Annotated in this window: 98 protein-coding genes and 1 pseudogene (2 of these 99 cut by a window edge); 34 read left to right on the top strand and 65 right to left on the bottom strand. The window is 35.6% G+C overall.

Going from position 1 to position 115343, the window contains the following annotated elements:
• A protein-coding gene (locus CHSO_RS23685) for a SusD/RagB family nutrient-binding outer membrane lipoprotein (protein WP_045501259.1) crosses the window boundary here: on the top strand, positions 1 to 1359 show its 3' portion. Its footprint begins 537 nt before the window's first position; only the last 1359 of its 1896 coding nucleotides appear in the window; its start codon lies beyond the left edge, outside the window; it ends in the stop codon at positions 1357 to 1359.
• 115 nt (positions 1360 to 1474) lie between these two features.
• Here CHSO_RS23685 and CHSO_RS23680 read toward each other — a convergent pair whose 3' ends face one another.
• From CHSO_RS23680 to CHSO_RS23635, 10 genes are all read right to left on the bottom strand, one after another.
• A complete protein-coding gene (locus tag CHSO_RS23680; RefSeq protein ID WP_144429026.1) occupies positions 1475 to 2053 on the bottom strand; it encodes a hypothetical protein in 579 nt (192 codons plus the stop codon).
• Between the two features lie 10 nt (positions 2054 to 2063).
• Positions 2064 to 2588 carry a hypothetical protein gene (locus CHSO_RS23675; protein ID WP_045501258.1) on the bottom strand — a complete coding sequence of 175 codons (525 nt, stop codon included), beginning with the start codon at positions 2586 to 2588 and terminating at the stop codon, positions 2064 to 2066.
• On the bottom strand, positions 2585 to 5335 hold the full coding sequence (locus CHSO_RS23670; protein ID WP_045501257.1) for a hypothetical protein: 2751 nt from the start codon (positions 5333 to 5335) through the stop codon (positions 2585 to 2587). The genes CHSO_RS23675 and CHSO_RS23670 overlap by 4 nt, the downstream gene beginning before the upstream one ends.
• Complete coding sequence (locus tag CHSO_RS23665; protein ID WP_232509123.1) at positions 5328 to 6131, bottom strand: WxL protein host-binding domain-containing protein; 804 nt, start codon at positions 6129 to 6131, stop codon at positions 5328 to 5330. Before CHSO_RS23665 ends, CHSO_RS23670 begins: the two co-directional genes overlap by 8 nt.
• A 100-nt stretch (positions 6132 to 6231) precedes the next feature.
• A complete protein-coding gene (locus CHSO_RS23660; RefSeq protein ID WP_045501256.1) occupies positions 6232 to 6810 on the bottom strand; it encodes a hypothetical protein in 579 nt (192 codons plus the stop codon).
• A gap of 187 nt (positions 6811 to 6997) precedes the next feature.
• Entirely contained in the window at positions 6998 to 9340 is a 2343-nt protein-coding gene (locus CHSO_RS23655) for a phosphocholine-specific phospholipase C (protein WP_045501255.1), read from the bottom strand.
• An 83-nt stretch (positions 9341 to 9423) separates the two neighbouring features.
• Positions 9424 to 10941: a SusD/RagB family nutrient-binding outer membrane lipoprotein gene (locus CHSO_RS23650; protein ID WP_045501254.1), complete on the bottom strand. Its 1518-nt coding sequence runs from the start codon at positions 10939 to 10941 to the stop codon at positions 9424 to 9426.
• A 20-nt stretch (positions 10942 to 10961) separates the two neighbouring features.
• Positions 10962 to 14120: a SusC/RagA family TonB-linked outer membrane protein gene (locus CHSO_RS23645; RefSeq protein WP_045501253.1), complete on the bottom strand. Its 3159-nt coding sequence runs from the start codon at positions 14118 to 14120 to the stop codon at positions 10962 to 10964.
• A 274-nt stretch (positions 14121 to 14394) separates the two neighbouring features.
• Entirely contained in the window at positions 14395 to 15999 is a 1605-nt protein-coding gene (locus CHSO_RS23640; protein ID WP_045501252.1) for an autotransporter assembly complex protein TamA, read from the bottom strand.
• Positions 16000 to 16099: 100 nt separating this feature from the next.
• Positions 16100 to 16894, bottom strand: coding sequence for an SDR family oxidoreductase (locus CHSO_RS23635; RefSeq protein WP_045501251.1), 795 nt, complete (start codon positions 16892 to 16894; stop codon positions 16100 to 16102).
• A 397-nt stretch (positions 16895 to 17291) separates the two neighbouring features.
• Between CHSO_RS23635 and CHSO_RS23630 the strand changes: the two genes are divergently transcribed.
• The 3 genes from CHSO_RS23630 to CHSO_RS23620 all read left to right on the top strand — a co-directional run bounded on the left by CHSO_RS23630 (position 17292) and on the right by CHSO_RS23620 (position 23682).
• Positions 17292 to 20180 (top strand): SusC/RagA family TonB-linked outer membrane protein, encoded by a 2889-nt coding sequence (locus CHSO_RS23630; RefSeq protein WP_045501250.1) that lies wholly within the window; start codon positions 17292 to 17294, stop codon positions 20178 to 20180.
• A gap of 23 nt (positions 20181 to 20203) precedes the next feature.
• Complete coding sequence (locus CHSO_RS23625) at positions 20204 to 21712, top strand: RagB/SusD family nutrient uptake outer membrane protein (RefSeq protein WP_045501249.1); 1509 nt, start codon at positions 20204 to 20206, stop codon at positions 21710 to 21712.
• A 143-nt stretch (positions 21713 to 21855) separates the two neighbouring features.
• Positions 21856 to 23682 (top strand): alkaline phosphatase, encoded by a 1827-nt coding sequence (locus CHSO_RS23620; RefSeq protein WP_045501248.1) that lies wholly within the window; start codon positions 21856 to 21858, stop codon positions 23680 to 23682.
• 742 nt (positions 23683 to 24424) lie between these two features.
• Here the strand turns inward: CHSO_RS23620 and CHSO_RS23615 are convergent.
• The 6 genes from CHSO_RS23615 to CHSO_RS23590 all read right to left on the bottom strand — a co-directional run bounded on the left by CHSO_RS23615 (position 24425) and on the right by CHSO_RS23590 (position 29959).
• Positions 24425 to 25408: a phosphatidylinositol-specific phospholipase C gene (locus tag CHSO_RS23615; RefSeq protein WP_052480750.1), complete on the bottom strand. Its 984-nt coding sequence runs from the start codon at positions 25406 to 25408 to the stop codon at positions 24425 to 24427.
• A gap of 249 nt (positions 25409 to 25657) precedes the next feature.
• Entirely contained in the window at positions 25658 to 26338 is a 681-nt protein-coding gene (locus CHSO_RS23610; protein ID WP_045503288.1) for a hypothetical protein, read from the bottom strand.
• A 13-nt stretch (positions 26339 to 26351) separates the two neighbouring features.
• The gene (locus CHSO_RS23605; protein WP_144429025.1) at positions 26352 to 26837 is read right to left on the bottom strand and encodes a hypothetical protein; all 486 of its coding nucleotides are present in this window, start codon (positions 26835 to 26837) and stop codon (positions 26352 to 26354) included.
• An 85-nt stretch (positions 26838 to 26922) separates the two neighbouring features.
• Complete coding sequence (locus CHSO_RS23600; protein ID WP_045501246.1) at positions 26923 to 28149, bottom strand: 3-phosphoshikimate 1-carboxyvinyltransferase; 1227 nt, start codon at positions 28147 to 28149, stop codon at positions 26923 to 26925.
• 74 nt (positions 28150 to 28223) lie between these two features.
• On the bottom strand, positions 28224 to 28550 hold the full coding sequence (locus CHSO_RS23595) for a nucleotide pyrophosphohydrolase (RefSeq protein WP_045501245.1): 327 nt from the start codon (positions 28548 to 28550) through the stop codon (positions 28224 to 28226).
• On the bottom strand, positions 28550 to 29959 hold the full coding sequence (locus CHSO_RS23590) for a hypothetical protein (protein WP_045501244.1): 1410 nt from the start codon (positions 29957 to 29959) through the stop codon (positions 28550 to 28552). Before CHSO_RS23590 ends, CHSO_RS23595 begins: the two co-directional genes overlap by 1 nt.
• A gap of 183 nt (positions 29960 to 30142) precedes the next feature.
• Here CHSO_RS23590 and CHSO_RS23585 point away from each other — a divergent pair, with 183 nt between their 5' ends.
• Both CHSO_RS23585 and CHSO_RS23580 read left to right on the top strand, forming a co-directional pair.
• Complete coding sequence (locus CHSO_RS23585; protein WP_027375398.1) at positions 30143 to 30394, top strand: type B 50S ribosomal protein L31; 252 nt, start codon at positions 30143 to 30145, stop codon at positions 30392 to 30394.
• Positions 30395 to 30675: 281 nt separating this feature from the next.
• Positions 30676 to 31836, top strand: coding sequence for a GlmU family protein (locus tag CHSO_RS23580; protein WP_045503285.1), 1161 nt, complete (start codon positions 30676 to 30678; stop codon positions 31834 to 31836).
• 30 nt (positions 31837 to 31866) lie between these two features.
• Here CHSO_RS23580 and CHSO_RS23575 read toward each other — a convergent pair whose 3' ends face one another.
• From CHSO_RS23575 to CHSO_RS23555, 5 genes are all read right to left on the bottom strand, one after another.
• The gene (locus CHSO_RS23575; protein ID WP_045501243.1) at positions 31867 to 32688 is read right to left on the bottom strand and encodes a hypothetical protein; all 822 of its coding nucleotides are present in this window, start codon (positions 32686 to 32688) and stop codon (positions 31867 to 31869) included.
• Positions 32689 to 32728: 40 nt separating this feature from the next.
• Entirely contained in the window at positions 32729 to 33562 is an 834-nt protein-coding gene (locus tag CHSO_RS23570; protein WP_045501242.1) for a hypothetical protein, read from the bottom strand.
• A gap of 140 nt (positions 33563 to 33702) precedes the next feature.
• Positions 33703 to 34161, bottom strand: a complete 459-nt coding sequence (locus CHSO_RS23565; protein WP_045501241.1) for a hypothetical protein — start codon at positions 34159 to 34161, stop codon at positions 33703 to 33705.
• 2 nt (positions 34162 to 34163) lie between these two features.
• Entirely contained in the window at positions 34164 to 34715 is a 552-nt protein-coding gene (locus CHSO_RS23560) for a DUF6705 family protein (RefSeq protein ID WP_045501240.1), read from the bottom strand.
• 18 nt (positions 34716 to 34733) lie between these two features.
• The gene (locus tag CHSO_RS23555) at positions 34734 to 36101 is read right to left on the bottom strand and encodes a hypothetical protein (RefSeq protein WP_144429024.1); all 1368 of its coding nucleotides are present in this window, start codon (positions 36099 to 36101) and stop codon (positions 34734 to 34736) included.
• Positions 36102 to 36385: 284 nt separating this feature from the next.
• On the opposite strand from CHSO_RS23555, the gene CHSO_RS23550 reads away from it, so the two are divergent.
• From CHSO_RS23550 to guaB, 5 genes are all read left to right on the top strand, one after another.
• The gene (locus CHSO_RS23550; RefSeq protein WP_045501238.1) at positions 36386 to 36895 is read left to right on the top strand and encodes an RNA polymerase sigma factor; all 510 of its coding nucleotides are present in this window, start codon (positions 36386 to 36388) and stop codon (positions 36893 to 36895) included.
• The gene (locus CHSO_RS23545) at positions 36870 to 37541 is read left to right on the top strand and encodes a hypothetical protein (RefSeq protein ID WP_185114274.1); all 672 of its coding nucleotides are present in this window, start codon (positions 36870 to 36872) and stop codon (positions 37539 to 37541) included. The genes CHSO_RS23550 and CHSO_RS23545 overlap by 26 nt, the downstream gene beginning before the upstream one ends.
• A 46-nt stretch (positions 37542 to 37587) precedes the next feature.
• Positions 37588 to 38868 (top strand): DUF4252 domain-containing protein, encoded by a 1281-nt coding sequence (locus tag CHSO_RS23540; protein ID WP_045501237.1) that lies wholly within the window; start codon positions 37588 to 37590, stop codon positions 38866 to 38868.
• A 12-nt stretch (positions 38869 to 38880) separates the two neighbouring features.
• Positions 38881 to 39381 carry a DUF4252 domain-containing protein gene (locus CHSO_RS23535; protein ID WP_045501236.1) on the top strand — a complete coding sequence of 167 codons (501 nt, stop codon included), beginning with the start codon at positions 38881 to 38883 and terminating at the stop codon, positions 39379 to 39381.
• Positions 39382 to 39595: 214 nt separating this feature from the next.
• Positions 39596 to 41056 carry an IMP dehydrogenase gene (gene guaB / locus CHSO_RS23530; RefSeq protein ID WP_045501235.1) on the top strand — a complete coding sequence of 487 codons (1461 nt, stop codon included), beginning with the start codon at positions 39596 to 39598 and terminating at the stop codon, positions 41054 to 41056.
• A gap of 74 nt (positions 41057 to 41130) precedes the next feature.
• On the opposite strand, the gene CHSO_RS23525 is transcribed toward guaB, so the two are convergent.
• From CHSO_RS23525 to CHSO_RS23510, 4 genes are all read right to left on the bottom strand, one after another.
• A complete protein-coding gene (locus tag CHSO_RS23525; RefSeq protein WP_045501234.1) occupies positions 41131 to 41817 on the bottom strand; it encodes a T9SS type A sorting domain-containing protein in 687 nt (228 codons plus the stop codon).
• Between the two features lie 5 nt (positions 41818 to 41822).
• Complete coding sequence (locus CHSO_RS23520; RefSeq protein ID WP_052480708.1) at positions 41823 to 42416, bottom strand: phage tail protein; 594 nt, start codon at positions 42414 to 42416, stop codon at positions 41823 to 41825.
• Between the two features lie 106 nt (positions 42417 to 42522).
• Entirely contained in the window at positions 42523 to 44385 is a 1863-nt protein-coding gene (locus CHSO_RS23515; protein WP_045501233.1) for an AAA family ATPase, read from the bottom strand.
• Positions 44386 to 44399: 14 nt separating this feature from the next.
• On the bottom strand, positions 44400 to 45470 hold the full coding sequence (locus tag CHSO_RS23510; RefSeq protein ID WP_045503276.1) for a DUF4407 domain-containing protein: 1071 nt from the start codon (positions 45468 to 45470) through the stop codon (positions 44400 to 44402).
• 296 nt (positions 45471 to 45766) lie between these two features.
• On the opposite strand from CHSO_RS23510, the gene CHSO_RS23505 reads away from it, so the two are divergent.
• Both CHSO_RS23505 and CHSO_RS23500 read left to right on the top strand, forming a co-directional pair.
• Positions 45767 to 46222, top strand: a complete 456-nt coding sequence (locus CHSO_RS23505) for a hypothetical protein (RefSeq protein ID WP_045501232.1) — start codon at positions 45767 to 45769, stop codon at positions 46220 to 46222.
• A 148-nt stretch (positions 46223 to 46370) separates the two neighbouring features.
• Complete coding sequence (locus CHSO_RS23500) at positions 46371 to 46913, top strand: hypothetical protein (protein WP_144429023.1); 543 nt, start codon at positions 46371 to 46373, stop codon at positions 46911 to 46913.
• A gap of 30 nt (positions 46914 to 46943) precedes the next feature.
• On the opposite strand, the gene ruvC is transcribed toward CHSO_RS23500, so the two are convergent.
• Positions 46944 to 47498 carry a crossover junction endodeoxyribonuclease RuvC gene (gene ruvC / locus CHSO_RS23495; RefSeq protein WP_045501230.1) on the bottom strand — a complete coding sequence of 185 codons (555 nt, stop codon included), beginning with the start codon at positions 47496 to 47498 and terminating at the stop codon, positions 46944 to 46946.
• Between the two features lie 186 nt (positions 47499 to 47684).
• Between ruvC and CHSO_RS23490 the strand changes: the two genes are divergently transcribed.
• From CHSO_RS23490 to CHSO_RS26380, 3 genes are read left to right on the top strand one after another with little or no spacing between them, the layout of a single operon-like run.
• On the top strand, positions 47685 to 48173 hold the full coding sequence (locus tag CHSO_RS23490) for a hypothetical protein (RefSeq protein ID WP_045501229.1): 489 nt from the start codon (positions 47685 to 47687) through the stop codon (positions 48171 to 48173).
• Positions 48170 to 49135: a M64 family metallopeptidase gene (locus CHSO_RS23485; RefSeq protein ID WP_232509122.1), complete on the top strand. Its 966-nt coding sequence runs from the start codon at positions 48170 to 48172 to the stop codon at positions 49133 to 49135. Before CHSO_RS23490 ends, CHSO_RS23485 begins: the two co-directional genes overlap by 4 nt.
• A complete protein-coding gene (locus tag CHSO_RS26380; RefSeq protein ID WP_232509121.1) occupies positions 49074 to 49526 on the top strand; it encodes a T9SS type A sorting domain-containing protein in 453 nt (150 codons plus the stop codon). The genes CHSO_RS23485 and CHSO_RS26380 overlap by 62 nt, the downstream gene beginning before the upstream one ends.
• A gap of 141 nt (positions 49527 to 49667) precedes the next feature.
• On the opposite strand, the gene CHSO_RS23480 is transcribed toward CHSO_RS26380, so the two are convergent.
• Positions 49668 to 50081: a 2'-5' RNA ligase family protein gene (locus CHSO_RS23480; protein ID WP_232509120.1), complete on the bottom strand. Its 414-nt coding sequence runs from the start codon at positions 50079 to 50081 to the stop codon at positions 49668 to 49670.
• Positions 50082 to 50160: 79 nt separating this feature from the next.
• On the opposite strand from CHSO_RS23480, the gene CHSO_RS23475 reads away from it, so the two are divergent.
• The 3 genes from CHSO_RS23475 to CHSO_RS25230 are packed head-to-tail and all read left to right on the top strand — an operon-like array spanning position 50161 to position 51869.
• Entirely contained in the window at positions 50161 to 50484 is a 324-nt protein-coding gene (locus CHSO_RS23475) for a PadR family transcriptional regulator (protein ID WP_045501228.1), read from the top strand.
• Positions 50481 to 51212, top strand: coding sequence for a hypothetical protein (locus CHSO_RS23470; RefSeq protein ID WP_045501227.1), 732 nt, complete (start codon positions 50481 to 50483; stop codon positions 51210 to 51212). The genes CHSO_RS23475 and CHSO_RS23470 overlap by 4 nt, the downstream gene beginning before the upstream one ends.
• A 42-nt stretch (positions 51213 to 51254) precedes the next feature.
• On the top strand, positions 51255 to 51869 hold the full coding sequence (locus tag CHSO_RS25230; RefSeq protein ID WP_052480707.1) for a hypothetical protein: 615 nt from the start codon (positions 51255 to 51257) through the stop codon (positions 51867 to 51869).
• Here CHSO_RS25230 and CHSO_RS23460 read toward each other — a convergent pair.
• Positions 51853 to 52962 carry a serine hydrolase domain-containing protein gene (locus CHSO_RS23460; RefSeq protein WP_045501226.1) on the bottom strand — a complete coding sequence of 370 codons (1110 nt, stop codon included), beginning with the start codon at positions 52960 to 52962 and terminating at the stop codon, positions 51853 to 51855. The two genes, CHSO_RS25230 and CHSO_RS23460, sit on opposite strands and share 17 nt — an antisense overlap.
• 177 nt (positions 52963 to 53139) lie before the next feature.
• Here CHSO_RS23460 and CHSO_RS23455 point away from each other — a divergent pair, with 177 nt between their 5' ends.
• Positions 53140 to 54549, top strand: a complete 1410-nt coding sequence (locus tag CHSO_RS23455; protein ID WP_045501225.1) for a pyridoxal phosphate-dependent decarboxylase family protein — start codon at positions 53140 to 53142, stop codon at positions 54547 to 54549.
• 166 nt (positions 54550 to 54715) lie between these two features.
• Here CHSO_RS23455 and CHSO_RS23450 read toward each other — a convergent pair whose 3' ends face one another.
• Positions 54716 to 55426: a diphthine--ammonia ligase gene (locus CHSO_RS23450; protein WP_045501224.1), complete on the bottom strand. Its 711-nt coding sequence runs from the start codon at positions 55424 to 55426 to the stop codon at positions 54716 to 54718.
• 126 nt (positions 55427 to 55552) lie between these two features.
• Here CHSO_RS23450 and CHSO_RS23445 point away from each other — a divergent pair, with 126 nt between their 5' ends.
• Positions 55553 to 58285 carry a M16 family metallopeptidase gene (locus tag CHSO_RS23445; protein ID WP_084221056.1) on the top strand — a complete coding sequence of 911 codons (2733 nt, stop codon included), beginning with the start codon at positions 55553 to 55555 and terminating at the stop codon, positions 58283 to 58285.
• A gap of 98 nt (positions 58286 to 58383) precedes the next feature.
• Here the strand turns inward: CHSO_RS23445 and CHSO_RS23440 are convergent, their stop codons facing one another.
• Both CHSO_RS23440 and CHSO_RS23435 read right to left on the bottom strand, forming a co-directional pair.
• The gene (locus CHSO_RS23440; RefSeq protein WP_045501222.1) at positions 58384 to 59262 is read right to left on the bottom strand and encodes a hypothetical protein; all 879 of its coding nucleotides are present in this window, start codon (positions 59260 to 59262) and stop codon (positions 58384 to 58386) included.
• 309 nt (positions 59263 to 59571) lie between these two features.
• Positions 59572 to 62919 carry a methylmalonyl-CoA mutase family protein gene (locus tag CHSO_RS23435; RefSeq protein ID WP_045501221.1) on the bottom strand — a complete coding sequence of 1116 codons (3348 nt, stop codon included), beginning with the start codon at positions 62917 to 62919 and terminating at the stop codon, positions 59572 to 59574.
• Positions 62920 to 63383: 464 nt separating this feature from the next.
• Between CHSO_RS23435 and CHSO_RS23430 the strand changes: the two genes are divergently transcribed.
• A complete protein-coding gene (locus CHSO_RS23430) occupies positions 63384 to 63716 on the top strand; it encodes a hypothetical protein (protein ID WP_045501220.1) in 333 nt (110 codons plus the stop codon).
• A 38-nt stretch (positions 63717 to 63754) separates the two neighbouring features.
• Here CHSO_RS23430 and CHSO_RS23425 read toward each other — a convergent pair whose 3' ends face one another.
• On the bottom strand, positions 63755 to 64858 hold the full coding sequence (locus CHSO_RS23425; protein ID WP_045501219.1) for a DUF3667 domain-containing protein: 1104 nt from the start codon (positions 64856 to 64858) through the stop codon (positions 63755 to 63757).
• Between the two features lie 507 nt (positions 64859 to 65365).
• Between CHSO_RS23425 and rplM the strand changes: the two genes are divergently transcribed.
• The 3 genes from rplM (at position 65366) to rpsB (ending at position 67183) form a co-directional block, all read left to right on the top strand.
• Positions 65366 to 65821 (top strand): 50S ribosomal protein L13, encoded by a 456-nt coding sequence (gene rplM / locus CHSO_RS23420; RefSeq protein ID WP_027375420.1) that lies wholly within the window; start codon positions 65366 to 65368, stop codon positions 65819 to 65821.
• Positions 65822 to 65827: 6 nt separating this feature from the next.
• The gene (gene rpsI / locus CHSO_RS23415; protein WP_045501218.1) at positions 65828 to 66214 is read left to right on the top strand and encodes a 30S ribosomal protein S9; all 387 of its coding nucleotides are present in this window, start codon (positions 65828 to 65830) and stop codon (positions 66212 to 66214) included.
• 207 nt (positions 66215 to 66421) lie between these two features.
• Complete coding sequence (gene rpsB / locus CHSO_RS23410) at positions 66422 to 67183, top strand: 30S ribosomal protein S2 (RefSeq protein ID WP_045501217.1); 762 nt, start codon at positions 66422 to 66424, stop codon at positions 67181 to 67183.
• 280 nt (positions 67184 to 67463) lie between these two features.
• Here rpsB and CHSO_RS23405 read toward each other — a convergent pair whose 3' ends face one another.
• The 9 genes and pseudogenes from CHSO_RS23405 to tsf all read right to left on the bottom strand — a co-directional run bounded on the left by CHSO_RS23405 (position 67464) and on the right by tsf (position 82224).
• On the bottom strand, positions 67464 to 67901 hold the full coding sequence (locus CHSO_RS23405; RefSeq protein WP_045501216.1) for a DUF6759 domain-containing protein: 438 nt from the start codon (positions 67899 to 67901) through the stop codon (positions 67464 to 67466).
• Positions 67902 to 67907: 6 nt separating this feature from the next.
• On the bottom strand, positions 67908 to 68594 hold the full coding sequence (locus CHSO_RS23400; RefSeq protein ID WP_232509119.1) for a DUF6759 domain-containing protein: 687 nt from the start codon (positions 68592 to 68594) through the stop codon (positions 67908 to 67910).
• A 21-nt stretch (positions 68595 to 68615) separates the two neighbouring features.
• Entirely contained in the window at positions 68616 to 69293 is a 678-nt protein-coding gene (gene trmB / locus CHSO_RS23395) for a tRNA (guanosine(46)-N7)-methyltransferase TrmB (protein ID WP_045501215.1), read from the bottom strand.
• A 99-nt stretch (positions 69294 to 69392) separates the two neighbouring features.
• On the bottom strand, positions 69393 to 70166 hold the full coding sequence (locus tag CHSO_RS23390; RefSeq protein WP_045501214.1) for a DUF6759 domain-containing protein: 774 nt from the start codon (positions 70164 to 70166) through the stop codon (positions 69393 to 69395).
• Positions 70167 to 70417: 251 nt separating this feature from the next.
• Positions 70418 to 71224, bottom strand: a complete 807-nt coding sequence (locus CHSO_RS23385) for a hypothetical protein (protein WP_045501213.1) — start codon at positions 71222 to 71224, stop codon at positions 70418 to 70420.
• A gap of 190 nt (positions 71225 to 71414) precedes the next feature.
• Entirely contained in the window at positions 71415 to 74810 is a 3396-nt protein-coding gene (locus CHSO_RS23380; RefSeq protein ID WP_045501212.1) for a T9SS type B sorting domain-containing protein, read from the bottom strand.
• Positions 74811 to 74923: 113 nt separating this feature from the next.
• A complete protein-coding gene (locus tag CHSO_RS23375) occupies positions 74924 to 77782 on the bottom strand; it encodes a T9SS C-terminal target domain-containing protein (protein ID WP_045501211.1) in 2859 nt (952 codons plus the stop codon).
• Positions 77783 to 77860: 78 nt separating this feature from the next.
• Positions 77861 to 81121: a gliding motility-associated C-terminal domain-containing protein gene (locus tag CHSO_RS23370; protein WP_052480706.1), complete on the bottom strand. Its 3261-nt coding sequence runs from the start codon at positions 81119 to 81121 to the stop codon at positions 77861 to 77863.
• Between the two features lie 277 nt (positions 81122 to 81398).
• Positions 81399 to 82224, bottom strand: a pseudogene (tsf, locus tag CHSO_RS23365) (translation elongation factor Ts).
• Positions 82225 to 82367: 143 nt separating this feature from the next.
• Between tsf and CHSO_RS23360 the strand changes: the two are divergent.
• Positions 82368 to 83132, top strand: a complete 765-nt coding sequence (locus tag CHSO_RS23360) for a DUF6759 domain-containing protein (protein WP_045501209.1) — start codon at positions 82368 to 82370, stop codon at positions 83130 to 83132.
• A gap of 56 nt (positions 83133 to 83188) precedes the next feature.
• Here the strand turns inward: CHSO_RS23360 and CHSO_RS23355 are convergent, their stop codons facing one another.
• Together CHSO_RS23355 and gltX are read right to left on the bottom strand one after the other, a co-directional pair.
• Positions 83189 to 84145 (bottom strand): acetyl-CoA carboxylase carboxyltransferase subunit alpha, encoded by a 957-nt coding sequence (locus CHSO_RS23355; RefSeq protein WP_045501208.1) that lies wholly within the window; start codon positions 84143 to 84145, stop codon positions 83189 to 83191.
• 49 nt (positions 84146 to 84194) lie between these two features.
• A complete protein-coding gene (gene gltX, locus CHSO_RS23350; RefSeq protein ID WP_045501207.1) occupies positions 84195 to 85703 on the bottom strand; it encodes a glutamate--tRNA ligase in 1509 nt (502 codons plus the stop codon).
• A 465-nt stretch (positions 85704 to 86168) separates the two neighbouring features.
• On the opposite strand from gltX, the gene CHSO_RS23345 reads away from it, so the two are divergent.
• Entirely contained in the window at positions 86169 to 86921 is a 753-nt protein-coding gene (locus tag CHSO_RS23345) for a hypothetical protein (protein WP_084221055.1), read from the top strand.
• A gap of 119 nt (positions 86922 to 87040) precedes the next feature.
• On the opposite strand, the gene CHSO_RS23340 is transcribed toward CHSO_RS23345, so the two are convergent.
• A complete protein-coding gene (locus CHSO_RS23340) occupies positions 87041 to 88084 on the bottom strand; it encodes a glycosyltransferase (RefSeq protein ID WP_045501206.1) in 1044 nt (347 codons plus the stop codon).
• 373 nt (positions 88085 to 88457) lie between these two features.
• On the opposite strand from CHSO_RS23340, the gene CHSO_RS23335 reads away from it, so the two are divergent.
• Both CHSO_RS23335 and CHSO_RS23330 read left to right on the top strand, forming a co-directional pair.
• On the top strand, positions 88458 to 90533 hold the full coding sequence (locus tag CHSO_RS23335; RefSeq protein ID WP_052480704.1) for a glycosyltransferase: 2076 nt from the start codon (positions 88458 to 88460) through the stop codon (positions 90531 to 90533).
• Between the two features lie 26 nt (positions 90534 to 90559).
• The gene (locus tag CHSO_RS23330) at positions 90560 to 91336 is read left to right on the top strand and encodes a class I SAM-dependent methyltransferase (protein WP_052480703.1); all 777 of its coding nucleotides are present in this window, start codon (positions 90560 to 90562) and stop codon (positions 91334 to 91336) included.
• 16 nt (positions 91337 to 91352) lie between these two features.
• On the opposite strand, the gene CHSO_RS23325 is transcribed toward CHSO_RS23330, so the two are convergent.
• From CHSO_RS23325 to pdxA, 13 genes are all read right to left on the bottom strand, one after another.
• Positions 91353 to 92303, bottom strand: coding sequence for a glycosyltransferase family 2 protein (locus CHSO_RS23325; protein WP_045501205.1), 951 nt, complete (start codon positions 92301 to 92303; stop codon positions 91353 to 91355).
• 6 nt (positions 92304 to 92309) lie between these two features.
• The gene (locus tag CHSO_RS23320; RefSeq protein WP_045501204.1) at positions 92310 to 93308 is read right to left on the bottom strand and encodes a hypothetical protein; all 999 of its coding nucleotides are present in this window, start codon (positions 93306 to 93308) and stop codon (positions 92310 to 92312) included.
• A gap of 2 nt (positions 93309 to 93310) precedes the next feature.
• Entirely contained in the window at positions 93311 to 94108 is a 798-nt protein-coding gene (locus CHSO_RS23315) for a DUF5672 family protein (RefSeq protein WP_045501203.1), read from the bottom strand.
• A gap of 3 nt (positions 94109 to 94111) precedes the next feature.
• Complete coding sequence (gene rocD, locus CHSO_RS23310) at positions 94112 to 95362, bottom strand: ornithine--oxo-acid transaminase (RefSeq protein WP_045501202.1); 1251 nt, start codon at positions 95360 to 95362, stop codon at positions 94112 to 94114.
• A 196-nt stretch (positions 95363 to 95558) separates the two neighbouring features.
• Positions 95559 to 95990: a hypothetical protein gene (locus CHSO_RS23305; RefSeq protein WP_045501201.1), complete on the bottom strand. Its 432-nt coding sequence runs from the start codon at positions 95988 to 95990 to the stop codon at positions 95559 to 95561.
• Between the two features lie 23 nt (positions 95991 to 96013).
• The gene (locus CHSO_RS23300; RefSeq protein ID WP_045501200.1) at positions 96014 to 96562 is read right to left on the bottom strand and encodes a YdcF family protein; all 549 of its coding nucleotides are present in this window, start codon (positions 96560 to 96562) and stop codon (positions 96014 to 96016) included.
• Between the two features lie 239 nt (positions 96563 to 96801).
• Complete coding sequence (locus tag CHSO_RS23295) at positions 96802 to 97923, bottom strand: FAD-dependent monooxygenase (protein WP_045501199.1); 1122 nt, start codon at positions 97921 to 97923, stop codon at positions 96802 to 96804.
• Between the two features lie 56 nt (positions 97924 to 97979).
• Entirely contained in the window at positions 97980 to 98462 is a 483-nt protein-coding gene (locus CHSO_RS23290) for a Crp/Fnr family transcriptional regulator (protein WP_232509118.1), read from the bottom strand.
• 260 nt (positions 98463 to 98722) lie between these two features.
• A complete protein-coding gene (gene accC / locus CHSO_RS23285; RefSeq protein WP_045501198.1) occupies positions 98723 to 100078 on the bottom strand; it encodes an acetyl-CoA carboxylase biotin carboxylase subunit in 1356 nt (451 codons plus the stop codon).
• An 84-nt stretch (positions 100079 to 100162) separates the two neighbouring features.
• Complete coding sequence (gene accB / locus CHSO_RS23280) at positions 100163 to 100645, bottom strand: acetyl-CoA carboxylase biotin carboxyl carrier protein (RefSeq protein WP_045501197.1); 483 nt, start codon at positions 100643 to 100645, stop codon at positions 100163 to 100165.
• A 127-nt stretch (positions 100646 to 100772) separates the two neighbouring features.
• Positions 100773 to 100976 (bottom strand): 50S ribosomal protein L32, encoded by a 204-nt coding sequence (gene rpmF, locus CHSO_RS23275; protein ID WP_002976251.1) that lies wholly within the window; start codon positions 100974 to 100976, stop codon positions 100773 to 100775.
• Positions 100977 to 101043: 67 nt separating this feature from the next.
• Entirely contained in the window at positions 101044 to 101574 is a 531-nt protein-coding gene (locus tag CHSO_RS23270; protein ID WP_045501196.1) for a YceD family protein, read from the bottom strand.
• Positions 101575 to 101658: 84 nt separating this feature from the next.
• Entirely contained in the window at positions 101659 to 102750 is a 1092-nt protein-coding gene (gene pdxA / locus CHSO_RS23265; RefSeq protein ID WP_045501195.1) for a 4-hydroxythreonine-4-phosphate dehydrogenase PdxA, read from the bottom strand.
• Positions 102751 to 102798: 48 nt separating this feature from the next.
• On the opposite strand from pdxA, the gene CHSO_RS23260 reads away from it, so the two are divergent.
• The 3 genes from CHSO_RS23260 to CHSO_RS23250 are packed head-to-tail and all read left to right on the top strand — an operon-like array spanning position 102799 to position 105543.
• Positions 102799 to 103383, top strand: coding sequence for a riboflavin synthase (locus tag CHSO_RS23260; protein ID WP_045501194.1), 585 nt, complete (start codon positions 102799 to 102801; stop codon positions 103381 to 103383).
• A 1-nt stretch (position 103384) separates the two neighbouring features.
• Positions 103385 to 104839 (top strand): sensor histidine kinase, encoded by a 1455-nt coding sequence (locus CHSO_RS23255; RefSeq protein WP_045501193.1) that lies wholly within the window; start codon positions 103385 to 103387, stop codon positions 104837 to 104839.
• Positions 104839 to 105543 carry a tRNA1(Val) (adenine(37)-N6)-methyltransferase gene (locus CHSO_RS23250; RefSeq protein WP_045501192.1) on the top strand — a complete coding sequence of 235 codons (705 nt, stop codon included), beginning with the start codon at positions 104839 to 104841 and terminating at the stop codon, positions 105541 to 105543. The genes CHSO_RS23255 and CHSO_RS23250 overlap by 1 nt, the downstream gene beginning before the upstream one ends.
• A 36-nt stretch (positions 105544 to 105579) precedes the next feature.
• On the opposite strand, the gene CHSO_RS23245 is transcribed toward CHSO_RS23250, so the two are convergent.
• Both CHSO_RS23245 and rpmH read right to left on the bottom strand, forming a co-directional pair.
• Complete coding sequence (locus CHSO_RS23245; RefSeq protein WP_045501191.1) at positions 105580 to 106290, bottom strand: cell division ATP-binding protein FtsE; 711 nt, start codon at positions 106288 to 106290, stop codon at positions 105580 to 105582.
• Between the two features lie 154 nt (positions 106291 to 106444).
• On the bottom strand, positions 106445 to 106603 hold the full coding sequence (gene rpmH / locus CHSO_RS23240; protein ID WP_034701860.1) for a 50S ribosomal protein L34: 159 nt from the start codon (positions 106601 to 106603) through the stop codon (positions 106445 to 106447).
• 234 nt (positions 106604 to 106837) lie between these two features.
• Between rpmH and CHSO_RS23235 the strand changes: the two genes are divergently transcribed.
• A complete protein-coding gene (locus CHSO_RS23235; protein WP_045501190.1) occupies positions 106838 to 107842 on the top strand; it encodes a DHH family phosphoesterase in 1005 nt (334 codons plus the stop codon).
• A gap of 72 nt (positions 107843 to 107914) precedes the next feature.
• On the opposite strand, the gene CHSO_RS23230 is transcribed toward CHSO_RS23235, so the two are convergent.
• From CHSO_RS23230 to tilS, 6 genes are all read right to left on the bottom strand, one after another.
• Entirely contained in the window at positions 107915 to 108718 is an 804-nt protein-coding gene (locus CHSO_RS23230) for a patatin-like phospholipase family protein (RefSeq protein WP_045501189.1), read from the bottom strand.
• A gap of 44 nt (positions 108719 to 108762) precedes the next feature.
• Positions 108763 to 109575: a hypothetical protein gene (locus CHSO_RS23225; RefSeq protein WP_045501188.1), complete on the bottom strand. Its 813-nt coding sequence runs from the start codon at positions 109573 to 109575 to the stop codon at positions 108763 to 108765.
• Between the two features lie 4 nt (positions 109576 to 109579).
• A complete protein-coding gene (locus CHSO_RS23220) occupies positions 109580 to 110362 on the bottom strand; it encodes an alpha/beta fold hydrolase (protein WP_045501187.1) in 783 nt (260 codons plus the stop codon).
• 108 nt (positions 110363 to 110470) lie between these two features.
• On the bottom strand, positions 110471 to 110986 hold the full coding sequence (locus CHSO_RS23215; protein ID WP_045501186.1) for an ExbD/TolR family protein: 516 nt from the start codon (positions 110984 to 110986) through the stop codon (positions 110471 to 110473).
• Positions 110987 to 111240: 254 nt separating this feature from the next.
• Complete coding sequence (locus CHSO_RS23210; protein ID WP_045503253.1) at positions 111241 to 113310, bottom strand: protein-disulfide reductase DsbD family protein; 2070 nt, start codon at positions 113308 to 113310, stop codon at positions 111241 to 111243.
• The gene (gene tilS / locus CHSO_RS23205; protein WP_045501185.1) at positions 113300 to 114649 is read right to left on the bottom strand and encodes a tRNA lysidine(34) synthetase TilS; all 1350 of its coding nucleotides are present in this window, start codon (positions 114647 to 114649) and stop codon (positions 113300 to 113302) included. Before tilS ends, CHSO_RS23210 begins: the two co-directional genes overlap by 11 nt.
• 87 nt (positions 114650 to 114736) lie before the next feature.
• On the opposite strand from tilS, the gene CHSO_RS23200 reads away from it, so the two are divergent.
• Positions 114737 to 115343, top strand: the 5' portion of a protein-coding gene (locus tag CHSO_RS23200) for an OmpA family protein (protein ID WP_045501184.1). The gene runs 227 nt beyond the window's last position; the window shows 607 of its 834 coding nt (coding positions 1-607); it begins with the start codon at positions 114737 to 114739; its stop codon lies beyond the right edge, outside the window.

The following is a 115343-nucleotide window of genomic DNA, read 5'->3' as shown; positions in this document are numbered from 1 at the left end:
GTCAACCAGCCTGTTCCTTCTAATCCTAATGCTTACGATATGGCCTATGGATTTAAATGGAGCCAATGGGTAAAGTATGCTAACTCTATGAGGATGAGAATTGCTATGAGGATTTCAGAAGTGGATCCTGCAAAAGCAAAAGCTGAATTTGAAGATGCTGCCAATTCTAATATGTTCATCAGTACAAGTGATGATAATTTTAAAGTTAAAGAAGATACAGGCTGGAATCCTTTATCAGGGGTAATGTCCAGAGAATGGAATTCTCAGATTTTATCAGCTACTCTAAATAATATGTATATCGGTTTAGGAGGAATTAATTCTACAGATCAATTGCCGGCTGCGCAGCATACAGCGGTAAAAGCATCTGATTATATTGGAATAAAATATGATGAACAATTCTCCACATTAACCAATGATCCAAGTGCAGGATACTGGCTGGATGGGCTTCCTAATACAATAGACCCAAGAGCTTATAAAACATTTTACATTCCTGGAGATCTTACCAATCCTATTTATTCACTGTATCCGACCTATACCAGCCAAGCTACAACCAATAAGGGAGATCTTACCTTTGCCGATGGTTCTAAAGTTACAATTAATACGATAAACACTTGGAATACGACTACAATAGGAAACTGGGGGGTAAAAGGACAGAGAAACGGATTAAGAGGCGTTATTGGATGTATGCCTGCTTTAGGGAAACAATATAGAGAAGGCAAAAACTCTAGAATTTTCTTTGCAAGCTGGGAAACTTATTTCCTAATGGCAGAAGCTGCACTGAAAGGGTGGTCCGTTCCTATGAGTGATGTAGTAGCTTATAATAAAGGGATTCAGGATAGTTTCGCCTATAATGGAGTATCACAATTTTATACTCAGTATATTGCTTCAACAGATTATAACCGTGACGGAACTTCTGTTGCTTACACGCATGTAACAGAGCCAGGAGCCAGCCATACCATGAACTATAAAGATCCTTCTACAGGCAATATGGTTTCTGTGGAGATTAAATACCCCGTAAATACCATTTATAAAAACGGTTCTGTGAGAAATGACAAGCTTACGAAAATCATCACTCAAAAATATATTGCCAATATGCCATGGCTTCCGTTGGAATCCTGGAGTGATCAAAGAAGACTGGGGTTGCCTTTCTTTGAAAATCCAGCAATAGAAACACCGTTGGTTAATTTACCTAATCTGAATTCAGGAAATTATATGACAAACTCTATCCAGAATTTTCCTCAAAGGTTAAGATATCCGAGTACCTTCAGAAATACTGATCAGGATGGATATACAAAAGCCGTACAGTTACTGGGCGGACAAGATGCAGTGCTTACCCCTCTTTGGTGGGCAAAGCACTAAACTGAATATGTTTTAACAATAATCCTTTCCAACATTTGGAAAGGATTATTGTTTGGGTATAATGATAGATACTACTTTACTTCTTAAAAGTGAGCATTCTCAATTATCTGTTACATTAATTTGCTACGATGGTGAAAACTATTCGTGCACTATAGGTGTTTGCGGGAACTGTTACAGAAACACCAGCTAGCTGCAGTATTAAGTTGATATCTGCGAAAGTTACACTATTAGCAAGCCCCAGAACGCCACTAAATGAAAAAGTTACAAAAGTTACATCGGCTGTTTGTGATATTGGAATATAGGTAGCTCCTCCGTTGATGCTGGATGTACAAAAGAGACAAACTCCATGTATAGCTGTTGTCCCGCCGGTTCTTTTCGCAGCAAGGGTTAGAGAACTATTCCAGGGGTTAGGTGTATAGCGCATGGTCATCTTTGCACCGGAGCTTGAAAGGAGATTGAGAAAAGAACCCGGTAATGTACCCGATAATATTATTTGATTAGTACCGGTACTCCCGGAATTATCATAAGTTCCTGCATAATTACTTCCAGCCTCGGTAATGACGGGTATACTGGCATTCCAGTTTCCGGAGACATTTACAACCTGTGCTTCCATACAGCTGCTGATGAGTACAAAGGTAATATAGATCAATCTTTTTATACAGGCTTTTCGGAGAAATTGACAATTCATTTTCATACTTCATTTTTTATTCTGTGATGGTATAAACAATGGTAAGGGTGGTGTTAGCTTGGGTAGCTAAGTTGGCATAAGTATTGGGAATCAGAGATATTGTCAGTCGATGCCCGTTATTGGCTCCGTTGCCAGTAAAAGCTCCTCCAATTCCATTTATGATGGTAACCGGAGTGTTGGTTAAAGTAACTTGTGCCGAAGGAGTTCCTAATGTCCCGCCTCCTGCTCCGGAAGCAGCAGCTGCCTGTAATTTGATATCTACTCCTGCAATAAGAGTTCCACTAATAGCTGCTGTAATTTTTCTGGTAAGTCCTCCACTGGTAATAGCAGAAGTATAGTTAATCCATTTTGAGGTATTGGGTGTTGGATTACCAATGGGGTTTCCAGCTTCAGTAGGGGGTGTGAAGCTTAAAGCAATGTTTCCGGTAGGCTCTATGTCCATTAAGGTAACAACAGGTAAGGTTAAAGTAACATTCGTCTGAGAATACAATGAACAGGAGAACGTAAATGCGGCTAGTAATAGGGTGCGGTTCAGAATCATTTCTTATTTTTTATTTCATTATATCCTACTTTTAAGGATTCCTGTTGATACTTGATTTCTATCTGCTGTTTGACAATCTGGATATTTAATTTTTTAATTTCTGAGGGTTTCAAAGTAAATTGAAACTGATCCTTTGAAATTTTATATCGTTTATCAAGTCCATTCCTATAAAGTTTTACCGTCCAGTCACCTGGTTTTAGATAAGTAAAATCAAAATCTTCTCCAACAAAACAGATTTTACGATAAGTCTGGCTATCTCCAATTGCTTCTACAATTATACTTTCTCTTTTTTTCTTTTCTTTTTTAGGCTGTAGGGCTTCAATATCTGCCAGGCTTTTATTTTCCGTTTCTAAAAGGTGAACCTGACCCTGGATAGTGGCTGCGGTCGTTATTCCGAAATTAAAAATATTTTCTTTATCGGTAAGAGGCAGTGCAGCTGGAAAAACTACAGTTGGAATGTCATTGATCTCAGTGGTTGAGCGGTCTATCTCAAGAAAATAATTACCGGGAATTACATTCTTAAATGAGTAATTCCCTTCTTTGTCTGTAATAGATAAATAGCTGCCCAGCATTAATCTTATGCCTTCAGTTTTTTTTATCCCCAGGTTACCAACATTTCCGGATAAGGATACATATTCAGCTGTTCTTTGTACCGGAATATTAGGCCGCCATGTATAGCGCATTGAAAATATAAAATCTTTATCTCCAATTTGTCCTCTTTGTAATGAGTATCTCCCCGAAAGATCAAGCTCATTGCCGGGAAATAGTTGTTGATGAAATAGAAGTTCAAATAAGTTTCTGTCTTTAAAATATTCCTCAGGAATGTAGTTGTTTTGGTAGAATAAACTTAAACTGGTTTTATCTGAAAATTTACTGAAGATTCTCGCTCCGTAATAAAGCTGTTTTTGATTTTGCAGCTGATATCTGGAAGTAATTGCATAGCTTCCAAAGAGATTGAAAGAGGTTTTAAATTTTTCAAATGATACATTGGCAGCATACAAACTTGAGTTTCCATTAAATCCGGTCAGATAATTGTCTGTATTACCAAACTGTCCTTCAATATTAATCTGAAATATTCCGATACGCTGATCTATGCTTACTCTGAAGAAACGTTCGTAGTAATTAAACTGCTTAGGCTCCAAACGATCCTGATATTTTTGAAAACCATGATTGATGATGACAGAACCATTGGATAGATATTTATACTGTATTCCATACTGTAGATATTTTCTATAAGGAGCTGCCAGAAATAAGGTGTCTCTCTGGAAATTTTTAGCATCCTGCATATAATTACCGATAACATTCAATTTCTTCGTCAGCCTGTATTGAAGATATCCACTGAACGTATTGGTATTGGTAAAATATCCTGCAAACTGAGGGCTAGCCTTCATATAAGTTAAATTCCCGTTGAATTTGTCAAAATTCACCTCTGCCTGTGCCATATAAGCAGTTCCTTCAGCTTTTTTTGTGGTACTGTAGGCAAATTCTCCGGAGAGATTAATATGTTTTGAAATTTTGAACCGCCCTTTCGCATAAGGAAGATGAGCTTCAGTGTTTTGGCTTATATTTCGGGCATTAGATTCTTCTTTCATGGGCATTTTATACAGATACCCAACCGAAATTTCAGATTCTTTACGAATTTTAAATGCAGAATACACATTAAATTCATCCTTAATATCTCTGAAAAATCTTGGACGGTTATAAAAACCTCCTATACTTAACTTATTGAAATGATACCGGATTTCTGCACCACGGCCATATCTTGCAAACTCAGTTAAGTAGGATGCAGAGTAGGTTTTATCTCCTAAATGTACAAATAGATTATCTCTTTTATAGTTTACAAAATATTCTTCATACTGAGTAAAAGTATTGAGCTCAATAGGATTGTGGGTAGCTGCATGAAATTCAATCTGATTTTTATTTTCCTTATCCAATGATCCTTTACCATAGATTTCACCTTGAAAGCCATCATTGTATACTCCCATATTCTTCATTCCGATAAAGGATAATGAGGCTACAACCGGAAGCCGATGATAGATATCTTGGTTGGCAGGCTGTACTGATATGACCTGAGTGCTTATGTAGATGGTTTGATCTTCCTTAGGGTTATCTTTTGAATGTACCGAAAGATTTAGGTTTTGAAATTCATTCTGCCCCAGTTCCGGATTAGTAGCTTTATGTATTGTAATGACTTTCGATTCGTTGGGGTCCAGAATGATAGTTGGATCATGGTCAACAATAGCATTTTTACTTTCCAGAATAAGACTTTCTGTGATGTTACCATTGTTTTTGAGAAGAAAAGACGCACGGATGGTTTCTCCGGCTCTTGTAAACTCCGGTGATTCCAATGCTGTAAGGGAGAGCTTTCTGCTTGCGGAAACTGTAATCTGAGATGTTTTTGTGAAAGACAATCCGTTAGAACGGTCTGTAATATTTAATGTAACAGAATATTCTCCTTGTACTGTTTCAGCTGAAATCCGTAAAGGAACAAGATACACTGAAGTTTCCTGAGAGGAGATCTGAAATTCTCCTTTTTCTAAAATAGGAGTGATAAGCGGACTTGATGTAGTAACAGAAATATCAAATACTTTATTCTCAGGCGAATTATTTTGCAGACTGAAAGGAATAGAAGTAGACATTCCCGGTATTAAGCTATCTTTTTTACTGACCAATCGGGTTGGTTGTTGTTGAGAAAAAGCGAATAACGGGAATAGTATAACAATAAATAATGTCCAGGTTTTAATCATTTTTTACTTCTAGTTCCACATTGAGCGCAAAAGCGTTCTCGTCTTCATCCGTTGCTATAACAGTAGCTTTGTACTTAGCCGGTGGTACTTTACTGATATCAATGTAAAAAGTTTTGGAAGTAGAAGGCAGAAGACCCATTTTTAAGCTTGAAAAAGTCCCTATTTTTTCTCCTGTTTTACGGTTATAGATTTCAATGGATGCTGTGGGTTTACAATAAAGATTTCCATTGTTGGCGATCGCTATTTTTACCGTTTGTTTTCCTTCTTCTTTCTCTACTTTGATATTTTCAAATCTAAGGTCCGGTTTGGCCTTTTCCATATCATAATCTGTAATGACCTGAATGGCATATCGTACCACAGAGGTAATGCTTACTCCAGGTTGTTTATCACTGGGTTTTATATCCTCTACAGGCTCTACAATAATGACGCTCCAGTAACTCCCGGGATCCATTGCCTGATCGGGAACGGTAACTTCATAAAACACTTCTGTTTTTTCTTTACCTTTTAGTGTTACCAGATTGGTATTCAGTTTTATCCAATCTCCATTAGTCCTTTTCTGTGTATGCAATGCTGTGTAATTAATGGTACCATCAGCATGGTAAGAAAAATCCTGTAAAAATAATTTTACAGTCTGTGGGCTACTGCCCGTATTTTCAATGGCTATTTTTCCTTTATAAACTTTGCCGTTTTCTATCTTGTAGGAATGCGTAAGCCCATTAAGAACCACAATGCCGGCATGTAAAAAGCTGAACTGCAAAATCAGAGTGATTAAAAAAAGAATACGCTTTATCATCATATAAAGTTTTGAGGTTTATTATTTAATAATATAAAAACAGGAAGAAACTGGAACACAATTTCTTCTTGTTTTTGAAATACAGAATTGAATATTTAGAATTCTAGTTGTCTATTAAGGTATAGACAACAGTAGCTAGAATAGATGGTTTTGCCAATAAATCCGAATAACTTGCTACACCACCAGGTCCGCTTCCAGCAGCCAGCGCGTACGTAAGGTTATGTCCGTTATTAGCTCCATTTCCTGTATAGGCACTTCCAATACCGGAAATAATCGTCTGGTCAGCAGCGCTTAAGGTTAAAAGCCCAGCAGATGTTCCTAAAGCTCCTGCTCCTGCACCTGTAGGAGCAGCGGCTGTTACGTGCACATCTATTCCGGGAATAATAGCATTAAGTTTTACACTTACACTACGGGAAGGTTTAGTATCAGATTTGATAGTGGAATAATTTAGCCACAGCGTAGTGTTGGCTGCACTGGGTAGAATAGGACTCCCTGCTTCAGTAGGAGCCGTAAATCCTAACGTGATATTTTTCGCAGCAGCAGGTTCAATGTCTACAAGAGCAACTTCAGGAACCGAAATGGTGATCGTATGGCTGTCTGTATTGGAATCCTGAGCACTTAAATTTCCGGATATGGCAGCTGCAAATAAAGACATTGCAACCGTTAATTTTAATTTATTCATGATCTTAATATTAGTTGAGTGAAAGTAATAAAAAAATCAATGAATTATGAAATAAATGTATGATAATTTTTATATCATTGATTATTCTTCTGTTGTAATGTAATATAATTGAAAAATATTTCACTTTTGTGCGCAAAAAATCCCGCACGTTGGCACAGGATTTATGATGTTTTGTTGAAGAAAATTTTTATGCCCAGTGAGGATCTGAAACAGAAACCTTGCCTGTTTCTATTCTTCCTGCAAAATGCCAGCTATGCTCATCAGAGGTCACTATTATATCATACCAGCCTTTGTATGGTCCAAGGTCAATCACTATTTTTTCTTCCGGCTTCTGGACAGTGATTGTTTTTTTATTTTTTGTATACAGATTTTCCAGGGTAATACTGCCTTTTTTACCATTTTTAATAATCACCTCAACCTGATTTTTTGAAGTATTATTAATCAAAATAATTTCTGATGGTGAAGCATTATTTCCTTTAAACTTTCGGAAAAAACCATTAGGACCAAAAACTTCATAATCATAGATCCCTGTTTGTGATGCCGGATGAGATAATTCCTTTCCGGAGTATAAAGCATAAGAAAAATAATAATTATTGCCGTTCAATTGGGTTCTGTCATAAAGATGAAGCGGAACCCCATTTTCCTTTAAATTAGTCATTATAATTTTACCCGCTTCCAGATTCACATGAAAGTTGTAAGGAAGAGGATTGGAAGGTTTCAGTCCCTTTTCCTGAATTTCAAGCAAATCATTCTTCAGTTCATTTTCGGTATACCATTTCAGTTGAGGAACAGGTTTATTTTTCGCAGCATTAATGGTTTTAGCATAATCTTTCTGATCCAGATAATCCATTTGTGGAGCTTTGATATTGGGAGAATTAAAGGCTGAAGTAAGATCACCACACACTGCTCTTCTCCATTCACTGATATTGTCTACATGAACATTTTTATTGAATTTCTTCATAATGAACTTCTCCAGAAACTGCAATACAGAAGTATGATCTGAAACTTCAGAGTTCACAAAACCTCCTTTCGTCCACGGAGAAGCAATAATCATAGGAACCCTGTAGCCCAATCCTACCGTTCCTTCTGTTTTTTCGTAATCTTTTAAAGTAGGATCAGACATGTATTCCTGATCTTTGCTTACATATTCTACACCGCTTTTTCCGTTGATATCAACCGGTTGACTTGGATTTAATGGTGGAGCAAAAGGAATGACGTGATCGAAATATCCGTCATTTTCATCATAATTGATAATGAAGATCGTTTTTTTCCACATCTCAGGATCCTTAGTCAGTATATTTAAAACCTCAGAAATATACCACGCCCCATACCAAGGCGATCCCGGGTGATCCGAGAAGTGCTCGGGAGCTACCAGCCAGGAAACTAATGGTAGTTTTTTCTCTTCCACATCCTTACGGAACTGGAATAGGACATCACCTTTCGGTACAACCAATCTTTCTCCATGTTCATCTTTTCCAATTTCTACATTGTGATAATCAGGATCATTAGCATTGGTTGTGAAGGCTTTTTCGTGGAGGTTTTTCTCCTGTTGGGAAAGTTTGGAATAATTATCCGGATGGTATTTCACCTCATCTTCCTGAAGTTCGGCAATAATTGCTTCCAGTCTTTCTTTCTGATTAGGTTTTTTCAGAATTTCCTGCTTCAGAGAAGCAATCATGTTGGGAATATGCTGATGATATCCTTTTGAAAACTTTACATTAAATTTTGAAAACCATTCAATAGGATTATCCGTAAAGTTACTTAACCATGCCTCTTGTTCTCCGGACAATCCTTTTGGAAGACTGATTTCATTCTGATAAATACGCCATGAAACATTTTGCTCTTCTAAAATCTCAGGGAAGCTCTTCCATCTGGCTTGTCTGGCTTTATCATAATCAATGTCATCATTCACTACATTGGCTTTCGATTTACCGTTTTGTTGTTCTCTTAAAGTTCCGGACCAATGGAAAAGTCGGTTCGGGGTGGTTCCCGTCATAGAAGAACAGAAATATTGGTCAAATATGGTAAAAGCATCCGCAAGCTGATAGTAGAACGGAAGATCCTCACGATTGTAATATCCTAAGGTAAGCGGAATATTTTTATAATTTTCATTCCCTGAAGCTTTTGCCTGAAGCCACTGGTCATACTTTCCTTTATTGAAAGCCTGCTGCTGGTTTTCCCATGAATGCGGAAGCGAGCTCATCCAGGTTGATTTGGTATTTCTCAAATCCAGACGGGCCGGAGCTGCATATTTCCCGGTTTTCTCCTTTTGAAAAAAAGCAGAATGCCCATCCTGTTTAATAAAAGTCCTTTTATCCAGAAACCCACGAACGCCTTTAAGCGCTCCAAAAGCATGATCGAAAGAACGGTTTTCCTGCATCAGAATAACAACATGCTCTGCATCATAAAAAGTAGACTGTGCAACCGGATCTATAGCTAAAGCCTTTAGGATAGCCGGATGTAAAACGCTTGAGGTTCCTAATCCCGCCAATAAAATACTTGATTTTTCTAAAAATTCTCTTCTGTTCATGATCTATCGTAATAAGAAAGAAACCGCAAGTTAATAGGATTTTCCTGCGATTTCTTTGTTAGGTATAAAAATAAGTCAGATTTCTATTGTAACCACCAAGGTTTAGAGTTAATATTATCATCTCCTCCATACTGAGCTGTAAGAGCAGTCTTTAGGTTAGCACTATTGTAATTGTATTCAGACTGAGGATATCTGAATCTGAATGGTGCCGATACACCAGGTTGTAAAGGATAATTAGGGTATCCCGTTCTTAAATAATCATAATAAGAAGTCCATTGTGATTGGTGGAACATAATCATGTATTTTTGAGTGATGATTTTTTCCACCTGTTCCTGTAATGGGGCAGAAGTATTGTATACTACCAATGGTGTTGCCAGATACTGATTTACATCAAATCCTGTAAAATACTGTCCCGGATTTTTTACATACGTCTGATAAAAACTGAAACTTGCTTTGATCGCATTGTCATAATGCGTCTTTGCAGATCCGGAAATCCATCCTCTGGCCGTAGCTTCAGCCAGAATAAACTCCAGTTCAGAATAGCTCAATACCGAAGAAGGCTCATTGGTAGGATCTTTATAAAAACGGTCGTTTACCTTAGATATGTTTTTTGCTGTAATCAATTTAGCATTTTCAGAATAAGTTGAAATAGGGTCTCCACCGTTGTAACCCGTAAAATCTGTAATCGCTTTTCCAGCCTCTTTAGCTCCGGTAGTCTGAGATGCAAATGTGAATAAACGTGGATCTTTTCTGTCTTTAAACAAATTAATGAAATAATCTGCCATATACAAACTAGATCCATATCCACTGTTGTTGAACATAGAATATCGGCTGTCTGCAGCGTCAGCAAACTTAAGCTCACCGTTGTCTGAAATAGAAGTCATCAAAGGCTGGCTTCCTGCGATGGATGCAAATTCTGTGGCAATATTGTAGCTTCCCACCGTTGTTTTTTTAGATAATGTGATGAGGATTTTCAGGCGGAATGAGTTAATCAGTTTTTTCCATTTTGAAGCATCTCCATTGAAGACAATATCTCCTTCAATTTTATCATTGGTATTAATAAGATCATTAGCTTCTTTTAATTCTGATAAAATTCCGGCCATCACGACATCCTGACTGTCATATTTAGGCTGTGTAATCCCTGATTCACCTTTTACCGCATCAGTATAAGGTATATTTCCCACCCGTAAGCTGGTATTAAAGAAGTGATAAGCTCTTAAGAATTTACCGATTGCGATATAGTTTTTATTCTTAATCTTGTCTGCCTCCTGCATCATTTTTACTGTGTTTAAAAGCGCTTTAGAGTATACCTCAAAAGAAGCCTCGTTCCATTTCAAGTACTGATATTTATTTTCCCCATCCGTACCAATCATCATTCTGGAAGCATACATATTGTCGCCATCCACCTGAAATGTAGCTCTGGAGACATAAGTTAAAAGATATTTTGGATCAATGCTGGCCTGGTCATTAGGGTTTTCATTGATTTTATCAAGATTAGACTCGCAGGAAGCTAAAGTAAACAGCCCGGCAGCAACTACTGATTTTATCAGCCATTTAGCTGTTTTGCCTTTAAACCTATTTGTATTGATATTATTTTTCATTGTATTGACGTACTTTTTAGTTAAAACTTAAGGTTAAATCCTATTCCGAACCATCTGCTTGAAGGATCCTGAATATCATTTGCAATATCTTCTGTTCTGCCCGTTTTGATCTGGAAATCCGGATCTGAATAAAGGTTTTTAGACTTTTTCCACATCGCCAGATTGTAAGCTGAAATATTAGCAGTGAAACCTTTAATCATTCCTTTTGGATTCAGTAATGAAGAGAAGTCATATTCCAATACCACAGATCTTAGTTTGATAAAGGTTCTGTCAAAAACATTGGCAAAATCTTTACTTTCATCCTCAGTTACTCGGGCCTGGTATGGATAGTTCTGAGCCCAATCCTGGAAGTTGATAGGCTTGGTGTGCTGAGTATACTTACCTGTTACAGGATCATAGTTTACCCCGTTCGGTACAAAATAATACTTCCCTGGATTGGCGTATTCAAGATCTCTGTAAGCAACAGAATTCGGATGTTTTCCGCCCCACCACATCTTTTCAACCACCTGAGACCTCATGATTCCGCCGATACTTCCGTCAATTCCGATATTTAGGGATACTTTTTTATACTTGAAGGTATTGTTGAAACCAAAAGTCCAGTCCGGATTAAAATGTCCCAGGTTACTTGGAGTATTGGCTCTTGTAGGCATCCCTGATTTTGCATCCAGAATTACCTGTCCGTCCGGAGATTTTTGCCATGTATAATCATAATAGCTGTCCATTCTTTCTCCTAACTTAATATTCTTGTAGTTAGGCATGTTATTATAGATAGAAGTCAGCTTTTGTTCATAAGTACTCCAGTTAATTAATGTTTTCCAAGTGAAATTTGTTGTCTTTATCGGAACCATTCCCAGTGAAATTTCGAATCCTTTTGTTGTGTATTCGTTTCCATTCACATATTGTGAGATAAAACCGGATGATTCAGCACTTGGAAACTCCAGGATGTTGTTATAATCAAGCGTTCTGAAATAAGTAGCATCTAAAGTAATTCTGTTATTGAATAGACCGGCGCTTAATCCCAATTCATAAGATTTTGTCTGTTCAGGTTTTAAAGTGTTTTCTACATTTAAAGTAGTAGGATATAGATAAGTTGGGTTACCATTAAAGCTAATACCTTTATTAGTCGAATAATAGTTTCTGATGGAATAGGGCTGGAAATCGTAAGCTACTTTCGCCCAAGAAGCAGAAAGTTTCAGCATATTGATAGCCTCGGGTAATTTTACCAAGTTGGAAATCACAGCACTGATGGATGCAGAAGGGTAGAAGTAAGACCTGTTGGCTTTTGGTAGAGTAGAAGACCAGTCATTACGCCCGGAAATATTAATAAAGAAAGCATTGTATAGTCCGATATCAATAGTTGAATAAGCACTGTAGATTAGTTTTTCTTTCAGATAAGTGAAGTTTTTAAGCGCTCCAATGGAATTCTCAAATGAGTAGAGTTCCGGGATTCTTAAACCATCTGTAGATCTTTCATTTTTGTTGTTCTTATAATAAAAAGCAGAACCTCCGGCATTGATGGTGAAATCGAAATTCTCAGATATCTTTTTCCTGTAAGTTGCCAGTACATCATAGTTCAGATTCCATGTTTTCAAATCATTCACGATATATCCGCCACTTCTGGGAGCACTGTAATTGAAATAAGAATAAGGGCTGAATACTTCAGATTTGCTGTGATTTTCCACAAGGGAAATCTTTCCTTTTACTGAAAAATCTTTTGTCGCCTTATACTCTAATCCGGTTTGAGCATTAATGATATTGGTTCTGTTCTGATTTTTATAATATTCGGCACCGAACCATGGGTTATTGTACCATGCGTAATTCCAGTTAGCCTGTGCTACCCCTTCTTTTCCGGGAATCCACATGTGGTTTCTTAAGGCTTTTCCATCTACATCAGCACCCATCCAGATGAGGATAGTATACATGTGCCCACTAGGGTTGTAATCGTAGTTGGGAACGTTAGGAGTGAAAGCTTGATTGAAATTAAATTTTGTATCAAATATGAATTTTTCTCCCAAATGATTTTCAGAAGAGAAATTGATTCCATATTTCTGCAGATAAGAATTGGGAACCCTGTCGTCATAATTCATGAAATTCCCTGAAAACCTGTAGATGTCTTTGTTATTTCGATAGCTGATCGCGAAATTATTATTGTTGATAATGGCAGGCTTTAAGAAAGTATCCAAATTGTCATGGTATTTCCAGTCGATTGGAACCCTTTCATATCTTGCCTTATCATTATACTGACTTCCTGTTACGGCTCCATACCAAGGAATAATCTGTCCGGTTGTTTTATCTCTGATCGGGCTGTTCCATTGAGCAATCTTCAGACCGGGAACAAACTTTGGTCCCCAGATCATATCTCCATCATTCACACCACCATCAGCTCCGTCCCAGAATTCATATTTACCCTGAGAACCATTCCCATATTCAGTCTGGGTTTTTGGAAGATTGGTGAACCCTCCTGTAATCATGGTATTCTGAGAAAACTCTACAGAGAATCCTTTCTTCTTTGCACTTTTTGTGGTAATCAGAATTGCACCATATCGTCCTCTTGAACCGTAAAGAGCGGAGGCTGTTGCCCCTTTCAGTACGTTGATGTTTTCTATATTGTTAGGATCTAAATTCTGAAAAACTTCTTTTTCTACAATCACCCCATCAATCACAAATACCAGATTGGAGTTTCCTCTTAAAGTAAACTGTGGAGCCTGCTGCATTCCTGTTGGGTTAGAAACATTCAGACCCGCTACCTGTCCTGAGAATAAATTTCCAATACTTGGGGTGGTAATGGTTTCAAACTGCTTGGTTCCTACTTCCTGGGTAGAATATCCAATCTTTTCCTTTTTCTTGGCAATTCCAAGGGCCGTTATAACAACGCCTTCAATCTGTTTCTCATTGGTCTTTTTCAACACAACGGAATACTGCTTTTTTGAAGAAACCTCCACAGTATACACAGAGAAATCAGGAGAAAAGAATTCCAGAATATCTTTAGGGTTGGCGGAAATGGTAAAATTCCCGTTTTCATCTGTTGTAGCGGTTTTACCTGTGTTTTTATCGGTAATATTTACCCCTGAAACGCTGGTGCCATTTTCAGATTTTACATTTCCGGAAACGGCAATCTCCTGAGCTGTAATATATAAGGGGAGTAAAAAAACTGCAAACGTAGCTAAAGCTTTCTTCATTTTTTTTGAATGCAAATTTAGCCGGGCACTATTACGTGAATTTTAAGTTCATATTAAAATAAAAATACGATTTATGTATTTTTTAACAGAAATAGTTAATGAAATGGTAAAGTGGAGAAGGGTTTTTGTATAGAGATTTTTGTTTTATTAATATGGCTGGAAATTGGAAGCTATTGAAGTCTTAAAAATAACGGAAATAGGTTCTATTAGCTTTTAATCGCAGGGCTGTTACTGAAAATAGTAACCTTATAGTAACTTCAAGTTTCCTTTCTCTCTAAAACCTACTCAGAATTCCCCAGTGGATTTTGATATCGTTGAATTTAAACGGATTTCCAAACTCATTACCATTTGATAGCTGGAAGCTCATCAATCCGATCGGAATGAAGAAGTTGAAACCGAGTCCCACACTGTAGAGCTTAGGTTTTACATTCAATGATTTATTATTGAGCTGTCCATATTGTCCAAAGAGGTCGAAGAAAGCCTGATTGCCGATGAGGTAACGGTATTCCAGACTTCCATAATAATAAAAGTCGGCGGCGAGGGAATTTTCATTAAAGCCTCGCATAGAGTTCCAACCTCCAAAACGGTAAAGTTCATTGGCAGAGAACTCAATTTTAGAATCCATCATAGCCCCTTCTGCTTTGATATTGAGGAAATGGTTTCCTGAAATATGGTAATTATGCTCTCCGGAGAAATAGAATTGGTTTTGGGCAGCTTTTATATTTCCTTTGGTGTAAGTTGTTGTTAAATAATCGTATCCGGCATTGATTCTTGTTTTGTAAAGAAAAAGATCAATATCGGTAGGTTCAGTCATTTCAAACCAGATCCCGATCCCTTTTTTGTTATAGTCCTTTCCGATTGCATAAAGAGAATCTATAACGGTTGAGGTTTCTAATGTGGCGCGAAGCCCAATTTTGTTACGGTTGTTGATATGGTAATAAAATGCAGGAAGGAATTTTACATTCGCAAACGTAGAATCCTGTCTGTAGATATTCACCTTTGTGTTCATCCCGACATTGGATTTAAAAAGGTAAGGAATGTCTACCTGGAGGTCAAAATTTTGTCCTTTATCGGGGTTTCTCTGCCAGTATAAATTAATGGTCTCGAAACCATTGAACATATTCCTGAAATTCACATTCATGGTACCATTTAATGTGAACTTATCCGTTTTATCATTTCCAAAACCAATGACCCCATCAAAGGTATTGGTCTTTTTCTTCTGTAAAAACAGATAAATATTGGTGGAATCTTTGGTGAATAAGGTCTGTGGCTGCCGATCCAGCATCACGAAAGGATGGCTTTGAAAATTTTTGTTGATGGCCAGCAGGTTTTTTTCATCATAATTCTTTCCCTTGAATTCTTTTTCAAGATTTTTGATGAATCTTTTGGGAACTCTTTCGTAACCTTTTACTACAAATCCATTGATCGTTCTTTTATCATTTTTATTGATATCAAGTTCTACAATTGGAAATCCGTTTTTCTGACCTTTGTATTTGGATTTTATTCTGCTGAAAGAATACCCATCATCAATATAACTTTTATTGATGCTTTTCTTGGTAGAATCTAGATTCTTTGTAAAAAAATCCTTCTGAATTTTGAGCTTCTGAACAATGGAATCAGAAAGGTTTACGTAGGTTTCATTAAGGTTCTTTCCTTTGTCAAAGAAAATCTCTGTACTGTCACCTTTTACTTTTACGTCTTTCAGCTGAGTGAAAAAATAATTGTTTTGAGCGAGTGAATCCAGAAATTTTACGGCAGAGGTAGAATCTTTTACTTTTTTCCTAACCTTGGTTTCGGTATCAATAAGCCAATACTGTTTTTTCTGCGCTTGTGTAAAAACGCAGAACAGGACAAAAAATATTTTTAAAAATAACTTCAATTGGTGATTCCGAATATAAGTTGAAGGCTTGTGAAAAATACAAAAAGATTCTTCAGTGCATTTTATTCTGTTCAGAATGAAAATGCGTTCTATCAATCAACTAATTTTTATCCAGTTTATTATATTTCTTCATTAAATTCTCATAAGTTCCCTGTGGAAGAATCCATTTCAAAGGAACTCCGATTTTCTGCCCGAATTTACCAAAATAATAATGAGCTTTCCATTTATTCTTTCCTAAAAGTTTTTCAATGTATTCTGCTACTTCCAATGGCTCTGTTCCCTCATCAACATGGGAATTCATTAAAGCATAAACTTTATCAAAAACATTTTTATATGGTTGGGAAACTTTAGCAATTACCCTGTTGTCTGCAATATTGGTTTTAATATCACCCAAATGCAGCGAACATACCTCAATATTCCAAGGATACACTTCATACCTCATGGCTTCCGTTACTTTATCTAAAGCAGATTTCGATGCAGAGTAAAATCCACGGAACGGCAGTCCCATTTCACTTCCGATACTGGAAACATTGATGATCTTTCCAAACTTATGCTCTCTCATTGTTGGAAGAACTGCGCTCATCATCTGAACAGGCCCAGCCAGATTAAGACTGAAGAGTTTAAGGATATCTTCTTTGGTAGAATCTTCTACAGCACCTACCATTCCCATTCCTGCATTATTGATAAGAACATCAATTCTGGTTTCTGTTTTCAGTACCTCAGCAATAGCATTTTGAATTGCGTGGTTATCAGTAACATCAGTTGGAATAGATCTGAAATATTGACTTTCTGTGTGTTTTCGGCTTAAACCATAGACTTTGTGCCCTTTTTTACCGAAGTATTCGGCCAAAGCAAATCCAATTCCTGATGAGGTTCCTGTAATGATAATGGTCATTTAATTCGTACGATTTTATGAGTTTTATTTTTCCTATCCATTAATAATCTGTGAGAAGGAAAATCTATTTTCAGCAAATGTAAAAAAAGAAAAGGGAAGTCTGTCATTTATTACCATGGAATACTTCCGGCAGGAAAGAGGTAAATCTGCTGTTTCATTATAGTCTATTGTCTCAGTTGGGTTATAAACTTAAAATAAAGTTAATATCAGTTATGAAGAGAATATCAATAGAATAATTATTTTATTCATTTATAGTGTTGAAAATAAGAGGAATAATTTCAGAGTAAAGAATCCAGGAGTGGTGAAAAACTAAAATTTCTTAATAAATACATAAGGAAATCTTAATGTAACAGCGGGCAGAGCTGTTCTAATTTTGCGTCTAATTAAAAAGGATGTCATGAATGTATTTAAAATCCCTGTCTCAGTAACATACTTAACGGGTAGGGTATTACTTATTGGTGCAATTTCAGCTTCACCGATGTTCCTCTCTCAAAAAAAAGACAGTTTAAAAGAAAAATCCATTGACGAGATTGTTGTTGTTGGATACGGAACACAAAAGAAAAGCAAGGTTTCCGGTGCTGTTACGGAGGCTTCATTGGATAAACTTACTTCCAGGTCTTTATCCGGAGTAGGAGAAGTTCTTCAGGGAAAAGCTCCCGGAGTGACGGTTGTGAATGAAGGTGGGGACCCTAATGGCTCACCTAAAGTAAATATCCGTGGTTTGGGAGGGATTAATGGTGAAACTCCTCTGTATGTGGTGGATGGAGTAGTTTTTAACGGAACACCATCTATTAATCCTAATGATATTCAGGACATCTCTGTTCTTAAAGATGCTTCTGCAGCCATTTATGGAGCAAGATCTTCAGGAGGTGTTATTCTTATTACCACTAAAAGAGGGAAAAAAGGAAGTCTTAGTGTAGATTTTGATGTAAAATACGGAATTAACCAGGCATGGAGACTGAAAGAATCTTTAAATGCTGCAGAATTTCAGGATGTCATGTATCAGGCATTTAGCAATGCAGACAAACTTGGCAATTTGCCAAAAGCTTTCAACCCTGCTTTATATCCGGAAGGAAGAGTTACCAAGACAGACTGGATGAAGGAAATCTTCAGAACAGGAACCATTCAGGAATACAATATGAACCTTAGTGGCGGAAATGAGAAGTCCCGATACTTTGTAGGGATGAATCACAGAAACCTTGAAGGTATTCTTTTAAATACACAGGCAAAACGATATAACTTCAGAGTTAATTCTGAACATAAAGTAAAAGATTGGTTAACCATCGGGGAAAATATGTATTATAACTACTCAGATGGAAATACCGCAGATACCAAGAGTGGTTACACCGGGGCTTTAGTAGCAGCTTTGTATTATCCACCAAATGTATCTGTGTATACACCGTCAGGAGCTTTTTCAGGATTACCGATTGATGTGGCAGGTGGATACGGAGATATGATTAACCCGGTTGCTTATCTTAAAAGAATCAACTTGAGAAATCCTACTCATGAGATTTTGATTAATCCTTATGCAGAGATTACTTTAGCAAAAGACTTAAAATTCAGATCTAACTTTTCACAAACCTTTAATCTTGGAAATGTAAAGAACTTTACATACAGGGTTCTTGAGATTGGAAAAATCTTTGATGCCAATAATCTGGAATATCAATCCAACAATTCATCCACTGCTTTGGCAGAACAGCTCTTAACTTATAAAGTTGCTGCGGGTAAGCATAATTTTGACTTCCTTGGTGGTTTTACTTTCCAGAAAACAATTGAAGAAGGATTCCTGGCAAGGTCATATGATTTCAGAAGTGAGGCAGAAGTTTTCCAACATCTGCAGAATGCAGCAGATACCAATAAGGAAGTTTCCAGTTATAAATACAAACAGGCTTTGGTATCTTATCTGGCGAGAGTAAACTATGACTATGCCGGAAAATATATTGTGAGCGTATTGGGAAGAAGAGACGGATCTTCTCTGGTAGCCAAGCAGAATCGTTTTGCGAACTATTATGCCCTTTCCGGAGCATGGGTAGTTTCTAAAGAAAACTTTATGCAGAATATTGCATGGCTTTCAAGCCTAAAGCTAAGAGGAAGCTACGGTATTTTGGGGAATCTGGGAGGTATTTCTCCACAAGCAGTAAACCCGTTAATGACCAGAGATAACAATATTGTTTTCGGGCAGGATCCTTCTCAGAATATTGCCTATTATGCTACCACACGTCCTAATCCGGATCTGAAATGGGGGAAATCTGAGCAAACGAACTTTGGGGTAGATGCTTCATTCCTCCACAACAGCCTTTCTTTACAGTTCGATTACTTTGTGAAAAATTCCAAAGATCAGATCTTTAAAGTAAACTTACCAAGTACATCCACTTATAATAATCAGTATGTAAATGCTGGATTATTTCAGGATAAAGGATATGAATTAGGAATCAATTATAACAGCAAAAAGTCCGGAGATTTCACCTATTCTATTGGAGCTACTTTTAGTCAACTAAAAAACACGGTGAAGCAGTTGGCGGATGTAGATGAAATATTTATCAACGATAATGGAGTGAGAGGAGTGCTGAAACCGACTCGTGTAAAAATTGGAGATCCTCTTTATTCTTTCTATGGGTATAAAACAGACGGAATATTCCAGTCTGAAGCAGAAATTAAAAACTATAAAGATGCAAATGGCCAGCTTATCCAGCCTAATGCTAAGCCCGGAGATATTAAATTCCTGAAAAAAGAAGGAAATACGGGAGCTCTTAATAACAATGATTTTGTAAATCTGGGAAGCCCATATCCCAAGTTCTCTTATGGATTCTCTTATAATATGACGTGGAAGAACTTTGATCTGAATGTATTCTTCCAAGGGGTATACGGAAATAAGATTTTCAACGGATTGAAGTTTATCTCTCTGAATCCGGGAGGGACAGGGCAGAACTACAATATGGAAAGAGATATTCTTAATGCATGGACGCCGCAAAACACCAATACCAATATTCCAAGACTGGCACAGGGAGATCCAAGTGGTAACTATTCTAAAGTATCAGACTTCTACGTAGAAGATGGTTCTTATTTACGACTTAAAAACCTTACTATCGGGTATTCATTACCACAGGAACTTTACAGGAAACTGGATGTGAATAAAGTGAGAATTTATCTCACCACTAATAACTTATTCACCATTACAAAATATACAGGTTTTGATCCTGAAGTAGGAATGAATTCTTATGGCGTAGATACAGGTAGATATCCTCAGGCCCGTTCATTCATATTCGGAGTGGAAGTAGGATTATAATTTAACATCAAAAAAGTAAAAAAATGAAATTTTTCAATAAAATATTTTTAGTATCAGGAATATCCGCCATGCTTTTGTCATGTACAGGAGAATTGGATGTTCAGCCGGAAGGAACACCCACAGAAGCCAGTTTTTGGAAAACAGAAAATGATTTGATTACTGGTGCTAATGCCATGTACAAACCTTTGTTTGATAGTGAGTTTTACGGAAGAGGGCTTTTCTGGTTCATCAATGCAAGTGATGATATGGTTACCGGAAGAATAAGAGGTGAAGCAGATAATGCTAAAAACTTCAGCAGTAACTATATTGCAGCAGGTGATCTTGAAACGCAGTGGAACAAAAGATACAATGTCATTGGAGTAGCTAACCGTGTAATCCGTAATATTGATAATATCCAGACTTCTGCGGCCATTAAAAATCAATATTTGGGAGAAGCTTTATTCATGAGCAGTAGAATGTATTTTGAGCTAGCCTCTAACTATGGTAATGAAAAAGCCGGAGTTCCCATTATAGACCGTTCCAAAGAACCGGATCCAAACCCAATTCCAAGAGCGGCAAATGTTAAGATGAATTACGACTATATCGTGGCCGATCTGAAAAAAGCAGCAGAATTATTGCCGAGTCAGGCAGAACTTCCCGCCAAAGATTATGGAAGGCCGCATAAAGCAGCTGCATGGGCATTGTTGGCTAAAGTATATCTGTTTATGAAAGACTGGAATAACGCAGAATACTGGGCTAATGAAGTGATGACAAAAGGCAATAGAAATCTTCTGAGTAATTATGCAGATGTTTTCAAGGCTGAAAATAACTTCAGTACAGAATATATCTGGTCTGTTACCAGTACTCCTAAGTTTACGGGGGTTGGAAGTATCCTTCCTGGAGTAATGCTTGAAAATAAAGGTTGGGGAGACTATAACGGCTGGGGGTATTTTCAGCCCACAAAAGAACTGTATGATGAGTTCGAAGCTGGAGATCTTAGGAGAAATGTAACCATTCTTAAAGAAGGTGATCAGTTTACCTTTAATGGACAGGTAAGAACGTATAGTACATCGAATTCAGCTACAAAAGCTCAGTTTAATAAATATATGGATCCTTTCAAATACCCATTGAAATCTGGGCATGTTAATGGAAATGGAGATTATCCTTGTACAGATCTTGCTGTTCCCATTATGCGTTATGCTGAGGTGATTCTTATGAAGGCTGAAGCTTTAATTATGCAGGGTAAGCCTGCAGATACGGAAATCAATATGATCAGAAAACGGGCAGGTTTAGCTCCTAAAACAGGATGTACACTGGCAGATCTGAAACATGAAAGACGTTGCGAACTTGCCGGTGAGTGGGCAGACAGACACAGAGATCTTGTTCGTTGGGGAGATGCACAGGCAACATATGCCAAGTCACTTCATGGGATGGATGGAAAAGAAGTTTGGGCACCAAGAAGCTTTAATCCGGCTGTTCATAATGTTTGGGCAGTTCCACAGGCTGAGATTGTGAACAGCCACGGTGTTATTAAACAAAATGAAGGTTGGTAAAATGGCAACCTTATATATTATTTACTATATCATTGCAGGAACTCTGTGATGATATAGTCTTTTTAAAAGGGAGTATGGAATACTGATGTTTAAAGCTATGTGAACGATTCTATTCAACCTAATAAAAACTATAAAATTTACGAATGAAACTATCAAAAATATTGGGTTTGCTGGCCCTTGCTGTTTTTTCTGAAAATCAGGCACAAAATTATTTGAATTATAATGTAGAGAATGCCCATTCTCACAATGATTATATGCAGGAAATTCCTTTTTGGCAGGCCTATTATGCCAACTTTGGTTCCATTGAGGCAGATGTTTTTCTGGTGAAAGGTAAACTTTGGGTAGCCCATACAGAAAAGGAGCTTTCTGCAGACAGGACACTGGAAAATCTTTATCTGGACAATATTTCAAAACAGATAAAACAGAATAAAGGAAATATTTATAAGGATACAAACAAAAAGCTGCAGCTGTTGATCGATATTAAACAGGATTATAAAACAACGCTGACGGCATTGGTCAATACATTGAAAAAATATCCTGAAATTACGGGCAATTCAGGGGTGAAAATTGTAATTACGGGCGGAAGACCTCAGCCGGGTGATTTTAAAAACTATCCTAATTATCTTTATTTCGATGGAGATCTTAGCAAAGACTATTCTGCCGATCAGTTAAAAAGAATCGGAATGTTCAGCGCAGATTTACCGGAACTTGTAAAATGGAATGGAAAAGGTATTCCAAGAGATGAAGAAACAGAGAAAATTAAAAAAGCTGTAGATAAAGCCCATGCTCAACAAAAACCAATGCGTTTTTATGGCGCTCCTGACTTTCCTAATGCGTGGGTAAACCTGATGGACATGGGTGTGGATTATATTAATACCGATCATATTCCGGATCTTAAAAAATTCATGAATACCATTCCAAAGAATTTCTATAAAAATACTAAGGAATATGCGACTTACACACCAACGTATAAAACAGATGGTATCAGCAAAAAAGTAAAAAATGTAATCCTTTTGATTCCGGATGGTACTTCTTTACCACAATATTATGCTGCATTTACCGCCAATAAAGGAAAGCTGAATGTATTCAATATGAAGTCTACGGGATTATCCAAAACCAATTCGTCCAATGCTTATGTTACTGATTCAGCACCGGGATCTACTGCATTTGCAACAGGGGTGAAAACTAAAAATACATTTGTAGGTGTGGATGGTGCCGGTAAATCTATTGCGCAGATTCCTGATATTATTGCAGCCAAGGGGTTAGTTTCAGGATTAATTTCTACTGGTGATGTTACAGATGCAACTCCGGCAGATTTTTACGCTCATTCTGATAACAGAAACAGTTCTGAACCTATTCTGAAAGATTTTGCTGCTTCTAAAGCTAAAATCCTTATTGGTGGTCCTACCAGTGGATTAACACAGGATACAGAGCAGAAACTGAAAGAAGCAAAAGTAGATATTTATCATAGCCTGAAATCAACAGAAAAAAGTAACAACAGAACATTGATTATTGATCCTCTGGCTTCACAGAGAATAACCAACGGAAGAGGAAATTGGCTTGCTGATGCTTTCGATCTAACCTTAAATGATCTGAAAAATAATAAGAAAGGATTTTTTATGATGGTGGAAGCTTCCCAAACCGATGGTGGCGGACACAGTAACAATATAGAACAATTGGTTACCGAATTGCTGGATTTCGATCATGTGGTTGGAAAAGCTATGAAGTTTGCGGATGAAAACAAAGAAACGTTGGTAGTAGTTGTAGGAGATCACGAAACCGGAGGTTTAACCCTTTTGGATGGAAGCCTGAAAGACGGTTGGGTATTCGGAAATTTCAGTACCAACGATCATACTTCTATTCCTTCAAGTGTTTTTGCCTATGGTCCGAATTCCAAAGAATTTACAGGATTATTTGAAAATACAGAAATTTTCAACAAAATTATGGCAGCTTACGGCATTGAAAAATAGTTGTATAGATTTTTTTAAATATATGTCGTCTTTAATTGTTAAGGACGACATTTTTATTTGCTGCAAACTACAAAAACGAAAATCGTAAGATTTTCAAAACTTATGAGTACTTGTTTGCCACTTAAAATGAACTTAAGGGTGTAAGGCTTTTGGGTCTAATTATCATCCTTAGTAAATTGTAAAATTTTATTTCCCACAGATTGCACGGATTTCCACAGATATTTGTGGATAACAAAATTATAGACTTGATTATTATGTCCTAACAAATAATCTGCGTTACCCGCTCAATCAGCGAGAGTAAATAAAAAAGCTGCCTCAAAAGAGAGACAGCTTCATGGTGACAATTGTGTCTAATTATCATCCTTAGTAAATTGTAAAATTTTATTTCCCACAGATTGCACGGATTTCCACAGATGTTTGTGGATAACAAAATTATAGACTTGATTATTATTTCCTAACAAATAATCTGTGTTATCCGCTTAATCAGCGAGAGTAAATAAAAAGCTGCCTCAAAAGAGAGACCGCTTCATGGTGACAATTGGGTCTAATTATCATCCTTAGTGAATTGTAAAATTTTATTTCCCACAGATTGCACGGATTTCCACAGATGTTTGTGGATAGCAAAATTATAGACTTGATTATTATGTCCTAACAAATAATCTGCTCAATCTGCGAGCGTAAATAAAAAAACTGTCTCAAAAAGGAGACAGTTTCATGGTTACCGTTTTTATATTTAACTACACTAAAAATTAGTTTTTACAATCAGTTCCGCCAGTTCCGCATTGACAAAATCAATAGGCATGATTCCATAAGATCCTTTTGTATTGCTTTGGAAGAATGTTTTAAGTTTCGGATTAATAGCATTGGAAACGTTAGGAATGCTTGGGATTCCGAAGATTCCCGGTTTATAACCACTGGTGAAATTGATGAAAAGTCTGTCGCTATTACTGTTTTTAGCATCATTAAACAGATTGGAAATGCCATTCCATTTATCATCATTATTGGTTACCTTATAATAATCCTGAACTTTAAGCTGAGCACCCGGATTATTAATCTCAAAGGTTGTATTATCTGCCCATGAAGTAGCATTAATTCCTTTAGCTGTTCCAGCTGAAAATCTTCTCAATAATCTGATTTTTCCTCTTACTTCTCCCAGCGTTGGAATGTTTGTTCCAAGATCCCATTTTGAAGGATTTTTCTGAATATAAGAATCAAAAGTACTTTCGAAAGATCTTGTTGTATTGGAGGCGTCATATTCTTCTTTTACAGACATGATGATGGTTTCCGACGGATGATTTTCAAGAAATGCATAACAGGCATTCAAAACGTCATCAAAATTTAAATTCTGGTAAATTGCACCATGATGGATTGTAAATGAATTATCAATATGTCTGCAACGGATATCCAGAAATCGAACTCCTGCATTCAGCTGTTCAGCAATACTGAGATCTTGTGTTTTTGCTGTACCTGTTACTACGGGGGTATCTATACGCGCTCCGGAATCATGTGTCCCGGGAATTGAGATTTTTGAAAGCGAAATATTATCCTGTAACCCAGCCATCCAGCTGTTCATTTCAACAGGAACCGCAGATGCCATTTTATAACTTGCTTTAGTTACAGATGTAAGACCTGTTTCATTAGAATCTCTTTCTACCATTCCTTCAGAACAGGAAAAGAAAACGGTTGCGGTGGCAATACTCAGCGTAAAGTTTTTTACGTATTTCATTGAGGGCTTGAACATAGTTTATATTTTAATTGTATTTAAAATTAAGAATATGTCAAGCAAGTAAGAGTTAATTTAACTTTAAAAGATAATTAAGTTGTTGTGCGGTAAGGTGGGAAGCTGGATGATGGAAGAGGGGAGTACTCTAATCTGGAAAAGGGGATGTGCCTCCTTTTTATAAGGTTTAATGGCCAATCAAATATTTACTTTGTAATTTTTGCGTGATATTACTTCCATCATTCCGCTGCTTTCTTAAAACACAAAATCTTCTTTTAAACCCTGAATTTTTAGCTTATGGTTTCCTATTCTGAAATCATCCATTTTAATAAGAGTCTTAAGCTTATGAGTAAATTCCTTGTGAAAGTTTTCCGGTATTTTAGTATTATCATCACATGATGAGTATTCTTTGTCAACAATAACTTTTCCTGTAGAGAAATTGACTTCATTGGTGAAATCAAACTCGCAGTTATCAGCAAAATTATCATATGAACCTATCAGGTAAAAATCCCCGTTCTGGAATCTGAAAGTATGTTTACTGGTTTGGCTATGTCTTGAGTTGGTGGAAAATTGTTGCTCTACTACCAGACAATTGTTTTTTATCTGAATGTTGAGAATATTATCATCAGGATAAAACCCCATTCCGCTTGAATAGAGCAGGATAGAATTCTCTTTCCAGATCTTAAGCTGTCCCTGTTCATTTTTTAAGACGTAAAAGATTCTTTTATAATCTTTTTTTCCGGGAGCTCTTTCATAATCAGATGCTGTTTTGTCTGTATCAAATACAAGAACCGTTTCATCTTTTCCATCTTTATCTAAATCTCCTTTTATTTCAGTAACTTTTTTATAATTTTTTGGAATAGAAAAATTTTTCAGGTTTTGGGAATGAAAACCAGTGATAAGAAAAATGACAATAAGAGAAAGTAGTTTCTTCATAATAATAGTAGAATTACAGGCCAGAGTCATCTTTCTCAATCAATTCTATATCTTCCAGATTGCAAAGGCAGCCTTTAATGCTTTTATAAATTCCCGTAATATCAGTTGATTTTCCTTTGCTATCTATCACTGTGATTCCTGTAGAAAGTGATCCATCTTCCGCATAGTAAGATTTGAAAAGTGTATAAGTATAACCATTATTTAAAAAGGTAAGATATTCTAAATCCATTCCTGCATTTCGTTTCCCTCCACCTCTGTGATAAGATTTATACTTGAATTGTTTCCAGCTGTCTTTATTTCTTTCCGAAGGAAATTCCATTTCTACCTGGTTTTTACTCCCGAATCTGTACTGAATATATTGATTCCCTTTATCCTTTACTAATACCATTTTCTTTCCGGCTTTGGTATCAAAAGAATAGACAACTTCTTCATTAGATTTCAGATATTGTGACCAAAGAACTGTTGGGATAGAAAATAGGAATAAGAATAGATATTTCATGGCTATAGTTTTATATATAAATGCAGTAATTGGAAACAAGAACCATTTATCCATTTTCAAATTACTACATTTTCAGATTTTCAAATTATTTCGTCATTATACTGGCAAGATCTTCCCAGAACATTGGGTAAGATTTTTCTACTACATTTTCATCTTCAATATAAAGCTCTCCAATCAGGCAGTAAGGAGCAAAGCTCATGGCCATTCTGTGATCCTGATATGTTTTGATTGAAATATGCTCTTCCGGTTCTCCGAAACTCACAGAATTAATGGTTAAATCCTTGATTTCAGTTTCAGTACCCAATTTTTTAAGTTCATTATATAAAGCCTGGAGTCTATCCGTTTCCTTTACTCTTAATGTTCCCAATCCTGAAATTTCAAAAGGGATCTTTAATGCTGCAGCCGTTACACAAAGTGTTTGTGCAATATCCGGACAGTTATTCATATCTAGGATAATCTTTTCAGGGAAAGAAAAATCAGGCTGAGGTTCCAAAGTCAGTTGATGTTCAGATTCAGAGTAGGTAGTTTTAATTCCGAAGAAATCCTCATAAATTTTTGCAATGGCTGAATCTCCTTGAGTAGACTCTTGGTAAAAGCTTTTCAGATGAATGGTTTCTCTTCCCAATGCACAGATTGAGTAGAAGTAAGAAGCAGAGCTCCAATCACTTTCCACTTCATAGCTCTTTGCAGAAGATTCATGATTTGGCCTGAATGGTTCTACTTTAATGGTATTGCCTTCAAAGCTGTTATTAATTCCAAATCTTGTCAGAATATCAAGCGTCATTTCAATATAAGATCTTGATGTAACTTCACCCACAAGGTTAATCTCTAAACCATTTTCAAGTTTTCCTGCAATAAGAAGCAGGGAAGTAATAAACTGGCTGGAAATATTCGCCGGAACATTTACAGAAGTCTGGGTAATCTTCTTTCCTGTAATTTTTAAAGGAGGAAAACCTTCATTCTCCAAATATTCAATCTCAACGCCAAGATCCTTCAAAGCACTCACCAAATTTTTAATTGGTCTCTCCTTCATTCTCCCTGATCCGGTAAGAATAGTTGTTTTTCCTTCCTGAATAGAGTAGTAGGAGGTAAGAAAACGCATAGCTGTTCCCGCATGGTGAATGTCTACCACATCTGTAACCTCAGACAATGCCTTTTTCAGCAGTTGAGTATCCTGAGAATTGGATAAATTCCCGATTTTTATATTGCTAAACAAGCTTTCCAGAATCAATAAACGATTCGAAATACTTTTCGAACCGCTGATCTGTACTGTTTTATTTCCGATTAATTTTGATTTTTCTAGCTTCTTCATTATTTCTTCATATTTTAAACCTCATGTCATATTTCAGATCTTTTATCCACATCTGAAATATGACACGAGGAATTTTATTTTAATTTTTCATTATTCTGATGCCGCTCCTTATCGCGGTCTGTTTTGATCTTCATTTTCCTGTCAAAAGCATCTTGTAGATTCACTCCTGTTTGGTTAGCCAGGCATAAGGTTACAAAAAGTACATCGGCCAGTTCTTCACCAAGATCTTTATTTTTATCACTTTCCTTTTCGCTCTGCTCGCCATATCTTCTGGCGATGATTCTGGCTACTTCACCCACTTCTTCAGTCAGCATAGCCATGTTGGTCAGTTCATTAAAATATCTTACACCGATGGTCTTGATCCATTCGTCAACCTGCTGTTGTAATTGAGTAATTTCCATTATTGATAAGCTCCGATCGTAGGATTAGTAGTTCTTGATTCATTCACAATATCAAACGGGACAGTTCCCGCTACAGTAGTATTTCCTTTTCCTTTGGCCGGAGATGTTGTTTTTACTCTTAAATTCATTTTGGCCATGAAATAATTCATAAACTGTGGATCTTCATTTTTGATGCTCTGTACCACATTTACATTATTATCGAAGGTAAAGCCTGCTTCAGAGGTACTTGAATATTTTAATAAACAGTTTTGAATCAAATATTCAAATTGCTGACCCGGTGTCTGTTCAAACTGAACCGAATTATCTCTGTCAGAATACACAATACTATTCCTTAAATTAAATTGCTGTAATGCAGCTTGTTCTGTTTGTCCAGCATTGTTTTTCCACTCATTCGTTACAAAAATTCCTTTTCTGTCAAAGGAGTTCATTGATTTAGAATAATTGGCGATAGTAGCATGGGTGTAGCTGTGCTTCCCACCCAGGAAAATTCCAATACATGATAAACCGCAGTTGTTCATTACAAGATTATTTGCATTTACTGCAGAACCTACTGCATAGATTCCGTATTCAAAGAAAGTATGGATGAATGAATTGGAAATATTGGCAGTAGTCTGTTTCATTTCAAGTCCTCTTGTTCCGCCGAATAGCCTTGCATGGTTCATATTAAGAATAGAATTAGGTTCCATTTTGATGGAGTTCCAGTTTTTAGAAATCGTATCATAATAAGGATCATTTCTGTCACCACGAAGAATAACCTGTTTGTCCAGAGTTCCGTTAATATTTAAAACTGCATTTGACGAAACCTTCATTCCGCTGTTTTTATGGAAATATACTTTTGTACCCGGGTCTATATCTAAGGTTACATTCTTATCCAGGGTAAGGTTTCCGTAAATAATCTTCGCCTTATTATTGGTCCATGTAGTAGAACTTGTAATCACATTAGGATTGGTAGGAGTTTCAATAAAGAACTCCGCATCCTGAACTACCGAGAATAAAGTAACATGCTGTTGTCCGGCAGGACCGGTGAAAATCACTTTATCTTCAGCAATAGCTTCAGGGCCTGTTGCCTGAGGGGCAATTTCTACATAGATATATAAACTGTCTTTTTTTCTTAGCGGAACATCCTTAAAATCATATCCCGGTTTTCCATCTACATTAATTCTATATAATGATGTAGCCCCTTTCTCAAGATTTACTCTTGGGATCAGAATATCTTTATCTTCATTATTATATACTTTTACTACGTAAGTTTCTGAACGTACCTGATGATAAACTGTATCGCAGAACACAGTGTCTCTTGAAAACCTTAGCTGTTGCGAAGGAGCATCAAAGGTAATATCATCCTTATTACATGATACTGCTACAAGGAGCATCCAGAAAGAAAAAGCCAGTAATAATTTGAATTTCATCGAAATTAAAGTTTAAGTAAGTTCCAAATTTAACGAAAATACTTTGAATTTCTTATCTAGAAAAAAATATTGAATTCAGTATTTGGATATTAGAAAAAAAGTTGTACTTTTGCAACCTAAAATTAGCAGAGAAATATCCATTACTATTTCGAAAGCAAACTTTAATTTTTTAAAAATAGCATTATGAAAAACGGAATCCACCCAGAAAATTATAGACTTGTTGTTTTCAAAGATATGAGTAACGACGAGGTGTTTCTTTGCAAATCTACTGCAGAAACAAAAGATACTATCGAGTTCGAAGGACAAGAGTATCCATTAATCAAAATGGAAATCTCTTCAACTTCTCACCCTTTCTACACTGGTAAAGTGAAATTAGTTGACACAGCAGGTAGAGTTGATAAGTTCATGAACAAATACAAAAAATTCGCTAAGTAATTTTTGTATACCACAATATAAAAGCCTTCCAATCTTTGGGAGGCTTTTTTGTTTTACATGCAATAGAAATGGGCTTTAGCCCATTTACAATAAACAAAAAATTCCCCTGGCTTCAGCCAAAGCCTAAAAATCTGCTGGAATGTTGCCTTCGGGTTTTTCTGTGTATTATCTTTTTATCTTCCATTCCAACTTCTCCTATCTTTTTGTATTTTTGTTCAAGACACAGCTTAGAAACCAAATGTAACTTTCGGAGCGTAAAATCTCCAGCTAAAAATCAAAAAATGCAATTAGTATTTTCAGACGCACAATATTGGGAAGATTTCCTTCCGCTTACTTTTACCAGACCAGTTGCAGCCATGCGATGCGGAATTCTTACCTTCGCTGAAAGATGGCAGAGAATTCTGGGGAATACTGAAGTTTCATATTTTACGGAAATGTATCTTCAGGATAAATTTAAAACGCCGGAAGAAAAAGAAAGTCTTTTTATCGTTCCGAACTTTATTCCTACAGAAACTGTTATTCAGCAGATCAAAGACCTTAAGCAGGGTGAAGCTTTGGTGTATGAAGACGAATTGGTAGCAGCGAAGATCAATATGAAAGGATTTTCCCTTCATCAGATCGAAAAAATGACAGACATTAAAGAAGAACTTATTTTCTTTAAAAAACCAAAAGATTTATTTACCTATAACCATCATGCAATTGATTTCGATTTTGATCTTCTTACTAAAGGAAGAACTTCACAGGAACTCTCTTCTACCAATGGTTTCCTGGGTGATAAAAAAGACCTTTTCATTGAAGAAGGAGCGTATGTTGAATTCTCAACGATCAATACAAAAACCGGAAAAATATACATCGGTAAAAATACAGAGGTGATGGAAGGTTGTCACCTTCGCGGACCTATCGCGCTTTGTGATGATTCCAAATTTAATCTAGGAGCTAAAATCTATGGAGCTACTACCATAGGACCACACTGTAAAGTAGGAGGAGAGGTGAACAACATTATTATTTTCGGATATTCCAGTAAAGGGCATGAAGGCTTTGTAGGAAACTCGGTTATTGGAGAATGGTGCAACTTCGGAGCAGATACCAATTCTTCCAACATGAAAAACAATTACGGAAATGTAAGATTCTGGAACTACAGAACCAAAGCTTTTGAAGATACAGGTTTACAATTTGCAGGCCTGATTATGGGTGACCATTCCAAAACAGCCATCAATACACAGCTGAATACTGGAACTGTAATTGGAGTAGCATCCAATATCTTCAAACCAGGTTTTCCACCTAACCTTGTGGAAAACTTCTCATGGGGCGGCTTAAAAGATGATGAAAGATTCAGATTAGATAAAGTCTATGAAGTAGCCGAAAGAGCAATGGCCAGAAGAAAGGTGGCTTTAACAGAAGAAGATAAGGCTATTTTGAAGCATGTTTTTGAAACGTATTAATAAAAAATAAAACCTCCGATTGGAGGTTTTTTAGTTTGAATATAATAGATATAAAGTATCTATAAAGTTATCCTGAGAAATGATATCAGCTTCTTTTCCATCAAAAGAAAAATATTGATATTGAGGATTTTCCTTTTTTAATTTTTCAAATTTTTCCTTGCTAATGCTTTTCCCATCGAAATAGTAATAATTTGGTGGAGGGTTCTCTACGACTACAACAGCTCCAATTTCAAATCCCTTATAATCAATTTGAAATTTTTTATTTTCAACTTTTTCTTTGCTTGAAAAAATGATTGTCTGATCTCCATAATTACTAGCACTTATAGTATCTTTTATATTTTTCTCTATCCTTCTTTTTTCATTCAATTTATCAAAATTGAAGTGTAAAACGTTTTCTTCTTCTATAAGATTATTTGGAATATCTAGCTTAAAATAACCATTCTCATTAGTTGTAGATTTTAAAAATTTCTTCTGGGTTATAAAGAAAACTTCTGCATTTGGAATCGCTTTTTGTGTTTCTTTGAATATTAATCTTCCAGACACTTTTGTAATATCTGTTGCTGTTTGTTCAGTGGTAATATTGAAATTATTTTTAGTTTGTGCCTGAGCGAAAGTCAGATTAGTTACTAAGATAATTCCTGCAGCAGCTAAAGCTAAAGGTCTTGTTGATATTCTTCCGCAAATTTCTTTTCCGTTGGCTGCTGTTAAAATATCTTTGATCTGCTCATCTGTTTTATTTGTAAAATCTACAACACATTTGGAACATTTATCACAGAATTTCCCTGAAGGAAAATCCTGCATATTATCCCAGTTTTCAGGGCAGGAATTGTGGATTTTAATTTGGTTTTTCATAATCAGTGTTTGTAAATGAAGCCTTCTAGAATAGCTTTTTTTAATTTGAAAATATTAGTTGTAAACTGCTTAAATCGCCTTTTTTGGAAATAACTTCTGCTTCTTTACCTGTAAAAAGGAAGTATTGATAATTTGGATTCTCATTTTTTAATTGGTCAAATTTTTTTCCACTAATACTTTTTCCATCAGAGTAGTAATAATCTGGAGGTCTTTCGGATGTTAATACTACAGCACCTAATTCTAAATATCGATGTTGAGAATCAATTTGAAATTCTTTCTCATTTATCTGTTCCTTTTTTAGAAAAATAATTGAAGTGTTTTCATATATATCATCTTGCATCAGATGAGAAGGCTTTTTGTCTAAATTTTTATAGACTTCATTATTTAATTTCTCAAAGTCAAAGTATAAAACGTTTTTGCGCTCAAGCATTTCATTAGGTATTTCTAATGTGAAATTTCCGTTTTCATCGCTGATTGTTTTTATATATTTTGATTTACAGATAAAGAAAACTTCTGCATTAGGAATTTCCTTTTTTGTTCTTTTAAAGATAAGTTTACCAGACACTTTTGTAATCTCTGTTACTTTTTGTTCAGTAGTGATATTGAAGCTATTTTTAGTTTGTGTCTGAGCGAAACTCAGATTAGTCACTAAGATAATTCCCGCAGCAGCCAAAGCTAAAGGTCTTGTAGATATTCTTCCGCAGATTTCTTTTCCGTTAGCAGCTTTTATAATGTCCCGAATCTGTTGATCCGTCTTATCTGTAAGGTCTATTACGCATTTGGAACATTTCTCACAGAACTTTCCAGAAGGAAAATCCTGCATGTCATCCCATTTTTCTGGGCAGGGATTGTGGATTTTAATTCGGTTTTTCATAATCTGTGTTTGTAACTAAGCTGATTTCATTAAGTAACGGTAGTTTTGCTTTTGATCTACAGTTTTCATGATAAAAAGAATCTGGTCCAAGTTTCTATACACTTGATTTTAATTCTATTTTATAAGTTATAAAAACATTTCTATTTGTAATCTATCAAATCTTCCATTTCAAGCCCTGAAGATACTATTATCAACTTAGTTGCATACCAAAAATCTTTTTGAGATGCAGAGCTCTGAGATTTACTGTTTAATCCTGAAGCATGATATTTTTTTTTACTTCCCAAACTGTCATTTAAAGTTATTGTTGTGAAAGATCCATCTATTAAATTATTTTTCACTGAAATTGTATCATTTTTAATCTTTAGAATTGCACTATAGATTTTATCAAATCTCTTCTTAGAAATCTTTGAACTGTATTCTCTACTTCTGTTTTTTTTAACAAAAACTTTTACTTTATTTCTTTTAGAAACTTCGAATAAAATATCAACCTTCTTTCCAACAATAATTGCGTTTGAATGCTGAAATTTTATATAAGTTTCCTGAGAAAATAAATACTTGGAGCAGAATAGAAAGATAAATATGAATAATACCTTATGCATAATTAGTGTTTATTTAAAATAATTTCCTTAGGCAATGGCTCTGGTCTCTGGTCAATAGGTTTTCCGTGATAAAAACATTCTGAATCTATAAGTTGACTCGTTTCCATAAATTTAAATTTCATTTCAGTTTTTGTAGTATTAGTAAATTCTATGGAAACCCTACCACTTTTAAGACAAAGATCGGCATCCACATAAGTTAATAGATATTTACCATTAGGAAAAATTTTAATACCTTCAATTTTAGCTGCATTGTCAGGAAGATTCATGTTATTGAATAAAATATTTCCTGAAATATCTTTCACTTGAAATTTTCCAATTAAATAATCTCTGTTGCAATTACAATGATTATCGTGTATATTAGTTATTTTCTTAAAGTTAATTAAAAAAGTTTTCCCGGCCCAAATTCCGGCCCAGTCTCCTTCAAATGGTGGGAGGTTATTTTGAGTATCTGAGATATAAGCTCCTGCGGGAACTTGAGTTTCAGTTAATGGATATGTTTGAGCTTTACAAAATATTCCCACAAAAAGTATGGTGATAAAAAATATATTTTTCATTTTTTTACATTTAAATATTTAAGGACAATCAACTTTATCTGCTTTTTTAGTAGTTGGATTATAAGTCATTTTAGAAGCTGTATTGGCTGTTACTTTATATACTTCCAGACCAGGCTTATTTACGACTTCTTGAAGAAATCTAGTAAAAACAGTTTCTACTTTATCCTGAGAAATATCACCATTTGAGTCCTGAATTGCTCCCATTTCCCTTTCATACCACTCTCCCCATGATTTTGCTGTATAGTAATCAACACCCCCAGGGTGTGCAGTTCCTGTATATTTTATGGTATAACTTCCTTCAGAAGTTACTACGGTAGAATATGCATTAGCATAACCCCCTCCATATGTTCCTGCATTTTTCAAAAACGTATTAATAAATGTTTTTACATCAGTAGGAGAAAATATTTTAATGCTTCCATCTACATTATTGTGTGAATGAAATAGACCTGAGATACCTGTAGTATCATCAGGAAGATCGAGGCCTGTAGAGCCTGGGGGCCCATCCACTTGTACAAATCCTGCTTCTGTATTTACTCCTAATGGCGGTTGTTTTTCATAAAATCCTCTCTCTCTGTCCATATTAAAGATATCAGCCTTATTCAGAGCATTAAATCTCTCTGCATATTTTGAACTATTCTGTTTTTCTTTGATTTTTTCACAAGGATTTTGTGGTGTTTCAGGATTGGAAGGGTTATTATTTCCGCCACTGCCACCACAATCTCCGAAGCCACCGCACTCTCCACCTGGCGGATTATCCGGATCATTGCCCCAGGGATCATTATCGCCACTGCCACCCCATTGTATGCTTCTGGGTTTAGGTCTTATCACAATAGGTTCTATCTGGGTTTCTCCACAGCCTGATACATCATTGCATCCGCTGCCATTGCCTCCGGGTTTCATGGTATTATCTTTAGGAAATAAAGCAAAACGGATTCTGAATGCGGAAATAATGTTTTCATAGTTTTCCGTAGTTTCCGAAACCATACGGTAAGATACATAATTTTCTTCCTGGTTCAGGACTCCGGCTGCTAGTCCTGTAATATGGTCATCTGTTACTACAGGATAGATCACCGCTTTACTGCCATCATCCAGCATAAGAACTTCTGATGCAAGGCGGAAAAAGACAGCAGGTTTTCCGTCTTTTATATTTCTGGCAACAGATTGCTTAAAGGCGGGATGTAGGTTTTGATACTTCCCATACAACACTGCAAAACCTCTTGCATAATCCGGATCTTTTCCGGTACTGTCCTTCCTGAATACATTGAAAGAGGATGCAGGGGCCTGTTGTTCCGGCTGAGGATTGCTGAGATCATCATGCATACAGGAGTAGATTGAAAACGCTAATACTGAAAAAAGTATCAGGCGGAGAATAATTTTTTTTCTCATAGACATTTGTTTTTTTATTTGTTAAATATAAATAATTTTATTATATCCCGAATATGGGAATTTAAATTATCTACTTTAGCATAAAAAAATATGGGTTTCCTTATGATTTTTCTAAAAGAAAAAATAGGTTTATATAAACTAGAAACAGGAACACGATTTGGAGATCGTTTGGCCGAAGGTAGTCATGCTATAAAAATAAAAACTTCAAATATTTTTAAAGTTTTTTTATTTTTGATGTAATAGATTGTAAAGACTGGTTGTCTTACCTATAAGAAACAAAACTCATGACCCAAGAAACTTTCAAGAATACGGTGTTTATTCTCAAAGACGAGATGTATCGTTTTGCGAAGCGATTCGTCATGAGTAGTGATGAGGCAGAAGATGTAGTGCAGGAAATCATGATGAAGTTCTGGCAGAAGAGGGATGAATTGGAGCAGTTTGGGAATTTAAAATCCTATGCGCTGAAGTCTGTCCGGAACGAATGCCTGAACCGCCTGAAGCATCACGATGTGAAGATAGGCTTTGCGGATATGCAGCTTCACCGATCGGAACTTTACAGTATGGAAGTTGATAACCTTAAAGAATATATTATAGGATTTATTAATCAACTCCCCGAAAAGCAGAAGCTGGTGATCCACTTGAAAGATGTAGAAGAGTACGATGTTTCCGAAATTTCTGAAATGCTGGAAATGGAGGAAAATGCAGTAAGGGTAAACCTTATGCGGGCAAGACAAAAAGTAAAAGAACAAATCTCACAACTGATGAGCTATGAAAAAAGATCAATTACAAGATAAATACGACGAAATCTTCCGGGGTATAAAGGAAGAAAAAATGGAATGGAGCTTTGATGATTTCCTTCAGCAGACCGAAAATAAAACCTCTGAAGAAAACACAACGCCTATTATTCCTCTTAAAGAAAATAAAAAGCCCTCATTTCCCAAATGGTTCTGGATGGCCGCCAGTGTAACGCTGGTCTTTGGGATTGGATTTTTCCTTAAAAATAATTCCGGGACAGGAGTTCAGGATAAGGAAAGTATTGTGAAAAATGAAGTATTGAAACAGAAGTCCGGTTTTATTGAAGAAAACCATAATCATCAGCAACAGGTGGCAGTGAATCATACCGATTCTATTTCTGGAGCCAAAAAAGATTCTATCTTTCAGGATAATCATGTCGCTGAAAAAGATGTGATGGATGAAATCTTACCAAAAAGAGGAAGACTTAAAAAGGAAAGAAGACCAAGATATGCAGACAATTCCTCTTTTAAAAATAATTTATCTAAAGATTCTACAGGCTATGAAAACTCTTATGTAATTGTAAATGGTAAAAAAATTGACAATGTAGAAGAAGCAATAAATGTAACAAAATACTCATTCCAGATATTTGCAAATAACGTTAGTGAAAAATTGGCACAGCCTACGGTGGTAGAAGACGATTATTAATCATAAAAACGGTTGCCATCATTAACTTAAAAAATAAAATTGACTCATGAAAAAACTATTCATAATATTCGCTCTTGCTTTTTCCCATTTCTTTAACGTGTATGGGCAAAAAGATAAATTTGACCAGCTTTTTGATAAATATCAGGATGTAGAGGGAGTAACCTCTATTAAAATTGCAAAACCGATGTTCGGGATGCTCAGCAGTCTTAATATTGATGACTCTCAGCTGGATCAGATTAAACCGTTATTATCAAAAATTAACGGCCTCAAGATTTTGATTACTGAAAACCCGGAAAAAGGAAATACTGCTGAAGGGCGTAAGGTTCAGACTAGTATGTCCCAGCTAAGTAAGGATATTTCTTCCTATTTAAAAAATCTGAACTACAGCGAGATTATGTCCGTGAATAATGCGGGAGCTAAAGTGAAATTTCTTTCTGCAGAAGCTAAGAATGGTATTCTGGATGATCTGTTGCTTAGTATTGACGGCGGAAGTGGGGAAAGTATTTTTGTAATGCTGGACGGAAAACTGTCTATGGATGATGTAAGTAAAATTATTAACTCCAGTGAAACTAAGAAGAACCCAATTTCCAATACAAGAAATAATATTACATCAGATAATAATTCGTCTTACCTCAATGGAGAGGCCAGAAACGTAGGCGATTTTTCAGGGATTCAAGTGAGTACAGGAGTAAACGTAATTTTTAAACAAGAAAAACCAACCAGTATAAAAGTGATCGCTGATTCAGATAAGCTAGAGTATATCATTACAAAGGTGGAAAATGGCGTTTTGAGAATTTATATTGATAATAAAGGAGTAAGAAATCTGAGATTTAAAAATTTAAGTGTTAATGTATCTTCTCCAAGAATGGAAAGTATTGATGTCTCATCGGGTTCTAACCTTACCATCGTCAATTCTATTCAGGAGAAAAATATGAAAATTGATGCCTCATCCGGATCCAATATTACCGGAGATTTCAAAATTTCAAATGCTGCAAACATTTCAGTATCTTCAGGATCAAACATCAGAGCAGGAATTACAGCCGGTAATATTGGGATTAAAAGTTCAAGCGGTTCTAATATCAGTTTGAGTGGAAAAGCTGATTCAGGAACCATTGATATCAGCAGTGGAGCACTATGTAAAGCTGACGATCTGAAATTTACTTACCTTGAGACGGAAGCCACTTCCGGAGGAAATCTTACGGTAAGTGTTTCAGATAAATTGAAAGTGAGAGCATCATCAGGAGGATCTGTTAGGTATAGAGGAAGACCGGAGATAGATGCTAATATTAGTAAAACATCAGGAGGGTTGTTAAGACCAATTGATTAAAAAATTATCACCATGAAAACGCTCAGAATTATTTTCTTTCCATTTTTGGTAATAAGTACCCTTCAGTCCTGTATTGTTTCTGAAAAACCCAACATGGATTTCTTTTCAAGTACCAGTTATAATTTTAAGGATGCCAAGTTTACAAGTTTTAATGTACCACTATTGCTTGCCAAACCATATATCAAGAAGGCTTTAAGAGAAGATGGAGAAAGTGAAGAACTTATCAGCCTTATCAAAAAGGTTTCGAAAATAAAGGTTCTTACCGTAGAAAACGGCAGCAAAGAAATGCTGAATGATTATGCTAAGTTTTTGAATAATAATCACTACGAAGACTGGGCTACCATAAAACATAATGGAGAAAATGTAAATCTGCGGGTAAAACAAAAGGGTGAAGCTATTAAAAACATGCTGATTACGGTAAATTCAGATAAGGAATTGGTATTTGTGGATGTAAAAGGAAGCTTTACTCCTGACGATATTTCAAAAATGATTAATGCTGTTTCAGATAAATAGGAAATGATTGAAACCTTATATTATGCTTTAACTATCAAGAAAAATTAATTGTTGCAAGTAGTTTCGGATAAACTAAATTTATTTTGTACAGGAAAACCGTTCTTAAAAAGAGCGGTTTTTCGATTTAACTTATTGATTATTAAATTTTATTTAAACTATTAAAATAGATTTTCATATGTCATTAAAATAACCTAATTTTGCAAAGAAAGTAAAGATGTCTATTCATAACAAAATTGTAGAGACAGCCATCACTTTCGATGACGTTCTTCTAGTCCCTTCTTATTCAGAAGTTTTACCTAACCAGGTTTCATTAAAATCAAGACTTACCGACAAAATCACGCTGAATGTTCCGATAGTTTCCGCTGCAATGGACACTGTTACAGAGGCAGATTTGGCAATTGCATTGGCTAGAGTTGGTGGTTTAGGTTTCATTCATAAAAATATGACGATCGCAGAACAGGCTGCACAAGTAAACAGAGTAAAACGTTCTGAAAACGGAATGATCTCTGATCCTGTAACGCTTTCAAAAGATCATACTTTAGGTGAAGCTAGAGAATTAATGGCTAAATATAAAATATCTGGCCTTCCCGTGGTTGATGCAAATAATGTATTAATCGGAATTATCACAAACAGAGACGTAAAATATCAGGAAAACCTTGGTGCAAAGGTTGAAGAGATCATGACTAAAGATAACCTGATCACTTCTGATAAAAATACCAATCTTGAGAAAGCAAAAGAAATTCTTCTTAAAAACAGAGTTGAAAAACTTCCTATTGTAGATGCTGAAAATAAATTGGTTGGTTTAATTACCATTAAAGATATTGATAATCAGCTTGAATATCCAAATGCAAACAAAGATCAAAACGGTAGGTTAATCGTTGGTGCAGGTGTTGGAGTTGGTGAAGATACATTGGAAAGAATCGAAGCTCTTGTAAAAGCGGGTGTTGATATCATTGGTATTGATTCTGCTCACGGACATTCTATTGGAGTTTTAAATAAGATTAAAGAAATCAGACAAGTATATCCGGATTTGGATATCGTTGGTGGTAATATCGTAACAGCTGAAGCTGCAAAAGATCTTATAGAAGCTGGTGCAAACGTTCTGAAAGTAGGTGTTGGCCCTGGTTCTATTTGTACAACCAGAGTAGTTGCTGGAGTTGGGGTTCCTCAATTATCTGCGATCTATAATGTTTACGAATATGCTCAGACTAAAAATATCGCAGTAATTGCTGACGGAGGTATTAAATTATCAGGAGATATCGTAAAAGCAATTGCTAGTGGAGCAGGAGCAGTGATGTTAGGATCACTTTTAGCAGGAACTGATGAAGCTCCGGGTGAAGAAATCATTTTCCAAGGTAGAAAATTCAAAACATACCAAGGAATGGGAAGCCTTTCTGCTATGAAGAGAGGAGGAAAAGAAAGATATTTCCAAAGTGAGGCTAAAAAATTCGTTCCGGAAGGAATTGAAGGAAGAGTTCCAAGTAAAGGTAAATTGGAAGAAGTTATTTTCCAGTTAGTTGGAGGATTAAGAGCAGGAATGGGATATTGTGGAGCTAAAGATATTGAAACTTTACAGAGAGATTCCAAATTGGTAATGATTACAGGAAGCGGATTGAAAGAATCACACCCACACGATGTGATTATCACTCAGGAAGCTCCTAATTATTCTTTATAAAGAGTATTCATAACATAGAAAAGACTGTCTTATCATAAGGCAGTCTTTTTTTATTCGATTTTAAAATTTCTTATTTATTTTTTCACAAATTTAAATTCAAAAAACTGCATTCCCCTGGTTGTTATTTTTAATATATAAACACCTGATGTAAGCTGTGAAACATTAACTTTTGAATTAAATACTTCAGACCTTAAAAGTCTTCCGTCAATATTGTAAATCTGCATCACTTGTCCGTCACTAATACCTGAAATTTGGATAAAATCTGAAACAGGATTAGGGAAAATTTGAATTTTATCTTTAGAAACTTCTTGTATTCCAAGTGCGGGACCCTGTACGTCACCGGTCATTGTAGAATTGCCGGTTGTAAGATTTCCATTACAGTTTCCGTTTGTTACGACTGTATTTTCAATCCAGGTTCCAGCAGTATTACCAGGAGGTATAGGAAGGGAATTATTTCCTGTTGAATTGTAATAAATTAAATAAGGAGCGGTAAAAGTTCCGTTTCCTTCATCACCAAGAAATTCCCATCTTGTAAGCGCGTTATTCCACTGAATTTTAAATTCACAGTTTCCCAATCCACCACAAGGCTGCTGATCATTAATCGGAGTTGTTATATAAATGTTTTTATTAAAAGCATCTACGCCTGTTTTATTGAAAATAAAATTCTGATTTTCAAATAGATTATAACATCCGCTAAAGTTAATCGTCTGGGCTGAAGCTGAGCCCACAGAAACCAGACATAGTAAGTAAAGGTATTTCATAACAATTAGGGATGTGAAGGGAAAATACCGTTTAATGCAATAATACATTTTAATGTAAGAAATGGCTGCCTGTTTTCATGAGGCTGGCTGCCTCCTGTGTTGTTCAGCATTGTGTTTTTCATGGTAGTATCTGTTGCTGCATCTGAATATTCTTTGTCAAGAATCTTCGTGTTGGCGGGAAGATTTCCTGTGGGAACATTTTGATTTCCTTCAGCTGTGACAGCATTTACCGTATGATTGTGAGCTGGCATTTGTGCTACAGTTAAAGCTACACTCTCAGTCCCGCCGGTTTGCCCAATGGTATAATTGGTAGGTCCTCCAGGAGCCTGTCCATTATGAACAAGTACCCTGCCTCTCATATCGGGTAATGCGAATGTAGTAATCCCATCTCCACCGTAAGTAGTTCCCAATAATGAAAAAAGAGCTTGGTTTTGCGCAATAGACATCAATTGTCCGTTACATTCGGCCCAACCATTTGGGGCAAAATTATAGGGTACGAATGCAATTTGTCCCAGAAAAGGTTCTGATCCTTGAGCCTTTAATGCAGGGGAAAGTACACTGCAGATGAGCAGTGCACAAACGAAAAGTAAATTTTTCATGATAATTGATTTTTACTAGTATAAATTTAAAAAGAAAAAACCTTTCAGATTGAACTAAAAGGTTTGAATTTATTAATGGTTTTTACGATTTCTATAGATATTTTCTCTAGGAATTTAGTAAATCATGATAATTTATAATATGCAGATAACCTTCCTCTTTGATGCTTACTTCCAATTGGTGCTTAACTGCAATATCATAGATTTCTTTTGGAGACATACTTCCTTTTTCGCTAAGGGTTTTGCTCATGTTTTTAAGCAGATCAAGATGCAGAATCAGGTCTTCTCTTGTTTTTTGTACAAGTTCCTGCATCAGTTTTTCTATTCTTTCATCTGTGATGTGCTGCTGCATACGGTGAGGATAAGCTTCCAGATTATAAGTAGCCTGAAAATCTTCTTCAAAACCATATTTTCTGATAAAATCAATAGCCAGGCTTGTTGCTTGTTCCCTGTCGTGGCTTCTGCCAATACTGGCATGCTGGTCTCCGAAAATAATTTCTTCAGCAATTCCTCCGGCAAGATAAATTTTGATTCTATCCAGAAGGCTTTCCTTAGTGTCATGGATTTGGTGTGGGAAAGTAAAGCCGGCTGCATAGCTGCTTGCTACCTTACTTTTAAGCTGTAATGGGGCAAAGCCTGTGTATAGCATATAAGAGACTGCATGTCCACATTCATGAACACTGATATTGGCTATAGCATCTTGTTGGTTGGCTTGTCGTATGCTGTCAATTCTTCCCAGATAAGGAATTTCAATGATCCTGTTACCAATCTTTCCTGCAATAATTTTTTTCTCCTGAAGATAATTGATTTCGATGTTTTTATCATCATGAATAATGGCCTCAAACAAGAACTTGCTGAGGTTGGTATCCAAAATATCCACAACACTGCTGAATACAGGACGAACTCCCTGAACGGGAAATACTCCATTTCTGTAGATCAGCTCGTTGATGGCTTTATTTATTTTTAAAGAAACTCCGAATTTTGTTTTTGTTTGATGTTTCAGATTATTGATCTCTCTTTGGATCAATGTATGAAAATCCTCGGTTTTTAATGAAAAATAAATTAGATGAATATTCCCGAATCTGGCTACCTGCTCAGGACGGAATTTTCTGGCTAGGGCATTTTTAATATCAACAACTGTTATTTTTTTAGTGAATGCATGGTAAATATTGGCATCCACATCTGCTTCACTGGTTTCTTTTGACATCTGAAAGGCTTCATCCAGATTTCCGCTGATGATGATAAGCATCTTGCTGTAATCCACGGGTTCATAGATTTTCTTTTCTTTCTGCTTTTTTCGGATCAGCTTAATCATGTCTTCCTCTTTCATGTCAATGATGCTCATCACATCATCATCCATGCTGAGGTATTTTTTTAATTCTTTGGCATCCCATAAGTTCAGGTACGGATTTTCATCCAGTTCTATTTCTCCATTTAGTTTTCGTCTGTCATTTTCTTTCTTTCGGAAAAGGTAAGAGAATAAATAATGTTCAAGATCTTCCCGTTCTCTTTTGCTTAGGCGCCCATCACTTAAAAGTTCCCAAAAATCAGTGAATTTGGTTTGTGGAACCGGAATGCCATCCGGATCTATAGTATTAAAACGTTGGATCTCGTCGAAAAGGGCGATGCTTGGCTTCTCATCACTTAGTCCATTACTTTGTAAGATATCGGAAACGCTTTTACTCCATGAAGTTTCATCCGTATTGCTTAATTCAATCTCCACAAAACGGTTTTGAAAATCAAGAAAACGAACCATTTTTCTTACCAGGTCGGTTTTTCCCACTCCGGTCATTCCCCATAGATTGATAACTACAGGGCGGGTTAGGATCTCAGGCATCAGATACCAGATCTGCAGATATTCCATGATATCATCGATGATCTTATCTATGCCAATAAATTCTTTTTTAAGATAAGCCTTACAATCGTCCAGCTTTTTCTTTTTCTTCTGGATTTCTTCTTTATCAATAATCATGGATGAAAAATACACTATTTTTTTAGATTATCCTTGAAATCTTCAACTCTGAAATCAGTTAGAGCATTTCCCTTTTCAATTTTTTCCTTCGAATATAATCTGAAGTCGTTTTCTGTTTTTTCTAAAAGATAGTCGTAAGGTCCAACATGAGAAATTAGTTTTACCAGAACCGGTGAGATTTCAAGACAGATAAATAAACCCATGATAAAAGTGGCTGCCAATCCTATGATGGCTGAGCTTTTACCGAGTTCGTCCAAAGCCTGAAGTCGGGCAGCAAAACCGTTAAATTTATCTTCAAAGGTTTCTGTAGACTTTCTTTCAGTTTCAAGATTGGTATACACCTTTGAAATTTCCTGATCCAGATATGCCAGTCTTGGAGCTACCTGTTTTTGATAGTTTTCAAGATCCTGTCTGCGTTGCTCCTTCAATTGCTGCTTGCGCTTAGCATTCGGCCCGAATCCTTCTTTTCCACTGGTTAAACCGGACTCTTTCCCCAAAATTTCCTTTTCAAGTTCTACAGCTGCAGAATCGTATGACTGTTGATATAGGGCAGTTTTTTCTGCGATTTGTTTCTTTTCCGTTTCAAAAGGGCCGCTCTGCTGAAGAATTCTTCCGCTCATTTCACCCTGAAGTTGTTTTTTATTTCTTTGAATAATGGTGTTCAGTTGTTTATTCACCTCCTTTTCAAAGATTTTAAGCTCTAAAGGTTTTGAAATAATAATTCCTAAAAATGTAGCAAGGATTAAACGGGGAATAGACATCAATATCTGATTCCACCATGTTCCGGTTTTTTTGATGGAAGACACAATATACCGGTCAAGATTAAAAATCATTAATCCCCATAAAATTCCAAATCCTACTGCTGCCCAGATATCATCAAATACGGTATACATGGCATAACCTGCTGATAAAGTAGCAAACACGGCAGTGAAAAGCACAATACCTCCAATACCGGAAAATTTATTCCATTCACTCGGAGTCTTTCTTAAAATATGAATATTCCCACCGGAGCATACCATCAGGAACTTCTGGAACCAATTTATTTTATGATTCGTTTGATTTATAGTTTGTTGGTTTGTTTTCATCATAGAAAATTTATACAAAGGTAATATTAAAAATCATACCAATGTAAAAGATAGTATTATGTTTTACCAAGTAATTTAACTGTTGGCTTTAAATAACTTGTTGAGACGATGGTTTCACGTATTAAAAAAATTGATTAATTTTATTTCTATGTGTAGAAGGCTCGTTTCTTGTCTCAGTAAGGAATTAATATAATTGATTGTTAAAATGAGACTTGTGATTGAAATACTATTCTTGGATAGATTAAATTGATGAGAAGTAATATCTGATTAATTTATTTTTCAAACTGTATAAGCTTATGAAACCAATAGCTATCTTCCTTTTTATTTTAATACCTATGATCTGCCTAAGACAGGAAAGAACAGAGTATACTTATAAATTGAATCTTGATAATATTCATACAGGAGAGGTTATTCTTGAAATCGGAAATCCTAATAAAACACCAATTAAAGTTTCGGAAAAGATTGATAATAATGCTCTGGTGGTTACTGCATTTCAGAAAAGTGATACTGAAGCCGGAGTATATGAGGATATAGATTTTGCCAGGAAACATTTTGACTGCTTTATACAACCATGTTTTCCTTATAAATTCTTACTCAAAAAGGATATGATAAAGCAATATAAATTCAGGATACTAAGCAGTACTTATTCTTTAAAAAAAGATAAATGGTATCGGTTTAAAGTTTCTTTAGAAACAAGTATTTGTAAAAATTGCGATAATATAAGTAGCGACTGGATTTATTTTAAAAGATGATCAATAGATTTTCATTAAAATTCGAAAATAAAGTATGAAACAGATCTTGTTATTCATGGTTCTTACGATGTGTCTAAGCTGCACTCGAACATGCATAGCACTCAACTTTTGTGATGCAGAATATCAGACAAATAAAAACTCTTGTTTTGTGATCAATAATGATACAGGTGTAAAGTATATTTTTTATCCGCCTTCATTTATTAATAGCGGAGGCTGGGGGTATTTAGGAGGAACGATATTAATAACAGATAAAGAAGGTAAAGAACCCATTGTGAGTACAGTTTATATTGATAGGGAACAACCTAGAGGAAAAGAAATGGATCAGTTTATACTCAATGAACGCAAAGATTCTTTACTATGGAAAAAACTTTTGAATCAAGGTGTTAAGATTGACTATTGGGGAACAAAGACATATAAGGTCATTACAAAATCAAAATTTGTTTTGGCTCCAGATAAAGAAAAGACAATCTCAAAGAAAATTTCAATTTTTAAAAAGGATTTAGAGTCTTCAGGTGCTTACTATACTTTTGATAAAAAAAAGGACTATTTTATTCAGGTAGAATTAAACTTTGACAGGACTGAGGTAAAAAAGTATTTGCCAGAAGAGCAGTTAGACTCTTTGAAAAAAAATAATATTAAAATATTTCATGGTATTTTAAAAACAAAGAAAATTCCATTGATATTAGATTAAGTAACTTTTTTATGCATCTCATAAAAGTACTTACTTTAGCCTATCCGGATTTTGCTTCAAAAAGCTATCCCATCCAGAATACGATTTTGTATCCGTAATGGTTCCAGAATTAAAATGATGACATACAGCAACAGCAAGACCATCGGAAGCATCTAAATATTTTGTTGGAAACTCCTTTAGATTAAGAAGATTCTGAAGCATTCCTGCTACCTGTTCTTTGCTGGCATTACCATTTCCGGTGATGGCCATTTTGATTTTTTTAGGAGAATATTCTGTAATAGGAATATTTCTGTACAAGCTAGCTGCCATAGCGACTCCTTGAGCACGGCCTAGTTTCAGCATACTTTGTACGTTTTTTCCAAAGAATGGAGCTTCAAGTGCTACTTCATCAGGATGATATTCATCAATAAGCGCTAAAGTTTTTTCAAAAATATATTTTAGTTTGGTCTCATGGTTGGGGTATTTTTTCAGAATTAGTTCATGAATAGAAACCATTTCCATTTTACCTTTTTTAACGGAAATGAGACCAAATCCCATAATAGCGGTTCCGGGATCAATACCTAAAATTATCTTCTCTGCAATCATTGGGGGCAAAGATAGGGCTTTCTCACATTTTAAAGAGTGGAAAAATATATTTTAAATATTTAATTATATTTAAAATTTTCATTTTTACATTGACTGTTTTGGTGTTTTTTCTGTGTATTTTTGTTTTTTTTCTGTTTTTGATTGAAATTGTTTGAAGACTTTATTAATTTTAAATAAAAATTGATTATGAAAAAAATATTCAATGGTCTAATCATTCTCACTCTTTTATTATGTAGTTTTCAAAAAAAAAGTGAGACAGAGTTATCCGCTAATACCTCTGTTGCAACAGAAAATGACAGAATTATTTATCTGTTTTTTAAGGCAGATAAAGATCAATCAGGGATTGACAAAATCGTCCTCCAAAACAGCAGAATTTCAAATGGAAGATTGAAATTCATTGTTTCTTTTAAAAGAAATGAAGCCCAAAAAGGCGACTATATCATTACACTTGCAGAATCGGGAGGAAGAGAAATAGCCCAACAGCTTATAAAAAATCCGCTCAACCCTGAATTAGAAGTTTACGAAAAAGAAGGAATTACAAGACAAAAAGCATCTCTTCAGAACGCGGAGTTCAGTGCAAGGTTTTCTTATTCTGAAAATATCAAACTTGTAAAAATTGAGAAAGTAACAGAGTCAGGAGCTCAACTATTATTCACTCAAAAACTATCATTATGAAAAAAGTTTTATTTTCCCTTTTGATTAGTAGCAGTTGTTTTGCTCAGGTATTTGAAACGGTTCCTCTTTTACAAAATGGGGATAATAATAAACGTGTAGTAATTGCTGTACTAGGAGATGGATTTACCACTTCTGAACAAGCTGCATTTACTACATCAGCTACTACTACTACTACTACTATAAATTATCTTTTTACAAAAAGCCCCTATAATCAGTATAAAAATTACTTCAATGCCTATGCTGTTAAAGTTGTCTCCACAGAATCTGGAGTAAAGCACCCGGGAACTGCTACAGATGTTATTGAGCCGGTAATTCCTGTATCTAATCCCAACAACTATCTTGGTTCTTCATTTGATTTCGGAGTTCACAGATGTATGTACAGTAATACCACTAATAAAGTAGGACAGGTACTTGCTGCTAATATTCCTGATTATGATATTACATACATATTAGGTAACTCCACAGAATATGGAGGCTGTGGCGGCACTTATGCTTTTGTTTCTTTAGCGGCTGCATCCAATGAGATTGTAGTTCATGAATTAGGACACTCATTTGGGGAGTTAGCCGATGAATATTGGTTTGCAGGTTCACTTGAATCTCCCAATAAAACTCAGAACTCCAACCCTGCTACAATAAAATGGAAAAACTGGATCGGAATAAATGGAATAGGAATCAATCCGTATACAGAGAGCCCAACATGGTTCAGACCTCATGAGAATTGCGAAATGAGATTTCTTGATAGAGAATTTTGTTCCGTGTGTAAAGAAACGATCATTGAAAAAATTCATTCATTGGTTTCTCCTGTGGATTCTTTTACACCGGCCAATACATCTTCAGTAAATGCTTCAGCGGATGTTACCTTCACAGTGAATGAAATACTTCCTGTTCCTAATACTTTAGTTGAACGGAACCACACTTACAGCCACGGGAAATACACTTACTCTGAGCCCTTCACAACTTAATGCGGGAAGTAATACATTACTCTTTTCTGTTGTAGATAACAATCCTCTTTTGAAAGTGGATAATCATAGCAGTATACATATTACAAATGTTTCTTGGACATTAATAAAATCTACCCTTGGACTTTCTGAAGTGAATGCAGAAGAAAGAAGATTCAGTATCTATCCGAACCCAACAACAGGTGAATTTTATGTAAAAGGAAAAAATGACTTCTCGAAAAATGTGAATGTTGAAATATATGATGCTTCAGGAAAACATATTCCTAATAAGTTTGAGCTAAGCGAGCCCGCATCAATCAAAATTGATATTAAAAATTTTCCGACAGGAACTTATCTGATGAATATCATTGAAAACAAAAACATTATTATTTCCCAAAAGATTATAAAAGAATAAATTTAAGCCAAAAGAAATCAACTAGCTAGTTGATTTCTTTAGCTTTTTCTCTGCAATAGGAACCCAATTCCCATCATGGCGTAACAATAGGATTTTATCAACTAAAAATTTCGTTTTGTATTCCTTGTGTTGATATTTTTCTCAGGCTTTAAGATAATTTTCCCAACTCAAATCTCTGTAGCCTATGGTCATATGAGGGGTGAAAGAATATTTTGCAAAGCTAAACTGTTGTTTTACCCTGTTGTAAAGATCTGTTAAGCGAATATTATCTTCAGGATGCACAAAGATCACCGGATTTTTGGGATTGGGAAAACTACCGAAACCATTCAATTCAATTTCAAATGGCGGAAGACTGGTATTAATTTTCTGAAAAGCAGCGTGAATATCTTCCTCTAATTCCGGTTCTCTGGAGAAAGGAGGGAAAAGGGTGATATGGGCATCATTTTTTAGCGCCTGAGAACTATGATAAAAAATAGCCATATCTCTTTTAAAGTCCCTAATCTCCTTAATGATTTCCTCAGGTGGGTAAATTGCAATGAAGTACATCTTTTTCATAAGGCAAAATAAAAATTTTAAAATAAATTTAATGCATAAGAAAATTATGCATATGTTTGCAATGTATTAAAATAGCACCATGAAAAAAAACAGTCTTTATAAAGGAACGTTACAGAACATTATTTTGAAGTTGCTTTCAAAAGAGGTTAAAATGTATGGCTACCAAATTACCCAAAGAGCCAAAGAGCTTACCCAGGGTGAACTTGAGATGACAGAAGGAGCACTTTATCCGTTACTTCATAAGCTGGAGAACGATGGGATGATTACTTCGGAAATTCAGAAAATAAACGGAAGAGATCGTAAATACTACCTGCTTACTGAAAAAGGAAAGAAACAGCAGGCAGAGCAGGAGAGTGAGATGAAAAGTTATCTGATAAATCTTCAATCTATTTTTAGCATATGATAAGCACAGTGCAGGAAAGTAAGGTTACAGAGTATCTTATTTCCAAAAACCTTTCACTGGACCTCCAGATAGAGATTAAAGATCATATGATTAATCAGATCATGGATTGGGAACTGGAGGAAAATCTCAGCTTTGAAGAAGCTCTTTCCCGAGTAAAAGAATTATGGAAGGATGAATTTACGGCCACAGGATACTGGATGTTTTTTAGGGAACCTATTCCATTGATCGCAAAGAAAGTAATCCGTGAAAAATACAACAGTCTGTTGAAAAAATCTTTTTTAATAGGACTGCTGTTTTTCGGAATCAATATGCTGTTGATTTATCTTTCCAATAGTGTAGAAACGTACAGCATTCTTTTCAAAGGATTGAACGGAATATTTTTATTAGTGCTGGGAACGGCATGGATCCTGAATTTTAAAATCCGAAAATATATGAAACCTGATTTTAAATACAAAGGGAGATGCCTGTATACGATGTACCAGCAAAATATGGGATTACTGCTGATAGGGACAATATCTATGCTGCAAATGGTGCTGAGGGACGGGCATTATGCTTATCAGTTTTTTAGAGAGCAGAATCATACCAATACCTTTATGGTAGCGGTTACATTGTTGATCCCTTTTTTACTGCAAAGCTTGGTGATTTTTACTTTATTCAATTTTTATGAACATAAGAAAAGTCTGCTGAGAATGGAAGATTTCCTTAACCTTAATACTGATCGTCAGTAAACATATCAATTAAAAAAAATAAAAACTAATAACCATTTTTATATGATTACACTTATTCAGGAAAAAGAAATACATCAATTCCTTTTGTCAAAGAATCTTAATCGGGAACTATTTTTTGAAATTAAAGATCATTTTATCCAACAAATTTCTACGCTTATGGAAGAGCAGAAATCAAATTTTGATGAAGCCTTTCAGAATACAAAACTAAGCTGGAAACAGGAACTGGATATTGTAAAGGCAGATCTGTTCTCATTCAGAAAGATTACAAGGCTTGAAAAAGAAATGCTTCAGAAAAGATTTAAGAATATTATGCTGTATGCTGCGGTCTTCACGTTGCTTCTTTCCAAATTTATATTGACGGGCCCAGAAGTGTTTATGTATTCTGAAGTTGTTTTGTTAGGAGCCTTGATTTCACTCTTAGCCTATAACCTCATTTTCAGAAAAATGAAACTCTACCATTACGTACAGCTCAGTTTCCATCCTTTGATAATAAAGAATGCACTTGCTGGCATTGTGCTTTTCACTTCTGTCTATCTTTTTTATGATAATCTGGCAGTAGAGGGAAGTGGAATGCTAAAGCTTTTCTTTTTATATGCTATGGCAGTTAAAATTCAGTTATTGTATTATAAAGCAAGAAAAATTAGTGTCCTGATCTAAGCTGATTAAGGGTGTTTTCAAGATGATCTGTAATTTTTTTTACTTCAATATGCGGTTTGAAAACTAGACTCTTTCCTTTTTCTTCATCTGCAATATTAGAAAGAATAATAACAGAAGTCTTTGTTTCAGGATAATAGATATTCAGAGAAGGGGAACCTTTTATATATCCGCTGTGAAAATAAGAATTGGGCTTGCCGATGTTCAGCATAATTCCATAGGCATAGCCCATTTTTCCAAAGATTGCATGTCGTCTTTCTGCACTTTTTGCCATGAAGAGTTTAAGCGTTTCCGGCTTCAGAATTTTGCCGCCATACAACGCACTGTTCCATGCATGAAGATCCTGAATAGTAGAAAGAACTCCACCGGCAGGAGTACCTATTTCTTTTCCACCTAATCTTTTAGGCATATTGGGAACTTCTTCGAATTTATTAGCATTTCCCAAATAAGCAGATGCAAAATTGTTTCCTTTAAAAATATCTCCGGTTGAAGATTGGGTCATACCTGCCTTTTTGAATAGTTCTAACGCATTGTCATCGTATGATTTTCCGGATACGGTTTCTACGATTTTTCCCAACGCATTAAAACCATCGTTGGAGTAGAAAAAATCTGTCCCGCTTTTAAACATCAGTTTTCCACCCATCATATTCAGTCCTGAAGTGTGATTCAGAAGCTGATGAATCGTAATGTTTTCATATTCTTTGATCTGAAACTCCTTTAAATATTTAGAAACTTTATCCGTAACATTTAATTTTCCCTGTTCCATCTGAAGCAAGACCATAACGGCCGTGAACTGCTTACTTACAGATCCTATAGCAAAAATGGTACTGCTGTCTATTTTAGTTTTTCTCTTAAAATCCGAATACCCTTTTTCTTTTTTGTAAAGAGGAAGAGAATCTTTAAAAACGGCTATACTTCCATTAAAATGATACTTCTTGAATACAGAATCAATCTGCTGCTCTAAAAGTGTTTCCTGAAAAGCGGTGATGGTAGAATCAACAATTGCTTTTTTATCAACGGGAGGTAATGGAGTCTCTGTTTTACATGACAATACTAAAAAACAAAAAGAAATAAGGAACATTAAATTTTTGATCATGGGTGTTTATTTTTTTGAGATTAAAGTTGATACTCTTAAAGATACTGAAATTTTTAAGAGCGTTGTAGGATGCAAAATGCGTGCTAAGAAGGGAAAATTCGAGTATTTATTCTATATTTAATGGTTCTTTGAAGACTATTCAATACATTTGAATAGATTATACATTATCCCACCATCATGAAAGAACACCTGAAAAATGATTCAGTAAACATAAGCCATCTATTAGATATTATAAAAAAGCAAGGAGCAGAATACCTGAGTTCTCTTTCGGACAGGCCTACATCCATCAATAACCCTTTTGTATCAGAGCCGGTAAGCCTGCCGGAGTATGGTTATGGAACCGAAGAAGTAATCAAAATATTCAACGAAAGGTTTGAAGCTATCATGGTAGCATCTTCCGGCCCAAGATATTTGGGATTTGTAACCGGAGGCACTACACCGGCATCTATTGCCGGAGACTGGCTGACTACCATTTATGATCAGAATACCCAATCTACAAAAGGGCAGGGAGATATTTCTGCGAATGTAGAATTTGAAACCATCAAACTTATTCTGGAGCTACTGGAACTTCCGGATAGTTTTCTAGGCGGCTTTGTTACCGGAGCAACAATGTCTAATTTTACCTGTCTGGCAGTTGCTCGTCAATGGTTAGGGAAAGAAAAAGGACGAGATATTGCTAAAGAAGGAGTTTCTGAAACCATGAAAGTTCTGACAGCAACTCCTCATTCTTCCTCTGTAAAGTCACTATCTCTTTTAGGAATGGGCAGCAATAATATGATCACGGTTAAAACTGATGGAAATGATCGTGAAGCTATTTCTATTAAAGATCTGGAAGAACAGATCATACGACTGAACAATGAACCGTTTATACTGATCTCCAGCGGTGGAACTGTAAATACTGTTGATTTTGATGATTTCATAGAGATCAAAAAACTGAAAGAAAAATATAACTTCTGGTGGCATATTGATGCTGCTTTTGGCGGCTTTGCTGCTTGCTCCGAACATTATAAACATCTTGTTAAAGGTTGGGAAAGTGCCGACAGTATTACGGTAGACTGCCATAAATGGCTGAATGTTCCTTATGAAAGTGCCCTATTTTTTGTAAAGGAAGAATACAAGATTTTGCAGGGAGAAACCTTTCAGAATTCCAATGCTCCTTATTTAGTAGATCCTTTGGCTGATTTCAATTATTTGAATTTTCTTCCTGAGAACTCAAGACGCCTAAAAGCTCTTCCGGCATGGTTTACTTTAATGGCTTATGGAAAAGAAGGCTATAAGGAAATTGTAGAAAATAATGTGTCATTGGCCAGAAATTTTGGAAGACTTATTGAAAACAGTAATGATTTTAAACTCTTAGTCCCGGTACGTCTCAATACAGTATGTTTCACTCTGAAAGATGATACAAAGCAGGAGGAGATAGGTAAATTTCTTGAAATGCTTAATAGTACAGGGAAAGTTTTCATGACACCCACTTTCTATAATCAACATAAAGGGATCCGGGCAGCTTTTGTCAATTGGAAAACCAATGAAACAGATGTTCAGCTGATCTTTGAAACGATGAACAATACCATTACACAGTTAAAGTAAAATTTTATTGCGAAAAATGCACGAATAAACTCATTGTGTATTAATATTTTATGTTCTTATGTGGTTTAGAAATAACAATTTTTTCTAAACCACGTAGAAGCAAAGGCTTAAAGTTTACAGGATTCATTTTATTCGTTCATCCATGGCTAAAAATATCGTTTGTAGATTATTTTGGAATCAGGTCGCAGAACCAGAAAACATATTCTTCATCTTGGTCTTCTGAATTAGACTTTGGCTTGGGATAGGTCTTTTTCACCGTTTCTCCAATTTCAAACTGAACCGGGCTTTTAAAAATTGGCCCATCAAAAGTAAAAGTATGGAATTCCCCATTTTCTCCACAAGGATCAATATTTTCAGGAAGATCATCAAGGAATTGCTGGTCAATGATTCTTCCTGCAAAGCTTTTGTCCAGATAGGTTCCATTTACACAGGTTACAATTGTTTTAAATCCCAGTTTTAAAAATTCTCGGATGAGGTCAGAGGTATCTTGTTTCCAAAGAGGAAATACAGCCTGCATGCCAATAGTATTTAATTGTTTTTCTCTGTATTGGCGGAGGTCTTCCAGAAAAATGTCTCCAAAAATAGAGTGGGTAATACCCTGCGCCTGTATTTCAGCCATTGTTGTATGCATGATTTCCTGATACTCTTCCATAGAAGGTTCTTTGGGAAGCTCCATTTTAGTAAGGGGAATACCAATAAGAGAAGCCTGCTGTTCCAATAGATGAACATGAACCCCATGCATAGAAATCCTTTGAAATTCTTTATTGATGCTGGTTAATAGAGTTTCTACATCATATTGATTTTCCTGTACTATTTTATAAAGAGCCAAGGCAGAATCTTTTCCGCTGCTCCAGTTGAATAAGGCTTTACACTTCATTGCTCTAAATTTCTATTGATACTGCAATTTTATGACAAAATTTGTAACATTCCAGTGATTTATAGTGTCTAATTAGTATAATAGACTTGAAAACACTCAAAATTAAACAGATTTAAAATAAAACACATGAAAAATCTATTGGTTGGGACAGCCGTCCTATTTTTCACAGGAATCGCAACACCTTTATTTTCACAAAAATCTGAAACTCCAAAATTTGTAAGCAACACAGAGGGAGTAAAAGAATATACACTGGTTAACGGGATGAAAGTTCTTTTGATTCCGGATGCCTCGCAAAGTAATATGGTGGTGAACATTATTTACAATGTAGGTTCTAAGCACGAAGGTTATGGAGAAAAAGGAATGGCCCACTTACTGGAACATATGTTATTTAAAAGCACTAAAAAATTAGGTGATATTAAAAAACAATTGTCAGATAAAGGAGGAGACGCCAATGGGACAACTTGGTACGACAGAACAAACTATTATGAAATTTTCCCTTCCAGTGACGAAAACCTGAAGTGGGCTTTAGAAATGGAAGCAGACAGAATGGTGAATGCTACGATTCTTCAAACTGATCTTGACAAAGAGTTCTCTGTCGTAAGAAATGAATTTGAGATTGGCGAAAATAATCCGGGATCAGTTCTAATGGAGCGCATTGTATCCACTGCTTATTTATGGCATAACTACGGAAACAGTACCATCGGAAGTAAAGAAGATATTGAAAGAGTAAAGGCGCCAACCCTTAGAAAATTCTATGAGAAACATTATCAACCGGACAATGCTACATTGGTTGTCGCAGGTAAATTTGATGAAAAACAGGCTTTAAATTATATCACCCAATATTTCTCAGTTATTCCGAGACCTTCAAGAGTTTTGGATCAGACTTATACTGTTGAGCCGGCTCAGGATGGAGAACGTTTTGTAGAACTGAAACGTTCAGGTGACAGTAAAATTGTAGGGGCATTGTACCATACAGCGCCTTATGCAGATAAAGATTATGCAGCATTAGATGCATTATCAGAGATATTAACGGCAGATCCTTCAGGATATTTATATAAGGCGATGATTGATTCTCATAAAGCCGCTTCTGTTTATTCTTATCAGCCAACGGTAAGAGACGCAGCCTTTATGTATTTCGGATTGGAAATTCCTGCAGATAAAGATGTAAAAGCAGTGGAAAGTGAGTTCAGAACAGAGCTTGACAAAGTTGCAATCATTAAGTATACAGAACAGGATGTTACAAGAGCAAAGGCTAAGATTTTAAAACAAATTGAGAACACAAAAAACAATACCATCAATTTTGCAATTGGACTTACGGAGATTGTAGGGGCCGGAAGTTATAAGTTAGGAATGCTATATCGTGATAATGTAGAAAAACTAACCTTGGCCGATATCCAAAGGGTTGCTGATAAATATTTTAAAACCAATAACAGAACGGTAGGGGTGTTTGTACCAGCTAAAGATGAAAAAAGAGTTAAAAACCTTGAATATTCTGATGACCAGATTGCTAGTCTGACCAAAGATTATAAAGGAAAAGCGTTAGAAAAAGAAGTAGCTCCTTTTGAAGCAAGCGTTAAAAACCTAAAAGCTAATCTTTCTGAAGGTAAATTAAGCAACGGGATGAAGTATGGCGTTATCAAGAAAGAAATTAAAGGTGGGAAAGTAATGGGAAGTTTCCGTTTCCCTGTAAGTAACGCTAAAGACTTAAGCGGGAAAGCTCAGATAGGAGCTTTAATGGCCCAGGTTATGAAAACCGGAACCAAATCTCATACGAAAGAGCAGATTCAGGATATGCTGGATCAGTGGAAATCTTCCATCAACTTCTCATTCAAAGGGCAAACGTTAACTGCAAACGTAAATACATACAAAGAGCATTTGCCGAAAGTAATGGATCTGATGAAAGAAATCCTTACAGAATCTAACTTCCCGGAAGCAGAACTGGTAAAGACCGTAAATGAATACAATACTTACCTTGAAGGTTCTTTAAATGATCCACAGGCATTAGCGTTTACTGAGATTGGAAAAATTACTGAAAACTATCCTAAAGAAAGCATTTATTATACTCCATCTTTCAAAGAACAGATTGAGGCAAATAAAACAATCAAAAGACAGGAACTTGTAGATTTTTACAATAAAATTATAGGAAGTAATAATGGAGTAGGAACCATGATTGGAGATCTGGATTCTAAAACAGCATCTACTTTAATGGAAAATACATTCGGGAAATGGAATTCCAAATCGAACTATGAACAAATTAAGCCTGAACTTTTTGCGACTAAAAAAGAAGATAAGATCTATTTAACTCCAGATAAAGAAAACGGAGCAGCGGTAGGTAAGATTAGCTTCTCTATGGATAGAAATAGCCCTGATTATCCAGCACTGCTGATAGCTAATGAAATGTTGGGCAGCGGTGGATTCATGACGGCAAGAATTCCGATGAGACTCCGTGAAAAAGAAGGGATAAGTTATGGTGCAGGTTCATATATGGCGGTTCCGACAGATAATAATGTGGCATCCTGGGGTTGGTATGCATTCTTTAATCCAACTAAAAAAGATGCTGTAAACAAAGCTTTAAAAGAAGAAGTAAATAAAGCTGTAAAAGAAGGATTTACTGAGGAAGAATTTAAATCTAACCTAACTTCTTGGTTAACTTCAAGAAAAACAAGTTTAGGGAATGAGAGTACACTGATGGGACTTGTCAACTCTCAGCTTCAGTATGGTATTCCTTTAGAAGACTATGATACATTGGAAGCGAAAGTTTCAGCTTTAAAAGTAGGACAGGTAAATGATGTTCTTAAAAAATATATTAGTGAAGACAAGCTGACTTCTGTTTTTGCAGGAGATTTCAATAAGAAATAGTTCCAGCTCCATATAAAGTAAAACCGCAGATGATTCTGCGGTTTTACTTTTTTAAGATTGTTAAAAGGACCTTCCAACTTCTTTATTTAAATACTCTCTTATTTTCTATAGGATACAATCGCACCGTTTTCAAAGTAGTAATCACTTCCAAAAAGTTCTTCTGCGTAGATTTCCGGAAGGAAATAGTAATCAATCTTATTCTCTTTCAGGTATTGTTCAAATTCCTTTTTTGTGATTTCTTCACCATCCAGAAAATAAATAAAGTCTTTATTCTTAGGACTGAAAGGAAATGTTTTAATTTGATCCAGATTTAGATTCAGGATATTATCATCTTTAATATGCCGTTTATTCACAAAAAGAAAATATTTATTAGTATTTAATTCTCCCTTCTGAGGTTCACCTTCAAGAACGAAAATATTGTTTATTCTGATATTATCTGCAGGAATATTGATATAATTTTTAAATGCCTGAGTAGATGTAAACCTTTTAAAAGGAGTAAGAATCGTAATAAACTGATACTGGATAAGGTTTCCGGGATCTCCTGAAGGTTTTACTTCCAGTTGTCTGGTGATTACAGGCTCTGGAAAATCATAATCTTCATCCTCTGATTTAGGAGATACCCAAATCATTCCCTGTATTTCAGCAGTGCCCAAAGTATCAATCTTCTTTTTTTGTGCGTTGAGATTTGAAGTAAATAAGATAGACAGAAAGACTCCACTGGCTATTTTTCTAAAAGGAAGTTGAAAAAAGTTGTATGGAGTTCCTGTTTTTCCTTCCGGAATAGATAACCGATCTGCCTGAATCCTTCCACAAACAGATGAATGTGATTGTAATAATATCTTAATCTCATCATCCGTTTTGTCCGCTAGGTCATATACTTTCTTTGAACAAAGATCACAAAAGCTTCCACCGGGAATCTCCTGCATATTTTCCCGGGCAGCAGAACAAGGCTCTTTAATTTGAAATTCCTTTTTCATGAGTGTTAGTTTTCTTAGATTAAAAATACGAAAAAACCTCAAAGAAATTCCTTGGGGTTTGAATTATAATGTTTTTATTAAATCGCTGACTTTAAGCCTTTTTTGATAGAGGTGTCGGTTATGAAATCCAACTGGTAACTGTAATTATTTACAACCTTTTTTCTTTTGAGCATTTGTGAAACTAAAAATAAGACAGAGCAAAAGGGCAAGTGAGATTCTCATATTTTATTTTTTGCGGCGAATATAAATAAAAAACCTAACAGGATTCCGAATCCTGTTAGGTTTTGTTATGTCAAGATGTATCTTGTCTTACATATTTCTTCTGTACTTACCACCCACTTCAAATAAAGCATTGGTGATTTGTCCCAGAGAACAGTATTTTACGGCATCCATCATTACATTAAATAAATTCTGCTGATTGATGGCTGCATGTTGTAATGTTTTTAAGGCTGCTTCTGACTTGTCTTCATTAGATTTTTGGAAACTATGAAGGGTTTCGATCTGAACCTGCTTTTCCTCCTCAGTTGAACGGATAACTTCTCCAGGACGAACTGTTGGCGAACCATCTTTTCCTAAGAAAGTATTTACCCCGATGATTGGATACTCTCCAGTATGTTTCAACCATTCATAATGCATAGATTCTTCTTGGATTTTTGAACGTTGATACATCGTTTCCATAGCACCAAGAACACCACCCCTTTCAGTAATTCTGTCGAATTCTGCATAAACAGCTTCTTCCACAAGATCTGTTAGCTCTTCAATAATGAAAGATCCCTGAAGTGGGTTTTCATTTTTAGCTAACCCTAATTCTTTGTTGATAATCAACTGAATCGCCATTGCTCTTCTTACAGACTGCTCAGTTGGCGTTGTAATGGCCTCATCATAAGCGTTGGTGTGAAGTGAATTACAGTTATCATAAATTGCATAAAGCGCTTGTAGTGTGGTTCTGATATCGTTGAAATCAATTTCCTGAGCGTGAAGCGAACGCCCTGAAGTTTGGATGTGGTATTTCAACATTTGGCTTCTTTCGTCTGCTCCATATTTCAGTTTCATGGCTTTTGCCCAGATTCTTCTTGCTACACGTCCGATCACTGAATATTCAGGGTCAATTCCGTTAGAGAAGAAGAAGGATAAGTTAGGAGCAAAATCATTGATATTCATTCCTCTTGACAAATAATATTCCACATACGTGAAACCATTAGCCAGTGTAAATGCCAACTGAGAAACCGGGTTTGCTCCAGCTTCAGCAATGTGATATCCTGAAATAGAAACCGAGTAGAAGTTTCTTACTTTTTCTGTGATGAAATATTCCTGAACGTCCCCCATTAATCTTAGGGCAAATTCAGTAGAGAAAATACAGGTATTTTGAGCTTGATCTTCTTTTAAAATATCTGCCTGAACAGTCCCACGAACAGTGGCAATCGTTTTAGCCTTAATTTCAGCATAAGCTTCAGCAGGAATCACTTCATCTCCCGTTAAACCTAATAGTTTTAATCCTAAACCATTATTGGAAGGAGGTAATTCCCCGTTATATTTTGGTCTTTCTAAACCTTTATCATCGAATTTTGCTTTTAAAGCTTTCTCAACATTAGCTTCAAGCTTATGTTCAGCAATATATTTCTCAACATTCTGGTCGATGGCAGCATTCATAAAGAAAGCTAATAACATCGGTGCAGGTCCGTTGATGGTCATCGAAACTGAAGTCATTGCATTCACCAAATCAAATCCGGAATACAATTTTTTAGCATCATCCAACGTCGCAATAGAAACTCCTGCATTTCCAATTTTACCATAAATATCTGGTGGAAGAGCAGGGTCTTGTCCGTATAAAGTTACAGAGTCAAAAGCTGTGGATAAACGTTTTGCATCCATTTCTGCCGAAACATAGTGGAATCTTCTGTTGGTTCTTTCCGGCCCACCTTCTCCGGCAAACATTCTGGTTGGATCTTCTCCAGTTCTTTTGAAAGGATAAATTCCCGCAGTGTATGGAAACCCTCCCGGAAGATTTTCCTGACCTTTCCATTTAATCAAATCACCCCAATCAGTATATTTTGGCAATGATATTTTTGGAATTTTTAAATGAGATAAAGATTCGGTTGAAGTCTCAACCTTAATTTCTTTTCCGCGAACAAAATAAGAATAAAACTCAGCTTTGAAAGCCTGTTTCGTATCATCCCAATTCTTTAAGAAATCAATATTCTCCTGTTGAAGATCTTTTTCTGCTTTCTGATATTCAGCATCTAAAGTTTCATTTGAAAGGAAACTTTTTACGCCTTCAATGTGATACATTTTTCTTGCTAATTCAGCCTGTTTTTCAACGTTGGCGTCGTATTGTCTGTTGTTTTCAACAATTTCAGAAAGGTAACGTACTCTTTTTGGAGGAATGATCGTTACTTCGTCTGTAATTTCCTGTTCCACAAAACCTCGCAAGTTGAGATCAGAATATTTCTCATTAACTTTTTCAACCAATCGGTTGTATAACTCAGTTGTTCCGTGGTCGTTGAACTGAGATGCTTTTGTTGCATACACCGGCATGTCATCTAATGGGCTTTCCCACAACAAATGGTTTCTCTGGAACTGCTTCCTTACGGCCTGAAGTGCATCTAAAGCACCACGTTTATCAGACTTGTTTAAAGCGACCAAATCCGCATAATCTAACATGTCGATTTTTTCCAACTGTGTAGAAGCTCCATATTCAGGAGTCATCACGTACATGGAAACGTCTGCAAAGTCAGAAACTTCCGAACCTGATTGACCAATACCTGAAGTTTCCAAAATAATCACATCAGGATGAGCTAGTTTCAATACATTTAATGCAGAATGAATGAACGGAGAAACGGAAACGTTGTTTTCTCTCGTCGCCATGGAACGCATATACACTCTTGGATCATTAATCGCATTCATGCGAATTCTGTCTCCCAAAAGCGCTCCTCCGGTTTTCTTTTTCGAAGGGTCAATCGAAATGATGGCAATTTTTTTACCCGGATTTGAACGTAGAAAACGTCTTACCAATTCGTCTGTCAAAGAAGATTTTCCGGCTCCTCCTGTACCCGTGATACCGATAATTGGGATATTTAAATCTTTTGATTTTTCGTCAATAGCTTGTACCAGTTCAGGTTTTTCTTCTGAGAAGTTTTCAACGGCAGAAATGATTTTAGCTATGCTTGTAGAATTTTCAAAGTCGATTGAATCTAAATCACTTGCTGTAACCTCTTTTCCTGTTGCGAAATCTGATCTTTTCACTAAATCGTCGATCATTCCCTGTAATCCAAGTTCGCGGCCGTCATCAGGAGAATAGATTCTGTCGATTCCGTAAGACATGATATCTTCGATTTCTTCAGGCAGGATTACACCACCACCACCACCAAAAATTTTGATCTGTGGTGAGTTTTTTTCTCTTAAAAGGTCATAAATATATTTGAAGTATTCATTGTGACCTCCCTGGTATGAAGTTAATGCAATCGCATTCGCATCTTCCTGGATCGCTGTGTTTACAACTTCCTCAGCTGATTTGTCATGTCCTAAGTGAATCACTTCACATCCAGTTCCCTGAATGACACGACGCATAATATTGATCGCAGCATCATGTCCGTCAAATAATGACGCCGCTGTTACGATTCTTACCTTGTTGGTTGGAGTATATTTTTGGGTTTCCATAAAAATTCTAGAAAGTTTCTAAGTTTTCAAATATAATAATAAAAAAAGAACCTTGTGTTTGATTTTATAATGCTGATTATCATAAGTTTGGGCGTCTCTATTTAATAAAATGATTCCATTTTTAGGTTTAAGAATTTGAAAGACGAAAGGTTCGGTGGTTGCAGAATCAAAAATGACTTAAAGATTTCATTTAGAAATTGACATATCCTTAATTAACCTGATGTCGGTTGAAGCAACTAAAACTGATGATGACTGGAAGAAGGAGGCAGGGGATTATTTTAGTTATACTAACTACAGTTACTATTAAATGACCTTAAATAAAAGAAACCGTAATTGTTTATGGCCTTCATAACTTCCAGCTTCCAGCTCCGCGCTTCAAATCAACCTAAATCAGTAATTTTTATCCTGAATTGAGATTAATTTCTCAAATTAAAATCTCTACTTTTGCACCATATTTTACAGACATGCAAAAAGCTTTGATATATTTCGCGTTGGGAGCCGTAGTCAGTTTCCTTATCAATTATTTCTTTTTAAGTTCAGATAATATCGGTCTGGAATTTTATTATGCTGTTGCTTTTGGAGCCGCCTGGGGTGTTGCTTATTATCTGGATACTCCGGATTTCACATTGCCTAAAAAATTAGGACTGTCTTTTGTTGTAATGGCTATTCTTGTACTGATAGGAACTTTAATTTTTAAACTTGAACTGGCCATTCCATCCATCCTGAAGTTTTCCATGGTGTTTGTAGCCTATTATGTAATAGCAAGTTTTAGAGGAACAAAGTCATTAAGAAAATAAAAAAAGAGGCAGTCAAATTTGACTGCCTCTTTTTTTATTTAATGGATCATCATGAAGCTTACCAGAGCGAGTCCTACAAGTAAAAACATGAACGCAAAAAAGTTTATCGTTAATAACATAATACCAACTATAATGCTTACTAGCCCGTGTGCACGGTAAACCCTTCGGTGAGCAATAAAGAAATATCCCATACTGTAAATGGTAAGGATAGTCATTACTAAATAAAGAACTGCGTTTAAAGCTTTAATTTCCGTTAGTTTTGCCACTTTTCCAAACAGGAATATCAATAAAATGGTAAGTAATAAGAAAGAGAAATAATGCAGGGTGAAAATTCCGTGATCAAAATACCACCATTTTTTCTTACTGTGGAATATCCATAGGAAGAATGCAAACAAAGGGAGGTAGATAAAAAGGGCTTTAGGCAGATTGTGAAATGATTTTTCAAGCATATTGTCTAAAAGCTCCTTTTTGGTAACTCCATGTTCTTTAAGCTCGAAGAATTTATGAGCAATAGGCTTCTCTAAAAAATCAAAAAAACCTGGATTTTTAGCTATTGCAGAATCATAAGACTTCTTTGTTTTATAGTTTTTACCACTGAAGTCCGGATCTATCGTTCTGTCCATATCCATCATTTCCTCTATTTCAGTAGAATCCGGAATCATTTTTAGCTTTTCAATGGCAAGAGAATCTTCCTCAGTCAGAGTTTTTTTAGCCTTTATACTGTCTATAATCTTTTGTGTTCCAATAGAAGTAACCGGTTTTACGATTTTTACAAGACTCGTTTTGTTGTGTTCTTCATTATCCTTGTCTTTGGAATTTATATTTACCATAGGAAAAAGTGCAAATACAAAGAATGTTATAAAACTGACAAAAATATAAAGCTTTACAGGGGGTACAAACTTCTGCCTCTTTCCTTCCAGATAAGTATTTGTCAATTTGCCGGGCTTAAATAACAGATTTTTTACAGTTCCCCAGAACTGACCGTCATAATGGGTGAAATCTTCAATAAAATGGGTGAACAGAAAATAGAAAGGCTGCCGTCTTTCAGTATTTTCCTGTCCGCAATGAGGGCAGAATCTTTCCTCTACTTGATGCCCACAGTTCAGGCAGGTTTTGTCTTCTCGGATCTTTCCGTGGCTCATGGTACTTGTTTGTGCGACAAAGATAATTATTTCGGGAAATAAATAATGATATCAATAAGCTTTTGAATAAATCCTTAAAGAAAAATTAAAATAGATAGATAATGATTCTCAGAAGAAGAGGAACAATCTATATATTAAAGTCTTTTTAATGAGTTTAAAGAGACTTTGTATAATAGAGTAGTTCATCATAAAGTGATCGGTTTTAAAATAAGTAGAATGAATTTTCACAGAAATTTTAAGAGAAAGGCAATAAAGAAAGAGTTGAGGGAAGAAACTCTTGCTTTATCATCTCTGTGTTTTTAGAACCTTCTAAACGTTTTTTTTCATCGCCACAACATTTTACAAGTTTTATGCCAAAATTATAAATAGTGTTAAAATCTATTGCTAGAGGGCTGATTATCCGATAATCTATAGATTAAATAAAATATGTTTTTGGGTTACGAAAATAATTTGTACCTTTGCACACCCTTTTAGGGGTAAATTATGTTTAATCTTTAACTAAAACGTGTGAATACATTAAGTTACAAAACTGTTTCAGCGAACAAAGCTACTGCTAATAAAGAATGGGTTGTGGTAGACGCTGAAGGACAGCCGTTAGGAAGACTAGCTTCTACGGTTGCAAAGATTTTGAGAGGTAAGCACAAAACGAATTTTACACCTCACGTAGATTGTGGTGATAACGTAATCGTTTTGAATGCTGGGAAAATTACGCTTTCCGGAAACAAGTGGGCTGATAAGACTTATATCTGGCATACAGGATACCCTGGTGGACAGAAGTCTATGACTGCGGCTGAACTTCAAAAGAAAGATTCTTTAAAGGTATTAGAGAAGTCTGTAAAAGGTATGTTACCTAAAAACAGACTAGGTGCTGCTATCCTTAAGAACCTTTATTTATATGAAGGAACTGAGCACAAACATGAAGCTCAACAGCCTAAAACAATTAATGTTAACGAATTTAAATAATTAATTATGTCTATAGTTCACAAAATCGGAAGAAGAAAAACTTCTGTAGCAAGAGTTTATGTAAGACCAGGTTCTGGTGTTATTACAGTAAACGGTAAAGATGCTGCAACTTATTTCTCTACAGACGTGATGGTTTACAAATTAAACCAACCGTTCATCCTTTCTGAGACTGTTGGTCAGTATGACGTTACCGTAAACGTATTCGGTGGTGGTAATACAGGTCAGGCAGAGGCTATCAGATTAGGTATTTCAAGAGCTTTATGCGAAATCAACGCTGAGTTCAGATTAGCATTAAAGCCAGCTGGTTTACTTACAAGAGACGCAAGAATGGTGGAAAGAAAGAAGCCAGGTCAGAAAAAAGCAAGAAAGAGATTCCAATTCTCAAAACGTTAAGATTTCTTGTGGGCGAATGGCTTATGGCTATTGGCTACAGAAATGTATTAAATTTTTTTTAAACTTAATCTCGGCGAAAAGCCAATTGCCAAAAGCAACAAGCCAACCGCCAATTGCCCGTTACGTTTAGCATCCAAACGCTTCTCCCATCTAAAGAAGTTGTTGATTGTTTAAAAGACGGAAAGTAAACTAACAAAAACAGAAAACATGGCAAAAGCAAATGTAAAAGACCTTTTAGAGGCTGGCGTACACTTCGGTCACATGACTAGAAAGTGGAATCCAAATATGGCTCCATACATTTTTATGGAGAAGAACGGTATTCACATTGTAGACTTACATAAAACAGCAGTTAAATTAGATGAAGCGTGCAGCGCTTTAGAAAAATTAACTTCTGCAGGTAAAAAAGTTCTTTTCGTAGCTACTAAGAAGCAAGCGAAAGAAGTAGTTGCAAAACACGCTTCTGAACTTAATATGCCTTATATTACAGAAAGATGGCCTGGAGGTATGTTAACGAACTTCGTTACTATCAGAAAGGCGGTAAAGAAGATGAACTCTATCGACAAAATGAAAAAAGACGGTACGTTCGAAACTTTATCTAAAAAAGAAAGATTACAAGTTGACAGACAAAGAGCTAACTTAGAGAAAAACTTAGGTTCTATCTCTGACATGGTTAGACTTCCTTCTGCAATTTTTGTAGTTGATATCTTAAGAGAACACATCGCGGTAACTGAAGCTAAGAAACTTGGTATTCCAGTTTTCGGTATCGTTGATACAAACTCTGATCCTAGAAAAGTAGATTTCGTTATCCCAGGAAACGATGATGCTTCTAAATCTATCGATATGATCTTGAGCATTGTTTCTGATTCTATCAAAGAAGGTCAGTCTCAAAGAAAAGCTGATAAAGAAAAATCTAAAGAAGAAGGAGAAAAGGTATCTGCTGATACAGATGCTGATTTCGATGCAGAATAATTAAAGATTTTCTTTAATATAGGAAAAACGCTGGATTTCGGTCCAGTGTTTTTTTGTTTTATATAGGGTCTCGCAGATTTTACTGATGCCCCAGATTAATGAGGTGTTTTTATACTTTCATACAGGCCTCAATAATGATTTCAAACAGTTATTATGATATTTTGGTATGAATAGATACATGTAAAATTACGCTATGAGATGTCAGGGATTAACTGCTTTTAGAATGTTCAAAAATATTTAAAAATAAACCCTCATAGATTACTGTGAGGGTTTATTTTTTTTAGTTAGATACTTTGATATTGTATGAACTTGTAATAAACTTTGTAGACTGATAAGTTGAGTTGCACAACATACCTGATAGCCTGTAGCTTTGATTTTTAGGAACCATTACAGCTCCGATTTTTCCAGCTCCAATGGGAACCTTTTTAAAATATCCGTTACCACTGATGGTAAGAACCATATTGCAGCGAGATGCATTTTCTACCGAAAGAGAGGTTCTGGGATTGGTAGGATCTGCTTCGTTAAGAAGATCTGTAAGAACTTCAGCTGTTTCGGATTTGTAAGTTTTCATCAGTTCATTATATTCTCTCTCTGTATTAGCGGCACTACCACCACCGGAATTAGTAGGGTAGGGGTTTCTAATGGGATAGCCACCATAATTAACACTGCAGCTGGTAAGGATCACTGAAATCCCGGTAAGAACTAATAACTTTTTCATACCCGTTTATTTTTTTGCTTTTCTTTTTTTTAATGGTTTATCAGGTGGATCCTTTATCACAGAGACTTGTTGAGTTCCTGGCTGGCCCGGATTGTCTATGGTCACAAAGATACTTCTTTTTATATCTTTCTGAGAGAAGTACTTCATATCGCAAACATTACTGTTGAGTGTATAAAAGCCTTTATTAACGATAATGAAGTTTTCTCCGTGAGCGGGAACTGCAAGATTATAGTACTCTTTTCCTTCTATCCTGAGCACAATATTACAGTCTGAATTATTCTTAAATAAAAGAATAGATTCTTTTTTGGTAATATCCTCATTAAGCATTGTATTTAAGAGCTGTGCAGTTTTCTCTTTATGCTCTGCAGATGTTTCGGCAATTAAGCGCTTAAATTCTTCCGCTTCATTAGAATTGGGATCTTTCATCGCGTTTTTGGGGATATCAGCAATAACAGGTCTGGCCTCCATGGGTTTGGCAGCACGTGCTCCTTTTGTCCACTCAGAGTTTTTTAAAGCAATAAGTTTAGGTTTCAGCACACTCTTTTTAGGATCGTCAGGGTGTGCGGTCTTAAGATATTCTTCAATTTCCTTGATATTTGTGCTTTTTAAGATGTCTTTACTGCTTTTTTGTGCGTATGTAAAGCCAGGGGTAAGGAAAGTGAAAAATAAAATCGTCAAAATTTTTTTTTTCATCAATAGTGTTTGTTTATTTCATCAGTTGATCCGGAATTTTATATAGGTTATTGTTTTTCCTTTTGCTGAGAATAGTTCTTCATAATACGTTTTGATGTCTCTCAGATGTTCCGTATTAGGATCATATTCCGGGGCTCCGTAGATATCGTGATGAGCTGAAATGATTTCATGTCCTGCTCCCTGTAAATACCCCAGTGTATATCCGTGAAGGAATTCCGAGTCCGTTTTAAGGTGGATAATTCCTCCTGGCTTCAGGAATTTTTTATAACGGGCTAAAAAGTCCGGGTGTGTCAATCTATGTTTTGTTCTTTTATATTTGATTTGGGGATCCGGGAAGGTAATCCAGATTTCATCCACTTCATTTTCAGCAAAGAAATATTCTACAAGTTCAATCTGTGTTCTTAAAAAAGCAACATTGTTCATATTGTTTTCTACAGCCTCTTTTGCTCCAAACCAGAATCTTGCTCCTTTAATATCAACCCCGATAAAGTTCTTTTCAGGAAATGTTTTGGCCAGTCCAACAGAATATTCTCCTTTTCCGCAGCCTAGTTCCAGAACAATTGGGTTGTCATTTTTAAAGAAATCCTCTCTCCATTTTCCTTTAAGTTCAAAGCCCTCTAAAGCCTTTTCTCTTGTAGGTTGAATTACATTTGGTAATATCTTGTTTTCTGCAAATCTTGCTAATTTATTCTTGCCCATGAGTCATTTATAAAATGACTGCAAAAGTAATAAAATTTACACAGAATTGAGGCCTTTTAAAACTAAAAGACCTATGGTGAAACTATTATATTGTTTTGATTATTTTGCTGTTGCGCTGCCTAAGGCAACCATGATTGGTTTTTGAATGGTTTTTTGTGATGCATATTGGGCGCCGCAAACCAGACTTGTAAAAAGATACTGGCCTTTTTCTACTACAATTGAGTTGTCTTTATGAGCCGGAACGGCAAGTCTATACTTTGTATTTCCCACCCCTTCCATTCTTACAATAATATTACAGTCAGATTGATTTTGAATGAGAACAATGCATTCTTTAGCATTGGGATCATTGTCAAATAAGGAGTTAAGAATTTTAACGGTTTTATTTTGATGCTCAATAGGAGAGATATTCATCAGCATATTGAATTCCTCTGCTTCTGCATTGGGAATAGCTGCATTAGCTGATGCGTTAACAACAAAAGTATTTTGTGCGTTGCTGGGTGTATAAGTTTCTGTTGATTTTTTGGCGGCAAGTTCAGCTTTATATTTGGCGATCTGTTTCTGTTTGATAATGGCATTCATTTCATCAAAAGTGATCTTGGTGGAAGGCCGCCTTCTTAATAAGGCCAGCATCTCCTGCATGTCTTTTACTTTCTGATCTTCAGGATGGGCATTTTTGATATATTCCTTCATCATTTCCATAACCCGTGGCTTTAGGACAGATCTCCGGGGATCATCAGGATGAGCATCTCTCAAGAACGCGTTGATTTCATAGATATTATTGCTTTTCAGAATTTCGCTGTAATCTTTTCCCTTCTTTTGGGCAGAAACGCTGAAAAACAAGACCGAGGCAAGAAGTAAAAGTATTTTTTTCATTAATATAATATTAAGTTAAAAATTTGGTACTTTTTCTTAATTTGTGTTTGGGTCAATTAGTCTTTACTAGGATAACGAAATAGTATTGCTTTTATTTTAAACACGTGATCGTGATATAAAATTAAGCATATTTTTGAATATAAACGATATGTATTCTATAAAGATTGAATGATTGATAATAGAGGACTGCTTGCCATAAAAAAATCCATGCAGTCTATCTACTACATGGATTTTTTTATGCGTGCGAATTGTTATTTCTCGGTTTGCTGGGTAGCCACAACTTCCTGAAGGTGTGAGTTCCTTAATCTCTTCTGATAGATAGGCATATATTTTTCAATAGGAATTTTTATAGCTTCAAAGTTTCCTGCCAATATATAAGGCTGTATATTTTCCGAAGTATATACAAATTGTAAAAAGTTATCAATGAGGTTTTCCGGAATTTTAAACTTCGCAAAATAATCTTTTCCTAAATAGTTTTTAACCTGAGCGACAGAGCTATTCATCCTTTCGTAGGCCTGATAGCGCTGCTTTTTCTTTCTTTCACCGGAAAGCATATCATAAATACTTTCAAGGCTGAAAGTAAGGCCACCATCCCTTAATCCTGCAACAGGAAGCTCTGGAGGTGTACCATCTCCCTTAGGCTCAGGAAGTCCGATAACTTTTTTAATGGCCAGTGCTTTATCTTCTTTTCTGAGAGAGTTTACATCATACCGGAGGTTTCCTGTAGGCTTGAACCTGCTGAGTACAATTTCCTGAATCTCATAATATGCGATTTTCAGCTCTACAAGATTTTTCTGCGCTAATAGCTGAGGGGTCATCTTAATATCCTTTCTTTCCGTAACAATAGATGTAAAACGGATAACATCTCCGGGGTTGGCCGGGACATTGAAATTACCGTTGTAGTCAGCAAGTACAGTTTTTTGTGTATTGAGATTGGTAACATATACCTGATTAAGATAAAGGATGGAGTTATCTCTTAGAAATACCTCCCCGGAATATATTTGAGCATTGATTTTTGCCAGAAAAATCAATAGCAACAGAGTAAACAGTTTCTTCATATAATTGGCAAAATTACATAGAAATACAGCAATTTGTGCTTAGTTAGATAAGGAATAGTGGTTAAAGTTATATTAAACTTTAGTATTCAATTGTTAATGAATGTTATAAATATATTTCCGATCAGGATACGATCCGGGATATATAATAAAAGGTTGAAAAAAATTACTTTCTTTCAACCTTTTATATGTTTTATCTATGTCTTACCAACAACCAGCTTGAATGCTTTATTGAAACCGAGGACCCATATTCTGTCCAGCTGATAAAGTACCAATAAGTGGCTGTAGGAGTATATCTGCCTCCAACTCTTCCATCCCAGATATACCGGTTCTCACGAGTTCCTCTGAAAAGTTCAGCTCCATATCGGTCAAAGATCCTGAATACAAGATTATCGTGGGACATTAAGGCTGAATAATCTATCGTTTCGTTAAGCCCGTCTCCATTGGGAGTAATGGTATTGATAAGGTTAATAATAGCGAATTCCTTTTTCACTTCTGCACACATTTTAGAATCTCTTACCACCACATAATGAGCACCTCTTGGTACATCATAGAAAATATTTGAAGTCTGCCATATAACACCATCCAAAGAGTATTCGTAGGGTGGAGTACCACCACTTACACCAATTTTCACGGTTGTGCCATCAATTTCAATGGATGTGATGGTTGGTATTGTGTATTCAGTAACATTTACACTCTGTTTGTAAGTACATCCGTTAGAAGTAAGTTCCACCCAATAGCCTCCGGCAGATACGTTAGTAATGGAAGGGGTGGTTGCTCCTGTACTCCATAAGTATTTATCAAATCCTGGTCCTGCATTCAGTGTTGTTGTCGTTTTAGGGCAAATCATCTGATCTACAAGAAGGGCTGACGTTTTAGGAATTTTAATGGAGATTTTGATGGAAGCTACTTCCGGACAACTTCCATTTTTTTCAAAACGGATATAAAACGTTTGTGGTGTTGTAATATTTACTGTTGCTGCTAGCGGGTTGGTGTTGTTCTGGGCATCAGCTAAGCTTCCATGAAAAGTAAAAGTAACATTCGGATCCACAATAAACATAGGAATAAACTGGACAAGGTTTACGGTTTTTATCCCATCCAGATCATCATCACATACATTTTCTGTTACGGATTGGCTTGCTAACTTTATTTTGTCGCCAATACTGAATTTTAGAGGTTTAATAACAGGAGGACATCCATCAGGAGAATCTACTCTGATGTAAATTGTAGTGGTTGTGGTATAACTCCAGTTATTAGGAAGGGTGATCGTGTTTCCTGCGTTGGCATCTGCTAAATTTGCATAGTATCTTACTGTAAAATAATTAGGATTGTTAAGGATAATTGGTGTAATGTTAGAGAGAAGGATGTTTACGGTTCCATCAAAATTATCATCACAGAATGTACCATTGTAATTATCCGGTACTGTGGCCTTATTATAAAGAGATAGAGTGATTTGGGCAATGCTTTTACATCCAAGTGTATTTTTGAGTACAGCATAAATGATAGTACCGTTTGTTCCTGAATAAACATTAGGAGTGGTAATTAGAGCTGCCGGGTTTTCTGTTTGTGCATCTGCTAGTGTCGGATAGTAGGTTTTAGTAACAGGGCTGTTAGTTGTTACACTGGCCGTTGTAAGGTCAAATGTTCCTTTTCCATTTACATCACAAGCAAATAATACTGCATTAGTAGGAATAATAGCTTTAATATTGATCTTTACAGTTACCGTTTCGCAATCAGGAAAGTCAGGGTCATTTCCACAGAAAGTGTAGGTAAAGGTATCATTTCCTGCTGTGCCGGGAGTATTGACGGTATAGGTAATGATTCCGGTGGTAGGATTTATCACCGCTGTACCTAGTGCTGGCGGAGTGGTGATAGCTACAGTAGAGGGTACCGGAATTTGTGATGAATTACTGAAGGTTGGAGTAATGATCTGAGTACTACATACATCATAAGCTGTAGCAGTCAGTTTTGTACAATTTGTTACTTTAAACTGTTCAGTAACTAAAGGAGCACAGCTTCCCATTGTTACAGAGCAGGTATAATAACCGGATTGGGTAGGAGTGATGGAGGAGTTGTTTGCTCCTGAAATTGCTATTCCGTTTCTATACCATTGGTAGGTGTCATAAATAATGGGATCTACTGTAAGTTCAATTCCAGGAATGCATGATCCTCCGGATTTTAAAATAACGGGTTGTGTAGGAAAGCCTGCAAAGAAACCTCCATATCCCACAGCATCACTCCCAGCTGTGATTCCTGCAGTAATGGCTTTACTGGAAACTATTGTTATGGTTCCTGTAATATTGGGAATTCCATAAGTAACCCAGTTATTGGTTCCTGTCATATTGTAAGGCCCTGTAGAGGCGGGTGGAGTGCCTCCATTTACGGTAACTATCGCTCCTTTTTCTGTAATCAGATTCAGTTTTGTGGGAATATTAAGAACTCCGGAAGGGTTTATATTGGAATGAACAAAATTTTCGTTGATAAAACCCAATTCGTTAATTTGTTTGGGAAGATAGCAGTTTAAAGCAGGAATAAAATTGAAACCTCCGGTAGCTACTTCACTCACCGTATTTGAATCTCCTGCTAAAATCTGGTAAACATAGGCATTCTTAGAAGTTTTAATATATAAATTGTAATGACCACCACCCTGAAGACTGTACTTAGTATCAGGAATAACAAAATATTTTCCGGTATTCAGTGTAGCGATAGGTAATAATTCATTATTTACGTAGATCTGAGTATTGTCCTGGGTAGCAATAACCACGGCTCCTTCCATATTGGCTCCAATACTTCCGTTGCCTTTAACAAGAGCAAATTCACTTCCGAGCCTGTCAACAGGTACGGCCTGATCCATTAAAATATCAGAACTGGTTGGGAAATTTCCAGCATACTGACCATTGAAGTTTCCATTGGTGACATTGATGGGTTTGTTTGAGGTAATTTTAGCTCCAATAAAACCATCAAAGTTTCCGGTGCTGTTTCCAATACCGTCAAGAATATAGGATTGTCCTTTGTTTAAAGTAATATTTATGATGGGGTTGGTGGCTCCTGTGGTTCCGTTTGAAAACTGAACAAGTGGACTGTAGCCGGTAATGGTAATGGTTGTATTGTCTTCTGTGGCCAGAATACTGGTCATAAAATTCAGGATGTCATTATTTACACTGATAGGAACCGATGCTGCAAAGAAGCTTTTTCCCGTTGAAGGAATTCCCTTAGAAGTAATGATTTCTGCATGATTAAATACTGAAAATCTTAAGTTTGCATAAAATGGAAATTCTGCCTTCAGATACAATCCTTTTGTGGTAGGAGTAAATAGATCTGCCTGTTGAGTGGTGATGATATAATTTCTTAAAACATCAAATTTCTGCGGATTATTTTTACTGATATTTACTGTTCCGATCAGAACATTATTGTTATAGATATTCACCGGAAACGGAGTTGTTCGGCTGGTAGACAAATAGAGTTTCTGATAAGGAGAGGGGGCGCCAGACCTGTCTACCATTGGAGCAAACCAATGTTCTCTGTCTAATTGAGCAAAAGTAGAGGAGAATATATAAAATATAAATAAAAAAGATAGAATTTTCTTCATTCAGAGATGGTATTTATCACAAATTTAATAATAAAAAGCATTGATGTATTGAAAATGCAATAAAAAAACCACGATTTTAAAATCGTGGTTTTGAATATTATAAATCTGAATGATTATTCTCTGTTTTTTACCATAATCCAGCCAGTATATTTTATTTCTGTTTTTTCTTTGTTAGATTCATTCCATGAAACGTGATACCAGTATGTACCTGTTACAAGCTTTTTGTCGAAGTGTCTTCCGTCCCACTTGTAATTGTTGAATTTATTTCCGGTAAATATCATATTTCCGTATCTGTCATAGATGACAAAGCTAAGGTTCTCTTTATAAGCAAGATCACTGTAATCGATATAATCATTGATGTTATCCCCGTTAGGAGTGATAGCATTCAATAAATTAGGAACTGTAACTTCTGCCGAAATAGGGGTACAGTTATAAGCATCTTTTACGTAGAATCTATGCTGGCCTCTGCTTAATCCTGTGAAAGAATTAGAATCTTGCCAGTTGGTAGTTCCATCCACAGAATATTTGTAAGGAGCTTTACCGCCTGCCACAATTACTGTAGCGGTTGTGTTATTAATTTCAATTTGTTGAATAACAGGATCCTGTGCTTTTCTTACTCTTACTACCTGAGTAAGGAAGCATCCGTTTTTCTCAAGAATTACACTGTATTCTCCTACACCTACGCCTCTGATTCCTGAGCTGGTTGCTCCTGTGCTCCATTGATAAGAATCATATCCAGTACCTGCTTCCAGATCTGTTTTATCATCAATACAGATATATTTATCTACAAGAATAGGGGATTTTTTAACGGGAATTGGAATAAGTTCAATTTTAGCAGTAGCAGTACATCCCTGCTCAGTAGTAATCTTAACATATACAAAACCTCCTGTTGCAGGATAATTGACTGCAACTGTGGCTGATATTTCATTGATTCCTGCAGTAAGATCCTTTAATGTGCGGTAATATTTTTTTGTGGCATTTCCATAATCTGTAACGTTGGCTTTTGTCAGGTCAAAATAAGCATAAGGTGCTACATCATACCAACAAGCTTTAATAGTGGCATCCTTCACAATGAAAGGGACAACGATCAGATTTAGGGTGACTTCTTCACAGTCCATAAAGTCTGCAGAATCACCACAGAATGTATATACAATTTTATCTGTTCCTTCAAAATTAGGTTTTGGGGTATAAGTAATTGTACCATCTGAATTTATTACCGCTGTTCCATTAGCAGGAGGGGTAAGAATCTTTATCGTACTTATTACCGGAGTCTGTGTTGAAGAAGTGAACGTTGGAGTAATGATCTTGGTAGAACAAGCCGGTTCTTCTTTAGTGGTCTTCTTTAAACAGTTGGTTACTTTATAAGGAGCTGTTACAATTGATTGACATGCTCCCATTGTTACTTTTACAGTATAATAACCAGGCTGTGTTGGCAAATAGGTAAAAGTAGTTGCTCCGGAAATAGGAACGTCATTAAGAAACCATTGGTAGGTATCATAGCCTTCCTCTACTTGCAGAATAATTCCAGGAACACAGTCTCCTGATTTTTTATTGATAAAAGGAGTTGATGAGAATCCTGCAAAATATCCGCCATACCCGGCTGAACTAAATCCTCCGTTAATTCCGGCAGTTACTGCTTTATTAGAGGTAATGGTGAGGTTTGGAGGGAAGTTTGCTACTGAATAGGTTACCCATTGGGAATTTCCTGTTAAAGGGTAGGGGCCCTCAGCTGCTGTAGGGGGAACACCATTTACCATTACAGTAGCTCCCGCTTCAGTTAATATATTAAGCTTTAATTTGATAGTAGAAGTACCAATGCCTGGCATTTCATTGATTTTACCAATTTCATCAATTTTTCTTGGCAAGAAACAGTTCAATGGTGGAATATAATTGAATCCATTGGTGGCATCACTATCATCAATTCCAATAAATTGATAAAGGTATACATTCTTGGATGTGGAAATAAACATGTTAGAATGAGCTCCTCCAGATTGAGGTGCATAGCTTGGCTCATTGATTCTATACCAACCACCCTCATTTAGAGTGGCAACAGGCGTGCCTGATCCGTTGATGTATACTTGAGTATTATCTTCAGTGGCAATAATAAGACCTCCTTCCATATTGGAGTCTGGCTGTGTAGATCTGGTCTTTACCATGGCGAATGTATTCCCTAATTTGTCTACAGGTACAGCCTGGTCAAGAATAGGATCAGAACCATCTAGAGTAGCATTAGGATCGGTAAGAGGAGTTGGGGTTGAAAAATTACCGTTACAGCTACCGTTGGTAAGTGTTACTGGTTTAGAGGCAACAATCTTGGCACCAATGAAGCCTTTGCTATTGGCAGCCGCATCCTCTACTTTTCCCGCAAAAATAAAAGATTGCCCTTTCTTTAAGACAAACGAATAGCTTTGAACAGAAAGGTTTCCATTAATGAATTTTAATCCGGGAGTATTCCAGCTTACGGTAACAGAGGTATTGTCTTCAGTAGCTAGAATCCCTGCTGTAAAATTATCTGTGCTGGCACCTGATGATGTAGGAGTTCTTGTATTGGGGCTGGTCGCTACATAAAACTTAGTACCGATACCTGCTCTACCTTTACTGGTAATAATTTCACCATGGGAAATATTTGCAAGTCGTAAACTGCAATAGAAAGGTCTTTCTGCTTTCAAATAAAGCCCTTTTGAACCTACAACAAAAGCATCAGTAATACCGTTGGCAGAGATAAGGGTCTCATCCACATCAAATGTTTTTGGGTCTCCTTTAGCGATGGTAACGGTGCCGATTACGAGATTGTTACTAAGTATTTGTACGGCAAATGGGGTGGTAGAATCGGTAGATAGATATACCTTATTTTGGAAACCTCCAACAGGGTTCGTATAATAAGGAGCTATCCAGTGTTCAGTATCCCTTTGCGCAAAGAGAGTATTAATTGTAAAAAAAATTAATACCAAACTGAGTAGAATTCTTTTCATGTGTATGGAATTAGGATTTCTACAAAATTAAAATAAAAAATCAAATACCTTTAATAAAATGTAAATAAATGTTTAAAATTATTCTCTATTTTTAATTAAAAGCCATCCTGAATACGAAACTGGTAATTGGGTGTCTGGTTCAGCCCATTTTATGACATACCAATAAGTTCCTGTAGGAAGACTTCTTCCATTTGATTTTCCATCCCAGATATAGTTTTTGTCAGAAGATTTATATACAGGATTTCCATATCGATCTGAAACTTCTATGGATACATTCTGTTTTATTCCTAATTCTGAATAGTTCAGGATATCATTAATACCATCTCCATTGGGAGTAATGGTATTGATAAGATTAACAATCAGGAAGTTTTTGGTTACGTGGCGGCATCCATCCGAACCTAGTACATATACGGTATGAGTACCTCTGGATAATCCTGTAAAAACATTGGAAGACTGATAATCAAAACCATTTAATGAATACCTGTAAGGAGGGGTTCCGCCTGTTACATAAACAGTTGCTGTAGTACCGGAAACCTCTATTTTTGAAATAACAGGAGACTGAGCAGTATTAACTTTTACATGTTGCCGGTATACACAACCGTTAAATCCAAGATCTACATAATAATTTCCGGCAGAAGCGCTAATACTTGGGGTGGTTGCTCCATTACTCCATAAGTACGATGAAAAGCCAGGCCCTGCATCTAAAAGAATTTTTTCATTGGAACAAACGATCTGATCCTGAAGTGTGGCAGATTTTTTAGGTGTTTTTAAAGAAAGTATTAAAACACCCATATTAGCACATGCTGTATTACTTTGGAATCTTATATAAAAAATGCCGCCTGCAGAAGTAATAATCTGTGATGCCGAGATGGCATTAGTTCCAGTCTGTGCATCGGCTGCGGAAGTATGGAATGATAAAATAACAGCCGGATCAACGGTGAACAAACCTTTATAATCATTCAGGTTTACAGGTTCAGAACCGGTAATATCATTATCACAGACATCAGCGTTAGCATTATTTGTAATTAAAGTAACTTTATTTCCTATGGTAAAATTGATCTGACCAAAAACCGGTGGACAACTTCCTGTATTCCCTGTTGCTCTTATGTACACTGTTGTATTCACTGTATAAGTCCAGTTGGTAGGAAGTGTATTGTTATTTCCTGCAATGGCATCAGCCTGGTTAAGGTAATATTTTACAGTAGAAATAGCCGAATTGGCAACTATTAGTGGTGTAACATTATCAAAGTTGATAGGTACACTTCCATCAACATCATTTCCACAGCTATTAGCATTGAAATTGGTAGTGTTGATAACCGGGATAGGGAATGTATTTAAAGTAATAGTAGCTACTTTTGAACATCCATAAGAGGTTACATTGGCATAAACATTTCCTGCAGGTCCTGTATAATTCAGCGGATTGGCAATAGGACCGGTTAAATTAGCATTGGTGAAATAATCAACCGTAACTCCGGGAGTTGAAGTAATGCTAGCAGCCTTCAGGTTGTAAGTTCCGTTTCCATTAGCATCTGCACAGGAAAATTGAACATCATTTGTGACTTTCAGTACATGAGTATTTACTACAATTTTAAAATATTCAAAGGCAGCAGGATTACCATTTCCTTGAATATAATAGGTAAATGTATCCGTGAAATCTGTAGTCATACCCGCATTTGGAGTATAAGTAATTTCTCCTGTTGTTGGATTGATGGAAACGGTTCCATTGGTAGGTTGCACCATAATACTTGTATGGGCCGGAACTACAGATTGAGTTGAACTGCTAAATGATGGGGTAATTACCTTTGTGTTGCATGAACCAATATCATAAGTTGTGGTTGTGATAGGTGGACATGTTGCGTAATCATATTCTGCTGTAAGTCTGGTTTCACAGCTGTTTTTGGTGATTTCACAGGTATAGATCCCTGATCCGTATAAGTCTGGATTGATAGTAGGAGTTGTAGCACCAAGGATTTCCGTACCGTTACGATACCATTTATACAGATCATAACCAGGTTCTACCTGTAAAAGAACACCGTTATAGCAGTCTCCTGTTTTAGTAATCACCGGAATGGATGAGAATCCTGCAAAGTATCCACCATATCCTACAGCTCCGTTTCCTGCTGCTATACCTGCAGTGACAGGTTTGGTTGAAGTGACTGTAATGTTACCTGTTACACTGGGAATAGAATAGGTAACCCAATTCGGATTTCCGGTAACAGATGCAGGACCATTGGCTGTAATAGGGGTTCCGTTAACAGTTACTGTAGCTCCTGTTTGTGTGATGATATTGAGTCTTGCATTAAAGGAATCATTTCCTATTTCATCAATGGATCCAATTTCATTAATTTCTGTAGGTAAAAAGCAACTTAAAGGCGGGATGAAGTTCATTCCTCCTGTAGCATAAATATTTCCGGTAGAAGTCCCTGCAAGGAGTTGATATACATATACATTATTGTTTGCGGAAATGCTCATGTTGAAGTTTCCGTTAGCCTGACTCACATAATAGGTCCCCTGTACCAGATAATGTTCTCCGACATTAAGAGTAATGCTGTTAAGAGGATTTCCGTTTACTGTAAGTTTAGTATTGTTTACGGTAGCAATTACTAAAGCGGCTTCCATCCCTGAGTTGGCTGGTCCGTTCCCTTTTACCATTACGAAATCTTTACCCAATCTTTCAACAGGAACAGCCTGATCCATCAATACATCCACATTGGTACTGTTCTTTGTTGTATAGATACTGTTAAAATTTCCATTGGTTACAGATATGGGTTTATCAGCAACAATCTTTGCACCTACCAATCCTTTTAAGTTATTAGGGCTTAGATTACTCTGTGCTTCAATAATATATGATTTTCCTTTATTGATAACAAAAGTTCTTGATGGTGCTGATACTAAGTCTGAGAAAATAACATTCTGATCATATCCGGATAAGGTTACAGTAGTATTATCTTCCGTAGCTGTAATTCCAATCGTGGAATTTACATAAGGTTTGGCTGATGTAATGGGTGCTACTCCAGCAAAGAAGGTTTTTCCAATGCCGGCTAATCCTTTAGAGGTAATAAATTCTGCCTGATCCTTCACTACAAATCTATAGCTGGCAAAAAACTTCTTGCTGCCTTTAACATGTAACCCCATTGAAACAGATTTAAAGAGGCTGGACGCTGCGGAAGCAATCATCATATTATTGGAAATAGACTGTTTTACAGGATTTCCTTTGCTGAGCTGTACGGTAGCGATTACATTGTTGTTATTAAAGACCTGTACTGTAAAAGGTACTGTTTCATTAGTGGAAAGGTAAAGATACCCTTTTGGAGTACCCTGAAGGTTACTTGCAGACATAGGCGCAAACCAGTGTTCCGTATCCAATTGGGCATTAACTAATAGACAAAAAAAAGTGCAAAAAGTCAGTAGAAATTTTTTCATGCGTTATTATAAGGGCCGCAAATTTAAGTATTAATAATCGCAATTTTATAGAAAAAAAACTTGCTTTTCTGGTTTACTGTATAATTGTTTAAAATTTAAAATTCACTTCATTTTGTGTTCATATTTGAGAATGTAAGTCCATAAAAAATCCCGGTGAATTTTTCACCGGGACTATATATTCTAAAAAGCTGGATTATAAGCTTACTCTTATAAATCCTGTTACTTTTAGGTCTGCATTTACAGATTTTACATAGTCAGCAACTGAGATACTAGAATCCTTGATGAAATCTTGGTGTACCAAAGTGTTGTCTTTGTAGAATCTCTGCATTTTACCTTTTAAGATATTGTCGATAATGTTTGCAGGCTTACCTTCTTCAGTAAGTTTGTGTCTCTCGATCTCTAATTCTTTGTCGATAGTTTCTTGAGAAACTTTAGTTTCGTCAAGAGCGATTGGGTTCATTGCAGCAGCTTGCATAGAAACGGATTTAGCAACTTCATCAGCTCCGTCTACTTTTGCAGAAAGTGAAGTGATCGCAGCAATTTTGTTTCCAGCGTGGATATAAGCTCCTAGGAATGGTCCTTCGATTCTTTCGAATGTACCAATTTCGATTTTTTCTACCGATAACACCTGTCTGCTCAATCAATTTCTCAGCAACAGTCATTCCGTGGAAATCTGTAGCTAATAATTCTTCTTTAGTAGCAGCGAAGATTGCCATTTCAGCTAATTCGTAAGCTAGTTCGATGAAAGCTTCGTTTTTACCAACGAAGTCAGTCTCACAGTTTAAAGAGATGATAGCACCTAAAGTGTTATCTTCATTTACTCTTGCGATTACAGCTCCTTCCGTAGATTCTCTGTCAGCTCTGTTAGCAGCAACTTTTTGTCCTTTTTTTCTAAGGATATCTACCGCTTTTTCGAAGTCTCCTTCAGCTTCAACTAGAGCTTTTTTGCAGTCCATCATACCTGCACCTGTTTGGTTTCTTAATTTAGCTACGTCTGCAGCAACTGGTGTATAAGACATAATATCTATTATTTTTTATTTAAGATTAGTATTAATTTTTAGCTTAATTTTAAAGCAGTGCAAAGATAATGATTTTAATGATAAACTAAAAAACGACTTTTCACGTTATTAATATATTTAATACTATTTTAAAGATTTGATTAATGAAAAAAATCTTCCTTCTCCTTTTTATATGCATTTTTTCCCTTGGTTTTTCTCAGAAAAAGAAAAAAACAAAATCTAAAGCTGTTGTGGAAAAAGAAACCGTGATTATTTACACGGAGCAGGAAGCTGAAGTCTCAAAAGAGACAAGAGTGATCGCAGGCTTCATTAAGCAAAACCCGGGGCACGCCCGAAATGACTTCTTTAAAAAAAGGCTGATGGAAATTATCATGGCAGATAATTCGCCTGAAGCTAAACCTACAATAAAGCCGATCAGCAAAGAAAAAATTGAAAATATTGTTAAAAATAATGAGCTGAACAGTGGTAAAGTAATAGCTGCTAATAAAGCATCCACGGCAAATAATACCAAGAATACAGATAAAGTAAATAATGCCATCAATGCATTGAAAGAAGAAAGGCTTGCAAGCTATGCTTCGGTGAGTGCTGTAAAAAGTGCAGGTTCTTCAGCAAAATCAGAACCTAGTGAAGCCAATAAAAAAACAGCAGCGATGCTTACACATCTTTTTAATAATGATATCAATAAAAATGAGGCTTATATCAATATTAAAAACAGATCAAGCTGTAATCTGATCGTGAAAATAAGCGGTAAAAAATATTATAATTTAAGTGTTCCTGCCAAAGGAGAAAACTTTATTTTGATTGATAAAGGAGAATATGTTTTGACTACAATGGTATGTGATGCAAAATATTCTTCACTAAAGAAAATAACTCAGGATGTAGAGATTGCTCTCAATGTTGCTGATTAACGAAGAAGAAAACTAAAATAAAAAAGGTTAAGAAATTTCTTAACCTTTTTTATTTTTTATCCTTTAAACTGACCCATCGCAATGAATTTATCCTGTCTCTGGGTTTCAAGCTCCTGTCCTGTAAATTTAGAGAAAGCTTTGATATTTTGTAAAATAGAATTTTTCAAGTTCAAATAAGTGGTCTCCTGATCGTAGTGAGCACCTCCAAGCGGTTCCTCAATAATACCGTCAATGAACTTTTCTCTTAAAGCATCCTGTGGAGTAAGGTTTAATGCATTAGCTGCATCTTCTTTGTGATCCCAGTTTCTCCATAAGATAGAAGAGCAACTTTCAGGAGCAATTACGGTATACCATGTATTTTCCAGCATGTATACTTTATTACCTACACCTATTCCTAATGCTCCACCACTTGCTCCTTCTCCAATGATGTAAGTGAAGATTGGAGTCTTAAGCTGAACCATCTCAAAAATATTTCTTGCAATAGCCTCACCCTGTCCTCTTTCTTCAGCTTCTAATCCTGGATAAGCTCCCGGTGTATCCACTAAAGTTACTACAGGAATGTTGAATTTCTCAGCAAGCTTCATGAGTCTTAAAGCTTTTCTGTATCCTTCAGGATTTGGCATCCCGAATCTTCTGTGCTGTCTTTCCTTTGTAGTTCTTCCTTTTTGAGTCCCTATAATCATCACTCTCTGACCGTCCAGGGTAATCAATCCTCCAATCATTGCCGGGTCATCAGCGAAATTTCTGTCTCCATGAAGTTCTAAGAAACTGCCTTTGTCTGCCATCCCATGAATATAGTCCAAAGTATAAGGACGATCCGGGTGGCGGGACAGTTGTACTCTTTGCCAAGGTGTAAGATTGCTATAGATTTCTTTTTTCTTTTCTAAAATCTTATCCTCAATCTGGCTGCATGCTAATTTTACATCAACACCACTTTCTTCTCCTACTAAAGAACATGTCTGGTATTGGTCCATCAATTCTTTGATAGGAAGTTCGAAACTTAAATATTCCATTTCTTGAAGTAAATTAAATCTTTCAAATGTATGAAAAATTATGGTAATTCTATTTAAAATTATTTATAGCATTGCTTATTCTAGCTATACTTTCCTCTTTTCCAATGATTTCCAGAATGTCCGGAACATCTGGTCCTTTCAATTCTCCTACTAAAGATAAACGAAGTGGCATCATTACTTTACCCATTCCCAAACCTTTGTTTTCCGCAAAATCATGCATAGCTTGCTTTAAGGTCTCTGCAGCAAAGTCTGTAGATGCAAATATGGTAGCCAATTCTCCTAAAATAGCAGATGTTTCATCATTCCATGCTTTTTTAGATGCTTTTTCATCATAAGATGTGGGTGCCTCAAAGAAGAATTTCCCGTTTTCGTAGATGTCTTTCGGGAAAGTAGCTCTTTCTTTCATCAGAGGAATTACTTTTAACAGCTTTTCATCTGAAGCATTGGAAAGATCAAGATCTGAATTTTTAAGCATCTGAAGAAGCTCTTCATCCGATTTCATCTGAATATACTGGTGGTTGAACCATTCAGATTTCTCTTTGCTGAATCTAGCGCCTGCTTTGTGTACTTTATGAAGATCAAATTCTTTAGCCATTTCATCCAAAGAAAGAACTTCTTTATCATCTGCTGGAGACCATCCTAATAATGCTACCATATTGATGAATGCATCAGGAAGGTAACCATTTTCTCTGTATCCTTTGGAAACAATTCCTGTTGCAGGATCTTTGAAATCAAGCGGGAATACCGGGAATCCGAATTTATCCCCGTCTCTTTTACTTAGTTTTCCTTTTCCTTCCGGTTTCAGAATTAAAGAAAGGTGTGCAAACTGTGGTGCTTCCCAACCCATTGCTTCGTATAACAAGGTGTGTAGTCCCAAAGAAGGTAGCCATTCTTCACCACGGATCACGTGAGAAATTTCCATTTCGTGGTCATCAATGATGTTGGCGAAGTGGTAGGTTGGCATTCCGTCGTTTTTTACCAGAACTTTATCATCTAATGTATTGGTGTTCACTGCTGATTTTCCACGGATGATGTCTTCAAGATTCAATACTCTGTCTACAGGCATTTTGAATCTTACCACATAAGGAGTTTTTTCATCCAATAATTTCTGAACTTCCTCTTCAGAAAGAGCAAGACTGTTTCTTAAATGGTTTCTGGTTTTATTATCATAAGAGAAAACATCTCCTTTTGCTTCGTATTCTGCACGAACAGCATCCAGTTCTTCTGCCGTATCGAAAGCGATGTAAGCATAATCTGTTTTTAAGATCTGTTCTGTGTATCTGTCATAGATATCTCTTCTTTCAGATTGTCGGTAAGGGGCAAATTTTCCTCCTTTCTTAGGACTTTCATCAGGGATAATTCCACACCATTCTAAAGCTTCCTCAATGTATTCCTCAGCTCCTTCTACATATCTTGCGGTGTCTGTATCTTCAATTCTCAATACAAATTCTCCCCCTTGATTTTTTGCAAAAAGGTAATCATATAATGCAGTTCTTACGCCTCCCAAATGTAAAGGTCCGGTAGGACTTGGAGCAAAACGTACTCTTACTTTCTCCATTTCAATTTTAATTTTTGCAAATTTACTTAAAATTATGCGTTTAGGAGATGATTTATGACCGTGTATTTTCCGATTTTTACTTTTAAACCTGTTGTACATTTAGCATAAATTGATTTTTATTTTCTAAATCAGAAAGTTTTAGGCTCTAATTTATTTACCGGATTTGTATGGCTGCAAGTTTTTGTCAGTTCTTTTTTCATTTTTTCTAAATGGATAAGAGGTATATTAAAATAAATTTCTGAGTTAAGCTTCAATTATTTTTGTTGAAAGAAATCCAGAGTCAATGCTTTTTGTTGAAATTTCTTTGAAGTAGAGAAAATAAATTTGTTAATATTTTGTATTAAGAAAAAGGAAAGTTCTTACCATTGAATTTTTGTTAGCTGTGCGAGGTACTTTTGGAGGGTAGATAGCAAAAAAATGATTTTTATTATATATCTTTATATATTAAAATATATCAATTAAATTATGAGAAAAAATTTATTTGTAATGTTTGGTCTATTTGCAAGTATTTGCATTATGGCCCAAAGTTTTACACGAGGGACTAATTTGATAAAAGATAGAAGGTATGAATCTCAAAATGGACAGTATTTTCTGACTTTTCAAAATGATGGAAATTTGGTGGTTTACAATCGTAGAAACCAACCGAAATGGGATTCTAAAACACAAGGCGAGGGTACGAGAGCAATTTTTCAGGACGATGGCAATCTTGTAGTTTATAATTACTCAGGAAATGCTGTATTTAGTACAAATACAGTTAATAAAAATGCGACCAGCCTTGAAATGCAGGACGACGGTAATCTGGTAATTTATAATAGAAGAAGAAATGCATTGTGGTCTTCTAATGATAATTCTAATGGAAATTCTAATAATACCGGAAGCTATAGTAGAGGTAATATTTACAAAGGATTTAGATTTGTAAAAGGCGAAAAGATATATTCTGAAGATTATAACTATTACTTAATTTTCCAAACAGATGGTAATTTAGTAATGTATAGTAATGGAAATAAAAAAGATATCTGGTCTACTGCAACAGCAGGAAGAGGACGAAGTGCTATTTTTCAGGACGATGGAAATCTGGTAGTTTATGACTCTTCAAATAGGCCTGTATACAGTACAGGGGTAAGTTCCTCAAATATTGATAGACTTTCAGTTCAGAATGATGGTAATATTGTGATATACAACAATAATGGCAGTATAGTTTGGGCAAATAAAAAATAAATATAGAAAATAGACTGACCGAAAGGTCAGTCTATTTTTTTTGTTCGAACTTTATTGTAGTTTGATGAATATATTTTATTTCACAGGTTTTACTTTTTACAAAAACTAATTTTGTAACCTCATGAAATTATCTTTTCCCATATATTGATCCAATCTTTTGTCTCATTTTCCAGCGAATAATTTTCTAAAACAAATTGTGATGCTATTTTACCCTTTTCAAAAAAGAGATCTGAATTCGTACTATATTCCAAAGCGTAATGTTCCAATTTCTCAACGAAATCAATAATATTACCTTCCTCAATGAGGCAAGAAAATTCTTCTTTGAAATATTCTTTTCCCCCTTGCCCGGAATATCCAATTACAAAACACCCGCAAGACATAGCTTCTATAGGAGGAAGTCCAAAACCTTCTCTATGGTTGAAGCTTAAGAAAAAAACAGATTCTTTTAAATGTTGTGCAACTTCTTTTTCATCCATATTATCAATTGGAAAAAACTCCCAATCATTCAATTTTTTGCGTGCTTTTATAATGTTAATAATCTGCAAAGAATCCTCAGAAAGTTTCCTTGGCATAAAAGCAATTTTTCGCTTTTTTTTATTACCAAAATTAAAGACTTCAGTATCAATTCCTAAACGTGCTTTATATAAATTATGTGAAGGGAAAACAAGATCAAAGTACTTCTGCGCATTTTCTGATGCTACAATAGTTCCCATACAGTTTTTACTTAAATAAGGGTTTTCCTCATTATAATCATACCCGTAACCCTGAAAAGTATAATAACAATTCTGATTAAGGATTACATACTGATGATTGGGAATGGTTTTATGAAATGATTTTCCATATATTTCCGGAAAAACAAATAGTGCATCTTTCTCTATTTGAGGTGAAAAAAAACAGTGAAAGAAAATTTTTAATTTTTCGTATAAACTGTTTTTATGATTTTTAGAGCTACTGCTGTTTTCAATATTCTTAATAAGCTCATAATGATAAGAAATCTTTGTAAAAGGATACCAAATATTAGCTTTTTTCTTATTTTTCTTGAGCAAGACAGCAGCATTATAACCGTGATTGTTTAGAATATTTACATATTTGTAGATTTGCTTTATACCCCCAAACGGCACAGAAACTGATGGGCAAATAAAATATATTTTTCTTTCTTTCATAATAATATGAATACTTTTTTTGAACTAATCTGTTGGTAATTCTTTTTATAAAGATCTGCCTGAGTAAAGAAACGATCTCTGTTTAATAATTTGTATTCTCATTTTCTTCATTTCTCATTTTTGTATTTCTTAAACATAAAAACAGTTTTGTAATGTATTATAAAACTTTTGAGCTAATGCAATTCCGAACTATATTTTTACAAGAATGATATCTTACAACAATTCTATTAATATCATCATAATATACTTAACAGAAGTGAAAATATGGATAATCACAGGGTAAAGATAACAGGCTTATTACTATCATAATTTGTAATAAATGCTTAATTTCGTTTCCTTAATTGGTTAGATCCAACAAAATAATAAATTTAAAATGGGAATTAAAAGATTTTTCAAAAATAAAATAAAAGACTACAAATTCATAAAAAATAAAAGGAAAATCGAAATTAATCATTTTGATCTTGATTTCTTTAAAAGTTATGAATTCAATTTAAATACCGATTCCCATACGCCTCAGGTTTCTATTATTATTCCTGTTTATAATCAAATCAGATATACCCTTAACTGTCTTTATACCATTGAACAACATGATCTGAATGTTTCCAGAGAAATTATCATTATCAATGACAATAGCTCAGATGAGACTTTGGAATATCTGAGCAAAATCAAGGGAATTACAATTATTAATAATGCTGAAAACCTTGGTTTTTTAAGAAATGTCAATAAAGGGATTCAGACTGCGAAAGGAGAATATATATACCTGCTGAATAATGATACGGAAGTTCAGGAGAATTATTTAAGCTCACTTCTTGAGGTTTTTGAAACCAAAGAGAGGGTAGGAGCTGTAGGATCAAAAATGATTTTCGGGGATAATACGCTTCAAGAAGCCGGCTGTCTTATATTCAAAGACTGTGAAATTGTAAATCTTGGAAGATTCAGTTCTATTGATGACCCATCTTTCAATTTTTTAAGAAAAGTGGATTATTGCTCAGGATGCAGCCTGTTATTTAAAAGACTTGACATCAATGGGAATTTAAACTTCCTGGATGAAGAATTCTTGCCTGCTTATTATGAAGAAACCGATTTCTGTCAGCGACTGAAATATGTACAGAATTTGGATATCTATTATCAGCCGAAATCTGAAATTCTTCATTTTGAAAATATCAGTTATACAGGGAAAAACTCCAATAAAGAACTATTACTGGAAAAGAATGCCAAAAAATTTAAAGACCGCTGGAATTCCAGATTTGAAGGCGATAAATGGCTGAAGATCGATCAAAAACAACAACTTAATGTCTATAAGAATTTCCAGCAGCCTACAATTCTTTTCCTTGAAGAATCTATGCCTAAATATGATCAGGATAGTGGTTCAAGAAGGCTGGATGAAATTTTCAAAATCCTTATTACCAACAACCATAAAATATTGTTGGGGATTCCTGCATTTAATGAAACAGACAAGAAATATATAGAATATTGTGAGTCTCTTGGGATTCAGGTATTTCAGGATTATGTTACACCCAAAAATAAGATCGTTAAAATTAATGACCAAATCATTGAAAAGTTACCTCTCATTGACTTAATATGGATTTTCAGACCGAACGGGTTTAAAAATTGGCATAAAATTCTAAAAAGTCATATCACCAGACAAAAACTGATCTATGATATGGTAGATCTTCATTATTTAAGGGTTGAAAGGGAAAAGGAATATATGCCGACAACACCGAAAATGGAGAAAAAAAATCAGAAGACCAAGGAGCTTGAATATTCAGCGATGCGGACTTCTGATGCAGTGGCAGCCATCAGTGATGTGGAAAAAGGAATTGTTTCCCAAAATGGAATCGATATTAAAAAAGTACATGTAGTAAGTAATTTCCATACACTGGATCAGGTAAATAAAAACGGATTTGCAGATCGAAAAGGGCTGTTGTTTATCGGAGGTTTCAGACACCTTCCCAATATCGATGCATTAAAATTCCTTGTAGATGATATCATGCCGCTGGTCTGGGAAAAAAATGACTCCATTTTTGTGAATGTTATTGGCCCTGAACTGTCAGAAGAACTTACCCGTAAATACAGTTCAGATAAAGTAAGAATTCTTGGATATCAGGAAACAGTTGATGAGTGGTTTGACTCCTCCAGGGTATTTGTAGCTCCTTTACGATATGGAGCCGGAGTTAAAGGTAAAATAGGTCAGGCTCTGGAATATGAGCTACCCATTGTAACAACACCAATAGGAGTGGAGGGGATGAACCTTCAACACAGTGTTCATGCACAGGTAAGTGATATCAGTGATGCACAGGCTTTTGCCGATCATATTCTTGAATTGTATTCTAATGAAGAAATGTGGAATAGATTAAAAGAGAATTCAAAGAAGGCTTTATATCCTTTTTCAAGAGAAGTACAGGGGAAAAATGTGCTTAATTTAATCTCATCACTGTATAAGAAATAAAATTGTTTGCATAAGCTTGAATGATCATGATTAATTATATAGAAAAACAATTAACTAGAGTGGGTTTCAGTTTTATATTTTGTAATGTTTGTGGAAGCATTAGGAAAATCAAAATACGAACGAATAATCTAAGAGAAGACGCTACATGTAAAAAGTGTAATTCCATTTCCAGAAAAAGACATTTGTCTAAGGTTATTTTAGAGTTAATAAATCGGAAAAATAATACTTCTTATAGCAGTCTTAGGGAAATAAGTAAAGATTCGGGATTGAGAATTTATAATGTTGAATCCAATGGAGCCCTACATCATTACCTTAAACATATTGATCATTATATTTGTAGTGAATATTTTGGACCTTATGAAACACATGGTAAAGAACAGAATGGAATTCTTAATGTAGATTTAATGAATATTCCATTTGATGATAATACCTTTGATTTAATTGTTTCAACAGAAGTTTTTGAGCATATTCCGAATCCTTATAAAGCATTCAGTGAAGTCCATAGAATCCTGAAAAAAGGAGGTTCACATGTATTTACAGTACCCTATTATGAAGATAAAGAAAATGATGAAGTTAGAGCATTCTTAGATGGTAATAATGAAATTGTTCATCTCATGAAACCAGAATATCATGGAGATCCCATAAGGAGTGATGAAGGTATTCTTGTGTATACAATTTTTGCGAAAGAAATGCAGAAGAAGCTAGAGCTTATAGGGTTTAAAGTAACTCTCAACACAGAACGAAATATAATAAACGGAATTTTAGGAGACAATAATATTGTTTTTATTACAACAAAGCTATAAAAGTAAAAAGGAAACATTAGAGTCTCCTTTTATTTTTTAAATCGGTAAGAAACAAAATGGCTGATCTTACGGGAAAGTGATTCTTCATTAATTGTACTTTCTCCATATAAATACTTTCAATTTCCTTCATGTTATTTTTTATCATTTGATGATGATGAGGCTGGATCTTTAGGTACAGCTGATTTTTTTTATAACTGCTGCTTAAGCGTTTTATATATTTGGAAAGACCTTTAAAATCCTGAACAAGACCAAATGTACGTTTAAGAAATAATAAAGACTGGTCATTTTTATCAAAAAATACACCTCCAATTTGTTGATGTTTATGAATCCTGTAGTAAAAGAGTTTTTCATCAAGCATTACGAAAGAATCTTTTTGAACAGCAATAAAAGCAATCCATTCATCATGATGAAGACCTTCAGAGTCCGGAATGGGCATAATTTCCTTTAAAAAAGACTTTCTTAAAGACATTGATGCTCCTGTTGCAATATTGGTTACTTTAGAAAGAGTTTCCTTTATACTGAGGTTTTTATCAGCTGATTTTGCAATAGCAGGAAGATCCCAGAAAGAATACATTTCCTTTTTTTCACCATCATCAGTGATGCAATAACCATTTGTAGCTATTACATTGATATTTTCATGTTTTTTAAAGTAATCTAAATGTATCTTAACTTTATGATCAGCCCATATATCATCCTGATCACTTAGGAAAATAAATTCATTGCTACACAGAGAAATGGCTTTTTCAAAATTTTTTACACTCCGAAGATTATTTTCATTAGTGTAGATTTTGAAAATGCTGGGGTGTTGCTCCTGGTAAGAATTTAAAATAGAAATAGTAGAGTCTGTAGAGCCGTCATCACATATAATAATTTCATCTATTGGAACCGTTTGGTTCAAAATAGAATCGAGCTGGTATTTTATGTATTTTTCTCCGTTGTAGGTACAAAGAGCAACTGAGGTTTTCATGGAGCCTTATTTATTAAATTGACTGAATAAAATTTGGATCCAATTACTAAATGAATATCTCTGATAAGTTTCTTCCGAAGATTCAATATAATCCTCTGCCAGGAAATTGGTAATTTCAGACATATTATCATCATTCAGCAGAAATATATTACTAGGGTTGTAAAATCTATATCCCTTCACTAATTCATTATTAGTGATTAATTTTTTTCTGTACCCTACAGCCTCAAAAACCCTGAAAGAGAGTCCTTTATGCATAGTGTTTTGAAAGTCAAGAATAATTTTTGAAGCTTTGGCATTTTTCATGTTTTCCTCAAAACTCATTCCGGTTCTTGTGAAATTTATAGGATATTCCCGATACTTCTTGATATGCTTTTCTTTAGTATAGATTACATTGATATTGGTTTTCAGTTCTTTTTCCTGAAATAATTTAGAAAGATTGCAAAGCTCTTCAATACGATCCTTCATAAAAGTTCCTACGAAGAAAAGATCCTGTTTTACTTCTGATTTTTCGGGCAAATAATCAAAATAAAAATTGTGGATATGCTTTGTCTGCGGATACCTTATAGTGTCTCTTTCATCAAATACAAAAAAGCTGTCAAAATATTTTATGGTATTTTCTGCCAAAGGAAACCTCTGCATTCCGTCCCATTGGTAAGCCACAGTATAAGTGCTTTTTTCCTGAATTTTGGACAGAACATTCTTACTGAAAAGGTCAGGGCGTATCACAAGGGCATAATCTGCATGGCTGATTTTATCAAGAAAAAACAGCTGGGGGTGTTCCTTTTTTTCGGCTAACATTTTGGCTTTAAAGGTCCTGTTGTTGCTGAATGCCTTTTTATAAATATGAATTAAAGACTCTTCTGCACTCAATTTTACTTGCGAGCAATCATGCTCTACGGTAAAAACTTTAAAACCAAGATACTCAAGATTTTTTTTAAAAACCTTTGGTAGCCCAAAATGATTGGGGACAGCTAATATGATACTTTTATCTTTAAAGTCGTTCATTGTTATATTGAATATCCTGCTTTAGAAAAATAAGGTCTCCAGAAATCTTTTTCCTTATTCCATCTATGGCAGCCAAAAGGAAGTTTTCCTTTATTGATGTTCATTGCTTTCTCCTGTTTGTTCTCAATTGAGAAGAGACAGGCTTCTTTATAATTAGGTTTAGAAAAAATTATACCATTTCTTTCAGGCTCGATACTAAAAAATACATCTTCGGCGTAAAATTGACCTGTATTTTCAGGTTTTAAGTAAATTTGCACTACCTTCGGAAGGTTTTCAAGTACTTCTATAAACTTTTCTCTTTTTCTTAAAGATAGCCCTCCATTTCCTACAGCGTTATAAAGAAGAGATTTGTCTTTTTGCCATTTCCCATTCCCTTTAAAGTTGGTTATTCCTTTAAACTTAGCAATGGTTTTATCAAAAAATAATTTAAAAAAAGGAATATGTTCCGAACTCCGTATCCAAGGAGCACCAATATAATCGTAGTTTTTTTTGCACCAATTTATAAGATCATCTTTAAATACAAAACAGTCAGATTGATAAATTAGTATATATTTTTCTGAAAAACTTTTATAAAAATTTACGTCCATCATAAGTTGATTGTATCCAAAAATATTTTTGAAATAATGGTCATCAAAACTAATGAATGAAGCATTAAAATCTTTATAGGCATCAAGAGAAAGACTTCTAGGATGTATAAAGGTTATTTTGTAACTTCCTAAAATATCAAATACCTGATTGAGAGAAATAAGGTCATCACTATCAGGTATCTGTTTATATATTGGAATAATAATATCTACCAAAGTTTATTTTGTGAAGGCTAAAATTGTTTTTTCAATAATTTTTACACAATCCAATAATTGCTCTTCTGTAATTACCAATGGTGGTGCTAATCTGATGATGTTACCATGTGTTGGTTTTGCAAGTAATCCGTTTTCTTTTAATTGTAAACAAAGATTCCATGCAGTAGAACTTTCTGGAGTATCATTGATTAGTATGGCATTTAACAGTCCTTTTCCTCTTACTTTGGTAATAAGATCTGTCTTTTCGATAAGTTTATTGATTTCAGCTCTGAAAAGCTGACCAAGTTCTTCTGCTCTTTCAGATAATTTTTCATCAGCTACAACATCTAATGCTGCTACAGCTACTGCACAGGCAATTGGATTTCCTCCGAATGTAGAACCGTGCTGTCCTGGCTTAATCACATTCATGATTTCATCATTCGCCAATACAGCAGATACTGGATACATTCCTCCTGAAAGTGCTTTTCCTAGAATTAAAATATCCGGCTGTACATTTTCATGATGACAAGCGATTAGTTTTCCTGTTCTTGCAATACCTGTCTGTACTTCATCTGCAATAAAAAGAACGTTGTGCTTTTTACATATTTCGGAAGCATTTTTAAGGAAGTTTTCATCCGGAACATATACTCCTGCCTCACCCTGAATAGGCTCTACAAGGAATGCTGCAATATTTTCAGCTTCTCTGCTTAATACTTCTTCCAATGCTGCAATATCATTGTACGGAATTTTGATAAAGCCCGGTGTAAAAGGTCCATAGTTTTGGTTGGCATCCGGATCGTTAGAGAAAGAAACAATAGTTGTTGTTCTTCCGTGGAAGTTATTTTCACAAACGATGATTTTTGCCGCGTTTTCTGAAATTCCTTTTACTTCATAACTCCATTTTCTGGCCAATTTTACAGCAGTTTCTACTGCTTCAGCTCCTGAGTTCATTGGTAACACTTTATCAAACCCGAAAAGAGTAGTGATTTTCTGTTCGTATTCTCCTAATTTAGAGTTATAAAATGCTCTTGAAGTTAAGGCTAACTTTTGAGATTGTTCTACTAAAGCGCCTACGATTTTAGGATGGGAATGTCCTTGGTTTACAGCAGAATATGCTGAAAGAAAATCATAATATCTTTTGCCCTCTACATCCCAAACGAAAACACCTTCTCCGCGGTCCAGAACTACTGGAAGTGGGTGATAATTGTGTGCTCCATGTTTGTCTTCAAGGTCAATAAAATATTGTGAGTTTTTTGTTTGTTCTGCTGTCGACATATTGTTGTTTTTTTACAAATTTACATAATATTAATGAGATTAATAAACAAAAGTAGAGTCGTGCCAAAGGCTGTAATTAAAGTGTATTTTGAGGCTAAATGAGCTCGTAGCGGAAATGTTTTCTTAACGGATAAACTGTTGCAGGTACTCTATCTTTTAAAAAGTAAGTTAAATATAGCTGCAAATCATACATTTTTTAAGGAACCAGATTTTTTCTTAAATATTGAATTGCTGTTCCGTTAGGATTATAAAGCTTGCAGCAGAATACAAGGCGATATTGATAGAATTTTGAATCCAGATTGATATGGCTTACTTCTTTAGCAATCTTCAAAGAGTTTTTCTTTAAAGAATCAGGTTTTATGTCACAGAAATCTTTACTGTACAAATATAAAGTATAGGTGATAGAGTCTTTGTCTTCGATTTCTCTTTCATATTTTGGCTCTCGTTCTATCTCTTCAATATGATAGTCTCTTTTGATTTTTTCAAATACTTTTTCTTCACCATTGTTTTCAATTCTTTTGGACGAACTGAAATAAGTAAGTATAAAAACAGCAGAGAAACTGGCCGCAAAATAGAGCAGGACAGCACCCGTAATTCCGATGAATAACCATTTTAATGTCTTGTTCATGGTTAATTTTTTATCAACTTTTCTTATAAATAATAAGCGAAGAACTCCCTGAAAACTGAATAGAAATCCCTTAATTCAAAATATTCAGGACTTGAACTTTCAATATTTTTAAAATGATGTTCCCTGAACAGTTTTTTAATTCTGGTCTGATGATAAAACTGCGATACAGAGATAATATTTTTATACTGGAAGCGATCAGCTATTTTTATGGTATTGAGAACAGTCTTCTCTGTATTATCCCCAAAGTTATCCACAAGAATATTATAGGCAGGAATTTTATTTTTAATCAGGTATTTTTTCATTTCTGTACCTTCCCAATAACCCTCTTTACCCAAACCACCGCTTACCAGGATGTCTTTGACTTGTTTTTTCTGATAGAGCTCAATACTTTTGTCTAATCTTACCTGCAGGCGTGGGGAAAGGGTGCCGTCTTCATTTACTTTATTTCCAAAGACCACAGCAAGATCAGCTTTCTGTTCAGAATTTGTCAATCCATCATAAGTAATGTATAAAGAATGGATAATAAACCAGGAGAATCCGGCAATGAGAATGTATTTGATGATAATTTTCACACTATTTTTATCTATCGTTAACGTTCAGAACAAAACAATCTTCGGTTTATAAATGGTAACATTGTGTTTTGAAATTATTTTTTTCAAAAAGAATTAACATATAAAGTCGAAAAATATTATTCAGTCAAAGATATAAAATTGATGGATACAATGATTGAAAACATATAAGGCTCAGAAGAGGAGAAGATTATTTTGAAGCTTCTGTAACGATCTTCAACAATTAAATTATAAAGTTGCTTTTAGTATGAGATATCAAACACTTTTTCCATTTGCTTTTCGTTAGCAGAGCTAGGTGTTGCCTTTAGTAAAATATTGCGAAGCCAAACTGCCAAATTGTTTTCATAATGAGAAACTTTACCAATAGTAGAACTCGTGTTGACAATGTAATGCGCTTTCTTCATACGCAGCTCTTCGTATTGTGTGAAAACTTCGTCTACATTTTTTCCTTCGCCAAAAAGTTTTCCGAGAACGTAGGCATCTTCAATTGCCTGGCAGGCGCCTTGTCCCATATTAGGAGTTGTAGCATGGGCTGCATCACCAATTAAGCAAACACGGTCTTTTTGCCATTGAAAAATAGGTTCCAAATCGATAATGTCATTGATAAATATTTTTTCTTTGGGAGTTTCGGAAATCATTCTGGGTACTTCTGGATTAAATTCGGTAAAAAGTTCTGCAAGATGGTTCGGGTTTTTAACCAGATTCTCGTTAATCACAGCGTACCAATAGACTTGTTGATCATTAATTCTCACGAAACCGAAGCGTTTGCCCTTTCCCCATGCCTCATAGGCTTCATGTTGGTATTTCGCTACCCAATCGAATTCACTAACACCACGCCAACATTTCTGTCTGGAGGATCTTAGCTTTCCAATATTTAAAATTTGCTGCCGCACTACCGATTTAATTCCATCTGCACCAATAACTACACCTGCATTAGCGAAGCTTCCGTCTTCAAAAGTGAATTGATAGCCGTTTCCCTGTTCAATCTTGGATAAACGTTTGGCAAGTTTAATATTTTCAAAACCAATTTCCTCAGCCAGAATCATTTGCAAATCGCCACGATGAATAGCCGTATTGTGTACTCCATATTTATGCTCGAATCTATTCAGTTGTACATCTGATAAGGTCTTGAGTTGTGGATCGGTAATTTTAATGTTTGAAATTTTGTGGCCTGCTTTTTCGATTTTCTGGCGGATGCCAAGTTTATCAAAAACCTGCATTGCATTATTGGCCATGATAATTCCGGCACCTACAGGTTTTATTTCGGTTGCACTTTCGTAAATGGTAACATCCAGATTGTTTTTTTGTAAAGCTAAAGCTGTTGTCAAACCGCCAATTCCGCCACCGATAATTGCTATTTTCATTGTGATTACATTTAGATGAGGCAAAATTAAAGAGCAGAAAAGCCAAAAACGTTCACCTAAGTTAACTTCTGGAATGAGTAAATTCTTTTCCGGATTCTGCTCAGCGATTGTGGCGTAATTCCTAAATAAGACGAAATGTATTTCTGTGGAATTTTGTTCAGGATTTCGGGTGACTTTTTTAAGAGATTGAGATAGCGTTCTTCTGGTGTATAAAAAAACAATTCGTCCAGCCTTTGTTTTGCATCCAAAAAAGCTAAATCGGATATACGTTTTGCCAATCCAACCCAAAAAATATCTTTCTGAATTAAAATCTCAACATCTTTTTTATCAAAATATAAAACTTCCGTTTTTAGAAGAGTCTTTATAGCTGCCGTTGTTTTTTTTCCGGTGATATAGCTTGCGTAATCACCAATAACATCATTATTCACTTGCAAAAGATAGCTGATATCTTCACCTTTTTCATTGATGTAATAAATCCGGACGGCGCCGTTCAAAATGATCCCCAAACGGTCAAAAACTCCATTTTTAGGTTCTATCATTTTGCTCTTATTATAATTTGCGATGTAACAAATCTCCAAAAATTCCTCCGCGCGCTCCATAGAAATTTGAAGTGTCTCTGCTAATTTCTCTTTTATTGCTGATGTCATTTTTTGTATGTTAATTTTGATAGATACTGCAACAAGTTTGATCTCTTGTAGCTACAAAAATAAATTTTCCTGCTTTATTAGAATGATTGATAGTATAAAACTAAAGAAGGCGCCTTTTCAGACGCCTTCTTTTTATATAAATGATAATTTTTTTAGTGATTATCATATTTTCTGTCCATTACAAAATCCTCCATGAATTTTGTAGTGTAGTTTCCTGCAAGATAATCTTCATTATCCATCAGTTGTCTGTGGAAAGGAATAGTTGTTTTTACTCCTTCAATATAGAATTCCTCAAGAGCACGTCTCATTTTTGCAATCGCTTCCTCACGGGTTTGAGCCGTAGTGATAAGCTTAGCAATCATAGAGTCGTAGTTAGAAGGGATTGTGTATCCTGAATATACGTGAGTATCTACTCTGATTCCGTGTCCACCTGGGATGTTTAATCCTGTGATTTTTCCCGGAGACGGTCTGAAGTCTGCGTAAGGATCTTCAGCGTTAATTCTACACTCAATAGAGTGTAATTTAGGGTAATAGTTGATTCCTGAAATAGGAGTTCCCGCAGCAAGAAGAATTTGTTCTCTGATTAGGTCATAATCAATTACCTGCTCGGTAATAGGGTGCTCTACCTGGATTCTTGTATTCATTTCCATGAAATAGAAATTTCTGTGTTTGTCTACAAGGAATTCGATAGTTCCTACACCTTCGTATCCGATGAATTCTGCAGCTTTTACCGCAGCATCACCCATTTTCTCACGAAGCTCATCAGTCATGAACGGAGAAGGTGTTTCTTCCGTTAACTTCTGGTTTCTTCTTTGTACAGAACAGTCTCTTTCAGAAAGGTGGCAAGCTTTGCCGAACTGGTCACCTGCAACCTGAATTTCGATGTGTCTAGGCTCTTCAATCAGTTTTTCCATGTACATACCTCCGTTTCCAAAGGCAGCTACAGCTTCCTGAATAGCAGATTCCCAGTGATCTTTAAGGTCTTCAGCTTTCCATACTGCTCTCATTCCTTTACCACCACCACCGGCAGTTGCTTTAATCATTACAGGGTATCCGGTTTCCTCAGCAACCTTTACAGCATGCTCGTAAGATTCGATCAATCCGTCTGAACCCGGTACACAAGGTACACCGGCAGCTTTCATGGTAGCCTTAGCATTGGCTTTGTCTCCCATTTTTTCAATCTGTTCAGGAGAAGCTCCAATGAACTTAATTCCGTTCTTCTGACAGATTCTTGAAAAGTTAGCATTTTCAGATAGGAATCCATAACCTGGGTGAATGGCGTCAGCGTTTGTAATTTCCGCAGCAGCAATAATGTTAGGGATTTTAAGGTATGAGTCTTTGCTCATCGCAGGACCAATACAAACCGCTTCATCAGCAAATCTTACGTGAAGACTGTCTTTATCTGCAGTAGAGTATACTGCAACGGTTTTGATCCCCATTTCTTTACAAGTACGTAAAATACGCATTGCAATTTCGCCACGATTGGCTATTAATATTTTTTTGAACATCTTAATAATATTTGAAATTTGAAAATTTGAAATTTGAAATTGACTTTATAATCAATTATCAATCATCATTAATCAATATTTTAATTAAGATGGATCTACTAGGAATAATGGTTGGTCATATTCTACCGGAGTAGCATCGTCAACTAAGATTTTAACGATTTTTCCGCTGATTTCAGATTCAATCTGGTTGAATAACTTCATTGCTTCAATTACGCAAACTACTTTACCAACAGAAACTTCGTCACCTACGTTTACGAATACGTCTTTATCCGGAGATGGTTTTCTGTAGAATGTTCCAATCATTGGAGATTTGATTGTTACATATTTGCTATCATCAGATGCAGCGTCAGCTTTTTCTGCAGGAGCAGCAGCCGGAGTTGCAACAGGTGCCGGAGCAGCTACCGCTTGTGGAGCTGTGTGATAGACTGCAGGCTGCGCATAAACAGCTTCGCTTCCAGCTAATGGAGTTTTAATAGTGATTTCGAAATCCTTAGTCTTGTATTTTACTTCTGAAACTTCAGCCTTAGATACAAACTTAATAAGATTCTGTATGTCTTTAATGTCCATAAATTTGATATTTGATTTGATGCCAAAGATACCAAAAAAACACAAAAAACAACAAAAAACCGCCGAATTTTATCAAAATTGGGCGGTTTTTGTATTAAAATGAGGCTTTTTCAATGAAAAGCGACTCTTAGTTTTCTTCAGTAGCAGCTACTTCTTTTTCCAATACTACTTTACCTCTGTAGTAAAGTTTTCCTTCATGCCAGTGAGCTCTGTGGTATAGGTGAAGCTCTCCTGTTGTTGCATCTTTAGCTAATTGAGGAACTACAGCTTTGTAGTGAGTTCTTCTCTTATCTCTTCTTGTAGACGACTGTCTTCTCTTTGGATGTGCCATTTTCTAATAACTTTTTTAATTGATGAGCGATGAGATTCATCATCTCATCATATTTAAATTATTCTATTTAATTATTGTCTCTTAATTTTCTTAAAGCCTCCCATCTAGGGTCACTTTCATGTTCTTCCTCTTCAGCTTCCTCAATATCTTTCGGACTGAACTGGTCAAGAATTTTGATATCTTCATCACTTACATTCGGTGAAATCTTTTTCATCGGGATAGAAAGCATCACATTTTCGTAGATCAAATGAGCTACGTTGAAAGCATGCTCTGCAGTAGGAATCGTAATAACATCTTCATTGCTGTCATCATATTCTTCCCCGAAATTCACCAGAATTTTGATTTCATTCTCAATAGGATAGTCGAAGTCTTCATTTGTAATATCACAAACCAACTCAACCCAACCTTTTATCTTAATCTCAAACTCCAGAAAAGTAGTGTGTTTGTCTAATAAGACATGTACTTCTATTCTAGGGTTTGTAAATTCCTGCTCAGTGTCAAATAATTGAAAGAACGTTTTATCTATCTCAAACTTGAACTCGTGTTTTCCGTTTTTAAGTCCGGAAAAGCTTACGTCATAGTTTCTTAACTTGTCCATAAAATGAGTGTGCAAAAATATGCATTTTTTTTATAATAACAAATAAAATCTAAAACAAATTAATTTAAAATTTGTTTTAACGGTTTATCCTTCAGTTTCCTCAGGCAGATCCTCGTCAATTCCGTTATCAACAGCTATTTTTCTAGGCTGAAGACGGGTGCTCATCAGTTCACTGTATTCACTTCTGTTGTTGAAAACCTTAATAGCAGTGAAGATAGCTTCCATAAAACTCTGTTCATCGGCAATATTTTTCCCCGCAATATCATAGGCAACTCCATGATCCGGAGAGGTTCTGATAAAAGGAAGCCCAGCTGTATAATTTACCCCTTCTTCATAGGCTAGTGTTTTGAACGGAGCTAATCCCTGATCGTGATACATTGCTAAAACCCCATCAAAGTTTCTGTATTTGTTGGGTTGGAAGAAACTGTCTGCCGGGAAAGGGCCGAATGCCAGAATTCCATTATCTGAAAGTTCCTGAATGGCCGGGCTGATGATTTCTATTTCTTCAGTTCCGATAACTCCGCCATCTCCCGCATGTGGATTCAATCCCAATACGGCAATCTTCGGTTTCTGAATGCAGAAATCTTCAATAAGCGTCTGATTCAATACTCTGATCTGTTTTTTGATTTTCTCTTTGGAAATATTCTCAGCAACTTGTGCAATAGGAATATGATGGGTAGATACGGCTACTTTAAGATCCTCAGTTACCAGGAACATCAGTCCTTTTTTACTGAATTTTTCTTCAAAATATCCAGTGTGTCCGGTATGTTTAAAGCCCATTTTTACCATTTCATCCTTGTTGATAGGAGCTGTTACCAGGACATCAATGTCTCCTTTCATTAAAGCTTCAGTTGCTGCTTCCAAAGAATCAATAGCCATTTGGGTAGATTCCTCAGTAGGAACCCCCAATTCAACATTCACGTTTTCCTTGGTTAGATTTACCATATTCAGCTTGCCGGGCTGTGCCTGAGAAGCTTCATTTACATAGTTGAAATTAAGATTCAGCTTGAAAATGTTTTTCTGATAAGTGAATAATTTCCCCGAACCAAAAATTACAGGAGTGAAAAAATCTGTAATGGTTTTGTCTTTCAGAGACTTCATAATGATTTCCGGGCCGATGCCATTGAAATCACCGATTGAAATTCCTACTCGTACTTTATGGTTTTTTGGGCTCATTTTGATTATCTTTGAAGATTATAATTTACAAATTTAGCAAAAAATAATATGTTCACAGGAATTATTGAAGCAGTTGGTGTTATTGAAAAGATTGAAGAGAAAGGAAGTAACATAGATTTCACCCTGACATGCCCTTTTACAAACGAACTTAAAATTGATCAAAGTCTTGCTCACAACGGATGTTGCCTGACTGTGGTTGAGATTAAGGAGAACCAATATGTAGTAACAGCAATCAACGAAACGTTGGAAAAAACCAATCTTGGAAAATGGGAAGTGGGAAGTGTTGTCAATCTTGAGCGTTGTATGAAAATGGATGGAAGACTGGATGGACACATCGTTCAGGGACATGTTGACAAAACAGGTGAGGTCGTAGGAATTGAAAATAAAGACGGAAGCTATTTTATTACGATGAAATATGAAGCTGATGGAAATTTTGTAACTGTACCTCAAGGTTCTATTACCGTAAATGGAATCAGTTTAACCGTAGCAAAAAGCGAAGATGCCCAGTTCTCGGTAGCTATTATTCCTTACACATGGGAATTTACCAATATGCAGCACCTGAAAATTGGTGATAAAGTGAACCTGGAATTTGACATCATTGGTAAGTATATTGCTAGGTTAATTAAAAAATAGGATGTCGTTAAATAAATATAAAGGATATAGTTTAAGGAACCGTGTGTTTTTCGGTTTCTTATTGGTATGCTTTTTAAGTGTTGTGGCAACATCACTGGTCCCTTATTTTGTGTTGAGGAATAATTCACTGCAGCAGAGCAACATTGATATGCAGGAGAAAACCAATGCTGTAATGAGATATCTGGATTATGCCGTAAGCCGTACACTGGTAGAAACACAGGATCTGCCGAAGGTTTTAGGGAATAAGATCTTTGAGATTGCAGATATTAACCAGCATGATATTGTTATTTATGATCTGAAAGGAAATTACCTGCTGTCTAATAAGGATGAAAGCCTGATTGATCAGAAAACACTCTCTATAGAAATTATCAACAAAATCCTGTCTACAGATGCGAGAGTTGATATGACCAGATATGATGCTGCCAAAGATGCCAAGCTAACCTCTTCATATCTTTTATTGAAAAACAATGAACTGGAGCCAATCGGTATTGTTTATATTCCTTTATATCATAACGAATCTGCCTATCTTGACGTACTGCATCAGTATGTAAAATATATTCTTTTAGTGGATATATTCCTAATCCTGTTCAGTATATGGATAAGCTGGGTAACCTCCAATAGCCTAGCCAAAACCATTACGAAGTTTTCCGATATGATTACCCGCATTACATTGTTTGAGAATGAAATGCGTCCTATCAGATATTATAAGAATGATGAGCTGAATGCTCTGGCAAGAGCTTACAACAGAATGATTCTGCAAATCCAGGATCAGAAAGAAAGGTTAAGGTTTAAAGCCTCTGAAGAAGCGTGGAGAGAAATGGCAAAACAGGTTGCCCATGAGGTGAAGAATCCGCTTACTCCAATGAAACTTACCATTCAGAATTTTGAAAGAAAATTTGATCCGGAAGATCCAAACATAAAGGAAAAAGTGAAGCAGATGAGTAAAACAATGGTGGATCAGATTGATCTGATTGCTACTGTGGCTTCTGCATTCTCAGAATTTGCCAAGCTTCCTGAGAAAAATAATGAAGTTATCAATCTGAATACAGAAGTAGAAGATATCCTTCGTGTATTTAATGACGACAGTATCTTCATGCATGCCAACAAAAGTAATATTATGATTAATATGGACAGAATTTATCTTTCCAGAATCATTACCAATCTTGTTACCAATGCTAAACAGGCGGAAAGTGATGAGAGAAAATTAATTATCAATGTAGATGTAGAGCAGCATCAGCGAAGAGTGATCTTCTCTGTTCAGGATAACGGAGTTGGTATTCCAGAAAGTATGTATGAAAGAATTTTTGAGCCTAATTTCACCTCTAAAACCAGCGGAATGGGACTCGGATTATCCATGGTAAGAAAAATGATTGAAGACTACAAAGGAGAAATCTCAGTGAAATCAGAAGTAGGAAAGGGGTCTACATTCATCATTACATTGCCTACCAATTTATAGTGAAGCCTTTTACATTTAAGCAATTTAAAATTCAGCAATCTAAAAATGTCTTCCGGGTAGGAACAGACGGGGTTTTGCTTGGAGCCTTAGCAGATGCTGAATCTGCTTTTCATGTTTTGGAAGTAGGTACTGGAACAGGGCTGATTTCATTGATGTTAGCTCAAAGGAATCAGCAGGCGGATTTTTTAGGATTGGATATTAATGAAGATGCTGCTGCTCTTACAAAACTTAATTTTGAAAATGCTCCTTTCTGCACGAGATTGAAAAATATTCATCAGGATTTTAAAACTTTTGAGACTAATGAAAAGTTTGATCTGATCGTTTCAAATCCTCCTTACTTTGAAGAATCCGGATCTGATAAAGATAAAATTGCCCGCCAGACGGTAGAATTGAATTTCCGACAGCTTATTGCTCGGTCTGCTCAACTTTTATCCGAGCACGGACTTCTTTCGGTAATTATTCCGGTGGAGGCTGGAGCAATCTTTATTTTAATTGCTGAAGAAAATAATCTGTTTCTGAGCAGAAGAGTTCATATCAAAGGTATTGAAAATTCCAAAACAAAAAGATGGGTCCTGGAGTTTTCTTTAACGAAAAAAAACCTTCTGGAATCTGAATTTATTATAGAAAAAAGTCCGAGAAAATACTCGGACCAATATCTTGAACTCACCAAAGAGTTTCATGTTTTTAAAGAGGTTGGAAATTAGAAAAAACAGTTCTGTGATTTCTGATTTTTTTTGTTCTTATTCAAATAATTCGGCAGTATCTAGTACGGATACTTTTCCATCTTCACATCTGATGGCTTCACCAGGGAAGTTCTGAATCATATGATAATCGTGAGTAGCCATTACTACAGCAGCGCCATTTTCAAGGGCAACCTGTTTTAATAGGGTCATGATTTCGTTAGAAGTCTCCGGGTCAAGGTTACCCGTTGGCTCATCTGCTAAGATAAGATCCGGATGGTTAAGTAGTGCTCTTGCGATAGCGATACGCTGCTGCTCGCCTCCGGAAAGTTCATGGGGCATTTTATGCTTTTTGCTCTTCATGTTCACACTTCCCAATACTTCATTGATTCTGTCTTCCATTTTTGTTTTATCGTTCCAGCCAGTCGCTTCCAAAACGAATTTCAGGTTCTTTTCAACAGTTCTGTCGGAAAGTAATTGAAAATCTTGGAATACAATGCCTAATTTTCTTCTTAGGTTAGGAATATCAGATGGTTTTAGTTTTGCCAGCTCAAATCCTACCACGGATCCGTGTCCTGAAGCTAATGGAATATGCCCATAAAGCGTTTTCAGAAGGGAGCTTTTTCCGGAACCTGTTTTTCCAATAAGGTAGCAGAATCTACCTTTTTTAATATTAAGATTTACATCAGAAAGAACAGTAAAGTTTTTTTGGGCAATTTTTGCATGCTGTAAACTTATAATATTGTCTCCGGAGATATTTGTATGTGGCATAATTTAATTTTAAAGGCTATTTCTAACAAAAAATTTTCAATCTTTAAAAATAGAAAAAAGAAGTCTATTTGACTCTAATTTTAATAAATTTTAACAACAAAAAATGCCTGAAAAGAAACTTTCCAAGCATGTTTTGTATATGATAATAAAAAGATTATCTCTTAGCGCGTGCAGCACTTACAGTTAAACTCTTTCTGCCTTTAGCTCTTCTCGCAGCCAAAACTCTTCTTCCATTTGGCGTAGACATTCTTTCTCTGAAACCGTGTTTGTTTCTTTTTTTTCTTTCTGATGGCTGGAATGTTCTTTTACTCATTACTATATGTTTAAATCGTAATTAATCTATTAATTTTCAGGTTGCAAAGATATAGAAATTTTTATAAGATACAAATTTTAATAATCTTTTTTTGAAAATATTTGTAATGTTTTTTCATCAAATACTTACAAAGCTTGATTGGAAACTAAATTCCAGATGCAAAAATAATATTTAAATGATTTATATAAAAGCTCTATCTTTGAAAACTTAAATTTTAACGAAAATAAACACAAGATGTTTACACCAGCAGAACTTTTAGAGATCAATACATTACTAACACCTGAAAACAAAATAGTTATTCTTACCCACTATAATCCGGATGGTGATGCTATTGGTTCCAGCCTGGGATTGAAACATTATTTAAAGGCAAAAGGAATTCATGCTGAGGTGATTGTGCCTAACGATTTTCCAAAGTTTCTGAAGTGGATGCCGGAATCTAAGAAAGTGGTTATTGCAGAATATAAAAGAAAGCTGGCTGCTGATATGATTGCAGCAGCAGATGTTATTTTCTGTCTTGATTTTAATTCGCCTTCAAGAATTGGATTATTGGGAGACTGGCTGATAAAGGCTCAGGGAAAGAAAATCCTTATTGACCATCATCAACAACCGGAGCCATTTGATTTTGTGTATTCAGATACGGTAATTCCTGCTACTTCACAAATGGTTTATCATTTCATTGAAGCGATGGAAGATGAGAAACTTGTGAATCAAGATATCGCAGAATGTTTGTATACCGGAATTATGACGGATACAGGAGGTTTCCGTTTCCGCTCAACAAGTGCTACTACCCATAGAATTATTGCTAACTTAATTGAAAAAGGAGCAGATCCTGCGATGATTACTTCCAATACCTGGGATACGAATACAGCATCTCGTCTTCATTTGCTGGCCTTGGTTTTAGGAAGAATAGAGGTGGTTAATGATGGTAGTGTGGCTATTTTAAGCCTTACAAGAAACGAACTTAAAGAATTTGGGTTCCAGAAAGGAGACACAGAAGGTTTCGTAAATTATGGGTTAAGTATTGCCGGGGTAAAAATGTCTGCGTTTTTTATGGAAGATCTTTATGAAGATTTTATCAAGATCTCATTCAGAAGTAAAGATGATGTAGATGTAAACCAATTTTCCAGAAAATACTTTAACGGTGGCGGACATATTAATGCAGCAGGTGGTAAATCCAATGATTCCTTACCGGGAACTATTGAAATTTTCAAAGCAAGACTAATCGAAGAAAGTTTGTAAAAGAGAAACACGCTGAAGAGAAGATTGTAAATCAACTTTGATATATTCTCAAGCCTTCCCGTATTCGGGCCCTCAATCCTTATTATATCCCTTTTCCTCAAGTTCCATACAAGTATATTCGTAAACCTGTTGAAACATTTCATCCATATATTTTTTGTTGAAAAGGCTATATTTCGTCATTTTTGGGGGATCTAGAAATATATTACAGTATTTTACTTTGGAATAGACCGATTTTGCAATGGCTAAATGGAGAATTCTGTCGAATTCTTTCATCAGGCTCATCTTATTTAATTCATCGTAGCTTATTGAGTTGACATGCGAAGCAATTAGGAAGTCACATTTATCCATAATAGGTTCAATGGGAAGGTTGTCAAGAACACCGCCATCTACGTATATTTTCTCACCCATTCTTACGGGTGGCAGGATAAAAGGAACACTTGATGAAGCAAGAAGGGGTGTGAATAGCTCACCTTCAGAGAAAAAATCAACAATCCCATGAGTCATTTCCGTGGTGGCTACATAAACAGGGATTTTCAGGATGTTAAAATTATCCTCGGGGAAATAATCTTTGAAGAGTTTCAAAATAAAATTAGAACTGAAAATTCCATTCTTTGATAATTTCAGAGCCGACCGGGAGAAAAATGAAGTCTGTTTTACAATTTCCATCATTTCGTCCGGTGTTTTTCCAAACGAATAAAAAGCAGCGATAATAGAACCTGCACTGGTTCCTGAAATAATATGTGGTTTAAGGTTATATTCTTCCAATGCTTTCAATACAGCGATATGCGCAATTCCACGCATTCCTCCGCCTGAAAGTGTAAGTCCGATAACCTGTGGCTTCGGAGGTGTTTTTTTTTTGAACGAGAATATTCCCATTGAGAAAATTATACCTCACTAATATACAGGATTTTTCTCAATGTTTATGGCTCATCACATTCAGAATCAATCTTAATGAAAAGTGCATTGAATTCATTGTTCATCTTTTCATCATGAGAAACCCTCTGTATTTTATCATTTGCACAATTACCCCATCCAAAAGTAATCAGGTCAATGATCGCATAGTCCCTATTGTCTGTGGAGTTGAGTTGTTCATTATACTCATCCATTACATGTTGCGGATTGCCGTTTGTATTGCTCATTTCTTCTCTGAGTTTTCTCCACTCTGCAAACATTTGATCATCAGTAGAATTTAAAGCTTTTGAAAAAGTTTTACACTTGTTGTCTTTAAGCAAAACTGCTGGATTGGAGTAGGCCTGAACCTCAATTTTTAATTTCTCATAATATTGAATAAGTTCCTCATATCTTTTCTTTTTAATATCCTGCCAGTAAGAGTTGTTTACAACCTTCAGGTTTTTAATCTGAGCTTTTCTTTCTGCAAAATCCTTATCAAGCTTTGCCAGAATTTTATCTTGATTATTTCTTACTTCCGCAAGACTTTTAAGATTGTAGACAGATTGGGTGTCAAGCAAAGAACCGCTTAGTTCAAACCAGAGTTTATAAGTACCTTCAATTTCTTCTCTTGAGTATTTATTGCTGTCAAAATATCCTTTGTTATCACATAATTCTGTCACAAATTGAAATACTTCCTGTTTAGGCTGATCGGCGCTTAGAGTGTCTGCTTTTTGGGATGATGTCTGAGCAGAGTTTGTAAGCTTGGCAGTGGATGTTGGCTGTTTATCCTTTTTGCAGCTTAAGAATGCAAGAAGAAAGATAGAAGTGATGGCAATTTTCATGTTTTTACAATACCAATTTCTTAGGAAGATTGTGAAGGAGTTCCGTGTTAATGATTTCTGCACAGATGCCGGGTTTTTCCCAATGACCATTGTGGCCGCAGTCCAATACATATGATTTGATATTCGTTCTGTCCGGAAGGTTTTTGATTGTAGTACCAGTTTTTACCGCATTGTCGTGTTTGCCGGCCAGAATCAGAATTTTGGCTTCCAGATTTTGCATGATATGCTTTTTGTCCGTTCTTTCTACCATCCCTTTTACGCAGGCAAGAGCCCCCATATTGTTGGTAGAAAGTGCCGTTTCCAGCGCTGTTTCAATTTTCCCTTCAAGAATATCTCTTTCATTAGGGTTAAATAAGTTTGGAATTCCTGCTCTGGCATAATGAGCATAGGCATCTTTAATGATTCTGTAACTCTTGATACGCTGTTGTTTTTTCTCTTCGTCATCCGGAAAATAGGTGGAAAAGAATAGGGTTAAACTCTTCAGAGAGTCCGGATGTTTTTCGGCAAAAGCGAGAGAAACATATCCACCCATAGAATGTCCCAATAAATGAACGCTCTCTAAGTTTTGGTCATCTAAAACTTTTTTAACTTCATCAGCCATCAATTCCATAGTGTGGATCTCTCCCAGGATTTCAGATTGTCCGTGTCCAGGGAGATCAATTTTCAATAGTGAAAAATCTTTGGAAAGATGAGGCTCCATATCGCTCCAAATGGATAGGTTTTCCATAAAGCCATGGAGGAGTACTAAAGTTTCTTTTCCATTTCCTTTTCTTTCAAAGTTCAGCATGATTCCAACATTTTATAGATTAAAATAATACAGCCTTTTGTTGGCTGTAGCTTAGTTTTCCTTTCAAATGTAAACAAAAAAGAGCATTTTAAAAATGCCCTTTCTTTTTTATTGAGTTAATTCTTTGTAAACCTTTGTTTCCCAAGGTTTGATATCTGTTACTCCATAACGTTCTTTTTTAGCAATTGCCAGATTATCCAGCATATCTACAAAATTTTTGTAGTTGGCTTCATCAGTAGGCTTAATAATTACTGTGAAGTTTTCCTGATTAGGAGCATTTTTGTAGGCTTCGGAAATAATTTTTGAAACATTTACCCCATTGAAGTCGGTTTCTTTTAAGTTGCTTGTGTTGAGATCATCCTTATTGCTTTGATGATAAAATACCCGATTATCTTTTCCAAGAATAAATGTGACCTGGTTTTTTTGATGCATTACGGGTTCGGTTGTTGGGATTCCTTTTGCAGGAAGTCCCAGGTCCATAACGTTCGGTTTTGTAAAGTTTGTGGTAAACATAAAAAACATCAATAGTAAGAAGTTGAGGTCTACCATTGGGGTCATGTCAATTTTAATTAACTTCTTCTTTTGTTTGCCAGTCTGTTGCTCTTGTGTGATTACTTCAGCCATAATTCATATTTTAAATTGTTAAACGGTATTTGATGAAAACTTTAAAAATCCGATCGTGATTTTGAAAAACTGATACAAAGTTGATGCCTAAAATTTAAAATATATAATGAATTTTTATTTTTATTGAAAGATTGTGTTTAAATAATGTTAAAAATGATATTTAATTTGGGTTGAATGCTGGTAATCTTTATCATCGTGAAAATAAAAAACTCACACTATAACAGTGTGAGTTTACTATTTCAATATAAAATAATTTATTTGCTTTTCTTGAAGTAATTAACTCCGCATTCTAAGAATTTCTTAAAATCTTCCTTCGGCATATACCCGGAAACAGGCGTGTTGATCACTTTTCCGTCCGGAGTTATTAAAACGTAGTGAGGCTGAGAGTTGTTGTTGAAGTTAACCTGTTGGAATAAACTCCATCTGTCCCCAATCGTTTTAACCTTTTTGATCTGTCCGTCTCCAAGATCAATCTTTGTTTTTTGATCTTCAGGAAGCTCTTCTTTGTCGTCTACATAAAGAGAAGCTAAGACCACATCATTCTGAAGGATCGGTAAGATATCCGGTTCGCTCCATACAAACTCTTCCATTTTTCTGCAGTTTTCACAACCATAACCTGTGAAGTCAATCAAGATAGGTTTGTTTTCCTTTTTAGCAATTTCTATTGCTTTAAAGAAGTCATGCTCAGGGTGCATTCCTAAAATTCCGTCTTTTTCATCATGGAAATAACTAACATTCAGTGGAGGCAAAATTCCGCTTAATAACTGAAGTTTTGGACGGTCAGATGGTACTAATCCCTGAATCAGATAGATCACAAAACCGAATCCTAGTACTCCTAATATTTTTCTGGTGATTGAAATTTTTGGTTTTTTATCATCATGTGGAAACTTGATTAATCCAAATAGATATAAAGCCAATCCTAAAGCTACAATGATCCAAATAGCGATGAAAAGTTCTCTTTTTAAGAAGAAAGTCTTTGATACAAGGTCTGCTTTTGATAAGAATTTTAGAGCCAAAGCCAATTCTACGAAACCTAGTACCACTTTTACCGTATTCATCCATCCACCGGATTTCGGTAGACTTTGTAATGCCTGTGGGAATAAAGCCAATAACCCAAAAATTATAGCCCATGCTAAACCAAATCCTGCCAAAGCAAATGTTAATAACATAGGAACATTAGATGAACCGGTTACTGCACTTCCTAATAAACTTCCAAGAATTGGTCCTGTACAAGAGAAAGAAACAATTACCAGCGTTAATGCCATAAAGAAAATACCGATGATACCACCAGCTTCTTCAGCTTTTGATGACTTATTAGCAATAGAGCTAGGCAATGTAATATCATAATATCCGAAGAAACTTCCGGCAAAGAAAATAAATATGATAAAGAAGGCAATATTCAGCCAAACACTTGTAGAAATCTCGTTGAAGATATTTCCTGCAATTCCATCAATAATGTGGAAAGGAATACTTAATAAAACGAAAATAAGAAGAATAAAAAACCCATAGATTAAAGCATCTCTTTTACCTTTTGCTTTATCCTTACTTCCTTTCGTAAAGAATGAAACCGTTAATGGAATCATTGGGAATACACATGGGGTAAGCAAGGCGATTAACCCTCCAATGAACCCTAGGAATAAATAAGTCCAGTAGTTCTCATCTACCTTTGTAGAAGCCGTTCCGCAATCTGTTAACGGTTTTTTGAAATTCAGCGTTTCAATTTTCAGCTGCTTAGGATCCAGTGTTGAGGTCTCAGCAATCGTAACCTCTGTTTTAGTAGGGTTTTCAGTAACGGTTTCAACAGCTTTTATAGAGTCGTTTGCAGGTTTTGCCGTTTCTTCAGGAGTAGCTTCTTCCGTTGCTCCTTTTGGAGTAACCTTTTGATTGAACTCCAGTGTATTTGGGGCAAGACAAACCCTGTCATCACAAGTCTGATAGGTAATTTCAGAAGTAACATCTGCCGGTTTTGTAGGGTCCTTTAGCTTGAATTTCTGTTTGAAACCAGCCGTATTGGAATAAAAAACAATAGTTCCCCCGAAAGCTTCAGAGAATTCCTCATGTTTCTTACCTACTTCAGTGAATTTTCCTATAAGTTCAATATTCTTTCCTGAAACTTTATACTCAGTAGGGATTCCTGTATCTTCAGGAAGATCTTTAGAGTAAATATGCCAGCCTTTTTCCATGGTGGCATTCAAAACCGCTTCATACTGGTTGTTGCCCAGATCGTTGATGGTAAATTTAAACTTTACAGGATTTTTAATCTGTGCATTAATTCCTGTTGCTAAAAAGAGTAGAATTAATAAAAACCAATTTCTAAATTTCATTTTTCGTTTCATTAAAAATTTTGAGAATACGTTCTGTTTTCTCATCCTTTGCGTATCTTCTATCCTGTCTGAAAGGGATAATTCCAAGTACGGAATTGTTACTGTCAGACAATATCCAAATTTTTTGCCTCGCTAAAATAGATAATTTTTCGTCCCTAAAAAATTTAGAAACTTTCTTTTTCCCCGAAAAGCCAGTTGGGTAAAACTCATCACCATCCAGTTGTTTTCTTAAACGCAGTGGAAACTGAAGTTTTGCAGCATCAAAATTCCATTCCATATTTTTATTGATTCCATCAATGTCTTCCATAGAATCCTGAAGGTTAATGCTGATCTGGTTTTCTGAAAAATCAAAATGATCAATTAGGAGAATTTCGTTTGTGTTTTCAATTTTTTTATTGATATCAAAAAAAATTAATTCATCTCTGTTAACAATCAACTGATAGTCTTTTGAAAAAAAAGAACTGTTATTTTCTGCCTTAAAAATTTTAGGAATTTCTTCTTCCTGATTAAATCCGTATTTTTTTAAGATCTCAAACTTAACGAAATCGTTTTCCTGACCTAGCTTTTCTTTTGATAAGATTTTATGGGTTTTGTTAAATACAGTAAGTTTATTTTCTATCTCCTGAATCTGTTTTTGGACAAAATCTTTGGTCTGGTTCAGATAAAAAGAACTCCTTTTGAAGTTTTCCAGAAAATGATCGTTGGTTTCCTGTAATTTCGGAACAATTTCATTTCTGATCTTGTTTCTCAGATAATCACTCTTTTTATTGGAAAGATCTTCCCGGAATTCAATCTTATTTTTTTCTGCGAATTGATAGATTTCCTGCTTGGAAAATGATAAAAGAGGTCGGAGAATATGATTGTCGTTGGCGGGAATGCCACTCAATCCATTAATTCCTGCTGCTTTGGAAAGATTGATGATAAAAGTTTCCAGCTGATCGTTCAGGTGATGAGCGGTAACTAGAAATTGCAGCTTTTCCTTTTCCTGAATTTCCTTAAAAAAAGCATATCTAAGCTCTCTTGCCCAAAGCTGGATAGAATTTTCCGGTTTTTTATCTTTTCCCGAAACTTCATATAGATGGAACCTGATATGATTTTTCTCACAAAAATCCTGCACCACTTTTTGATCCAGATCCGAATCTTCGCCCCGGAGTTTATAATTGATGTGAGCTACCTGAAATGAGCTGTATAAATTCTGTTTTTCATCCCTCAAATCCTGGAACAAGGAGGCTAGAACCATAGAGTCGGCACCTCCGCTCACTGCTAAAAGATAGCTGTGATTTTCAGGTTGGTGAATAAGATTTTCTAATTGTTTTCTGAAACTTGATTTTTTCAACATAGGTGTTGAGAATTTCTTTTATACAAAGATAATCCATATAATTCAATTGAATTTCCCTAACTTTGAGTTGTCTAAAAATGATTACGTATGAAGATTTTTAAAATTTTAGCGGTTTCTGCAATGGCGTTGGGGATGACCTCTTGTGTGAGCAAGAAGCAGTATGATGCCTTAAGCACAAACTATAAGCAGTGTATTGAAAATATCGGTGAAAGACAAAGAGAAATTCAGGATTTGAAATCTCAGAACTCTGCATTGACAGGTGAAAATAATTTATTAAAAAGCCAACATGATGCTTTAAAATCATCATTGGATGCATGTCTTTCCAATACAGGAAAAAGCTCTGCTAATATTGACAAGCTTGTGGGAGAAATCAATGCTTCCAATTCATATATTAAGCAGTTAATTTCCAGCAATGCTAAAAACGATAGTTTAAACCTTGCGTTATCTAACAAACTGAAGAGATCTTTAGATAATATATCAGATGAAGATGTACAGGTGAAAGTATTGAAAGGAGTGGTAATGATCTCCCTTTCAGATAAAATGTTATACAAAACAGGAGATTATAATATTTTACCAGCTGCTCAAGAGGTGTTAGGTAAGGTAGCGAAAGTAATCAATGATTATGATAAATATTCAGTATTGATTGAAGGAAATACAGATAATGCTGCATTAAATTCTGCAAACCTGCCAAGAG

This window comes from Chryseobacterium sp. StRB126 (assembly GCF_000829375.1).
Taxonomy (GTDB): Bacteria; Bacteroidota; Bacteroidia; order Flavobacteriales; family Weeksellaceae; genus Chryseobacterium.
This window is presented reverse-complemented; position numbering and strand designations above follow the sequence as displayed.

Coding starts and splice junctions, on each gene's coding strand:
- trmB (WP_045501215.1), bottom strand. CDS start 69,293: ATGGGCAAGAATAAATTAGCAAGATTTGCAGAAAACAAGATATTACCA.
- CHSO_RS23370 (WP_052480706.1), bottom strand. CDS start 81,121: ATGTCTGCAAGTAACCTTCAGGGTACTCCAAAAGGGTATCTTTACCTT.
- CHSO_RS23330 (WP_052480703.1), top strand. CDS start 90,560: ATGATTAATTATATAGAAAAACAATTAACTAGAGTGGGTTTCAGTTTT.
- CHSO_RS23585 (WP_027375398.1), top strand. CDS start 30,143: ATGAAAAACGGAATCCACCCAGAAAATTATAGACTTGTTGTTTTCAAA.
- CHSO_RS23245 (WP_045501191.1), bottom strand. CDS start 106,290: ATGCCACATACAAATATCTCCGGAGACAATATTATAAGTTTACAGCAT.
- CHSO_RS23680 (WP_144429026.1), bottom strand. CDS start 2,053: ATGAAAATGAATTGTCAATTTCTCCGAAAAGCCTGTATAAAAAGATTG.
- CHSO_RS23340 (WP_045501206.1), bottom strand. CDS start 88,084: ATGAAAGAAAGAAAAATATATTTTATTTGCCCATCAGTTTCTGTGCCG.
- CHSO_RS23425 (WP_045501219.1), bottom strand. CDS start 64,858: ATGAGCCACGGAAAGATCCGAGAAGACAAAACCTGCCTGAACTGTGGG.
- CHSO_RS23510 (WP_045503276.1), bottom strand. CDS start 45,470: ATGAAAACAAACCAACAAACTATAAATCAAACGAATCATAAAATAAAT.
- CHSO_RS23440 (WP_045501222.1), bottom strand. CDS start 59,262: ATGAAAAAGGAATTTCAAATTAAAGAGCCTTGTTCTGCTGCCCGGGAA.
- CHSO_RS23335 (WP_052480704.1), top strand. CDS start 88,458: ATGGGAATTAAAAGATTTTTCAAAAATAAAATAAAAGACTACAAATTC.
- CHSO_RS23220 (WP_045501187.1), bottom strand. CDS start 110,362: ATGCTGAACTTTGAAAGAAAAGGAAATGGAAAAGAAACTTTAGTACTC.
- CHSO_RS23295 (WP_045501199.1), bottom strand. CDS start 97,923: ATGAAAATAGCAATTATCGGTGGCGGAATTGGCGGTTTGACAACAGCT.
- CHSO_RS23505 (WP_045501232.1), top strand. CDS start 45,767: ATGAAACCAATAGCTATCTTCCTTTTTATTTTAATACCTATGATCTGC.
- CHSO_RS23610 (WP_045503288.1), bottom strand. CDS start 26,338: ATGAAGAAACTACTTTCTCTTATTGTCATTTTTCTTATCACTGGTTTT.
- rpmH (WP_034701860.1), bottom strand. CDS start 106,603: ATGAGTAAAAGAACATTCCAGCCATCAGAAAGAAAAAAAAGAAACAAA.
- CHSO_RS23445 (WP_084221056.1), top strand. CDS start 55,553: ATGAAAAATCTATTGGTTGGGACAGCCGTCCTATTTTTCACAGGAATC.
- CHSO_RS23210 (WP_045503253.1), bottom strand. CDS start 113,310: ATGAAATTTAGAAATTGGTTTTTATTAATTCTACTCTTTTTAGCAACA.
- CHSO_RS23550 (WP_045501238.1), top strand. CDS start 36,386: ATGACCCAAGAAACTTTCAAGAATACGGTGTTTATTCTCAAAGACGAG.
- CHSO_RS23345 (WP_084221055.1), top strand. CDS start 86,169: ATGAGAAAAAATTTATTTGTAATGTTTGGTCTATTTGCAAGTATTTGC.
- rpsI (WP_045501218.1), top strand. CDS start 65,828: ATGTCTATAGTTCACAAAATCGGAAGAAGAAAAACTTCTGTAGCAAGA.
- rpmF (WP_002976251.1), bottom strand. CDS start 100,976: ATGGCACATCCAAAGAGAAGACAGTCGTCTACAAGAAGAGATAAGAGA.
- accB (WP_045501197.1), bottom strand. CDS start 100,645: ATGGACATTAAAGACATACAGAATCTTATTAAGTTTGTATCTAAGGCT.
- CHSO_RS23630 (WP_045501250.1), top strand. CDS start 17,292: ATGAATGTATTTAAAATCCCTGTCTCAGTAACATACTTAACGGGTAGG.
- CHSO_RS23225 (WP_045501188.1), bottom strand. CDS start 109,575: ATGAAAATTGCCATCACTTCTATCTTTCTTCTTGCATTCTTAAGCTGC.
- CHSO_RS23320 (WP_045501204.1), bottom strand. CDS start 93,308: ATGAACGACTTTAAAGATAAAAGTATCATATTAGCTGTCCCCAATCAT.
- CHSO_RS23665 (WP_232509123.1), bottom strand. CDS start 6,131: ATGATGATAAAGCGTATTCTTTTTTTAATCACTCTGATTTTGCAGTTC.
- CHSO_RS23615 (WP_052480750.1), bottom strand. CDS start 25,408: ATGAAATACGTAAAAAACTTTACGCTGAGTATTGCCACCGCAACCGTT.
- CHSO_RS23580 (WP_045503285.1), top strand. CDS start 30,676: ATGCAATTAGTATTTTCAGACGCACAATATTGGGAAGATTTCCTTCCG.
- CHSO_RS23255 (WP_045501193.1), top strand. CDS start 103,385: ATGTCGTTAAATAAATATAAAGGATATAGTTTAAGGAACCGTGTGTTT.
- CHSO_RS23375 (WP_045501211.1), bottom strand. CDS start 77,782: ATGAAAAGAATTCTACTCAGTTTGGTATTAATTTTTTTTACAATTAAT.
- CHSO_RS23270 (WP_045501196.1), bottom strand. CDS start 101,574: ATGGACAAGTTAAGAAACTATGACGTAAGCTTTTCCGGACTTAAAAAC.
- CHSO_RS23235 (WP_045501190.1), top strand. CDS start 106,838: ATGTTTACACCAGCAGAACTTTTAGAGATCAATACATTACTAACACCT.
- CHSO_RS25230 (WP_052480707.1), top strand. CDS start 51,255: ATGATTACACTTATTCAGGAAAAAGAAATACATCAATTCCTTTTGTCA.
- CHSO_RS23325 (WP_045501205.1), bottom strand. CDS start 92,303: ATGAAAACCTCAGTTGCTCTTTGTACCTACAACGGAGAAAAATACATA.
- guaB (WP_045501235.1), top strand. CDS start 39,596: ATGTCTATTCATAACAAAATTGTAGAGACAGCCATCACTTTCGATGAC.
- CHSO_RS23555 (WP_144429024.1), bottom strand. CDS start 36,101: ATGAGAAAAAAAATTATTCTCCGCCTGATACTTTTTTCAGTATTAGCG.
- ruvC (WP_045501230.1), bottom strand. CDS start 47,498: ATGATTGCAGAGAAGATAATTTTAGGTATTGATCCCGGAACCGCTATT.
- CHSO_RS23385 (WP_045501213.1), bottom strand. CDS start 71,224: ATGAAGAAACTGTTTACTCTGTTGCTATTGATTTTTCTGGCAAAAATC.
- rocD (WP_045501202.1), bottom strand. CDS start 95,362: ATGTCGACAGCAGAACAAACAAAAAACTCACAATATTTTATTGACCTT.
- CHSO_RS23485 (WP_232509122.1), top strand. CDS start 48,170: ATGAAAAAAGTTTTATTTTCCCTTTTGATTAGTAGCAGTTGTTTTGCT.
- CHSO_RS23560 (WP_045501240.1), bottom strand. CDS start 34,715: ATGAAAAATATATTTTTTATCACCATACTTTTTGTGGGAATATTTTGT.
- CHSO_RS23480 (WP_232509120.1), bottom strand. CDS start 50,081: ATGAAAAAGATGTACTTCATTGCAATTTACCCACCTGAGGAAATCATT.
- CHSO_RS23675 (WP_045501258.1), bottom strand. CDS start 2,588: ATGATTCTGAACCGCACCCTATTACTAGCCGCATTTACGTTCTCCTGT.
- CHSO_RS23660 (WP_045501256.1), bottom strand. CDS start 6,810: ATGAATAAATTAAAATTAACGGTTGCAATGTCTTTATTTGCAGCTGCC.
- rpsB (WP_045501217.1), top strand. CDS start 66,422: ATGGCAAAAGCAAATGTAAAAGACCTTTTAGAGGCTGGCGTACACTTC.
- CHSO_RS23475 (WP_045501228.1), top strand. CDS start 50,161: ATGAAAAAAAACAGTCTTTATAAAGGAACGTTACAGAACATTATTTTG.
- CHSO_RS23405 (WP_045501216.1), bottom strand. CDS start 67,901: ATGAAAAAGTTATTAGTTCTTACCGGGATTTCAGTGATCCTTACCAGC.
- CHSO_RS23460 (WP_045501226.1), bottom strand. CDS start 52,962: ATGATCAAAAATTTAATGTTCCTTATTTCTTTTTGTTTTTTAGTATTG.
- CHSO_RS23625 (WP_045501249.1), top strand. CDS start 20,204: ATGAAATTTTTCAATAAAATATTTTTAGTATCAGGAATATCCGCCATG.
- CHSO_RS23490 (WP_045501229.1), top strand. CDS start 47,685: ATGAAAAAAATATTCAATGGTCTAATCATTCTCACTCTTTTATTATGT.
- CHSO_RS23670 (WP_045501257.1), bottom strand. CDS start 5,335: ATGATTAAAACCTGGACATTATTTATTGTTATACTATTCCCGTTATTC.
- CHSO_RS23635 (WP_045501251.1), bottom strand. CDS start 16,894: ATGACCATTATCATTACAGGAACCTCATCAGGAATTGGATTTGCTTTG.
- CHSO_RS23290 (WP_232509118.1), bottom strand. CDS start 98,462: ATGATAGAACCTAAAAATGGAGTTTTTGACCGTTTGGGGATCATTTTG.
- CHSO_RS23520 (WP_052480708.1), bottom strand. CDS start 42,416: ATGAAAAATTTACTTTTCGTTTGTGCACTGCTCATCTGCAGTGTACTT.
- CHSO_RS23215 (WP_045501186.1), bottom strand. CDS start 110,986: ATGGCTGAAGTAATCACACAAGAGCAACAGACTGGCAAACAAAAGAAG.
- CHSO_RS23470 (WP_045501227.1), top strand. CDS start 50,481: ATGATAAGCACAGTGCAGGAAAGTAAGGTTACAGAGTATCTTATTTCC.
- pdxA (WP_045501195.1), bottom strand. CDS start 102,750: ATGAGCCCAAAAAACCATAAAGTACGAGTAGGAATTTCAATCGGTGAT.
- accC (WP_045501198.1), bottom strand. CDS start 100,078: ATGTTCAAAAAAATATTAATAGCCAATCGTGGCGAAATTGCAATGCGT.
- CHSO_RS23545 (WP_185114274.1), top strand. CDS start 36,870: ATGAAAAAAGATCAATTACAAGATAAATACGACGAAATCTTCCGGGGT.
- CHSO_RS23605 (WP_144429025.1), bottom strand. CDS start 26,837: ATGAAATATCTATTCTTATTCCTATTTTCTATCCCAACAGTTCTTTGG.
- CHSO_RS23430 (WP_045501220.1), top strand. CDS start 63,384: ATGCAAAAAGCTTTGATATATTTCGCGTTGGGAGCCGTAGTCAGTTTC.
- tilS (WP_045501185.1), bottom strand. CDS start 114,649: ATGTTGAAAAAATCAAGTTTCAGAAAACAATTAGAAAATCTTATTCAC.
- CHSO_RS23575 (WP_045501243.1), bottom strand. CDS start 32,688: ATGAAAAACCAAATTAAAATCCACAATTCCTGCCCTGAAAACTGGGAT.
- CHSO_RS23620 (WP_045501248.1), top strand. CDS start 21,856: ATGAAACTATCAAAAATATTGGGTTTGCTGGCCCTTGCTGTTTTTTCT.
- CHSO_RS23655 (WP_045501255.1), bottom strand. CDS start 9,340: ATGAACAGAAGAGAATTTTTAGAAAAATCAAGTATTTTATTGGCGGGA.
- CHSO_RS23540 (WP_045501237.1), top strand. CDS start 37,588: ATGAAAAAACTATTCATAATATTCGCTCTTGCTTTTTCCCATTTCTTT.
- CHSO_RS23565 (WP_045501241.1), bottom strand. CDS start 34,161: ATGCATAAGGTATTATTCATATTTATCTTTCTATTCTGCTCCAAGTAT.
- CHSO_RS23450 (WP_045501224.1), bottom strand. CDS start 55,426: ATGAAGTGTAAAGCCTTATTCAACTGGAGCAGCGGAAAAGATTCTGCC.
- CHSO_RS23400 (WP_232509119.1), bottom strand. CDS start 68,594: ATGAAAAAAAAAATTTTGACGATTTTATTTTTCACTTTCCTTACCCCT.
- CHSO_RS23645 (WP_045501253.1), bottom strand. CDS start 14,120: ATGAAGAAAGCTTTAGCTACGTTTGCAGTTTTTTTACTCCCCTTATAT.
- CHSO_RS23360 (WP_045501209.1), top strand. CDS start 82,368: ATGAAAAAAATCTTCCTTCTCCTTTTTATATGCATTTTTTCCCTTGGT.
- CHSO_RS23305 (WP_045501201.1), bottom strand. CDS start 95,990: ATGAACAAGACATTAAAATGGTTATTCATCGGAATTACGGGTGCTGTC.
- CHSO_RS23355 (WP_045501208.1), bottom strand. CDS start 84,145: ATGGAATATTTAAGTTTCGAACTTCCTATCAAAGAATTGATGGACCAA.
- CHSO_RS23570 (WP_045501242.1), bottom strand. CDS start 33,562: ATGAAAAACCGAATTAAAATCCACAATCCCTGCCCAGAAAAATGGGAT.
- CHSO_RS23260 (WP_045501194.1), top strand. CDS start 102,799: ATGTTCACAGGAATTATTGAAGCAGTTGGTGTTATTGAAAAGATTGAA.
- CHSO_RS23435 (WP_045501221.1), bottom strand. CDS start 62,919: ATGGAAACCCAAAAATATACTCCAACCAACAAGGTAAGAATCGTAACA.
- CHSO_RS23380 (WP_045501212.1), bottom strand. CDS start 74,810: ATGAAGAAAATTCTATCTTTTTTATTTATATTTTATATATTCTCCTCT.
- CHSO_RS23590 (WP_045501244.1), bottom strand. CDS start 29,959: ATGAAATTCAAATTATTACTGGCTTTTTCTTTCTGGATGCTCCTTGTA.
- CHSO_RS23595 (WP_045501245.1), bottom strand. CDS start 28,550: ATGGAAATTACTCAATTACAACAGCAGGTTGACGAATGGATCAAGACC.
- CHSO_RS23515 (WP_045501233.1), bottom strand. CDS start 44,385: ATGATTATTGATAAAGAAGAAATCCAGAAGAAAAAGAAAAAGCTGGAC.
- CHSO_RS23650 (WP_045501254.1), bottom strand. CDS start 10,941: ATGAAAAATAATATCAATACAAATAGGTTTAAAGGCAAAACAGCTAAA.
- CHSO_RS23390 (WP_045501214.1), bottom strand. CDS start 70,166: ATGAAAAAAATACTTTTACTTCTTGCCTCGGTCTTGTTTTTCAGCGTT.
- CHSO_RS23600 (WP_045501246.1), bottom strand. CDS start 28,149: ATGAAGAAGCTAGAAAAATCAAAATTAATCGGAAATAAAACAGTACAG.
- CHSO_RS23230 (WP_045501189.1), bottom strand. CDS start 108,718: ATGGGAATATTCTCGTTCAAAAAAAAAACACCTCCGAAGCCACAGGTT.
- CHSO_RS23455 (WP_045501225.1), top strand. CDS start 53,140: ATGAAAGAACACCTGAAAAATGATTCAGTAAACATAAGCCATCTATTA.
- CHSO_RS23525 (WP_045501234.1), bottom strand. CDS start 41,817: ATGAAATACCTTTACTTACTATGTCTGGTTTCTGTGGGCTCAGCTTCA.
- gltX (WP_045501207.1), bottom strand. CDS start 85,703: ATGGAGAAAGTAAGAGTACGTTTTGCTCCAAGTCCTACCGGACCTTTA.
- CHSO_RS23535 (WP_045501236.1), top strand. CDS start 38,881: ATGAAAACGCTCAGAATTATTTTCTTTCCATTTTTGGTAATAAGTACC.